The following is a 104,188-nucleotide window of genomic DNA, read 5'->3' as shown; positions in this document are numbered from 1 at the left end:
GGTTTCACCGGTCACACCCTGGCCGCCAAGCACCTGTACGCAGCGGTCAACCACGCGCCAGAGCGCTTCGGAAACAACCACCTTGGCCCGGCTCGATTCCCGCAGCGCCAGTTCGCCCTGGTCCAGAACCCAGGCGCAATGCCAGGTCGTCAGACGGGCGATGTGCAGATCCATGTCGTTGTCGGCCAAGGCAAATCCAACGCCCTCGTGCTGTCCGATCGGCTTGCCAAAGGCTTGGCGATGGCGAGCGTAGTCGACAGCGATGTCATGCGCGCGTCGTGCTGCCCCAAGCCATCGCATGCAGTGGGTCAGCCGCGCGGGCGACAGACGCACTTGTGCATACCGGAAGCCCTGACCGACTTCGCCCAACACGTCTTCCGGTTCAACCTTCAGACCCTCAAATCGCACCACGCCGTGCCCGCCCGGAAAACAGCGATCCAATGTCTGCATGGAGCGCTCGACGACGATGCCCGGTGCATCCATCGGGGCCAGAAACATCGTAGCGCCTACCTCCGGGACCCGCGCCATGATGATGGCCATGCCCGCACCGTCGGCGCCTGTGATGAACCACTTGAGCCCATCGATGCGCCAACCGCGGCCGTCGGGGGTAGCGGTGGTTTGCAGCATGGACGGGTCGGATCCCGCGCCAGGCGATGGTTCGGTCATGCAGAAGCACGAGCGGATGTGTCCCTTGGCGAGCGGACGCAACCACCGTTCTTTCTGTGCTGGGGTTGCGACGGCTTCCAGCAGATGCATGTTGCCTTCGTCGGGCGCAAACACGTTCATTGCAACGGGCCCGAGCGGGGAGTAACCGGCCTCTTCAAACGCAATGGCCCGCCCGATGTGTGACAGGCCCATGCCGCCGTATTCGCTGCTGGCGTGGGGCGAGATCAATCCTGCGTGGCGGGCGCGTTCCAGCAGCGCTTCCCGAAGTTCGGGTTCCGGCCCATGTGGGCCCTGGCGCGGATCGCTCTCCAGGGGGATGACTTCCTGCGCGATGAAGTCACGCACCCGGGTTTGCAGTTCGGTCAGCTCGGTCGGCAGACTGAAGTCGATCATGCTTGTTCCCCACGGCGCCATTGCAGCTCGGCCTCGTCCCACGCGCCCAGGGCTTGCAGGTCGGGCACCCAGGCCAATCCGGATTTGGCATCTGAAGAGGCCGCTTCCGGCGTCACCAGCACGTCGAGCAGCGCGGGGCGGTTTGCCATGGCCCGCGCGATTGCGCCTGGAAGGTCTTCTGCGTTTTCCACGCGTTCCGCATGCAGCCCGAACGCCCGCGCCATGCCTGCGTGGTCTGCAAACTGCAGTCGCGTGCCGACCACCTTGCCGTGGGTTTCAGCCTGGTCGCGCACCTCGATTGCCCACGAGCCATTGTTGGCGACCACGATCAGCACGGGCGCCTGATGGCGGGCCGCAGTGTCGACCTCCATTGCATTGAAGCCAAATGCGCCATCGCCGGTTGCCACCACCACGGTGTGGTCCGGGCAGGCCAGGCTTGCCGCAATGCCGAACGGCGTGCCGATGCCGATGCAGCCAAGTGAGCCCGGATCGAGATACGTCGAGGCGGGCAGGCCGACGCGGGCGAAACTGAGAAAGTCGCCGCCATCGGCCACGACCACGGCATCCTGCGGTAACGCCTCGCGCAGAGCGGCCAGCAGTCGGTTGGGGTGCATGAGCCCATCGCTGCCGGGCGGTGCCATCGCCATCGACGTCGCCAACTTGTCGGCACGTGCGGCGTGCTTGCTTCGGACTCCGGCGGCCCAAGCCTGGTCGCACGCCGGGGTTCGGTCGCCAACGTACGAGAGAATGGCCTCCAGTGCCGCGTCCACCGACGCGAACACTTCGGCCGCGCCCCGGCGGTTGTCGCGCAACTCTGAAGCGCAATCGGCAACGCGCACGAATTGGGCGTCGCCGAAGATTGCCGGTGACCCGTACGCCAGCTGAAAGTCGAGCTTGCGCCCAAGCGTGAGCACCAGATCAGCTTCCGACATGACTGAGCCGCGCATGGCCGCTACCACTGAAGGATGCGATTCGGGCACCAGCCCGCGGCTTTCGCTGGTATCGAGATAGACGGCGCCCAGGCGGTCCAGCAACTGAATCAACTGACGCGATGCGCCGCGCGCGCCTCGACCGGAAATCACCAGCGGACGCTTGGCCGACCACAGCAGATCAGCCGCCTCGGAGACTGCCCGCGGATCCGGCAGTATCTGAGGCTTGCGTCGTGGCTGGAACAGCTCCGGCAGTTGCGTTGCGCGGCTGGGCTCGGCACGCAGCGTGTCGACCGGGAAATCCAGATAAGCCGGTCCCGGTTCACCGCCGTGTCCCTGGGCGCGGGCCACGGCCTCGTCCAGTTCCTGCAAGACAAGGTCGGGTTCGCGCACCGTTCGCGCGTAGCGGGTGAGAGGACGCACAAAATCAACGTGTGCCATGTCCTGAAGCGCACCGCGATTTTCCTGTGCGCGCGGCGGCGTGCCCGACAGAATGAGCACGGAAGCGCGGGCGACATGCGCGTTCGCGATGCCCGTCATGGCGTTGGTGACGCCTGGGCCCGCGGTGACAAGCGCTACGCCTAGGCCGCCAGTGACTTCGGCATACGCGTGCGCCATATAGACGGCTGCGCGCTCGTCACGTACATCCACGATGTGGATGCCCTGTGCGTCCAGTTGCATCCAGATGGGCATGATGTGACCGCCGCATAGTGCGAAGACGCGATCAACGCCACGGGCTTTGAGGAAGCGCGCGATCAGCGCTGCCGAACTCTGGGGCGAAGCATGGGGAGAACTCACGAAAGTCACCTCTTTGGTGAAGAGCTGCGCTCAGCGCGCAGGAATGAAAGCAGTGGAGAACCACGGTACGGCGGCCACGAGCGCCAGACCAACTAGTAAGGCGAGCACATAACCCACCATCGGCTTCATGCCGTTGCGCGGGTCAACCCTGGCGATCGCACAGGCGGCGTAGTAGCCAACACCGAAAGGCGGAGTGAACAGGCCGATGCCCATCGACAGCACGACCACCATGGCGTAATGGACGTCATTGACGCCCATCTGCCGAGCGATCGGGAACAGCAGCGGGCCAAACAGGACGATGGCGGGGATACCCTCCAGCACGCTCCCGAGCACGATGAACGTGACCACGGAGACGAACAGGAACATGGCGGCGCCGCCGGGCAAGCCGGCCAACGTGGCCGCAAGCTGCGCTGAAAAGCCCGATTGCGTCAGAGACCAGGCCATGCCCGTAGCCGTGCCAATGATGAGCAGAATGGCGCCCGACAGGGCCGCCGTATCCACCAGCATGGGCAGCAGGCGGCGCCACTCAAATTGCCGATAGAAGAACAACCCCGCAATGAACGCGTAGGCTATGCCCAGCGTCGACACTTCGGTGGCCGTGGCAACGCCCTCTACCACTGCTGCGCGGATCACGAATGGCAGAGCAATGGCGGGCAGGGCCGCGACGAAGGCGCGCCCAATTTGCCCGAGCCGCGCGCGTTGGACATGGGACAGATCTTCGCGCCGGAATTTGAAGCCGATCAGCGCGCACAGGCAGACGCCCATCACAAGCCCCGGCACCATGCCGCCGGAGAACAACGCCGCAATGGAGACGCCCGTCACCGATCCGATGGTGATCAGCACCAGGCTGGGTGGAATGGTTTCCGTCTGCGCGCCGCTGGCGGCCAGCAGTGCGACGAGCTCGCCTTCGCGCGCACCGCGCTTCATCATCTCGGGAAACAGCACGGGTGCCACCGCGGCCATGTCGGCCACCTTGGAGCCAGAAATGCCTGAGACCAGGTACATCGCACCGAGCAGCACATACGACAGCCCGCCGCGGACGTGTCCGATGAGGCTGGCCAGGAAGGCCACCATTGCCTGGGCCATGCCCGTCATTTCGATCAGCAGGCCCAGGAAGACAAATAGCGGGACCGACAGAAGAACCACATGGGACATGCCTTCGTCCATGCGCCCCACAATCACGCCGAGCGGCAGGTCTGTCGTTAGAGACAGGAAGCCAAAGGTTGCCAAGCCAAACGATACCGCGATCGGCACCCCGGCCAGCACACAGACGGCCGTGATGCCGACAAAGAAGATGAGCAGATTGATGTTGCCGAGATCGGCCAGCATCGGCGCAATTGCGGCCATTCCAGCGCACGCCAGTGCTACCGCCACCAATGCAGCCAGGAGAGGACGCCACCCCGGCGCAGTGCGCAGCAACCTTAGGGTCGCCGCGATGGCCATCAGCGCGAGGCCAACTGGCAGTGCCGAAGCACGCCAAGCCGAGGAAATCTCAAGGGCGGGGGTCGAAATCGACGCTTCTTCCTGGGCATAGGCGATTGCCGGGAGTATGTGTAGGGCGAGGAACGCTAAGGCGGCGGCCAGAGCGAGGCAGCTAGCAAACGCCTGTGCCGATGGGCTTAGCCGATGCACGATGGCGGTCATGCGCATGTGTTCGCCGCGGCTGAACGCAACGACGGCACCAAGCACTGCGAGCCAGAGAAACAGCAGCGATGCCACCTCGTCGCTCCACACCAGCGGCGTTCTCAAGAAGTAGCGGGCAATCACGCCTGCGAGCAGGACAGCGATTTCGGCGACGATGAGCAGTGCTGCCGCCGCCCCGACCAATGCGCCCGTGCTCGAGTCGATCCACCTGAGCGCGCGTGAGACTGTTGTCTCGGCATGCGTGCCACACTCGCCAGGTTGCTTCGTTGCGCACTGTAGGGGCCCCAGTTTTTGGGATCTGACGTTCATGGCAACCTCACACAATCGGACCTGTGAACGGTTGCAGGAGCGACCAGGCCTCGTTGCCGAACTTTTCTTTGACCTGCGCGTAGAACCCGGCAGTGTGCAGTGCTTGACGGAAGGGTGCATCGTTCACCGCATTGAATATCATGCCTGCCGCCTGCAACTTCTTTTGCAGATCCGCATTTGCCTGCGCGATGTCGTCGCGCTGCTTGCGGCCTGCAGAATTGATGTGCTTGCTGATGATCTGCTGCAGATCAGCCGGAACCCTTGCCCAAATGCTCTTGTTGGCCACAAACCAGAAGCCGTCCCAGCTATGGTTGGTGAGCGAACAGTACTTCTGGACTTCGTAGAATTTGGCTGATTCGATCAGGGCCAAGGGGTTTTCCTCGCCGTCGGCCACCTTAGTCTGCAGTGCCTGGTAGGCCTCTGACAGTGGCAGGCTGACCGGTGCGGCGCCGAGCGCCTTGAACATCGACACCCACAGGGGCACTACCGGTACACGGATCTTGAAATTCTTCAAGTCCTCCGGTGTGCGGATCGGCTTAGTGCTTGTGGTGATCTGGCGGAAACCGTTGTCCCACACAGTCGTGAACGGCACCAGGTTCGTCTTTGCGATGGCCGCGCGAATGTGATCTCCCACGGTACCGTCCATGGCCGCCCATACCTTGTCATAGCCAGAGAACAGGAATCCCGCTCCCGTGAGCGCCGTGATCGGGATCAGCGTTGACATCACCGTGCCAGGGAAGGTTGCCATCTCCAGGGCCCCGGACCGCATCTGCGACAGCATGTCTGAGTCGCTACCCAACTGGTTGTTGGGGAACAGTTCAATCGCCACGCGCCCCCTCGTGTCGGCGTGGATCGCAGTGATTGCCTCTTTCAGGCGAACGTTGACCGAGTGACCGACCGGCAGGTCATTGCCGAGCTTGAAACGGAATTGAGGCGCGTTGCCCTGGGCTGCCGAAATGGAGGGGACAAGGCTGGCCAAGGCGCCCAGTGCCCCGACTTGCATGAGTTGTCTGCGGTTGATCACGGTTATCTCTCCTTGCGAGGGCGCCGAGGCGCGTTGGCGGAAACGCTACGGTGTTGTGCTATGGGATAAAGTATTCTGAATTCAGAGTTCTATTTCATCGGGATTTTCCCTAATGAATTCTGAATTCAGAGTGCTAAGATTTGGGCGTGAGATCATCATGCACTCTGAGGTCATCTATGAATCACTTGCTCACCATTGCCGGCGCAGTCGCCACACACGCGCGGCTCACTCCTTTTAAGCTCGGCACACGGGACTCACATCGTTCGCTCACGTTTGCTCAGTGGCACGACCGTTCCCGCAAGCTTGCTGCAGGCTTGCGCGCCTTAGGTTTGCGCAAGGGAGACCGGGTCGCGCTACTTGCCTACAACTGCGTGGAGTGGATGGAAATCTACGTGGCGCTGGCCGAGGCCGGACTGGTTGCGGTTCCACTGAATTTCCGTCTGGTGGCGCCCGAAATTGGCTACATCGCCCAGCACTGCGAGGCACGCGCGTTCATCGTGCAAGATGAGCTGACGGAGCGTGTCGAGCCTCTACGAAAAGAATTGGACTTGGCGGACGGGGGCTACATTGCCTTTGGCAAGGCTGTGCCACACGATTGGACCTGTTATGAGGACCTGATCGCCAGTGCGCCGGCGGATCTCCCACCGGTTGACGTTCTACCCGGCGACATGAGCGCACTGATGTACACATCGGGCACGACTGGCCGTCCCAAGGGTGCAGTCCGCAGTCACGAGGGCAGCACGCTGATCGCCATGGCTACTGCACTGGAGATGGGCTTCACCCGCGAAGACACGGCCTTGATGGTCATGCCCATGTGCCACGCAAACTCGCTGTACTTCAGCCACACCTTTGCACACCTGGGTGCGTCATGCGTAATCGACGATCGAAAGAGCTTCGATCCCGAGGCGCTCTTGGCGACGCTTGCTTCTGAGCGCGTCACTTTCACATCTTTGGTTCCGACCCACTACATCATGATGCTGGGATTGCCGGCGGCAGTGAAAGCGAAGTACGACGTGTCCGCGGTGGAGAAACTCATGATTTCTTCAGCGCCTGCGCGGCGGGAGACCAAACTCGCGATCATGGAATACTTCCGCAATGGCAGGCTTTACGAGTTGTACGGTTCGACCGAAGCCGGTTGGGTAACGCTGCTCCGTCCGGAGCAGCAGTTCGAGCGCCTAGGTTCGGTCGGCCGGGAATGGATTGGATCCGGTCCGATCCGGCTGCTTGATGCTAAGGGGCGGGAGGTACGGGACGGCGAAGTCGGTGAGCTCTTTTCTCACACGCCTTACGTGTTCGATGGCTACTGGAAGAATCCCGAAAAAACCGCCCTGGCGTTCAATGGCGAGTGGTGTTCCGTGGGCGATATGGCGCGCCGCGATGAGCACGGTTTCATTCATCTCGTTGATCGAAAGAGCAACATGATCATCAGCGGTGGGGAGAACGTATATCCTTCCGAAGTCGAAAGCGTGATCGGCGCCCACCCTAAGGTCAAGGACGTGGCTGTTCTGGGCGTTCCGCACGACAAGTGGGGCGAAGCCGTGCATGCGGTGGTTGTGCTGCATGACGGAGTGCATGCGACAGAGGCTGAACTGATTGAATGGTGCCGTAGCCGCATGGCCGGATACAAGCGTCCGCAATCAATCCATTTCCGAGGAGACGCCGACATGCCGCGAACTGCGACCGGCAAGATACTTCACCGTGTCTTGCGCGAACAGATGTGCGGGGAGTTCGCTTCATCGACATGAGTCACTATTTGAAATTGCGTGCTACGGCACGCGCAAGACTGGCATTGCTATGAAGGCTCTAGCTGTACAACCGAATCTTGTGGAGCAGGTGCGCGATGCACTTCTGGACGAAATCGCGTCGGGTCACTTGTCGCCGGGCGAGCGCATTATTCAGGAGCAAATCGCGCAAGCCTTGGGCGTATCGCGTCAGCCCGTACAGCAAGCACTCCTGCTGCTGCGCAACCAGGGCATGCTTCGAGATGCACCAGGGCGCGGACTGATCGTCGCGCCCCTCGATCCAGACCATGTAAAGCATATCTACGAGATGCGCGCCGCAATTGAGGGGTTGGCATGTCGGCTTGCTGCCGCACAGGGTGCGGATCTGGCGCACAAGCACGGCGCGGCACTGATCGAGGCTGGGCGCAAGGCCGTTGCCAGCGGATCGGTGCCCAAGATGATCGCTGCCGATATTCGCTTTCATGAATTCCTGTACCAACTCTCAGGCAATCCGCTGATCGCGCCAGCCATGGCAGCGCATCTGACCTACACGCAGCGTGTCATGGGCGAAGTCCTGGTCCGCGACCAGAAGCCGCGCGATATCTGGGACCAGCATGCTGCGATATTGGAGGCCATCACGACAGGCAACACCGAAGCAGCTGAATACCTGGCTCGCCAGCATGTCACCCAAGCGTCAAACTTCATGGTTGCGCGATTGCACCAACGCACTCGCGATAGCCAATCCGAAATGGATTCACCGCGCAAGCAAAGCTCTGAGGCCAAAGGGTAGGCCGAGGGGCTGCACAAGATTTTTCTTGCCGCCAGGTTTGAGTGGCGTGAACCGGGCCGCTCGATGTGCCCGGGTATGAACGAAGATCGGCTCTCAGTCGGCGCGCGTTGCGCTTCCATATCCAACCGCAATTTTTGGTGGTAGGCAGGGACCGGGCGCCTTTGTGTTTCGTCAAACGTTAGGGGCGGTTTGGTGTTGGTAAAAGGTTGCGTCGCGCAACACGGAGAACAAGACGTCGCAGCGTCGCCCCGCCAGCGCGATGAGCGCCCGGTTTTGGCGTTCGCCCTGCTGGATCTTATGCGCGTCGAAGGCGCGCAAGATCGGATCTCGCAAGGCAGCGAACGCAGAGTGAAACAATGGGCGTTTGAGCACCTTGTCGACACCCCTTGAGGAGTATTTGCCGCGGATGGACGAGCCAGAGCGCAGTGTGACAGGCGCGATGCCGGCATAGTTATCCAGGTGCGCGGCCGACGCGAAGGGTTTGCGCCCGACTTCGGTCAGGAGTCTGGCGGCGGTCCTGACGCCGACTCCGGGCATGCTCGTCAGGACCGGGTAAAGCGGGTGCGCATGCTGTACAGGCGCTTGCCGACGTCAACGCTGACGAAGACGTCAATGGAATTGTGCTGAAGCGGTTCTTGCATGAAGGTCAGGCGCAATGAAACACATCGGCCCGCAACGTTGGTGGCAAGTCTCGGCATCCACGCTACGGACGGCCTCAGGAAATCCTTGCCAATCCCCTATCAGCGATCACCAGCCAGCCAACCAAAGTTGCAGCCAATTCTGGTCTGGCGAGAAAGAAAATCGTGTTCGTCGCACCGCGCGAGTCCGTCTTTATTCGGTAGGCCTGCATGATGAGAGGCGCAGCGAGTTCGCGTCGCTGCGAAAAACCAAGGGGTACTCGTGCGTCGGGGCGCTGTGCTGTGCGTGCCTGGCATGCAGCACGATCTCCTGCACACGGGCGTGATGGGGGGACTTCTCGCAGACCGGGTCGGCTTGTGTCGCATCGCCGGTCAGCGCAAGTGCCTGGCAGCGACAGCCACCGAAATCCTTATGCTTTTCCGGGCAGGAGCGACAGGGCTCCTGCATCCAAGTATCACCACGGAAGTGGTTGAACGCCTCGCTTTGATTCCAGATTTCAGCAATCGGCGTGTCTGCGACATTAGGAAAGCGCAAGCCAGGAATGGTCTGCGCCGCATGGCATGGCAAGGCGGTGCCATTTGGCGTAACAGCCAGGAACACCGCCCCCCAGCCGCTCATGCAAGCCTTGGGGCGGGACTCGAAGTAGTCCGGCACCACGAACAGGATGCGCAGCCGGTTGCCGAGCTTCTCACGGTAAGCATTCACCACCGCCTCGGCACGCTGCACTTGCTCTCGCGTGGGCATGAGTTGCTCCCGGTTGATCAGCCCCCAACCGTAGTACTGCGTGTTAGCAAGTTCGAGATACTCGACGCCCATTGCCACCGCCATCTCGATGATGCGCTCAACATGATCGAGGTTATGGCGGTGCAGGACTACGTTCAGCACCATCGGATAGTCGTATTGCTTGATCAAGAGGGCAATGCGTGATTTCAGATCAAACGTGCGCGTGTTCGACAGAAAGTCGTTCATCTCACGCGTGGAGTCCTGGAAGGAAAGCTGAATGTGGTCGAGTCCAGCCGCCTTGAGACGGGCGAGCCGGGCTTCGGTCAATCCGATACCCGAGGTGATCAGGTTGGTGTAGAAGCCCAGTTGCCGACCCTCGGCGACGAGTTCCTCAAGGTCGTCACGCAGCAGTGGCTCCCCCCCCGAAAAGCCCAGCTGAGCCGCGCCCAACTGGCGCGCCTGGCGCAGCACGTCGATCCATTGCGCGGTGCTGAGCTCGTCTCGCCGGCGAGCGAAATCAACGGGGTTGTAGCAAAACACGCAGTGAAGCGGGCAACGATGCGTCAGCTCCGCTAGCAGCCAAAGCGGAGGAGGCACAGCCGGGTCGCCAGCAGGCAAGGTTTGCACTTCGGTCATTGGATCCACCCCTGTTCGGCGGCTGCGCGCAGGAAATCCTCCACGTCCTGCTGGAGTCCCGTCGAGCCGAACGCCTGCTCGAGTTCACTCACGAGCGCGGGCAAGTCGCGCGAGCCATCGCAGCGTTTGAGGATTTCTGCGGCACTCTGGTTGAGCTTGACCATGCCTTCCGGATAAAGCAGTACGTAGGCTTGCTGGGCTGGCTCCCATTGCAGCCGAAACATTTTGGCAACGCTGGGCTTCTCGGGGATCGTCATCGTGGCGGCTCAGTGAGTGGGATACGCGTGCTCAATCGCGTCAAGCATCGACCAGAGGACATCGAGTTTGAATTGCAGGATATCCAGGGCGCGCTCTTGCTGCACACGTGTCGTGAAATGTGCCAGTGTCACCTTCAGGCCATGTTCGACATCGCGCTGGGCAAGCGTGATCCGGCTGCGGAAGTAGTGCAGCCCACCGGCTTCGATCCACGGATAATGTTGCGGCCAGTTGGCTAGCCGGTCGCGGTGAATTTTTGGCGCAAACATTTCGGTCAGCGATGAGCACACTGCCTCTTGCCACGGCACGCTCCGTGCAAAATTCACGTAAGCGTCAACGGCAAAGCGTACGCCCGGCACTACATACTTGAGCGACCAGAGGTCTTGCTCAGTTATGCCTGCAGCCTCACCCAGCCGCACCCAGGCCTCGATGCCGCCAGGGCTATCGGCACTCCCATCATGATCGAGAATTCTTTGCACCCAAAGCCGGCGTGTTTCGCGGTCCGGGCAATTGGCGATGATGGCGCCATCCTTGCGAGGGATATTGATCTGGTAATAAAAACGGTTGGCGATCCAGCCCCGAACCTGGTCGGGCGTCAGTTCACCATTGTTCATGCGCACGTTGAACGGATGATGGATGTGGTAGCCAGCGCCCTTTGCGCGCAACTGCACCTCGAATTCCTCGGGCGGCCATGCAGCGTCTGGGCTTGCGTTGGTTTGGCTCAAAGTTCAATCTCCATCCCGTCGTATGCGACCTCGACGCCGTATCGAGTCAGCTCTGCGCGTTCAGCGGAATCATCGTCGAGAATCGGGTTGCTGTTATTGATGTGGATGACGATCTTCCGGCGCGCATCCAGCGTGTTCAGAAATGCAAGCATGCCGGCGTCGCCGGAGAGCGGCAGGTGGCCCATTTCGTGGGCCAGCTTGCTCGACAAGCCCGAGCGCACCATTTCATCCTCGGTCCAGAAGGTTCCGTCCACCAGCACGCAGTCCGCACCAGCCATGGCAGTTGCGATGTGCGGCTCGATGACACCAAGGCCAGGAGCGTAGAAAGTCTTGCGCCCGGTACGCGTGTCCTCCAGCAAAATGCCGATGTTGTCGCCCGGATCGGGCTTGAGCCGGCGCGGCGAGTAAGGAGGCGCCTTACTGCTGAGTGGAAACGGCGTGATGCGCAGATGATGGATACCCGCCACCTCAAAAGGTCGTTGCAGTCCTGCCTCGGTGTCGAGCGTGATCGGCTGCCAATCCGTACCGCAGTAATGCGCCAGCACCTGCGTCAGGGGCAAACGTTCGGTCAGGTCCTCCCAGACCGAAGCTGTGCAATGCACACGCAGCCGCCCGCCTTCGCGCAGCATCATCAGACCGGTGACATGGTCGACCTGCGCATCCATGAGCAGCACTGCGGCGATGCCTGTGTCGCGCGTCGCCCGCCCGGGCTGCAGCGCTGGCGTGGCACGAATCTGGGTCAGGATGTCAGGCGACGCATTGATCAGAAGCCAGTCCAAACCGTTGGTCGAGACGGCAATGGACGATTGCGTGCGCGCCAGCGCACGGACCGTGCCCGCGCGATAACCCGCGCAATTGCGGCAGTTGCAATTCCACTGTGGGAAACCGCCTCCGGCCGAGGCGCCAAGCACGATGATTCTCATGAGCGTAAGACGAAACCGGGCAACGCGCCGCGCGCAATGCCCGCTTGAGAAACCTGGCCAGCGGACGCTGCACCGAAGCTTGGCGCCCGCCGGCAAGACTACGGTGCTTTCACGCTGATCGCGATTGCACTGAAGTATGCAGAGATCGCCTGAATGTCCTGGTCGGACAATCCCTTGGCCATCATTGACATTACCTCGTGCACCCGCCCGCCAGAGCGGAAATCCTGCAGTGCCTTAACAAGGTACTGCTCGTTTTGGCCCGCAAGATTAGGTGCATCGGGTGCCTTCGATAATCCATCCGCACCGTGACAAGCGAAGCATTGTGTGGCCTTGGCGGGTGCACCGGCGCCCGCCGCAACCGCCGGAGCTGTCGCCGCCAGCATCAGTGCTGTGCTAAGACCGAGCAGCCACTTACTCCGCCGCATACGACACCCTGTAGATGGCTCCGGCGAAGTCGTCAGAGATCAGCAGAGAGCCGTCGGGCAGCGTCGCCACGTCTACCGGTCGCCCAAGGTACTCGTTATTCGACGTCAACCAACCCTCAGCGAAGACTTCGGTCTTGCCAGCAGTTCCGTCGGCCTTGACAGGCGTGTACATGATGCGCGCGCCCACCGGCGTTGTGCGGTTCCATGAGCCGTGCTCGGCATTGAACACACCGCCTTGGTATTTGGCCGGGAACATCTTGCCGTGATAGAACGTCATGCCCAGATCCGCTGCGTGTGCCGCCATTTCGACCTGCGGGAAAACAATACCTGACGGCGGCGTTTCGCTCTTGTATTCGACGGTACGGGTATGACCACCGCCGTACCAGGGGAAGCCGAAATTCTCACCGGCCTTCGTCGCGCGGTTGAGCTCGCCCGGCGGGATATCGTCACCCATGCCGTCGACCTGGTTGTCGGTAAACCACAAGGTCTTGTCCTTGGGGTTGAAGTCCATCCCCACCGAGTTGCGCACGCCACGCGCGAATACCTCGCGGTGCTTGCCATCGCGGTCCATCCGGATAATGCCCATCATCCCGACCTTGTCGTACAGGGCGATTTTTTCCTTGGGGGGTACATTGAACGGGTTGCCCAGTGTGATGTAGAGCTTGTCGTCCGGGCCGATCCGACAGGTCCGGGCGGTGTGATTGAAGCTCTCTTCCTCAACTGGGATCAGTTCCCCCTGCGGCACGACAGGTGCCGTGGCAACATCCGGGCTCTCATAGAAAAAATCTGCTGCCGGGAATGCCAGAACGCGATTCTGTTCGGCGACATAAAGCACCCCATCCGGCGAGAAGCAGACGCCATTTGGAATCTTGAAGCTGACAGACGGCGCAAACACTTTCACTTCATCGGCGACGCGGCTCTTGGTGCGGTCAGACACGGCCCACACGCGAGTCTTGCGCGTACCGACGAAAACCACGCCAGTATTGGGGCCAACTGCCATGTGACGCGCGTCTGGCACGATCGCATACAAGTCGATCTTGAAGCCGGGCGGCAGCTTGACTTGCTTGAGATTGGCCTTTAACGCCTCAGCGCGTGCTCCACCTTGCGGCACAGTCTCGATGTTCAACGATGCCCCCGTGCTCTTGAATCCCTCCAGTTTCTTCATGTTGTCCTGCGCCTGTGCGGCAACGCTGCAGGTTACCGCAGCGCAGAGCAATGCCAGTCTGGCGGCAAATTTGCTTTTCATATTCTTGTCTCCTCATGGATTTTTGGAAAAAGACATCCCCACGCAGTCCGCCGAGCGGCTGCGCTTGTACTTCTGCGGTAATCGGGAAGGTCTAGAAGAAAAGCGGCGCCCGTTCACAGCCTGCGTCCGATCTGACACCAAGGTCGTATCGCGCAGTTGCGAACATGACGCCCAACGCTCGTGTAGTCGACCCGCAATCAGCGGTTGGCGATGTACATCGTGATTTCAAAGCCAAAACGCAGATTGGTCGCTTCGGGTTTCTGCCATGCCATGGTTGTCTCCTGTTTAGGTCTGTGAATTGTGACGTTCAGACGGCTTTTGTGATGCATCACGATAGCCACGCCACCATTTGCAAACACCATGCCATCGCCCGGGTCCAATCGCATCACCGTCCATGGCGCAAACGCTTACGTCCCGCAGCTCCTTTGCTGATGCCTGTTGGTCGCGAGCAACGACATCTCGTACCGCGTAGCAGCGCCACTGCAATGGGATGTTCGGCGCTGATCCGCAACGGAACAGGCTGATTCGTTTCGCTCCAGTTGTTCCGCAACGAAACAGCGATATATGGGTGCCAGATTTCGTGCGCAAGGTTTGGCACGCCCGTTTTCCGCCCTGTAATATACGAAGCAAACGCCCTACAAGAAGGGTGCGACTCGCCCATCCAAGCGGGAGCAACCCGGCCATCAGTGCGCACGATCAGACGCACCATAGGAGACATAGATGCCTGGCGCCCCCAGCGACCCTGCTCCGACCAATAATGCGCGCGTGAGCCAGGTCTCAAGCGCCTGGAACCTGCTCGATGCCCCCCTCAGCGGCACATCGTGGCAACGGCAGCATGCGGCCGTCATCGAGCAGTCTCATCGACGCTCCACCACCTACGGTCTTCAAGTCACGGACAACCCCGACTTCAGCGCACTGAGCAAGGCGGCGCTGTCGCTCGCAATCGAGCAGAACCGTACGCTATATGCGTACGCTTTGCCGGTCATGGAAACCCTTTACGAGCAGATCAGTCATCACCACAACATCGTGCTGCTCACCGATGCCCAAGGCGTGATCCTCCACGCGCAGGGCGACAAGGACTTCCTGGAGAAGGCCGACCGCGTGGCATTGTCGCTGGGGGTGACGTGGTCCGAGCGCCTGCGCGGTACCAATGGCATCGGTACGGCACTTGTAGAAGGGACGCCCATCCAGGTCAGCGCCAATGAGCATTATCTTGGCGTCAACCATATCCTCAACTGCTCTGCGGTCCCTCTTTTTGACGCATCCGGAAAGGTCACGGGTGTGCTCAACGTCAGCGGAGATCCGGGAAATTTTCCGGCGCACACCATGGCGCTGGTCCGGATGTCAGCGCTACAGATTGAAAATCAGCTGTTCGCTGCGGCCAATCCCGACTGCATCACGCTGCACTTGCACAGCCGACCCGAATTGATCGGCACGCTCATGGAGGGGATGCTGTCTTTTGGGCTGGATGGGCGATATCGCGCGGTCAATCGAAGCGCCCTGTTCCAACTCGGGCTGACCCCGTCGGCATTGGCCGGGCACACGCTGGAATCGCTCCTTGGGCTCAGCGTGCCCGCGCTGTTTGATCACTATCGTTCGGCAACGCCCGATCCGCTGCGAGTGCATCCTGCCAATGGTGTCAGCCTGTATGCCAAGGTCTCGATCCGTCAACGTACCGATTGCGGATCGCTACTACGCCCGCTGTCTGCAGACAAGGTGGGACAGGAGGCCGAGTCGCGTGCCGGCGCTGCGAGCCCGGTCAGTGCTCGGGCCACCTCAGGGCTGGGCCAGTTGGACACCGGAGACCCGGAAATCGCAAGAGTGATCAGCAAGCTCAGAAAATTCAACGGCCGCGATATCCCGACCCTGATCATCGGCGAGACTGGTACCGGCAAAGAGCTCCTCGCCCAGGCTATCCATGAGGATTCCCCCCGCTGCGCAGGCCCGTTTGTTGCCGTCAACTGTGCGTCGATTCCGGAGACCTTGATCGAGTCGGAGCTCTTCGGGTACGAGGAGGGCGCGTTCACCGGAGCCCGCCGGCGCGGCAGCCTTGGCAAGATCCTGCAGGCAAATGGCGGAACGCTGTTCCTCGACGAGATTGGCGATATGCCGCTGACGCTGCAGGCGCGATTGCTGCGTGTGCTGCAAGAGCGCATCGTCACCCCCCTGGGCAGCGCCAAGGCGATTCCAGTCAATGTCGCATTGGTTTGCGCAACCCATCGCAATCTGCGCGATATGATCGCCCGGGGTACATTCCGCGACGATCTGTACTACCGATTGAACGGACTATTGGTCAAGCTGCCGCCCTTGCGCCAGCGGCGTGACTTCGAGGCGGTGCTCAATCGCCTCCTGGTTGGTGAGCACAACGGTCAGCGCTTCCGGGTTGCCCCCGAAGTCCTGCGCCTGTTGAAGACATACGACTGGCCGGGGAACATACGCCAACTGGTCAATCTCGTGCGTTCGGCAATGGTCATGGCCGAGGGCGATGAGATCCAGCTGGATGATCTGCCAGACGATTTCCTGGAAGATGTACTTCATCGGGAGCAACCGGCGCAGGAGCCACCGGCACACGACATGCTGCCGGTATCGGCAGACCAGGCGACGCTGGATCTACTGGAGTCCTCGCTCATCCGGCAGGTGCTCAAGTCAAACGGCGGTAACGTTTCAGCAACTGCGCGCACGCTGGGCGTCTCACGCAATCGTATATACCGAAAGCTCCAAGCACTTGGCGCCGTGCCTTTAAGCAGTCCGCGCTAGTAGCTAGTCGGCCCTGAACAATTCGCCCCCTCTGTCGGCCTCCTACCATCGCCATGGCTGGACCGCAATGGTTCAACTGGGCAACAAGACCCAGGGCGTAAAACCTAACCGAGCTATTCGGCCCAGAGCGCATCTCTGTCTCGTAGCAGGTGGCCGGCGAGAATGTAGTCGCCAAGCGCCGTCGCCTTGGCTTCGATCTGCCCCAACTGCGCGGCTGGTGCGGCGTCCAGATTGAACTGGCAATACAGGTTCCGTTGCCGGAACGTCACCTTGGGGTGCGCCACGCCGGCAACCAACGCGGCCAGCGACTGGACGGCGATACTTTCGTGGCCGCGGAACTCTACCTGTATGCCGGCCTTCTGGCCGATCCGCCCCAGCTCGATCGCATCTTGCCAACCGGATTCGTAATCCAGTTCGACGACTGCGATACCACTCGTCATGAGCAGCCGCAGCGCTTCCTCCCGGGTACCAGCACGTGCTGTTGCCACCTCATTCCCCTTGCAGCACGTCCTGCAGCATGGCCTTGTCCAGGCTCAGGTCCGCCGCCAGCCGCTTAAGCTTCGCATTCTCTTCCTCAAGCTGCCGCATCCGGCGCAGCTCCGAAGGCCCGACGCCGGTGATTTCGATACTCCGACCCAGGACAAGGTGGCCACGGCCGCCGACGGCACGCAATAATTACCCGTGGAGGGAGCGCCACCGCGCCCTGTCCGCACTATCTAATGGAGGGGACGCGTTCAATAAGGGGATTGCCGTCATCACCATTTTCGCTAAGTTCGCTAATCATGATTTTTTGCCTTTGAGGATGTGCTTGGCCAGACTCCACCGGTGCACCTCTGAGGGGCCGTCATAGATCCGGAAGCCACGCAGGTCTGCAAAAATGCGCGCCACTAGGTTTCACCGGTCACACCCTGGCCGCCAAGCACCTGTACGCAGCGGTCAACCACGCGCCAGAGCGCTTCGGAAACAACCACCTTGGCCCGGCTCGATTCTCGCAGCGCCAGTTCGCCCTGGTCCAGGACCCAGGCGCAATGCCAGGTCGTCAGACGGGCGATGTGCAGATCCATGTCGTTGTCGGCCAAGGCAAATCCAACGCCCTCGTGCTGTCCGATCGGCTTGCCAAAGGCTTGGCGATGGCGAGCGTAGTCGACAGCAATGTCATGCGCGCGTCGTGCCGCCCCAAGCCATCGCATGCAGTGGGTCAGCCGCGCGGGCGACAGACGCACTTGCGCATACCGGAAGCCCTGACCGACTTCGCCCAACACGTCTTCCGGTTCAACCTTCAGACCCTCAAATCGCACCACGCCGTGCCCGCCCGGAAAACAGCGATCCAATGTCTGCATGGAGCGCTCGACGACGATGCCCGCTCGCGGTCCTCGCCACCCCGTCGTTGGCCATAGCCGACGTTCAACGAGGACCCTTTGGACGTCAGGTATATGGCGTGTTGGCGATACGACGCCCACTTCATGAAAGACGGGGCGCGGTACTATCTTCGTCGGCCCTGTATGCCCCTGTCCCATGGAACTGAAGCAGATCCAGTACTTCATCGCGCTTTTCGAAGAAGGCACCGTCACGCGCGCCGCCAAGCGGCTCAACATCGCGCAACCGGCGCTCAGCATGCAGATCGCCAAGCTCGAAACCGAGATTCGGCAGAAGCTCTTCGAGCGCGGGCCGCACGGCATGGCGCCGACCGAAGCCGCACGGTTGATGTACCGCCTTTACACGCCGATCATGCGCGACATCGATCACGCACGGGAGCACCTGAGTCGTCGCGATGTCATCGTGACGGGCCACGTGTCGCTGGGGATGGTGTCGTCAGAGGCGCAGAGCGTATTGCCCGAATCGCTCGCCCGATTCGATGCGCTTTTCCCGCAAGTCGAAGTGTCCGTCGCCGATGGCTTCAGCGCGCAACTGATCGACGCTGTCGAATCTGGCCGGCTCGATGCCGCCATCATCAACAAGCCGCGCGGACGGCTGACGCTCCACGTAGAGCCTTTGCTCGTCGAAGAAATGGTGCTGGTGACGAGCGTGGTGCACGGCCCAGAGCTGCCCGACGCAATCGATCTCACGCAACAGTCGGGCATCGAATTCGTGTTGCCCACGCGCCGCAACGGCCTGCGCGGCGCGCTCGATGCCGCGCTGATGGCGGCCGACGTCGTCATCCAGCCGAAGTTCGAGATCGATCTGCTAAGCACCATCGTGCAGTTCGTTGAGCAGAGCAGTGTCGCGACAATCCTGCCGCGCGTCGTCGTGCAGGCGAAAGTGGACGAAGGGCGCTTGCGCGCACGCACGATCGCGTCGCCGCCGATTGTGCGCCACATCATTCAGGTGACGCATCCGAAGCGGCCGATCGGGCCGGCCGCGCAGGCATTGATCGCGATCATCACCGAGGAAATCCGGCGCGTGACGGCGGGCGCGCCGGCGCTATCGCCATAACGATGCGAGCGTGGATCAGCCGCGTCGCTGGGTCGTGCGCTCGCGCGACGTGTGCGACGCATCGCTGCGCGTGCCGAAGAGCCTATCGCAGATCGGAAACGTGAGATTGAAATTCTGCGTCGCCATTTGCTCGGGATCGTGATGCGTCACGTGCAGGCGACGCACGGTGTTGATGAACGGAACACGGTCGAGAAAAGGACTGTCCGTGACATGCGAGAGCGTGTGCAGCCCTTCGTACATCAGGTAGTACGCTGCCATGGTCAATAGCGCGATATAGCCTGCATTGCGTGAGAACACGAAGCCGATCAACAAGGCGAGCGGCGTGGCGGCGAGCACGAAAGCGACCGGCGCAAAGGGCGGAAACAGCAGCGCGCGCCAGTGCCTGTGTCCCTTGTACTCGAGCGTCACATGCGTGAAAAAGCGGTGATGCACGGCGCAGTGACGCTTGTAGACCATGCTGAAGTATTTGGTCGGCCGATGCAGCACGTACCGGTGCGCGGCCCATTCCGCCCAGTTGCCGAACAGGAAGAGCGGCACGACCGCGAGCCATTCCGCGAACGTCGGCGCGTGAAGCTGCGCGGCGCAATACAGGATCACCGCCGTCGTGAACACGAGCGTGAAGCCCAGATGCATCTCTCCGCGATACCACCACGGCGTCGCCTCGACATATTCGTCGCGGAACTTGTAGGATCGCGTGCGAACGTCCTCGTCATATTTCATGATGAGCGTCTCCTGTTTTTACTACCGGAAGATGCGGGCGCGTTCTTCGCGCGCCCGGTTGTGACTGCGCGCTTCAGGATGGATTGCGCGCCGCGCTGTTCTCGAGCTTGCCGAGCGTCTCGGGCACGACGAACGCGCCCACGAGGAAGATCACGCTGATTGCGCCGACGAAGATGGCGAGCGTCGACGGCAACTGGCTGGCGTCCTTGGCAACCAGCGAAACGAAGGTCGGCATCATCCCGCCGATGGCAAAGCCGATGTTCCATGAAAGGCCGGTGCCGGTCGCGCGGATCGCAGTCGGGAATCGCTCGTTCAGGAAAATCAGGATCGGCGCGTAGCCCGCGCTGCCGAGCGCGGAGAGCAAAACCGCGTACACGCCGATCATCGTGATGCTCTGCGCGGTGGGCAGCAGCAGGAACAGCCCGGGCAGGGCGATCAACCGGATGATGCCGATCCACACGAAAGCGCTCTTGCGCCCGATGAACGTGCTCAAATGCCCGGCTGCAACCGATGCGGCCACCACCGCGATGCTGCAGATCATCAGGATCGCGGCGGCCGCGCCGTTCGGCGCATGGCTCACGACCTTGAGGAACGTCGGCAGATAGCCCGACGTGAGGTAGTAGCCGCTGCCGCCGCCGACGGTGAGAAGCAGGTTCACGAACAGCACGCCGCGATAGTCGCGCGAAAAGAGCGTGCGAATGGGCGAGCGCACGACTTCGACCGGCGCGGTTTTGATCTGCGCGGCGGCTCTGGCGGCTTTTTCCGCGGCGAGCTTTTTCCAGAGCGGCGATTCTTCGAGGCCGTTGAACACGAACAGACCGAGCACCGAACTCAAGATTCCGGTGAAAAACATGCAGCGCCAGCCCCATACGTCGAAGAGCTCGCCGGGAAAGAGCGACGACATCGCAAGATACGTGAGCGACGCGAGCAACGCGCCAAGGCCGGCGCCGCCGCCCCCGATCAGCCCGGACACCGCGCCGCGATACTTCGGTGCGACGGATTCGGTGCCGATCGTATGCGTCGATGCCACCACGCCCCCGACGAACACGCCCTGCACGAGACGCAGCAGCAAGAAGAGAATCGGCGCGACGAAACCTGCCTGCGCGACGGTCGGCAGCACGCCGAACGCCGCCGTCGAAAGCCCTACGCCGACGACTGCGACGATCATCGCACCCTTGCGGCCATGACGGTCGGCATAAGAGCCGAACAGCGCAGAACCGAGCGGGCGCATCAGCAGCGTCACCGCGAAGGACGCGTACACCGCCGCTAGCGAGAGCATCGCGTGTTCGGACGGAAAAAACAGACGCCCGACAACTGGCGCCACATACAACAATACGAACAGGTCGAACAGGTCGAGGGCCCAGCCGAGGCACGAAGCCATCACGGCGCCCATAATCTGGCGCTGATTAACCGGAAGCACGGCGGCCCCGTCTTGCGTTGCTACGGACATTTGCATCTCCTTGTGTGTCACCGGGCATCTCTCGATCGCCCTGTGTCGCAGGCGCGCTTTTTTTATGCGCGCTCTTGTCGAGGTTGAAAAATCGTCAGTGCGCGGCGCCGAACGGCGGTGCCGCGCTCGCCCGTCGCTGGGCAACCATCGCATCGGCGATTTTCTCGGCGATCATGATGGTGGGTATGTTCGTATTCGCCGATGGCAGTCGCGGCATCAGCGATGCATCCACGACGCGCAGCCCGCGCGTGCCTCGCACGCGGCCTTCGGTGTCGGTGACGGCGTCGCGGTCCTGCGCGCCACCCATGCGGCAGGTGCCGCTCGCATGCCACACACCGAATACGTTCGCACGAATGAAATCGGCGAGCGCGCGGTCGTCGTGGATCAGCGAAGCCATCTTCAGGCCGCGCGTGAAGAAGCGTTCGATCAGCAGACGCCGCAGCGGCGCGGGCGTGTCGAGCAGCGCGCCGAGGATCGAAGTCAGAAGCGCATTGCCTTCGCCGACCTTGCTCAGCGCCTTCACGCGCGGCGAGAAAGCCGCCGGAAAGAAGTCGCGCGCATCGCGTCCCAGACCCGATGCATCGACAATGCCCGCCAGCATCCGCACGCCCACGGCGAGCCGTTGCAGATCGCGTTCGTCATCGAGCAGATTCAGATCGACGCGCGGTGCGGCGGCCGCATCGGGCGAGCCCAACTGCACGCGGCCACGCGAGTACGGCCGGTTGCACCACAGGAAGAAGAGGCCGAGCCGGTTGCCAAGCGCATGCCACGCGGCGCGCGTCGCGCTCGACAGATACAGGTCCGACTCGTCGCAGCGCGCAACGCCTGAACTCATGCGCGCGGCCATCATGCTTGCGCGGCGTCGTGCTAGCGGCACGCGAAAGCGCAGCTCGAGAAAATGACAGAACGTGAGCGACGGATGATCCTGCAGATTGCGTCCGACGCCCGGCAAATCGACCGTACATGCGATACCCATCGCCATGAGTTCGCGCGCATCGCCGATGCCGGCGCGCATCAGCATCGCCGGCGACTGCAATGCGCCCGCGCTCAGCACGACTTCGCCCGCATCGAAACGCACGCGCTCGCCGTTCGCCGCAATCGCGACGACACCGCGCGCCGTCGTGCCTTCCATCAGGATGCGTTCGACGCGCAGATTCGAATGGATACTGAGATTCGGGCGTCGGCGCGTGGCTGCGTCGAGGTAGGCGATGGCGGTCGACACCCGCTTGTCGTCGATGTTGGAGAACGCGCCCGGGAAGAAGCCGTCGCCGAACTCGCCGTTCTGATCCTGCAATTCAGGCAAGCCATTGGCGCGCAAACCCTTGGCGAACGCATGACAGAACGCCGGCCAGTCTTTCGGCATGATGCGGCGGATCGGGATCGGACCATCGCTGCTGTGCAGTTCGTCGCGGGGGAAGTCGACGTCGCGTTCGAGCTTGCGGAAGTAGGGCAGCACATCGCGCCATGACCAGCCATCGGCGCCGCTCGCGGCCCATTCGTCGTAATCGCGCGGCAGGCCACGATTGGCCGACTGCACGTTGATGCTCGACCCGCCACCCATCACGCGGCCCTGTTCGTAGACGCGCGGCGCGGCGTCCCTGGTGGCCTTTGCCTTTAGATCGGGCCAGATGTAAGTGTCGCCGCAGAAGACTGGCATCGGATAGCTGTCGAGAATGGCCGCAGGCACTGCGCCAGGCGGCGTGTCGGCGCCGGCCTCGATCAGCGCGACGCGCACAGTCGGTATCGCCGACAGCCGATGCGCGAGCACGCATCCCGCCGAGCCGCCGCCCACGATCACGTAGTCGAAGCGATCCATCACCTGTCTCCCCTTATGTTCGCCGCGCGGCGTATCAGGAACCGCGAAACACTGGCTTGCGCTTTCCGTGGAACGCTTCCACGCCCTCGCGGAAGTCGTCCGACGCGCGCAGCCGGCTATAACAATGCCCTTCGAGTTCGATCGCAATGGAGAGCGGCGAGTCTTCCGTATCGTTCAGCAGCTTCTTCGCGGTGCGCTGCGCGAGCGGCGAGAACGCGCGCAGTTCGTCGACGAGCGCATCGGTTGCCGATTCGAGTTCCGCATCCGCGACGCAATCGACCGCGATGCCCCACTCGTACGCCTGCTTGCCCGGAATGCGGCGCGAGCGCATCACGATGTCCTTCGTGCGGCCGATGCCGACCATCGACTGCAGACGCGCCGAGCCGCCCGAGCCGGGAATCTGGCCGAGCTTCTGCTCAGGCAGCGCATAGAAGGTCGTATCGGTGACGATGCGGAAATCGCACGCCAGCGACAACTCGAAGCCCACGCCGAAGCAGAAGCCGCGATTCGCCGCGATCACCGGCTTCGAGCACCGCGCGGGCGCCGCGATGTTCCAGGCGAGCTTCGATACGTGCTCCGGCGAGGCTTCCAGAAAGCCCTTGATGTCGCCGCCGCTCGAAAAATGCTCGCCATTCGCGCGCACGACGATCACGCGTACGCGGTCGTCCTCGTCGAGGGCTTCGAACGCGGCGCGCAACTGCTCGCGTGCGTGCATCGAAATGATGTTGAACGGCGGCCGATGCAGGACGATGTCGGCGCGCTCGCGCTGCGCGTCGATTTCGACCGAGAAGCCGTCCAGGTCTTGCAGCAGCGTCTGGCCGCGATGGTTGAGATCCGTCATTGTGGGTTACTCCTTGGTGGTTTCTGTAGGTTGCGCGACCTGCGCTTTCGAATCGGGCGTGTACTCGCCTGCTTGCAGCTTGCGGCGCAGGATCTTGCCGACCGGCGACTTCGGGATGTCGTCGACGAAGACGTAATCGCGCGGGCGCTTGAAGTTGACGAGGTCGGACTGGCGGCACCATGCATCGAGCGAGTCGGAATCGACGTACTCGCGGCGCTTGATGAATGCAACCACGCGCTGGCCCCAGCGCTCGTCCTTGACGCCCGCGACCGCGACTTCATCGACTGCGGGATGCAGCGACAACACCGATTCGATATCCACTGGCGAGATGTTTTCTCCGCCGCTGATGATCATGTCGTCGACGCGGCCCGTCACGTACAGATCGCCGTCGCGGTCGAGATAGCCCGTGTCCCCGGTGAAGTACCAGCCCTCGCGCAAGCACTTCGCATTCGCGTCCGGGCGATTCCAGTAACCTTCGAAGGCTTCGTCGCCGAGCAGGTCCACGATGATCTGCCCTTCTTCGCAGACTTCGGCGATCTCATCGGGCGAGAGCGCATCGAGCTTCACGACGCGAAGCCGCGTATTGATGCCCGCGCGGCCCGCGCTGCCGGGTTTCTTTGTCGCGTCCTGGTCGATGCTGAACGTGTAGACCTCGGACGAGCCGTAGTGATTGACGAAGAGCTCCGGCTCGAACGCGGCCAAGAGGCGCTTGAGCAGGCCGTCGTTCATCGGTGCGCCCGCGAAGCCGAGCTTTCTCACCGACGACGTGTCCGTGCTTGCGAACGCGTTGTCGGCGAGCAGATCGTGATAGAGCGTCGGCACGAGATAGAGGCAGGTGAGCGCGTGCTTCGAGATGCAATCAAGCGCGAGCTTCGCGTTCCAGCGCCTCACGCAGACGAAAAGGCCATCGACGAGTGCCATCGCGAGCAGCGAGCGCACGCCCATCGTGTGATAGAGCGGCATCACGCCGAGCGTCCGTTCGCCGCGCCTGTACAGGTTCTGTGCGACATGCGCTAGCGCGGCCGCGCGTTCATGCCGATGCCGGCGCGGCACGCCCTTACCTCTGCCCGTCGTGCCGGACGTGTACAGGATCAGCGAGATGTCGTCGGCGGTGGCGTGCGTCGTGGCGGTCACGTCGCTGCTGCGCGTTCGCTCGACGATGAGCGCATTGAAGGTGGTGGTGCCACCGGGTGCATCGTCGAGTCCGACGCGCGGCACTTTTTGCGCAGCGGCGCTCTGCGCGACGGAATCGGCGCTGACGGGTTCGTAGACGATCGCCTTTGCCCCCGCGTCGGTCACGCAGTAGTCGACCTCTTCCGGCTTCGCGCGCCAGTTGAGCGGCACGATCACGATGCCCGCAAACTGTCCGGCCCAATGTAGCGTCGCCATTTCCCAGCGGTTTTGCAGCACGACGAGCAACCGGTCTCCGCGTTGCAGGCCGAGCTCGCGCAGGCCAACGGCGACATTCAAGATCATGCGATGCCACTGCGCGTACGTCAGTTGCACATCGCCATCGACGAGCGCGAGCGCGTTCGGACTGCGCTCGACGCTTTGCAGGAACGTGCGTCCGAGATCAAGCATGTTCGAGCTCCTTCGTGCTTGTCTCGGCCCGGCGGCGCGCCGCCACATCGAGCACCGCGGCCACGATGGGCGTGTAGCCCGTACAGCGGCAGATATGACCCGAGAGCATCTCGCGCACTTGCTCTTCGGACGGATCCGGCACGCGCTGCAGATAATTCGCGCACGACATCAGAATGCCCGCCGTGCAGAAGCCGCATTGCAGCGCGTGATGCCGCTGGAACGCCTGCTGCAGGTCGCCAAGCGTCTGATCGGGCGCAAGGCCTTCGACGGTATCGATATGCCGCCCATCGGCTTGCACCGCGAGCATCAGGCACGAGCGTGCCGCAACGCCATCGACCTGCACGGTACATGCGCCGCACACGCCATGTTCGCAGCCGACGTGCGTGCCCGTCGCGCCGAGCTCGTGCCGGATGAAGTCCGACAGCAGTTCGCGCGGCTCGCAATCGCCACTTCGTTCGCGGCCGTTCAGCGTCAGCGCGATGCGCTGCGCTTTGCCGTGCCGCATGATGGTGTCCGACATCTTGCTCACTTTGCCTCCTCGATCACGCGCCATCCGAGTTGCCGGACCAGATTCCGGCGATATTTCGCGCTGATGTGCGCGTCGTCCTGCGCGTTCAGTTTCCAGCTCAAATCGTTCAGTGCGCCGCGCAGGTCGTCGCCCTGCAGACGCGGCCATTGTTCCGTCACCGGCCGGTCCGCGACGCCACCGACTGCAATACGGATCGAATCGTCGGTGACCACGGCCGCGCACGCGACGATGGCGAAATCGCCGTGTCGCGCAGAAAATTCCGCGAACGCATAGCGCTCGCCCGGTTTGCACAGCGGGAAGCGCACTGCTTCGACGAGTTCATCGGGCTCGCGCGCGGTCATCAGCATTCCCTGAAAGAAGTCCTGCGCCGCGAGCGTGCGGAGCCTTTTTCGCGAGCGCAGCATCACGTCGCCGCCGAGCGCCGCAAGCACGAGCGGCAACTCCGCGCTCGGGTCCGCATGTGCGATCGATCCGCACACGGTTCCGCGATTGCGAATCTGAAAGTGCGAGATATGCGGGAAGGCCATCGCGAGCAGCGGCGCTTCGTCGGTGAGCGTGCTGCGCCATTCGACGCTGCCTTGCGTCGCCGCGGCGTTCACGACGAGATGCCGCGCCTGCTTGTCCACGCGCACGGCATCGAGTTCGGCCGTGCGCGAGATATCGACGAGCACCTTCGGCTGCGCGAGCCGCATATTGAGCACGGCCATCAGCGACTGGCCGCCCGCCAGCACGCGGGCGTCTTCGCCGTATTGCGCGAGCGCGTCGAGCGCGTCTTGCGCGGTCATCGCGCGCAGGTAATCGAAGGGTGCGGGCTTCATGCGTGTCTCCTGAAACGTGCGAGGAGTCTTGCGATCCACGATCCGTGCGCTTGCACGGGCTTGCCCGCCGCCTGCCGTCCGAGCGATTCGAACAACTGCTTGAGCACGACCTTGGCTGCGCCTTCGAGCATGCGGCCGCCGACCGCCGCGACCTTGCCTGACACCTGCGCCTCGTAGTCGTATGTGAGCCGCGTACCGGTGCCTTGCGGCGTCAGTTCGACGAGACCGCTGCCGCGCGCGCTGCCGAGCGGCGAGATTCCCGCGCCAGAGAGTCGAAGGCGGCGCGGCGCATCGATCTCCGACAAGCCGATACGCGCCTCGAAACGCGCCTTGATCATGCCGACGCCGACGGTCACGTCCGCGCGATACTGGTTCGGCGCCGTCTCTTCGAGTGCGTGACAGCCGGGAATGACGTTCGCGAGTGCCTTCGGATCGAGCAGCACGGCGAACACGGCTTCGGGTGTCGCGGGCAGGTCGACCGTGCCCTGCGCCGTCAGTGCGCGACCGCCGCCTGGCGTCGCGGGCTTCGTGGTGGGCGCTTCGCGATATTCCGGACGCGACGGTTCGGGATCGTCCATGCCGATCATCGTCATCACTCTGGGCGGCGTGAGCGGCAGGCGAATGTCTTCGACGCCGAGCGCATCCGCCACCGCATTCGCGATGCACGGCGGCGTGCTCATGTTGTTGCCTTCGCCGAGGCCCTTCGAGCCAAGCGGCGTGAAAGGCGAAGGCGTCTCCAGATGCACGATCAGTGGATCGGGCACTTCGCAGGTCGTCGGCATCAGATAGTCGGCGAGCGTGCCGGACTGGAAGCTGCCGTCCGCGCCGTAGCGGAACTCTTCCATCAGCGCCGCGCCGACGCCTTGCGCGAACGCGCCCCGAATCTGGCCATCGGCGAGTGCGGGATTGAGGATCGTGCCGGCGTCGTGCGCGGTCACATATCGATCAATGCGAACGCGCCCCGTCGCCCGATCCACTTCGACCCCGCACATGTCGAACGCGAAGCCATACGCCGCCGACGTATTGATGCGGTCCTGTTCGTCGGGCGCATCCATGTGCGGCGGCGACCAGAACACGGTCTCGCGCAGGCCCGGCTCTTCGCCCTCTGGCAGGAGCGCAGGCGCCCAGTGCGGCGCATTACTCGCGGCGCGCGCGAACGGCAGCGCGCGGTCTTCGGCGTGGTGCGGAAAGACGCGCGCGCCTTCGAAGCGCACGTCGCCGGGCGCGCAGTTGAACTGCTTCGCGAGCACGCGCGCGAGCTTGTCGCGCACGCGGGTCGCAGCGAGATGCACCGTGCCCGCCACCGCGCCCGCGAAGCGGCTCGAATAATTGCCCGCTGCGACGGACCAGGCGTCTTTGTGCGTATCGAATTCGACGTTGACGACGATGTCCTTCGGATCGAGCCCGAGCACATCTGCGACGACTTGCGCGCACACCGTCATGTGGCCTTGGCCCGCGGGTGTCGATGCGATCGTGACGACCACGCCACCGAGCAGATCGACGCTGACGGTCGCGCTCGCGATCGCGCCGTTCTTCGGCCCGGCTTTTTTGCGTGCGTCGGCGGGCATCACGGTCGTGATGTAGCCCATGTTCGATACCGACGGCTCGACGATCGCCGCGAAGCCGATGCCATACAGCCGCCCTTCGTTGCGCGCGGCGTCGCGGCGCGCAACGAGTTCCCGGTATCCGCCTTCGTCGAGTGAACGGCGCAGCGCTTCCTGATAATTGCCCGAATCGAGCAGCGCGCCTGCCGCCGCGCGATACGGAAATGCATCGGCGGGAACGAAGTTGCGGCGATACACGTCGAGCACATCGAGCTTCAGTTCGATCGCGATGCGCTGGATCAGCCGCTCCAGCGCGAAATACACTTGCGGCCCGCCAAAGCCGCGCACGAGCCCCGTCGGCGTCTTGTTCGTCAGCACGACGCGATTGCGCACGAGCAGATTCGGGATCGCGTAAGCGCCCGTCAGGCAGCCGTGCATCCGGTAGAACGTCGCGGGCTCGGGCGCGCGCACGTAGCCGCCCACGTCTTCCATCTGGTCGTAGGACAGCGCGACGATGCGGCCATCGGCTTCGACGGCCGCTTCTATCGTTGAAAAACGCGCCGTCGCCGATGTGGCCGCGCTCAGGTGTTCGAGTCGATCCTCGACCCACTTCACCGGCGCACCTGCCTTGCGCGACGCCAGGCACATCAGCACCACATACGGAAACACCGCCTGCTTCACGCCGAAGCTGCCGCCGGAATCGCGCGGCGCCTTGTGACGCAGGCGATTGGCAGGCACGTTCAACGCCATTGCCATGACGGCGTGCAGGGAGAACGGCCCCATGAAATTCGACGTGACATCGTAGCCTTCATCGCCCGACAGATACTCGGCGACGACCACACCGCACTCAATAGGCGCGCAGGTGTTGCGCGGATAATGCGTGACCAGCTTCACGCGACGCGGCGCACGCTCGAAGGCCGCTTCGGGCTCGCCGTAGCGGAAATGCCGGTCGCTGATGACGTTGCTGCCTACGCGCTCGTGCAGCACCGGCGCATCGTCCTTCGCCGCTTGTTCAATCGACGTCACGGGATCACGCATCGCGTAGTCCACCTTGATGAGATCGAGCGCGTCTTCCGCGAGTGCACGCGATTCGGCCATCACGACCGCGACCGGCTCGCCGACGTAGCGCACACGGTCCATCGCGAGCGCCCACTGTTCCATCGGCGATTTCACGCCGACGACAAACGGTCGCGACCACGGACGCAAATCGTCGCGCGTCAGCACGGCGCGCACGCCGGCGAGTTTCGATGCGGCTTGCGTATCGATCGACAGGATGTCAGCGTGCGCGTGCGGCGAACGCAGAATCGCGGCGTGCAGCGTGCCCGGTTTGACAGCGAGGTCGTCGCCATAGCGGCCACGACCCGTCAGGATCGCCGGGTCTTCGAGGCGCTGCATCGGGCGTCCGATGTGACGCTGCGGTGTGCTCGCTTCGCTCGCCTGGTTGTCAGCGACGCGCGCGTCCATGTCGGCGAATGCCGTTTCGCGCTGATTCATGACGTTACTCCTCACGTGCGGCGCGGCCGCCGAATTCATCGGCAAGACCGTTCCAGCGGCGCGCAATCTCCCCATGCTCGATGCCGAACAGATCGAGAATGCGCCCGACCGTGTGGTCGACCACGTCCTCGATTGTTTGCGGATGCGCGTAGAAAGCGGGCACCGGCGGCATTACGATCGCGCCCATTTCCGTGGCGAGTGTCATGTTGCGCAGATGCGCGAGATTGAGCGGCGTTTCGCGCGCGACCAGCACGAGGCGGCGGCGCTCCTTGAGCATCACATCGGCGGCACGCGTCAGCAGGTTGTCCGCGAAGCCGTTCGCGACGCCCGCGAGCGTTTTCATCGAACACGGCGCGATCACCATGCCTTCTGTCAGAAACGATCCGCTCGCCACGGCCGCGCCGATATCACGCACGTTGTGCACGACATCGGCAACGGCTTCGAGATCACCACGCGCGAAGCCGAGTTCCTGTGCGGCCGTCACCGCGCCAGACGACGACACGATGAGATGCGTCTCGTGCGTGCCGAGCCGGCGCAATGCGGCGAGCAAACGCACGCCGATCACCGCGCCGCTTGCGCCCGAAATGCCGACGACGATGCGCTTCTGTCGTTCAGCCATGATCGCGCGACAGATAGGCATCGAACGCGCTGTTGTCAGCGGCGACGAGTGCGTGAAGGTCGACCGTGTCTTGCCCCGGTATGTGCACGCGCGTGAACACATGCGCGGGATACACGACGGGGCGCGTCGCATCGAGGCCCATCTTCGCGCTGACGCCTTGCAGATGCGACGGCGCATCGTCGGGCTGACCGACCGTCGTCGACGGATCGAGCGGCGAACCTTGCGCGCCTGCGATCACGATGAGATCGCGGTCTGCCTGGAAGCGCGTCGCGATCGCCCATTCGATTTCGGCGGGATCGTGCACGTTCACATCGGTATCGACGACGACGACCTGCTTGATGTCGTAATGCGCGCCGAACGCGCACAGAACGACGTTCTTCGCTTCGCCTTCGCGCTTCTTGTCGAATTGCACCCACAGGTGATAGCGGCACACGCCGCCCACCGACAGATGCACGTCCTTCACGGCGGGATGACTGCGCTGAAGATGCGCGAGCAACGTGGCTTCACGCGGAATCGCGCCGAGCAGCAGATGCTCCATTTCAGCGGGCACGATCGTATGAAAGATCGGATTGCGCCGATGCGTGACGGCCGTCACTTCGATGACTTCGCGTGCTTCCTTCGCGCTGTAGTACTTGGGAAATTCGCCGAACGGGCCTTCTGGCTCGCGTACGTTGGGCAGAATGCGCCCTTCGATGACGATCTCCGCGAACGCCGGCGCGTGCACGCCGTTCGTCACGCATCGCGCGACAGGCAGCGGCGCACCGTGCAGCGCGCCCGCGATTTCGAGTTCGTCGTGATCGATTGGTGTGATCGCTTGCGACGCGAGCATCGTCAGGGGATCGACGCCAATCACGATGGCGACGTCGAGCGCATCGCCCGCGGCTTCCGCGTCGCGCTGGAACGCGTAGAGATGACGCGGCAGCAGCAGGATCGCCATGCGATCGTGACCGTGCACCTGAATGCGGTTGATCGAGACGTTCTGCACGCCGGTGCGCGGATTGCGCGCGATCACGAGACCGGCGGTGATGTACGGGCCGTTGTCGTGTTCACTGTGCGTGGGAATGGGCAGCAGCGCGTGGAGGTCGATGCCGCTCGTATGCACCACTTGCTGACAGGGCGCGTCTTCACGTTGAATCAGTTTCGATGCGATCGGCGCTGCGGCCGCAGCGGAAAAACGCGCGAGCAACGCTGGTTCATCGACGCCCATCGCTTCCGCGATCCACGCGCGCTTTGACATGAAGCCGCTCACGACGGGCATCGCATGTCCGTGCGGCTGCGTGAAAAAAGCGGCTTGCTCGCCGTCGAGGCGCTTTGCAATGGCGGCGAGTTCATGCTCGAGCGCGACGGGCTTGTCGATCGTCGCGATACGGCCGGTTTTCGCGAGATGCGCGAGCCAGTCGCGCAACGACAGCGAGCCGTTGTCGGCGTGATCCCGTGCCCAGGTGAATGCGGGAATGCCGTGCGTTGCGGCATCGCGTGTGTTCATCAGCGTCTCCATCGATGCGCGCTACCGTAGCGAGCGCATTGGATGGAGCGTAGCGAGGTCACCCCATAAGATCTAATACTGTTTTTTGATGCGCTGAATCATTCCCGCTTATATCGGTGTTCCCCCGGATGACAGCGTTCCTGTCGTTCCGTATCAATGTATCGCTCAACATGCCTAAGCAGCAGGAGCATGAAGAATCTGCGCCCTGCCTGCATGCGGGAAGCGGGGTGATAATTGCGACACGGACTATTAGTATCTCTGATGCCTCGGAAAAATGGACCTGAAGCAAATCCAGTACTTCATCGCGCTGTTCGAGGACGGCTCGGTCACCCGTGCCGCGAAGCGTTTGAACATCGTGCAACCGGCCTTGAGTATGCAGATCGCCAAGCTTGAGGGCGAACTGCATCAACAACTGTTTGAGCGCGGCGCACACGGCATGGCGCCGACCGCCGCGGGACGGCTGATGTACCGCTTGTTTTTACCGATCGTGCGTGACCTTGCCCACGCGCGGCAGCAACTCGTGCAGCGCGACGAAGTGGTTACGGGGCATGTCCGCATCGGGCTGATCGCATCGGTGACGGAAAGCGTGCTCGCGGATTCGCTGTCGCGCTTTCACGCGCGTTACCCCGATGTCGAAGTCACCGTCGCGGATGGCTACAGCGCGACCTTCATCGACTGGGTGGCGGGCGGGCAGCTCGATGCCGCCCTCATCAACAAGCCGCGCGCGCGCCTTTCGCTTGACTCGCGCCCGCTGCTCGACGAGGAGATGGTGCTTGCCACCAGCGCCGCGCATGGCCCCGACTTGCCGCATGCAATCGAACTCGCGCAATTGCCCGAACTGGAGCTCGTGCTGCCCACCAAACGTCACGGCCTGCGCGGCGTGCTCGACAGCGCCGCGCAACACGAGGACGTTCTGCTCGCGCCGCGCTTCGAGATCGATGTGCTTTCGACGATTCTCAAGCTCGTCGAGCACACGCGCTTCGCGACGATCCTGCCGCGCATCGTCGTCGAGCGCGCGGCGCGGCACGGCACGTTGCGCGCTTGCCCGATTCTGGCGCCTCGCATCGTGCGGCACATTGTCTGCGTGAGCCATCCGCGCCGCCCGTTGAGCGCGGCGGCGGAAGCACTGATCGAGATCATCGGCGACGAGTTGCACCGCGCGTCGAATATGGCGGGCGACGAGCCCTCACACACCACCAAGGAACGTTCAGCATGAACGCACGACACTGGATTGCCGGCGAATGGACCGGCACGCCCAACATCGACAGCATCGATCCCGCGACGGGCGAGGCCATCGGCCGGTTCGCCGACGGCGGATCGGGCGAAGCAGATGCCGCCATCGCCGCCGCGCGCCACGTGTTCGATCGCACAACATGGGCGCAGGACGCGCGTTTGCGCCAGGACGTCTTGCTCGGCTGGGCGTCGGCGCTCGAAGCCGAACACGACACGCTCGCAACGCTGCTCACGCGCGAGAATGGCAAGGCGATCGCGCAATCACGCGGCGAGATTGCGGGCGCCATATCAGAAGTGCGCTATTACGCAGGACTCGCGCGGCATATCGCGGGACACGTCCTTGAACCCGAACCGGGCAGGATATCGACGATGCTGCGCGAAGCGGCCGGCGTCGCCGCGATCATCGTGCCGTGGAATGCGCCGGCCGTGTTGCTCGTGCGCTCGCTCGCCCCCGCGCTTGCGGCGGGCTGCACCGCGATCGTGAAACCGGCAGCGCAAACCGCGTTGCTCACTGCCGCGATGTTGCGCTGCTTCGAACACACGGCGTTGCCCAGCGGCGCGGTGAATCTGGTCAACGAGCACGGACACGCCGCCGGCCAGCGGCTCGTGGATTCTCACGACGTTGATGTGGTCAGCTTCACGGGATCGACAGCGACCGGCAAAAAGATCATGGCCGCGGCCGCCGACAGCATGAAGAAGCTGTCGCTCGAACTCGGCGGCAAATCGTGCTGCGTGGTCTTCGACGATGCTGATATCGCCGCGGTTGCTCCACGCCTCGCGCGCGCCGCGACGATCATCTCGGGGCAGCAATGCACGGCTGCACGCCGGGTGCTGGTTCATGCATCGCGCGCTGCGCAAATGCGCGAGCACCTCGCGTCGGCGCTTGCGTCGCTGAGGGTCGGGCCGGGCATCGATCACGCAACGGATATCGGCGCGCTCATCGACGGCACGACGCGCGATGCGGTGGCACGGACGATCGAACGCGCGTGCGGGATGGCCGAGCGCGTGCTGCTGCGAGGCACTTGCTCGGGGCACGCGTTTCTGTCGCCGACGCTCGTCGAACATGGCGATCCGAAGGCGTTCTTTTGTCAGGACGAGATCTTTGGCCCGTTCGTCACGCTGGAAGTCTTTGAGAACGAAATGGAAGCGATCGAGAAAGCCAACGACACGGTCTTTGGTCTCTCGGCAAGCGTTTGGACGCACGACGGAGCGCGCGCGTTCCGCGTCGCGCGTGCGCTGCGCAATGGCACTGTGTGGATCAATGACCACAACAAGCTTTTCGCCGAAGCCGAAACGGGCGGGTATCGCCAAAGCGGACTGGGTCGGCTGCACGGCTACGATGCGCTTGCGGATTTCACCGAGTTGAAGCACATCTGCATGCCGTCGGGCGTTGCGGAAGGTATCGCGCCATTGCGGTGAATGGCAGGGAGGCGAGGCAATGGACAGCGTGGATCTCGATGTCCTGAAAAGCAGCGCGCGATGGCTGGCAGACGGGCATCGCGTGCTGCTGGTGACCGTGGTGAAGACCTGGGGATCGTTGCCGCGTCCCGTAGGCGCGATGCTCGCCGTGCGCGCCGATGGGCATGTGGTCGGGGCGGTGTCGGGCGGATGCATCGAAGACGATCTGATCGATCGCGTGCGGTAGCGAGGCATCGAACAGGAAAGGCCGCCCGCGTTGAAGTACGGCGTCAGCGTGCAAGAGGCGTATCGCTTTGGCCTGCCTTGTGGGGGCTCCATTCAGCTCGTGCTGGAGCCGTTGACGCTTGCGAGCGGTATCGCCGAGCTGTGTGCAGCGGTGTGAGTGCAGCGGTGGAGGCAGGCAGGCTCGTCGCACGCTCGCTCGACATGGCGACGGGGACTGCGCGGTTCGCCGTGCTTACCTGCTGCGACGGTTTCCTTGTTATTCCCTGTTCCAAGTCGGCAGGCGTGCCGGGCATCTCATTGGCATCTGCACGAAGCCGGGGCGCTGCCACAAATTCTGGGGCGGTTAACGTTCGAATTCCCTGCAAATTTCCCTGTTAGCAGGGCAGTGGGGTGAGACGAACCTGCCCCAGACTCACCGCTCCGCCATACCTGCCTAGCCAAGCTAGACTGCCAGAAACAATAAGTTTCGAGGGGGTCTATGTTGTACGGCTACGCACGGGTCTCAACGCAGGAACAAGAGACCCACCCTCAAACCGACGCACTGGAGAAATCCGGCGTCGGTTTTATTTTTTCCGAGAAGCGAAGCGGTGGGAGCACCGTAGGAAGGCCAGAGCTTGAGAAACTTCTGCGCATGCTCAAGCCCGGTGATCAGGTCATCGTCTACAAGCTTGACCGCATCGCGCGTTCGCTGAAAAACCTGTTGCGCATCATCGAACGAATAGAGGAGAAGGGCGCTCAATTCCGCTCTCTCACCGAGTCACTCGACACCACAACGCCAGCCGGACGTAGATGAACTCGGCCAGCCACGGAGCGCTGCGCGGATCATTACCTGCCCCGTTGAGAAGAGGCAGGTAATGCGGGTGAGTCGCACCACCTTGTCGCCCTTGGGCTTGCAGAGCGTGACTGTCATGACGCTGTGCGGGGGCAACTCTTGAATGAGCTGCGAGCCGCTCGACTGGGCTCCCACTAAGACGTAATGCCATCGGTATTGCGCTGCCAACTCAATTGCCGCGAGCCGCGGTTCCCGAATTCAAGTAAGCGCTCTCGCAACGGCCGAGTCAATGAATCTGCATCCCACGCATGGCGTGGATACGTTCGCGATGCAATTCGATGTTCTCGTATTGTCGCTGAACGACCGCGCGAATCTCCGCCGGCAGGTCTTTTTGTAGCGTCGTTTGATATGCGCGCCTGGCCATGTCCTCTTCGCGCTCGCACATCTTCAATACGACATCGTCATCGTTCGGCGTGATCAGGTGCCGGATCTCCATCCAGCCCCGATGCAGGGTGCCATTCATGCTGCCGCGGTCATGTGGCTGGCCTCCGAGCGAACTGACGAGCTTCTGCAACTCCTGAACCGACGAGCGGCAGGACTGTGCAGCGCCTGTCAGGATGTCCCGCAGTTGGGGGTCGTTTACCTCGCGGGCACCCGAGCTGCAGCTCAACTCGTCATCCTTGCTGACCTCGATCAGGTGATTCAGGACGGGAACGATACTGTCTTGAGTATGGGTCATGGAGGTCTCCTGGCAGAATGAAGGCAACGTGTGGATCCAAGAGCATCTGCACTCGCCAACTTGGGAGAGGCTGGCGTGGATCCAGAAGCGCTGTCTCCGGTTGATCTCACTTTTTTATTATGGAACGCTTGGCGCCTGCCCGATAGATGATGGTGCCCAGGCAGCGCCGCGGGCTAGCCGTGCCGGTTGAGCTGCTTGGCAGCCTGTCATCGATGTATCGTCGGAGCCCTATGCGAATGGCGACCTGACGCTCGCCAGCCGCGCTGTAATGCAACTCCGTCGACGGCCGCAGAACAACGCGGCCGTTCGCAATTCTTCATCTCGGATGGCAGCATCCGGTCTCGGAGCGCCGCTAACCGCTGTGGTGCCAACGTCGGCTACTGGCCGGCAAGCGCCCGCTCGCCAGTCGTGCCGTCAGACTCATTAGAACGTCTGCCATCCTTGCTCAGCACCGCCTTTCGCCAACGCGAGTGCCGGGGCATCCGTTACAGCATTGGTTGATTGCCGGGCCGCCTTCCGAACCAGCGATTTAACCGGCGTACTGCGAACGGAGACTTGCGGCCGGTTTTGCACAACGACCGTCCGATCTGAAGGGCGAGCATCCGCCAGCTTGAACACGGACACGGCAGTGGTCAGATTTCGTGCCTGCTCCTCAAGCGACTGTGCTGCCGCAGCGGCCTCCTCAACAAGCGCGGCATTCTGCTGCGTCACCTCGTCCATCTGCACCACGGCTTGATTGACCTGTTCGATGCCCTGGCGCTGTTCTTCGGAAGCCGCAGCGATCTCGCCGACGATATCGGAAACCCGCTTGATGGATTCCTTCACCTGACCGATGGTCGCGCTAACGCCCGCAGCTTGCGTCGCGCCATCCTGAATCGTTGCCACCGACGAGCCAATCAGCTCCTTGATCTCCTTCGCTGCGGCAGCGGACCGTTGCGCCAGGGTGCGAACCTCGCTGGCCACCACCGCAAATCCACGCCCTTGTTCGCCTGCACGCGCCGCTTCAACGGCAGCATTGAGCGCAAGAATGTTTGTCTGGAACGCGATACCTTCAATGACGCCCGTGATATCGGAGATTTGGGTTGAGCTGCCGCTGATCTTTTCGATGGTGCTGACCATGCTCTGCATGGCTTCGTTACCCGCGTCCGCCATCTCGGTCGCACGCGCAGCCAGCGCGTTTGCCTGCTGTGCGTTGTCCGCGTTCTGCCGCACGGTCTCGGTCAACTGCGTCATGCTGGAGGCGGTCTCCTCAAGCGATGCCGCCTGTTCTTCGGTGCGAGAAGACAGGTCGATATTGCCCTGCGCGATCTGGCTCGATGCGGTGGCGATCGTGTCGGTACCCGTGCGCACTTCGCCGACAATTTTTCTCAGCGCCTCGTTCATGCGCTCAAGCGCCAGCAGCAGCTGACTGGTTTCGTCACTGCCCTGTGCCTGGATGTGGCTCGTGAGATCGCCAGCGGCCACAGTCTGCGCAACGTGCACTGCCTCTTGTAACGGCCGCGTGATCGAACGCGTGATGAGATATGCGCAAACCATGCCCACGACAACGGCTGCAAGTCCCAGCATCAGCATCAGCCCGCGCGCCGATTCGATATCCACCTTTGCTTCGGCGCCGCGTTCGTCCACCAGCCGCTGCTGCAATTGGACGATGCCCGAGATTTCTTCCTGAAGACGGTCGAGTGCGGCAAGGGTTTCGCTGGTCATCAGCGCGCTCGCCTGATCGCGCTGGTCCTGCTCCACTAGGCTGATTACCTTGCTGAACGATGCCACATAGGCAGCGCGTGTGTCCTTGATCCGTGCCAGTCGAGCCTTGCCTTCGGCACTCTTAACAAGCTTATCGAGTGTCCCGATCGCCTTGTCGATGACCGCCTTGTTGTCGTCGATCTCACGGCGGATCGCTGTAATCTTGTTGCGATCACTCGTGATGAGCAACTGCATCGTGAGTCGCGCGTTGGCACGCGTTCCGGCATTGACGACATGCGCGCTGTCTGCCCTGACCCACACCTCATGGATGATCTCGTCGCTGATCGTGCCGATACTGGCCAGCCGTATCAGCCCGACGGCGATCAGCGCCCCCATCAGCGTCAACACGAAGCCGAAGCCCACGCCTATGCGCACGCCGATTCTCAGGTTAGCAATATTCATGTTTATTTTTTGATTGAGATCACTGGATAAAAAAAGCGGGTTGTTTCTGCAAATACGAACGACTCCGCTTGACTGCACAAGAGATTCCCGTTAGCCGAAATCACTAGGATCCGAGAGGGCAACCCGGGGCTCCAGTATTGATCTCCTTCGCAAGGTGAGGGAGCGAGGAACAGTATCGGCATGACCAAAACTGCTCTTGATAGTGCAGTAGGTGTAATGAGTTTGGCTAAGTAATGTTGGTAACCATTCCCTTTGGCCATGCAACTTTGGTGTTGCCTTGTCACGCGAGCGTCACAGTGGGGGTGGGGGATGTGTGGATCGTCGCATCGTGAGCGAGTAGGGTGTTCGGCTGGGCTGTGATCTGCACCGACTGCAAATCCACGATGACTTGCTTCACCACTTGCCGCCGTTCTGAGCATACTGTTTTCATGGCACCGTCTTCAAAAGATGGGCATGCCAAGGCGATTGAACTGGCCACCGGAAATTACGATTGCTCGGGAATATGAAATTGAGCCAGAAACGTCCGTTGCATTTCTGGCTCGTGTCGCATAAACCCATCCGCACTGACGCAATCTCGGTTCATCCGATTTACTACTCTGTACCACAATTCGGATAGCAGTCATTCGGCCGAGAGATGTCCATACCCTCTGTGTAGACATCGAACCGCCCGGCCTTGCTGCCGTCGGTATATGGGTCTCGCGTCCCCATCGTGCCAGCGCCGTCGGTATAAGGATCCCGCGCCCCCATCGTGCTAGCGCCGTCGGTGTACACATCTCGCGCCCCGGTGCTGGCATTGGCTACCCCGGCGCCAAGCGCCGCACCCACTGCAGCGAGCAATAAAATAGTTTTTACCATTTCTCACCTCCTATTCAGGTGGTTGCAAGAACCCGACGTGAATACTTTTCGCGCCAGTTTGTGTGCCACAACTTCGTGCCACCTCAATGTATGCCCTGACGGCAAGCGCTTGAATAAGGCAATTTTCCGAAAAGAGGCTAGGCGATTGCCCTATTCGGCGGCAAGGCGGGCTCCGCCCTCTTGGGCTGCGCCCCGATTCTGGCAGCGGCCCCGAAACCCGGAACGATGGCGCTCGCGCTCATACGGAATCTCGGTCGAACCCGGACGACATAATCCTTACCGCACAGGGGGGTTCTGACATAAATTCATACGTAGTCTTGCGGCATCACGGTTTCGCAGCACGTCGCCAAGCCCTGATTCGGTGCAAGCACGTGATTTGCCACAGGGACGTCGGGTACTCACTTTCGCAAGCGTATTGTCATTGCGGCTAACGAGAAAAAGCCTGACGTTCCGGTGGTTGTTCCAGGATTTGAAGCGAGCAATGGCAATCATTCCGCGCAGTTCGCGGCTCCGCCTCGTCGTTCACACTGGATTGGTTGCTTTGGCATATTTCGCGGGTGCAAAGCTGGGCCTCGCCTATGCAGTTGTGGGCGGTGCCGTGTCTCTGGTGTGGCCCTCCAGCGGCATCGCCCTCGTGGCGCTGCTCATGATGGGTTACGGAGTTGCCCCCGGGATTGCTATTGGCTCTATGCTGGCCAACATGTCGGCGGGCCTACCGCCGCAAGTGGCCGCGGTCATTGGCATGGGCGCAACGGCGGCAGCCTTGACGGCGACATGGTTGCTGAAGCGAATCGCCCGGATCCAGGTCACCCTCGATCGCATCAGAGACGTGCTGGCCTTCATTTTTCTGGCTGCGACGATCAGTACGGCAGTCAGCGCGTTGATTGGTGCGACCGCCCTCTTGGCAGGGGGGCAGGTGTCGGTCGACGAATACGGTGCCGCCTCTCTGAAATGGTGGCTCGGTGACATGATGGGGGTGCTTGTGGTGGCTCCGCCACTGCTCAACCTGCTCACGTGTCCGAGTCCTGTCCGCTCCGCCAGGCAGGGGATGGAAGCGGGCGGACTGGTCGTTGCGATCCTCTGGGGGAGTTACCTCATTTTCGGCGCCCCCCAGCTCGCCGGGCATGGCTACTATCCTGCAGCCCTGGCGATTCTTCCCTTCATTATCTGGGCGGCTTTGCGCTTTGATCACCTAGGCACCAGCCTCTCGACCTTGATGGTCTCGGTCATGGCCGTCTGGGGCACCACGCAAGGCACCGGCCCCTTTGCTGCCGAATCGCCGGTGGACAGCCTCGTAAGATGGTGCGTCTTCGCGAACGTCGTGGCAGTGACCGGACTGCTGCTGGTGGCAGCTCACGCGCAGGAAAAGCGCATCCATAGCCTCCTGCAGGCATCCCAAATCGAACTCGAGCAGCGCGTGCAAGAGCGCACCCAGGATTTGCAGCGGGCAAACACCGAACTGAAGCAAGAGATGGCAAGACGTCGCCAGCTGCAATCGGAACTGATCCGGATCGGCGACCGCCAGCAGAGACTCATTGGCCGGGAACTGCATGACGGCCTCGGGCAGCACCTCACCAGCTTGGGCCTCTACTGCGCCGCATTAAGCCAAAAGCTACAGAAGCAGGGCAACCCAGCCGCAGCGGACGCGGCTACCATGGTTGAACTGGTGACGCAGGCATCCATGATGGCTCGCAAGATTGCCCACGGTCTGGACCCAGTCGCCATGGAGTCCGGCGGCCTTTCGGCCGCCCTGCAAGAGTTGGCGCAGACGACCGGCGCGCTCAACGGCATTGATTGCACGCTCTGCATCACGTCAGATGTGGACTTACTGGATCCGCCAATGCAGATCAACCTTTATCGGGCGACACAGGAAGCCGTCAATAACGCGCTGAAATATAGCCATGGCCAGCGCATCAAGATCTACGTGGAGCTGGAAGGCGGAATGCAAAGGCTGTCTATCAGTGACGACGGGATAGGGATCGACCCGGAACAAATGGAGCGCGCCTCGGGACTGGGACTCCACAACCTGCGTCACCGGGCAAGACTCCTCGGCGGCTCGTGCACGGTCACTCGCAATGCCCTGGGCGGCACTACGGTTGCCATCAGCTATCCGATTCCGGAGAGTCCGGGCCATGCAAGAGAAGTCATGTAGCCAGGACAGCGCAACCCAGGTCCTGATCGTGGATGACCACCCGATCATCCGGGAGGGGCTAACCCATTTGCTGAATTTGCATGAGGACCTGCACGTCTGCTGTACGGCCGCCGGTGTTGACGACGCCCTGGCCGCGATGGCTTGCCAGCCTGACATGACCATTGTGGACCTCAGCCTGCATTCGAACTCCGGCCTGGACCTCGTCAAAACGCTGCGACAACACTACCCGGACCTGGTGATCCTCGTCCTCAGCATGCATGACGAAACCTTGTTTGCTGAACGCGCACTGCGCGCCGGAGCCAATGGGTATCTGATGAAGCTCGAGGCCACGGAACACATCATGGGTGCCATCCGCGAGGTGTTGGCAGGCAATATCTACCTGAGCGCTGCAATGCATGACCGGCTGGCGCGGGCCCTGACGGTTCCCAGGAAACTCCCGTCAGGCTCGATTGCGACCCTGACGGAACGGGAATTCGAGGTCTTGCACCTGATCGGCCTCGGCTTCAGCAGCCGCGAAATTGCCGGGAAACTGAGCCGGAGTATCAAGACCATCGAGGCACATCAGGCCAACATTAAGGAAAAGCTGAATATTACTAACAGCAAGGAACTGATGCGCTTCGCCATACAGTGGATCGAGAGCCAATAGGGCGAAATCCTCCTGACGTGGCCGATATTCCGGTCCAGTTCTTGTGAGAGTGCAGATATTAGCGGTGTCCTCAATGCAAACAAGAACAGCAACGGGGCGCGGCCTTGGACTCCCTCAGCACGGCAGGGAATATTGCAAGCCAGCGGCCCGATAGCGACTTTCTTCTGAACCTGCTGCACCGCGTAGATCGTCAGCGGTTGCCGGCATACCAATACCCCTCCTCCAGCACAGTGACCTGATGCGTCTCGCCCTGCCAGACCTGGATCAGGTGCGAGCCCGTCGCCAGCTTCGGGGCAGCGGACGAAGTGCCTCGCAGCAAGTGGTGCCGATCCACCGCCGATAGTCCGCCATGAATGTCTGCCTGCATCTGCCAGCCGAGAGCCTGCCGTAAGAACTCTGCACGACACTTGGCCGGCGCCGGGTGGCCGAATACCTGCCGCCAGCGTTCACCTAACACCGCCCGGTCCATCGCCATGAGTTCGGACTGATCTCGGTCTCGACGACAGCCTTGGTGTCCCGCGTTGCGCATTTCCTTCAACACGGATGCCCAGGACGTTCAATACCGCACGTGCGTTTGCTCCGACCATTGGGCCATCCCACATGACAACAGACGGAGACAAGCATGGGAATCTCACCCCAATCGGATTTTTTGAGGGCGCTGTATCAATCGTGGTCGGACCGCATGGCAGCCAACCCGGGTCTGACCATTGCCGACCTGCGCAGCCTGTTCGACGAGTGGCATCAGCCGACGCTCGAGCCGGAAGGCGTGACCTACAAGTCGGACCGGCTCGCTGGCATCGAGGCCATCTGGGCCCTGCCGCAAGGCGCCGATACGAAGCAGGTCATCCTCTATACCCACGGCGGCGGCTTTGCCGTAGGGTCCGCCGATAGCCACCGCAAGCTCGCCGGGCACCTGGCCAAGCATCTGGGCGTGACGGCCGTTGTGATTGATTACCGGCGCGCGCCCGAGCATCCCTTAGCTTATCCGGGCTCGCGTTCTATGATCACTCGCCCTCGTCCGGGCCCACCCACTCGGCGTCAAGCTGCTTCATGTTGTCCAGGATCTTGAGCAAGTAATGCAGGGCGTGCGTCACGTCGTCTGTCGAGAAATTTTCCAATAGCCGCTCGTAGTAGACGCGAATCTTGGGCTGCGCCAAGGCCAGCCAGACATGTCGGCCGGACTCGGTCATCGTGACAACGCGTGATCTGCGGTCCTGCGGGTCCGGTGCGACGCCAACATGGCCGTCGCGCTCCATCCGGCTGATGAGCCCCGACAGGTTCTGCCGGCTCACCATCAGGTACCTGGCCAGGTCGCCGATGCTCATCCCGCCTTCCGCTGTCTCCCGGGACAAGGCCCCCAGCACTGCCCACTGTTGCGTGGTGAGCCCCTCCTGCTCAACTGCGCGGCTTCCTGTTTTGTGCAACATGTTTGCGCATTGATACAGGCGGAAGAACAGCCTGTTGGCAAGGTCCAGCTTGACTTTGTCGAATTTACTAGGGTTAACCATAACAAAAAAGGAGAAGTTTTGGCTTGCGCGAAGCAGATGGTCTTCTTAATATGGAAACATATTTACGTATATTAGTCGATGTTGAGAGGTTCGATGGCTTAGGTTGTGGCCATCGCAAGCGCCAGGAGGAATGATGCAACGGTTTGAGGGTAAGGCGGTAGTCGTCACCGGTGGTGGTGGCGGAATTGGTGGGGCAACCTGCCGTCGGTTTGGTCGGGAAGGTGCGCGCGTTGCGGTATTTGACCTGAATCTCGAGGCGGCCGAGAAGGTTGCTGCCGCGATTCGGGCAGACGGCGGCACCGCGCAAGCGTTCCGCTGCGACATCACGGATCGCGCCAGCGTTGAGACGGCCATTGCGGCGGCCGAGTCGGCACTGGGCCCGATCGATGTGCTGGTCAACAACGCCGGCTGGGATGTCTTCCGGCCCTTCACGAAGACGGAGCCTGCCCAGTGGGACAAGCTCATCGCCATCAATCTGACCGGCGCGCTGCACATGCACCACGCGGTGCTGCCGGGCATGGCGGCGCGCAAGGCGGGCCGCATCGTCAACATCGCGTCGGATGCGGCGCGGGTGGGGTCCTCGGGCGAGGCGGTCTATGCCGCCTGCAAGGGCGGGCTGGTCTCGTTCTCCAAGACGATTGCGCGCGAGCATGCGCGGCACGGCATCACTGTCAACGTGGTGTGTCCGGGCCCGACCGATACCGCCCTGTTTGCCGACTACAAGGAAGGCGCGGGGAACCCGGAAAAGCTCATGGAAGCCTTCACGCGCGCGATTCCGCTGGGCCGCATCGGGCAGCCGGATGACTTGCCCGGCGCGGTGCTGTTTTTTGCGAGCGATGACGCTGCCTACGTGACCGGTCAGGTGTTGAGCGTGTCCGGCGGGCTGACGATGAACGGCTGAGGCCGCCAACCACCTGAGGATGAGGAGCAGGCAATGAACTTCGAAGACATTCTGTACGAGATCCGCAACGGCGTGGCGTGGATCACCATCAACCGGCCCGACAAGATGAATTCGTTCCGCGGCCAGACCTGCGACGAACTGATCAAGGCCCTGAACAAGGCCGGCTATGACCGGAGCGTGGGGGCCATCGTGCTGGCCGGCGCCGGCGACCGCGCCTTCTGCACCGGCGGCGATCAGTCCGCGCATGACGGCAACTACGACGGTCGCGGCACCATCGGATTGCCGATGGAAGAACTGCACGACACCATCCGCAATGTGCCCAAGCCCGTGATCGCGCGCGTGCAGGGCTACGCCATTGGCGGCGGCAACGTGCTGTGCACGATCTGTGATCTGACCATCTGCTCTGAGAAAGCAATCTTCGGTCAGGTCGGCCCCAAGATGGGTTCCGTCGACCCCGGCTATGGCACCGCTTACCTGGCCCGGGTGGTGGGCGAGAAGAAAGCGCGTGAGATCTGGTACATGTGCCGCCGCTACTCCGGCCAGGAAGCCGTAGCGATGGGTCTGGCCAACGCGTGCGTGCCGCATGAGCAGCTCGATGCGGAAGTGCAGAAGTGGGGCGAAGAACTCTGCGAGCGCAGCCCGACGGCGCTCGCCATCGCCAAGCGCAGCTTCAACATGGACACGGCCCACCAGAGTGGCATCGCCGGCATGGGCATGTATGCGCTGAAGCTGTACTACGACACCGAAGAGTCGCGCGAGGGCGTGAACGCGTTCAAGGAAAAGCGCAAGCCCGAGTTTCGCAAGTACGCCAAGTAGCCGCATGCATGCAGGAGTGCCGCGACATGAATCCCTATCTGAACGAAGACCTCATCACGCTGAGCGATCACGCAAGGCGTTTCGCCACGGATCGCATTGCCCCTGGCTTTCAGGAGCGTGACCGGACCCGGGTGCTGGACCGCGCGCTGATGCGGGAAATGGGCGAGATGGGCTTCATCGCGCCGGAGCTGCCTGAGCAATACGGCGGGCAGGGCATGGGCTGCCTGGCAGCGGGCGTCATCCACGAAGAGGTGGCGCGCGCTGACTTGAGCATCTCCTATATCAACCTGCTCGCCTCGCTCAACGGACAGATCCTTGCGGACCACGGTAAGCCCGAAGTGGTGGCGCCATGGCTGACGCGCCTGACCCGCGGCGAGGCGCTGCTGGCGATTGCGCTGACTGAGCCGCGTGGCGGTTCGGATGCCGCCAATCTGCGGCTGCGCGTCGAGCGCGATGGCGACACGTACGTCATCAATGGTGAGAAGACATCGATCTCAGCGGCCGATCAGGCCGATGCGGCAGTGGTCTTCGGCCGCACCGGCTCGACCGAATCTGCAGCTTACGGTGTGACGGCGTTGCTGGTGCCCATGGACCTGCCAGGCGTTACCACGAATCGATTCGACTGCCACGGGCAACGGGCCATCGGGCGGGGCTCGATCTTCTTCGAAAACGTGCGTGTGCCGGCAGACCATCGGCTCGGGGAGGAGAACAAGGGCTTCGTGCAGGTGATGCAGGGCTTTGATTTTTCGCGTGCGCTGATCGGGCTGCAGGTGCTGGCCGTTGCGCGGGTGGCGTTGGAAGAGACCTGGGCCTACGTCGCCGAGCGGGAGGCATTTGGCAAGCCACTGTCTGCGTTTCAGGGGGTGTCGCATCCGCTGGCCGATTTCGATACCCAGGTCGAGGCCGCGCGGCTGCTCTGCCTGCAGGCCCTCTGGCTCAAGGACAACGGCGCGCCGCACAGCGCGGAAGCGGCCATGTGCAAGTGGTGGGCGCCCAAGCTCGCCTACGACGTCGTGCACCAGTGCCTGCTGATGCACGGGCATGGCGGCTATGACCGCGGCCTGATGGAGCAGCGCCTGCGCGATGTGCTCGGCTTCCAGATTGGCGATGGCACTGCCCAGATCATGAAAACCATCATTGCCCGCGCACGCGCCGGGCGTGGCGCGGTGCCCGCCTGAACTGGCCTGTTTCCCAAACACCAACGACAAAGGAGACTCGCCATGCAATTCGACGCCATCCTGCTGCCACCACGCCGGGCTGAGAGTCGCGCTAACGGGGTTTGGTACGAGCGCACCATCAACGACGATCTGGATGCCTGTGTCGCCACCTGCCCGGACAAGCGCGCGTTGACCGCGGTGCGGGTGGAAACCGGGGAGGTGCGACGCTTCACTTACCGGGAGCTGGCGGCGCTGGCGGACCGCGTCGCAGTCGGTCTGGCCAGGCTGGGCGTGGGCCGTCAGGACGTGGTGGCCGTGCAACTGCCGAACTGGTGGCAGTTCACGTTGCTCTACCTGGCATGCTCGCGCATCGGCGCGGTGCTCAACCCGTTGATGCACATCTTCCGCGAGCGGGAACTGTCGTTCATGCTCGGGCACAGCGAGGCGAAAGTGCTGGTGGTGCCGAAGACGTTCCGGGGCTTCGACCACGAATCCATGGCCCGCGCGCTGCAAGCCGATCTGCCTGCTCTGCAGCGCATTGTCGTCGTGGACAGCGACGGCCCGGATGGCTTCGACACGTTGCTTACGGCGCCCCGGTGGGAAGCGGCACCTGACGCTGCGGCCATCCTGACGCACCATCGGCCGGGCCCGGACGACATCACCCAACTCATCTACACCTCGGGCACCACGGGCGAACCCAAGGGCGTCATGCATTCGGCCAATACGTTGATGGCCAACATCGTTCCGTACGCCGCGCGTCTGCAGTTGAATCAGGACGACACCATCCTGATGGCTTCGCCCATGGCGCACCAGACCGGATTCATGTACGGCCTGATGATGCCGGTCATGCTCAAAGCGGGCGTGGTCCTGCAGGACATCTGGGAGCCGAACAAGGCGGCGGAAGTTATTCGCGCCGAGCGTGTCACCTTCACGATGGCCTCGACGCCGTTCCTCACGGATCTCACCAAGGCGGTGAAAGACAGCAACGATGCGGTGCCCAGCCTGCGGACGTTCCTCTGTGCGGGCGCGCCCATTCCCGGCCCGCTGGTCGAGCAGGCGCGGCAGATTCTCGGCACGAAGATCGTCTCGGCCTGGGGCATGACCGAGACGGGGGCCGTCACCCTGATCCGCCTGGACGACGAAGACGAGCGCGCCTTTACCACCGACGGCTGCCCGCTGCCGGGGGTTGAGCTCAGGGTGGTCGAGTTTGACGGCAAGCCCGTACCGCTGGGGCAGGTTGGCCGGCTGCTGGTGCGCTCGTGCTCCAACTTTGGCGGTTACCTGAAGCGGCCCCACCTGAACGCGACAGACGCTGAAGGTTGGTTCGACACCGGTGACCTGGCGTGTATGGATGCGCAGGGCTATATCCGCATCAGCGGCCGCAGCAAGGACGTGATCATCCGGGGGGGCGAAAACGTTCCGGTGGTCGAGATCGAGGCGTTGCTCTACAGGCACCCCGCCGTGTCACAGGTGGCCATCGTTGCGTACGCCGACGCGCGCCTGGGCGAGCGCGCCTGCGCCGTGGTGGTGCCCAAGCCAGGGCATGCGCTCGACTTTTCCGGGATGGTCGCCTTCCTCAAGGCGCAGAAGGTTGCGCTGCAGTACATCCCTGAGCGCCTCATCGTACGAGACGCGATGCCCGCGACGCCCGCAGGCAAGATCCAGAAGTTCAAGCTGCGCGACATGTTGCGCGACGGCACGCTCTAAGGTCGACACCACCAGAAAGTACATGGAAACGGAAGCGCAAATCGTTCTTGTCGAACGCGTGGGCCGTGTCGGCATAATCACGCTGAACCGGCCCAAGCAACTCAATGCACTCAATGACGCCGTGATGGATGCGCTGGGCAAGGCGTTGCTGGCGTTCGATGCCGACGATGGCATTGGCGCGATCGTCCTGGGTGGCGGTGCGAAGGCGTTCGCCGCCGGCGCCGACATCGCGGCGATGGCGGACTGGACCTACATGGACGTCTACCGCAGCGACTTCATCACACGCAACTGGGAAACGATCCGCCGGGTGCGAAAGCCGGTGATCGCCGCCGTGGCAGGCGTCGCGATGGGCGGCGGCTGCGAGCTTGCGCTGGCGTGCGACATCGTCATCGCCGCAGAAAGCGCGCGCTTTGCGCTGCCGGAGATACGGCTGGCAATGCTGCCCGGCGCTGGCGGCACGCAGCGGCTGCCGCGCGCGGTCGGCAAGGCCAAGGCGATGGACATGTGCCTGTCCGCGCGCCAGCTCGATGCTGTTGAGGCCGACCGCTACGGGCTGGTGTCTCGCGTGGTGCCGGATGCGCGGCTGATGGAGGAGGCACTGGCGCTGGCCAGCAGCATCGCGGGCTACTCGCTGCCCGCGCTGATGGCGATCAAGGAGTCGGTCAACCGCGCGTACGAATCGTCATTGAGCGACGGTATCGCGTTCGAGCGGCGCCAACTGCATGCCCGTTTTGCCAGCGACGACGCGCATGAGGGCATGAAGGCCTTCCTTGAAAAGCGCAAACCGGTGTTCGGGCACCGTTGAGTGCCCTGTTTCAGGGCCGTGGTCGTTGCGATTTTTCCCAGTACGGATGGAGACCAAATGAAGCTCAAGATGAGGGCTTTCGCCACCCTGATCGGCGTGGCCGGACTTGTTAGCCCCGCTGCGTATGCTGAGGAAAAGCTGCGTATCGGTTTCCTGACGGACATGTCAGGCGCGTACGCCGATCTCGATGGAAAAAACGGTGCTACGGCAATTCAAATGGCCATTGACGACGTTGGCGGCAAAGTCAACGGCCTGCCGATTGAACTGATCAGCGCGGACCACCAGAACAAGGCAGACATCGCCGCCTCCAAGGCGCGCGAATGGATGGACGTCCAGCACATCAGCATGCTGATCGGTGGCACAAATTCCGCCGCCTCCCTGGCCATGTCCAAGATCGCACGGGAAAAGAAACGGGTCTTTATCGCCAACGGTGCGGGCTCTTCAGCGCTGACGAATGAACAGTGTTCGCCGTACACCATCCACTATGCCTGGGACACGGTGGCACTGGCGCGTGGCACCGCGGCAGCATTGGTGAAGCAGGGGTACAAGAACTGGGTTTTCCTGACCGCTGACTATGCCTTTGGCGAAGCGCTGCGGCGTGATGCGACCGATGTGGTCACCAAGTCCGGCGGACAGGTGGTCGGCACGATTAAACACCCATTGAATGCACCCGATTTTTCTTCCTTCCTGCTCCAGGCCCAAAGCTCCAGGGCACAGATCCTCGGCATCGCCAACGGCGGAACCGACATGATCAATTCGTTAAAGGCTGCCAAGGAGTTCGGGATCGATAAAAAGATGAAGGTGGCCAGCTTGATGCTGTTTATTACCGACGTGCACAGCATGGGGCTCAATAGTGCGGAGGGCTTGCTGTTCACCACCAGCTGGGATTGGAACATCAACGACGAGACCCGCGCGTTCGGCCGCCGGTTCTTTGCGAAGACCAAACGCATGCCTACCGAGATCCAGGCCGCCGACTACTCAGCGACGATGAACTATCTGAAAGCGGTTCAGGCCACCCGGTCGAGCGACGCAGACGAGATCATGGGCTACTTTGGCAAGAACAAGCTCAAGGACTTTTACGCTGAGGGTTATGTTCGCCCCGATGGCCGCTATGTCCACCAGATGTACCTGATGCAGGTGAAATCGCCGGCCGAGTCGAGAGCCCCTTGGGACTACGTGAAGGTGGTCTCTGCCATGCCGGGTGAAGAGGTATTCACCACCAAAGCCGAGACCCGTTGTGCTTTGTGGAAGTAATGCGTGGCGTTGACAAGGCGGTTTGGCCCCACGTGTGGACGGCGGCTGGACGGCGCAGTGAGGGACAGCGATGCTTGACACCCAGCGCACTGGAACTGATTTGACGCCGTTCAGCGTGGAGGTCGAGCGAGGCCGTCTTCGAGCGTTCGCGCAAGCCACCGGCCAGGACGATCCCGTGTATTCCGACGAAAATGCGGCGCGCGCGGCCGGGCACCCGTCCCTGCCCGTGCCGCCGACCTTCCTGTTTTGTCTGGAAATGGACGCCCCTGACCCGCTGGAGATCTACGAGCGGCTCGGCATCAACTACACACACGTTTTGCATGCGGAACAGCATTTCTCATACCACCGCGTGGTGCACGCTGGCGAGACGCTGCACTTCAAACCTTGCATCGTCGACGTTTATGAGAAGAGGGCGGGTGCCCTGCGTTTTATCGTTAGGGAGACCCGGGTCGAGGACAGCAACGGTTTGCCGGTTGCGGACCTTCGCGCGGTGATGGTGGTTCGAACTCCCCCGGCAGGGGCGGAGGCCATGTCATGAAGACTCCGCGCTTTGATGCCGTCCACGTCGGAGATCTCTTGCCGGGGTTGGTCGCAGGTCCGATCACGCGCCACACGTTGGGCGTGTATGCCGGAGCCTCGGGGGACTACAACCCCTTGCATATCGACGCCGACGTTGCCCGCCAGGCTGGCATGACTGACGTGATCGCGCACGGGATGCTATCCGCCGCCTATTTGGCGCGCGTGATCAACCGTTGGGTCGATCAAGCGGCCTTGCGCCATCTGGGTGTCCGCTTCGTCGCCATCACCCACCTTGGGGATACGGTGTGCTGCCAGGCCAAGGTCACGGGCAAGTTTGTTCAGGACGAAGAAAATCGCGTCGAGCTGGAATTGACGGCACGCAATCAGGCTGGGCAAATCAAGCTCACCGGCTCGGCCGTGGTGGCACTGCCCTGAGCACCTCGCATCCGGGCGCCATCAGCATGAAGCGTCGCCATGCTGGCCGGGCGTGCGCCAGACACGATGGAAACCCGGCAAGGCCGCGCAACGCTGCTGGAATCCTCTTGATGGCGCTTCTCAAGACAGCGATGCGCGGGTATCGGGTTGCCGTTCGCTACGGCTGAGTCGTGGCCGGCGCGGCCAGTCTCTGTGCTCGACTAGAGCGGGTCGTGGTTAAGCGTCTTGGCGTACTCAATAAAGAAGTCCAAACTGCGCGGATTCTGCATGGTGTCCGGGTTGGCGACCTTTGCGGGCGCTGCGCCCAGCAGCAGCTTGCGCACGGGGACTTCCATCTTCTTCCCGCTGAGGGTGCGTGGAATCTCTGCGACCTGGACCACCGCATCCGGCACGTGCCGGCCCGAGGCCGTGGTGCGAATTTTCTGCCGGATGCACTCGCTCAGGGCGTCGTCAAGGACGCCCCCGGGCTGCAATACGACGAAGAGGGGCATGAAGGAAGGCCGTCCAAGGTACTCCAGATCGATCACCAAGCTGTCGCGCACCTCAGGCAGTGCTTCGATGACGCGGTAGATTTCTGCCGTCCCAATGCGGATGCCGAAGCGATTGATCGTGCTGTCGGAGCGGCCGTAAATGATCGAGCTGCCATGGGGCGTGAAACGTATCCAATCACCTTGGCGCCACACGCCTGGATACATGTCGAAATAACTATCGCGGTAACGGCTTCCGTCAGGATCATTCCAGAAGTACAGCGGCATGGACGGCATTGGCTTGGTGATTACCAGTTCGCCCACTTCATCGACGACGGCTTGTCCGGCCTCATTGAATGCATAGGCCGCGACGCCCAGCTCGGGGCATTGGATTTCACCCGCGCGCACGGGCAGCGTCGGGGCACAGGCTACGAAACAGGAAGCGATGTCGGTGCCTCCGCTGACCGATGCGAGCCAGATGTCGGGTTTCACGTCCCGATAGACCCACTCGAATGCATCGATCGGCAGCGGCGACCCCGTCGACAGGATCGTTCGTAATGTCTTGAGCGACGCATAGTCGCGTGGCCGCACGCCGTTCTTTTTGTGCTCCAGGAGTACTGCCGCACCGGTGCCGAATACCGCCACCTGCTGCGCATCCAAGAAATGCCACAGCGCATTGCCATCAGGCCAGGAAGGGTGCCCGTCATACAGCACAATCGATGCACCCGTCACCAATGCGCCTACCAGCAGGTTCCAGACTGCCCAGCCGGTGCTGCCCAAGAAGAGCAAGCGGTCACCCGGCCGGAGATCGTTCTGCAGCGCCATTTCCTTGAGATGGGTCAGCAAAATGCCGCCGTGACCGTGCACCATGGCCTTGGGCAACCCTGTGGTTCCGGACGAGTACAGAATCCAGAGCGGGTGGCTGAAAGGAAGGCGTTCATAGCGAGGCGCGGCATCTTTCGCGACAGCGGCGTCCCAGTCGGTGTGATCGCGCCAGCCGACTTCCCGCTCGCGGGCAAGCGGGCCTGGCACCTGCACGACATGCCTGACACTGGGCAGTTCGGTCAACAAGGCGTTGACCATATCGAGTCTGTCGTAGTGCTTGCCGTTGTAGCCGTAACTGTCTACAGCGAAGAGGACCTTGGGCTCAATCTGGCGCAGGCGGTCCAGGACCACCGATGCGCCCATGTCAGGCGCGCAACTCGACCAGATGGCGCCGATGCTCGCGCATGCCAGGAACGCGATCAGCGTCTCGGGGCGGTTGGGCATGTAGCTGGCGACGCGATCACCAGGCTGGACCCCCCAGCTGCGCAGCGTGGCAGCCAGAGCGGAGGTCGACCGCTCCAGATCTGCCCATGAAATGTGCTTGAGCGGCCCGTCCTCTCTGCGGGCAATGACCGCCGGATGCTCCGATGTGGCGTTGCGGAATACATGCTCGGCAAAGTTCAGCCGCGCATTCGGAAACCATTGCGCCCCTGGCATGGCTTGACGGCCCAGTGCAGGTTCTCGCGCACCGTCTGCCTGTATGTCGAAGAAGTCCCAGATCGATTGCCAGAAACCTTCCAGGTCATCTACCGACCAGCGCCAAAGCTCGGCGTAGTCTCGAGTCACAATGCGCTTTTCTTGCGCCAGCCAGCGCTGGTAATGGGCCAGTCGGCTGCGCTGAAGTTGCTCGGTGCCAGGCGTCCACAGGACGCGCGCTGGCTGGGAGGTCGTGTCGTTTTGCATGGCAGGCTGAACGGTAGGTGTGAATTCAATCGTCGACGTCTTGGACATGGTGGCTGGATCAAGGCGATGGGGCAGCCCGGGTTAGCTTGACAGGATGTGTGCCTCTGCCTGAGCGTCATTCAAGTTGCATCGTTCATTCAAACCTCTGATGCGCAAGCGGGACGAATTTTTTGAAAACCACCGGCATTCGTCAGACCAGCCCCGTCACGTAATAGACGGCGATCGCGAATACCACCGCGAGCGTTTTGATCAGGGTCACAGCGAAGATGTCGCGGTATGACTGACGGTGCGTGAGGCCAGTCACCGCCAGCAACGTGATCACGGCGCCGTTGTGGGGCAGCGTGTCCATCCCGCCGCTGGCCATAGCGACCACACGATGAAGCACTTCCATCGGTATCTGCGCAGCCTGCACGTTCTTGACCAGGAGGTCGGACGTGGCAGCAAGCGCGATACTCATGCCGCCCGACGCGGAACCCGTAATGCCCGCCAGCGTGCTGACCGACACCGCAGCATTCACGAGCGGATCAGGAATGGCCTTGAGTGCATCGCCGATCATCACGAAACCGGGAAGCGCCGCAATGACCGCGCCAAAGCCATATTCCGATGCCGTATTCATCGCCGCGAGCAATGCGCCCGCCGCCGCTGCTCTTGTTCCCGCCGCGAACGCACAAACTACGCGTCGGAAAGCGGTCAGGATCACCAGGGCAATCCCAAGCATCAGAGCGGCCTCGACTGCCCAGATGCCAGTCACGGTCTTGATGGGCGTGGTGACAGGCGCATGCACCCCGGGGAGAACTTCCGGCGGCACGGTGTATGACGTGCCATACCAGTCCGGAATCCACTTGGTGAGCAGAAAGTTCGCAACGCCCACCAGAACGAGCGGCATGATCGCCAGCCAAGGATTGGGCAGCGCCTGGGCGGCAACATGTTCTGGCTCGTTCAGAAGTGCGTTGCCATAGCCTTCGCCTTTGGCCATGACACTGCGCCGGCGCCATTCAAGGTAGGCGAGACCAACGACAACCATGAAGATGGCACTGACCGTTCCAAGTGCGGGAGCCGCCCAGCCGGTGGTCTTGAAGAATGTGGTCGGAATGATGTTCTGGATCTGTGGCGTGCCAGGTAGCGAATCCATCGTGAATGAAAACGATCCGAGCGCGATCGTTCCGGGCATCAGCCATTTCGGAATGTTGCTCTGGCGATAGAGTTCAGCTGCAAACGGATAGACCGCGAAGACGACAACGAAGACCGAAACCCCGCCGTATGTCAGGAGGGCGCACACCGCAACGATCACCACATTCGCACGCGAGCGACCGATATACCGAATCGCAGCGGCCACGATGGCGCCGGCAAAGCCAGACAGCTCGATCACTTTGCCGAACACGGCGCCGAGCAGGAAGACCGGAAAATACAGTTTCACGAAGCCCACCATCTTTTCCATGAAGATGCTGGAGAACACAGGGGCAACGGCTGCGGGTTCGGTCAGCGACACCGCCGCCAGCGCAGCGATGGGCGCACACAGGATGACGCTGTAGCCCCGATAGGCCGCGAACATCAGAAAACCCAATGCAGCAAGCACAACAAACAACGTCATACGCAGGCTCCAATTCTCAACGCGGTGATCAACGCTGGTGCTGGGGTGCGCTGCCTGTCAGGCATTCCGCACGTACCGCATCACCATGTGCGCCGCGCTGTGACTAATCACTGGCAAGCTCGATTCCGCTTCGGTGCATTCGAAATGCAAAAGCGCCAAAAAAATGGGTGGAGGCGAAATGGAGACCGCTGGAAAGGCGCCGCCACCGTTTGAAGTATTGCTTGCCACCTGTCCAGCAAATGCATGCGCTGGACAGGTCGTCAACTTCGCTAGAACTTGTGGCGCAGGCCGACAGCAACGCCCAACATTGAGCTCCCGGCGTTTGGCAGGACATAGCTGGTGCCCAAGGGAAGGCTGGTGAGATAGCCGGTCGCCAAGGATTCAAGCGTCAGGCCGGCGTTCTTTGCGTATGCCGTGGTCAGATAGACATCCGTGCGCTTGGAGAAGGCATACGTCGAAATGAACGCGATCTGCCAGGGATTGGGCGCATTCGTATTCCCATACAGGTTCTTCACCTTGTCGTATGCATACTCAAGCGTGAGGCCCACAGCAGGCGTTGCTTGATAGTTGGCGCCGATCCAGTAGTAATCGTCACGCACCATCACGGTGTCGGTTGCATCTTTGCTCTGTCCCCAGCGATAGCCGCCCATGAGCTTCGCCTGGCCAACGGTATAGCTTGCCGCGACCGACGCTTTCTTGACAGCGCCGTTCGAAGCGCCAATCGTCGGGTTCCACTGGTCGTACCCGACAGCCGCGGCAAACGGCCCCACCGTGTACGCTGCGGCGGCGCCGTATGCGCTATCGCGCCGGAACTGTCCGGGAACCTCGCCGTTGCCACCAAACGCTGGCACACCGGCAGCCACTTGCGGCTGGGTCAGGCCAACCCCGAAAGACCAGTGAGCCCATGCCGACAACGGACCAAACTGCCCGGTGTATTTGATGGTGTTGTCTTCCCGGTAGCTGGCACCATGCTGCAGCACCACCGGCTCGTAAAGCGTCGAATAGGTAGCGGGAACGAAGTTGGCCAGGGCATCGAACATCGAGGTGTATTGCCGGCCAAAAGTCACCTGTCCCAGGCTGGCGCTCTGCAACCCGACAAACGCCTGGCGGCCAAACAGCCGGCCGCCTTGCTGGCTCTGGCCTGTCGTCGCCGCAAAGCCGCTCTCGAGTACGAAGATTGTCTTCAATCCGGCGCCAAGGTCGTCCGTGCCACGAATACCCCAGCGCGAGCCCGACAAACTGCCCGAACCCATGCGGAAGATGCGGTTGCTGGGCCCTGGATTGAAGCCGTTGCCTGCCGAAGGTATTGCGCCAACGTGATTCGTGTACTCAACGCTGACGTCAGCCACGCCATATAGCGTCACGCTGCCTTGTGCATACGCGCTCCCCGCGCATGCGAGCGCCGACGCAGCCGCAATGCTTTTGATCTTCATAAGCGTCTCCTCTTTCTTCTTTTGTTCATGTTGACGAGGATTCCCCCTCGTCTGGTTTGGTAAAAAATCCGTAGGTGGACGATTGGCTCCTGCCATGCGGCATGTCGGGATAACTTGTGATGCAACGCAGCGCTCCAAGAACGCATGCGCGCCCACCAGCGTTGAGGGAAAGTCATCGTGCTCCAGGCCTGAAGCGGCGGTGCAGCGGGCCGCCTCGGCTGTCAGAGTCGAGGATCGACTAGGACTCGTGGATCGTGATGGCAATCTCCCCGATCTAATTTCCTGCTTCCAGTGGATCGAGCTTGGCGGGCACGTCGCTTAACGCATAACGTGTTTCGATCGGGCAGTGCCGTGCTGGGTGCCGTCGCGGTGCTCTCCAACTAGGGGGCATCGACCCTTATGGATGCCGTGCGTGCAATCCATAAAGGTAAATATATAGACATAGATTACAGATGCTGGTTGACGTCGGCAAGGCGACGCACATCAGGTAAACCCCTTGATTTCGTACTTTTTCGCCAAATAAAAACTTTCCTGCATCACATTTCACTGTTTGTCGCTTTCCCCTATAGAGGAAACATGTTGCGTAAAAACATTGAATCAAGATGCGGGGTCTGATCACGGATCAGTGGCCTGTCCTGAGACTGCTATGGCAAGTGGAGGCGGCAGAGGAGGCTGGTCAGGAAGTCGCAGAAACGGATGCCTATCTGCAGGCTGAATGAGCCTGGGAAAGTGCTATGAAGCGCTTCAGTCGTCAGTTGCAGTTGCTCAGATCCGGGAGGCGATGATCTGCTATGCGGTGATGCTGCCGCTGATGCTGGCGAGCGTGGTGGCGTATGTGATCGCGCGCTCGATCGACCAGACTTCGATGTACGAAATCACCGCCAAGCGCCACCGCGAGGCTACGGCCCGGCTGCGTTTGCGCGCCACGCAGATGCGCGATCTCATCAAGCCTGCCGACACGGTGCTGCTGCTCACCGCGGGGTTTGCTGAGATCTCGATGATGTTCCTGGAATACCCGGTGAAGTACCTGTACGTGGTGGATGCGCACCACCGGTACCCACGCAGGTATTAACTGGCTCGTTGTCAACGCGCACCACGACATCCGGCCAACCAATTACTTGGTCCGCGGGCGCGAAGCCAGCTTGGACTGCAAGCAGGGAGAACTAGCAACCAATGCGCAACTGGTTGAACGGCTCGTTCGCCTGGTGCATCAGATGGCTCCAAGCCCACAACGCCGGCCGAGGCGCGCGAGATCATAGGGCTACGGCCGCTTTGGCAAGGAAGCAATGCACCCCGCCTCTTGGTAGAGATCCAGAGCGAAAGAGCCATGGAATGAAACTCTCTTGATGCAGGGTGGCATGGATTGCATTGCGGGATTCGCAATGCGTCGATCTGTTTGAGGCCGACCCTCACGTACTCGTTGCTATGAAGCATCAACGGGTTTTCATGAGGATGATGGCCAAGGGCGCAAGCCGCACAGACAGATACTGTTTACGCCGACAAAAAACAGATCATGGACATTTGTTTTGGGAAAGCGGTCGCGCCAACGCGTACATCAGGTTGCTGCCATCCGCCGCATCGCCATCGTTCGTCGTACGATTCCCAGCAAGAGCATCGTCGCACCGGCAACTAGTGCTGGAATACCAATCACCGCGAACAAAGTCGGCATGTCAAGGTTCATCGACAGCATTGCCAAGCCGAAGAACAGGACTGATGCCATCAGCACGCTCTTTCGCCCGAAGCGATCTGCGAGCGGACCGAAAATGAAGGCACCAGCCATCAGCCCCGCCAGGCCGGCGCCGAACAATGGTGCGAGCTGCGCCGCTGCGAGGTGCCATTCCGCGCGGATCGCGGGAGCAATGAAGCCGATGGCCGCAGTATCGAAGCCGTCGATAGCCACGACCAGAAAGCAGAGTATGACGATCGTCGCCTGGAAGGGCGAGAGCGGATGCTCGTCGATGAATTTTGTGATGTTGAGCGGTGGGCTGGCAGGCATGGTGGTCTCCTCCGGAGTGCCAGGATTGAGGCGAGTGTCAACACGCGGCAGGCAGCTACGTCGGCTACCGGCTTACACGGTCTGATGAAATCGGGGGATGCCGCGACCGGGTACGGGTCGCGGCATAGGCGGTCAGAGCCAGGGGGTTGGGCTCAGGCACTGCTCGGCGCGCCAGCCGTGCAACCATTGCAGCGCGTCGTAGAACTGAGTCTGGGAGCGGCCAGCCCATAGCGTATTGCGCACCATGCGGTCGACCCCTTTGGCGTGATAGATACGGCCCATGTCGCGCGCGGCGTACAGCACGCGCGCAGTGCGCGGAATGCGGGCCTGCTCGTACAACTTGAAGGCGGCTTCGAAGTCGCCGTCAGCGGCGTCGACAGCGGCGCCCAGCGTGACGGCATCTTCCAGCGCCTGACAGGCGCCTTGGGCCACGTATTGCGTCATCGGGTGGGCGGCATCACCCAGCAGCGTGGCACGGCCCTGGCTCCAATGCTCGACCGGGTCGCGGTCGGCGGTGGCCCAGCGCTTCCACGACGTTGGTCGGTCTAACATTTGATGTGGCAGCGGATGGATGCCGTCGAAGTACGACAGCACCTCTTCTTTGCTGCCGTCGCGCACGCCCCAGGTTTCCGTCTCGCGGCTGTGAAAGGTCACCACAAGGTTGTACTGCTGCCCGCCGCGTAGTGGGTAGTGCACCAGATGGCAGTGCGGGCCGGCCCACACCACCGGCGCGTTGACCTGCAGGTCCAAAGGCATGTTGGCGACGTCGACAACGGCGCGGTAGACCACATGCCCAGTCACGCGCGGCTCGTCGCCCACCAGAGCTTGGCGGATGGCCGATTTGACACCGTCGCACCCGATCACGGCGTCCGCGCGGTGATGTTCGCCGTGCTGGTCGATGACCGTCACACCATTGCCGTCCTGCACAAGCCGCTCCACGCGTGTTGCGGTGCGGAACTGGATCAGAGGGTGCTCCCGCACCGCCTCAAAGATGGACAGATGGATGTCGGCACGATGAATGACCGCATACGGGTTGCCGAAGCGCTGGCGATAGGGTTCGCCTACATCGACGCGGGCGATGGTATGCGCGTCGACAGCGTCGCGCAGTTCCAGGTAGTCGGTAAAGACCGCGCGGCTGCGTGCCGCTTGGCCGACGCCCAATGCATCGAGTGCGGCGAATGCGTTGGCGGCAAGCTGGATGCCGGCACCGATCTCACAAGGCGGGAGTGGTCTGGTGGTGGGCACATCGGGCGCGTCTGCCGCCGACACCGTGCCGCTGGCTGTCCTGCAACTGATGCAGCGGTTGCCAAAGGCGCAGGTCCGGCTGATCGAGACCACCATGGACCGGCTGATGGCGCAACTCGCCCGGAGCGAGCTCGACATCGTGGTCGGCCGGTCTGCACCGGAGTTGCAGGACGCCCAGGTGCGGACCGAATCGCTGTACATGGAGCCGATCCATTTTGTTGCGCGTCCTCGCCACCCATTGGCAGTCGGCGGCGACGTGACCTGGGAAGCGCTGCAACGCTACCGTTGGGTAATCTGGCCGCGTGGCACACCGATCCGGAACGCGCTGGAGGCGGCACTCGCCAGCGCCGAGCGGGCTCTGCCGGGCGACTGCATCGAGAGCAACTCGACCATCCTCAATCTCACCTTGCTCAACAACAGCGACATGATCGGGCTTGCATCACACCGCACGGCGCGCCGGCTGGAAGAACTGGGTGCCCTGCGCATCGTGCCGCTACGCTTGGCCGGCTTCGGCTCGGTATCGATGTACTGGCGCGAGGATGGAGTGAAGCGCGCTGCGGTGTTCGCTATGCTGGAATGCCTGCGGCGTGCTGCGGACCGGGTCGTGCCCGAGGGGATGGACTCTACTGCTGGATTCAAGCTGTAACCGGCATCTATCGGATGTTCTCGGTCCCGGAGCCAACTTAGAGCTCTCTATTCGATTGGCCCCCGCGCCGATGTGCAAACGCGTTATGTCTTTGCGGACAACCATCAGCCGTCGTGGGTCTTGGAGGTCTGGGTCATGGTCTGATCCGAAGCGTTACGCCTTTGGTGCTCCGGCCAGATGACCAAGACAGCCATCGCACGCATGTTTGGCGGGCACATGAGTAGTATCAAACGTGCAATTAAGCGCCACCAAGAGCGCCAGCAACCGAGCTTGCTGGATGCGGCTTAGTCGTGTCCGAAGGCGATGCCAACGGCAGCGGGGCGAATAGCCTTAACAGACTAAGTCGTGCGCGCTGAACGAACTGGGAGCGTCGATTCACGATGTTGCACTCCTGGAGTGAGTTTCCTGAGGCGTTGCCAAGCGTTTCTCAAAGCCTCGGGTAATACGCCAGAGGCTAACGAACCCATGAAGGCGGCTCCTGGCCAAGCGACCATCCCGGGTTGGGCACGTTTTTCCCTTCACGGTAGGTCCAGCTCGCGCCGCACGTGCGGCATGCGAACGTGCTCACCGTGACGGCTGCAGTCTTGGAAGCTTTGATGCGCTGTGTGTCAGTGATCCTTAGGAAGGCATGGCCTGACGCACCAAGTCTGTGGATTTCAATCGCAAGGCAAGCGCGGCAGAGTGTCATGCCAACTCCTCTCAAATAACGTGGACCTGATATGGCGCGGGCGCTGGGTAACGCACCGTGGCATTGGACTATGAAGCGTTCCTCCGCATCATCGTCGGACTAGACACCAAAGACGGGAGCGCCGTACTTCAACAGCAATTGCTCGATCTGGCTCATGTCATCGGTGCGCGGTGTTCGATCTTCTGTTACGCGCGACGGCCCGCCGTAGACCGCAGCCACATGCCTGCGCACGGTCAGCACATCATTGGCCGGTGGCGTGACGATGACCGCATCACCGGGTACGTGCCGATAGCTGCCATCTTTCCAGCCCTCGGGCGTCAGATGCAGTTCTTCCCATTCTTCGCTGACAGACATGGTGATTTCCTTCCCTTTGACTTTGGGGTTGCGCCTGCCATTGCTACAAGCGAAAAAGCCGCCCAAGGCGGCTTACGTGATTCAGTTCTTGTGACGGTGCGTCAGACGTGCGATGGCTGCTCTTCCGGCAAGCCGCGCCGCATTCCTCGCGAGCGCTTCGGTGCCGTGTACGTTGTGGCGCATCGAGACGTTGGCGAGGAGGCGTTCCGTGCCATCCCTGTACTCGTTGATGAGATAGGTGGCAAACCAGACGCCAGGTTCTTGTTCAATTGGGTACACGGATACCGTGTACGGGGAGTCGACTTTGTTCAATACAGTGCTAGGTTCGGGCGAGCGCTGATGCAGGCGTGGAGCACGTGGGCAATCCACTTCCGGTTGATGAGCTACGCCACGATGGGTAAGGCCAACGCTTTGGAGCATGCGTACAAATGCATGGCGAGAGCGATTGGCAACGAGGTGACCGTACTTGCGTAGGCCGGCACGCCAGTACATGCGCGCTGCATACGGAGCGGATAGACCGCCGGTCAGGTAGGTGATGGGCCGTATGGCCCAAGGTGATTCGGGTGTACGCCCGACGGGTGGCCAGCGCTTTGTATGTCTTCTTGCCAGGCACCCAGCCCGATCGGTTCGAACGACGGGCAAAGATGGCGCATAGTAACAGTTTCTTGCAACCCCTGCGCTACATGCCGCTTCAACGACTCCAAGGGCTTTGGCTCCATTGCGCCTGATGCAGGCAGCAACGATCTGTTTGCGCATTTCTCTGAGGTTCGGAGCAATGGGTTCAAATCGCTCCAAGAGGAACAGAAAATCGGCTTTGTCTCCGGCGTAGGCCCAAAGGCCCGGTGGCGACCAAGATTGAACTGATCTGATCGATCAAGCTGCAAGGAAGAACCCCGCGTCGTGGTTTTTTTTTCGTCGCTCACACCTCTCGTGCTCCCGCCCGCCCCCCCAGCCATGCATATATGGGAGTAGAGTGGGGCACCATCCTCTCGTTCCGCACACGGTCGCTTGCCCGTTGATGCTCCGACTCGCGATGTAAGTCATGGAGATCCGTGATGCTCGACCTTGTCGCGTTTACCAAACCGGTGCTGGACGAAATAACCGGGCAAGATGTGCAGACTTGGCGCTCGGGACCGAGTGTGCTCGGAGCAAACTGGCAAGTGCCTGAGTTCGACAGTCGTATCTGGCGTGAGAGAACGCTGACGATCGCATTTACGCACGAACTCATGAATCAATTGATGCACGCAGATCGGCAAGATCTCTGCCTGTTGCAGTGCATGCTTGACCGCTTTCTGCGGGCGCAGTTGGGCATGCATACCCAAGCAGACCGTGGGGATCGGATGCTCGAGATCACCGTCGATCATCTAGGGGCGGACTCATAACCGCCGCGGCTAGTCAGCGGATTGCCGTTAGCAGTCAATGTCGATGTCTAGCCGGGCATCGATCACGCACACCATCGGTTGGAGCCAGTCATGAATGCAAGCCCGTCAGCCACGTATAAGGGTTTCGACCTGTATCCATTGGTGTACAGGACTGAGACGGCCCAGTCATGGCCACGCAAGCGTCCCGATCGCACGTTCAACGCATCGGTAGTGATCTGCCGCACAGGACATCAACCTGGCGCCGAGCACTCGCGCGTTTTTCGAATGGCTCCGACTGCGTGGGAGAACGTCGGTACCGCCAGACGGGGCGTGCTGAAGTTCGGAGAGGACGTCATCAATGGTTTGGTAGCCGGCGAATCGGTAGCGTCGCTGTAACGCGCGCGACGTGTTTCTGTAGCGCCGGCCTTTTTGATATTGCGTTGGCGAGGCATGTTGCTCGCAGGACCAGCCAGGAAGCATGATGACTCATGCGTCAGACAAGACGAGCTTTCTTTGCACTCTCCCCGGAGCTGCAAAGAGCATGGCGTATTCCATCACGGTCGGCTTTATCCGCGATGGGCAGCCGAACTGCGTGCAGTTCACCAGTTTCGTGGGTGAAGGGAGACGGTCCTTCAGGGTGTTGGCAAGTGCGCCCGATCTGGCATCCGCAGCCATGGGCAGCGTCGAGACGTTGTGTCGCTTGGCCATTGGGCAGGTGATTCGCGACAGCCTTCACGCGAAAACTGCACAGGGCGACCATACCCTCGATATGCGCGTGCAGCCTTGGCAAGGAGATCTCAAACCGGCGGGATCACGTGGCGTATAAAGGCCGCTTTGTCCGCACTTTCTTGTTCGAGGATAGTGCGACGAAGCAAGCGTAAAGAGCGTACAGTGGGGCCACCCCTTTCAAAGGAGACTGCCGTGGACGCCTATCCGACTTGCCGCTACAAGGGGTTCGATGTTTACCCCCTGATCTACCTCTTTGACCCGCCTCGTGAATGGCATGAACGGCGTCCTGATCGGTCTTACAGCGCTTCTGTGTTGATCTGCGACGAGGGGACACCTCCTGGCACTGAACATTCTCGTATTTTCGCGTTGCAGACCGACCATTGGGAAAGCATTGGCATGGCCAGGCGGGGCGCTACAAGGATGGCTGAGGCCATCATTGACGGATTTTCCCCGGGACAGACAATGGCCTCCCAGTAGTTGTTTTGCCGATCTGCTGCACCGCGTAGATCGCCAGCGGTTGACCTGCAACCATAGTGCCGGCACGAGCAAATGAGGCACCACCCCACCGACAAGCAACATGCTGCGCCAGCCGATGTGCAAAATGAGGAATTGTCGCTGGGCCCGTGTGCTTTTTGGGGGGGGGTAAAAGGGTTGCTTGCCCATGGCCGCTTGGTCGTGGTCAGGCGTATGGAGGCGGGGCACGCAGACCGTCGGCGGTATAGGAGCAAGTTGCTCAATATGGCGCTTTCGCCAAGAGGCTGAGCATCTCCGCCGCGGCGCGCTGTAGCTCCGGCACGAATCGCCGCACTGCCTCAGCCTGGTTGATTGCCTGCTCCAGATAAACGACATTCAGGCTGGCGAGCACTCGGCCATCCAGTGTTATCGCTACAGCAACCGCGCCGATTTTTCGCTGGTCTGACCAATCGCCATGATTGGAGCCAAAGCCATCTCTACGCGTTTGGCGAACGAGGTTGCGGATATAGGTTTCGTCTAAAGCCAGCTTGCGTTGCTGTTCCCCGCCCGCTCCCGAGCGCAATAGCTCCAGAATGTCCTCGCGCTCAGCCTCGGGGCACATAGCAAAGTAGGCACGCCCAGAGGCAGTTAGCAGCATTGGTAGACGCCGGCCCACCATCGATCGATGAAACGACAGCGGGCTGAACCGATGCGTCGTCTCGCGAATGATCATGGCATCGCCGTCCGGCGTTGTCAGGTCGGAAGGCCACACCACGCGCTGCATCAACTGGCCCATGATCGGTGGCGCGACGGTCGCAATGCGCTCGTCATCGGTGAACCCCTCGCTGAGAGCGCGCACGTTGAGTGTGAGCCGGAAGGTGTCGTCGGAAACACTGCGACGCACGAAATTTTCCTCCACCAGTGTCTCCAGCAAACGCCGGACGGTGGTCCGATGCAGGCCCGTCGCCTCGCTCAATTGCTGGCTTGTTGCACGGCCGTTCTCCATGGCATTGAGTGCCCGCAACACCTGCAGGCCGCGCGCCAGGCCGCGCACGTTTGCGTATGTTCCCACGGAAAAATCCCCTAATAATCAACGATGTGCATTCTATGCACATTTCGGAGAAATTGTTGAGCGGGTGTGCGTCCGTGCCTAGACTCCTCTCAAAACCAGACATACAACGGAGACGCCCCCCATGATTTGTCGAGCCCACTATCAGCCTCTTCCCGGGCTGATCCGCGCCCAGACAACCAGCAGTGCAACCCTCGCTTTGCCGAGCACATCGTCAGACCACAACAGCGCCTGACCGACGAGCGGCCGCCTCGGGCCGTTCTTTAATCAATTGATTGCAGCACAGCGCCGACACGCGTCTGGCGTAGGGGCGCGTTCGCCTTGCGAATAGGAGACTCAATGAATAAGTTCGCCACGAAGACGGCACCGGATAGCCGTTCCACCGTCTTATCAACCGAGGTTGTCATCGTCGGTGCCGGCCCGGTGGGACTGATGATCGCCAACATCCTTGGTCTACAGGGTGTGCGCGTCACGCTGGTCGAAAAGCTCGACCACCTGATCGACTACCCGCGTGCCATTGGGCTGGATGACGAAGCCTTCCGGGTGTTCCAGGCCGTTGGGCTGGCCAGCGATCTGCTGCCGCACACGACGCCCGACCACTGGATGCGCTTCGTCACACGCGACGGCCATTGCTTCGCGTCCATTGAGCCGCGCACCGACGAGTTTGGCTGGTCGCGCCGTAATGCCTTTATCCAGCCGCTGGCCGATCGCGTGCTGTTCGAGGGGTTGAAGCGCTTCGAGCATGTGCAGGTCTTGTTCGGTCATGGGGTCGAAGGCCTACGGCAGGATGCCGATGGCGTGACCATCGAGACGCGTACAGCCGACGGGGAACTGCACACCATCCGTGCTGCATACGTGGTCGGCGCTGATGGCGGGAACAGTCTCGTGCGCCGTACGCTGGAGGTACCGTTTGAGGGGCGCACGAAACCGAACCAATGGATTGTCGTGGACGTACGCAACGATCCGCTCGGGTGCCCCCACGTCTACCTGCATTGCGATCACGAACGGCCTTATGTGTCGGCGGCGCTTCCGCATGGTATCCGCCGCTTCGAGTTCATGGTCATGCCTGGCGAAACCGAGGAGGAGCTGTCCAAGCCTGAGAACATGGCAGCCCTGATCCGCAAGGTCGTCGCCCATCCGGACAAGGTCGACTACATTCGCAAACGCGTCTACACCCACAACGCACGGCTGGCGTCGACGTTCCGGGTCAACCGCGTCCTGCTTGCGGGTGATGCGGCACACATCATGCCGGTCTGGCAGGGCCAGGGTTACAACAGCGGCATCCGAGATGCCAACAATCTCGGTTGGAAGCTCGCAATGGTCGTGAAGGCCCAGGCAGACCAGTGCCTGCTCGATACCTACACCTCCGAGCGCCGGGCCCACGCCCGCTCGATGATCCATCTTTCCGAAGTGGCGGGTGACATCTTTGCTCCCACCACACGGTTTGGCGTTCGGTTCCGAGACGCCTTTGTGCGCACGTTCAACATCCTGCCGTCGGTCAAGCGCTACTTTGTTGAAATGCGTTTCAAACCGATGCCCCGCTACGAAGAGGGTGTCGTTCTGCTGCCACCGCCCGCCCGGACCGGCGGCTGGCTCGCCCGCGTGTTGGATCGTGCCGGCAACTCTGCTCCGGGGCGGCTGCTCGGGTTGATGAGCGAGAAGCGCGATTCATTCCTCGGGCGCCTGGCTTATGGGCGTGACCCGCACGCTGGGTCACCTGTCGGCCGCCTGTTCATTCAGCCGCGGGTACGCACCGACGACGGGCGGCTCGCGCTGCTAGACGATGTGATCGGCAATGGCTTTGCCATCATCGGCTGGGGTACAGACCCGACCTTCGGGCTCACGCAGCAAGCGCGTGCCCTGTGCGCAAAAGCCGGCATGCGCTTTGTCATCGCGAAACCGGATGTGCAACTGGAGCACACCGACGACGTGCCGCAAGGCGTGATTGCCATCGGTGATGTGACCGGCCGGCTGAAGGACTGGTTCAGCCACCAGCCGGCATCGGTCGTCTTGCTGCGTCCGGACCGCTTTGTCGCTGGTGTGTGCGGTCCGCAGGAAGTCTCCAATGCCATCGTCGCACTGGCCGAAAAGCTTGGCATGACCGATGTGCTGGCCCAAACCTGCGCGACACCGCCATCGCGATCACCGCGCCCGCAGCCCGAACCCATCACCGCCACACAAGCAGTGGGAGCATGACGATGACGATGACCCTGGAATGTCTCTCGCATACGCCGTTGCACGGCTACTTCGACCCCGCTCCTGACATCGTCGCCGAGGTCGAGCGCGTGCAGGCTGCCGCGCGGGAGCGTGTGCGGGCGTTCGCCCCCGAATTGATCGTCATCTTCGCGCCGGATCACTTCAACGGCTTCTTTTATGACGTGATGCCGCCCTTTTGCATCGGGGCAGCGGCCACCGCGATTGGCGACTTCAAAAGCCTGGCCGGCACACTGCCGGTGCCAAGCGACCTGGCAAGAGCGCTGGCCGAGCACGTGCTCGCGGCAGACGTCGACGTCGCTTTTTCGTACCGCATGCAGGTCGACCACGGTTGCGCAGATGCTCTCGAGGCGCTGACCGGCGGCATCGATCGCTACCCCGTCATTCCCGTCTTCATCAACTCCGTCGCGCCCCCGATGGCGACGCTGCGCCGTGCCCGCCTGCTTGGCGATGCCGTCGGACGCTTTCTTTCCCGCACGGGCAAGCGTGTGCTGATCGTTGGGTCGGGCGGCATTTCGCACGAGCCGCCGGTGCCTGAACTGATGGGTGCAAGCGCCGAGGTCGCCGAACGGCTGATCGCCGGACGCAATCAGTCTGCGGAATCCCGCGCGGCGCGCCAGGCTCGCACGGTGGCGGCCGCGCAGGCGTTTGCGGCTGGTGACAGTCGTATGCATCCGCTCAACCCCGAGTGGGACCGCGCCTTCCTCGCGTGTCTCGCCTCGGGCGAGTTGGCCGCCGTGGACGGCATGACCAACGACGCCATTACGCGCGAGGGCGGCAAGTCGGCGCACGAGATCCGCACATGGGTTGCGGCGTTTGCGGCCCTTGCGGCTTCCGGCCCGTACAGCGCTTCGCTCGATTACTACCGCGCCATCCCTGAATGGATTGCGGGCTTCGCCACCATGCATGCGGACCCGGCCAGCACACTGGCTGCCGCAGCCTGACCTGATCAAGGAGAACCCGATGTCCGATCACAAGATCGTGAGCACACTCGCCGCGCGCCTGCGCGCAGCGCAAGCCTCGCGCACCACCATCGCGCCAGTGCGCGGCGACATTGCCATCGATGACATGGCAACCGCTTATGCCGTGCAACAGGCAAACATTGACGCACGCGTGGCGAACGGCGAGCGCATTGTTGGCCGCAAGATCGGCCTGACATCGCCGGTCGTGCAGAAGCAACTCGGCGTGGATCAGCCGGACTTCGGCGCACTGTTCGCGAGCATGGCTTATGGCGACCAACAGCCCATGCCGCTGGCGCGCCTGATTCAGCCGAAAGTGGAAGCTGAGATTGCGCTCGTGCTGCAGCATGACCTGACACGCGAGCAACACACGTTCGTCGACATCCTCGGCGCAACAGCGTACGCGCTGGCCGCTATCGAAGTGGTTGACAGTCGCATTCAAGACTGGGACATCCGCTTTGTCGACACAGTGGCAGACAACGCATCGAGCGCGCTGTTCGTACTCGGCAGCCGCCCTGTGCCGCTGTCCGATATCGACCTGAGCGCATGCGGCATGACGCTCTCGCGCGACGGCGAAGTGCTCTCGCGCGGCAACGGAAGTGCCTGCCTGGGTAACCCGCTGAACGCGGCAGTCTGGCTGGCAAACCGCCTGGTGCAGCTTGGCACACCGCTGCGCGCGGGCGATGTCGTATTGACCGGGGCGCTGGGCCCCATGGTCGCCGTCACCCAACCCGGTACGTTCACCGCCCACATTGAAGGGCTTGGCAGCGTACGCGCGACGTTCATCGACTGAGAAGAGCAATCCTATGGATTCCAAAAGACTAAAAGCCGCAATCATCGGTTCCGGCAACATCGGCACCGATCTCATGATCAAGATCCTGCGCAACAGCCGGCATCTGGAGATCGCCGCGATGGTCGGCATCGACCCGGCCTCTGACGGGCTGGCCCGGGCTGCTCGTCTGGGCGTTGCGACCACCCACGAGGGCGCCGAAGGTTTGACGCGCCTGCCCGTATTCAAGGACATCGACTTCGTCTTCGATGCCACCTCGGCTGGTGCGCACGTCCAGAACGACGCGCTGCTGCGCAAGCTGAAGCCGCGCCTGCGCATGATTGACCTGACGCCCGCCGCCATTGGCCCGTATTGCGTGCCGGTGGTCAATCTCAGTGCGCATCTGGATGCGCCGAACGTCAACATGGTGACCTGTGGCGGACAGGCGACGATCCCCATGGTCGCGGCCATCTCGCGCGTCGCCCCGGTGCACTACGCAGAGATCGTCGCATCGATCAGCAGCAAGTCGGCCGGTCCGGGCACGCGCGCAAACATCGATGAGTTCACTGAAACCACCTCCAGGGCAATCGAAGCCGTCGGCGGCGCCGCAAAGGGAAAGGCCATCATCATTCTGAATCCGGCCGAGCCCCCCGTGATGATGCGCGACACGGTCTACACGCTCTCGGCGCCTGCCGATCAAGACGCCATTGCAGCATCCATCGACGAGATGGTGCGCGCGGTCAACGCGTACGTGCCCGGCTACCGCCTCAAGCAGACGGTGCAGTTCGACGAGATACCGACGACTGCGCCGTTGAATGTACCCGGACTGGGCCGGCTTAGCGGCCTGAAGACGTCGGTCTTCATCGAGGTGGAAGGCGCTGCGCATTACCTGCCGGCCTACGCCGGCAATCTCGACATCATGACTTCGGCCGCGCTGGCCACCGCTGAGCAAATGGCGCAATCACTCTTGAACATCGAAGGAGCGCTTGCATGAGTACCCCGAACAAAAAGCTCTATATCTCCGACGTGACGCTGCGCGATGGCAGTCACGCAATCCGCCATCAGTACTCCATCCAGAACGTGCAGGACATTGCGCGCGCTCTGGATCTGGCAAAGGTGGACAGCATCGAAGTCGCGCATGGCGACGGCCTGCAGGGGTCGAGTTTCAATTACGGCTTCGGCGCGCACAGCGATCTCGAATGGATCGCCGCCGTATCCGAAGTGATCCGGCACGCGAAGATTGCGACACTGCTGCTGCCAGGCATCGGTACCACGCACGACCTGAAGGCAGCGTACGACGCCGGTGCTCGCGTGGTCCGCGTTGCCACGCACTGCACCGAGGCCGACATCTCGAGGCAGCACATCGAGTACGCGCGCAACCTTGGCATGGACACCGTCGGCTTTCTGATGATGAGCCACATGACCACGCCCGAGAATCTGGCCGCTGAAGCGAAGAAGATGGAGACCTATGGCGCGACCTGCATCTACGTGGTCGATTCCGGAGGCGCGTTGAGCATGAACGACGTGCGGGCACGCTTTCGTGCACTCAAGGACGTGTTGAGCGCCGACACGCAAACCGGCATCCACGCGCACCACAACCTCTCGCTCGGGGTGGCCAACTCGATTGTCGCCGTTGAAGAAGGCTGTGACCGTATCGATGCGTCGCTTGCGGGCATGGGTGCCGGCGCTGGCAATGCGCCGCTCGAGGTCTTTATCGCCGCAGCGGAGCGCCTTGGCTGGAATCACGGAACCGACCTTTACACCCTAATGGATGCCGCCGACGACATTGTGCGGCCACTGCAAGACCGTCCGGTGCGCGTCGATCGAGAAACGCTCGCGCTGGGCTACGCCGGCGTCTACTCCAGCTTTCTGCGGCATTCGGAAGTCGCGGCGAAGAAGTACGGCTTGAAGACCGTCGACATCCTGGTGGAACTCGGCAAGCGGCGCATGGTGGGCGGCCAGGAGGACATGATCGTTGACGTTGCACTCGATCTGATGAAACGCGCACACGAAGCGCAGTAATAACGCCGCCGGTCAGAGCGGCATCGTAAATAAACAGGAGACAAACCATGAACGTGCACCGATCAAGCAGCGCCAGCGGAACTGCCGCGGCAAGCGGCAGCATCACCATCGGCCTGTGCCTGGCTATCGCCTTGCTAGAGGGGCTGGATCTACAGTCCGCAGGGGTTGCCGCCCCGCGCATCGCCAAGGAATTCTCGCTTTCTGTGGCGCAAATGGGCTGGGCCTTCAGCGCTGGCGCCATTGGACTGCTGCCCGGGGCCGCACTGGGAGGCAGGATTGCCGATCGCTTGGGGCGCAAGCGGGTGCTGATGCTTTCGGTGGCCTTGTTTGGCGTGTTCTCGCTCGCAACGACGCTGATATGGGATTTTCAGAGCTTGCTTGTCACGCGTTTTCTCACTGGTCTGGGGCTTGGCGCCGCGATGCCGAACCTGATCGCCCTGTGCTCGGAAGCTGCCACGCCTCGGCAGCGCAATACGGCGGTCGGCGCGATGTATTGCGGCATGCCGTTCGGAGCCGCCCTGGCTGCCGCCATTGGCATTGGCAGCCCAGCCGATGACGGTTGGCGGCACATTTTCTATGTGGGCGGGTTGGGGCCGTTGCTGATGCTGCCATTGCTTGCGCTGTACCTGCGCGAATCGGCGCAGTTCGTTGAAACGCAATTGCTGGCTGCTACCAGCGCCGGCCACGCTCCTGGCATCGGTGAGGCCCTATATCGCAACGGCCGTGCACGCACGACGCTTGCGCTTTGGATCAGCTATCTGGGCACTTTGATCGTGCTCTATTTCCTCATGAACTGGTTGCCGTCGATGGTGCTATCAAATGGCCTAACGCGCGCCCAAGCCGGCATCGCAATGATGGTGTTCAACATCGGCGCAGGTGTGGGTGCAATTGGCATCGCGAACGTCATGGATCGCTTCGGCCGCCGCCTCACAGTGGTCGCCATGTATGCAGGCATTGCCGTGGCGCTTGGCGCTCTGGCAAGCGCCAGCGATAGCCTTTCGATGCTGTGGGGTGCGTTCTTCTGCGGCTTGTTCCTGGTGGGTGGCCAATCCGTGCTGTATTCGCTGGCCGGTCAAGTCTATCCAACCGAAGTCCGCGGGACCGGCGTCGGCGCAGCGGTTGCCGTCGGCCGACTGGGCTCCATCCTTGGCCCGCTCATTGCCGGGCAACTCTTCGCGCTCGGGCAGAGCCCGTCAATGCTGGTCGGGGCGAGCATCCCGCTGATCATCATCGCCGCCATTGCTGCCTTGACCGTGGTGAGTTCGTTTTCTGCGCAGTTGGAATCACCGGCGGCGCTGCCTAGAGGGCGAGGCGTCTGACCGGTGCCGGCACTGACGGCCGCGCCACACATTTCTGATTTCCCATTCACATTCGGCTCCAGAAGGAACGTCATCATGGATACAACCGAACAAGGCCTCACCGAAGCCTCAACAAGCAAATTCGTCACCATCAAGGATGGCGATACCGAGTTCCGAATCCATTACAACGATGCTGGCACCGGCGCGGAAACCGTGGTCATGCTGCACGGCTCCGGCCCTGGCGCGAGCGGATGGGCCAACTTCAACCGCAACGTAGCCCCGCTCGTCGGCGCTGGCTATCGCGTGCTGTTGGTCGATTGTCCGGGCTGGAGCAAAAGCGATCCTGTAGTCAACACCGGCTCGCGCTCTGAACTGAACGGCCGTGTCCTCAAGGCCGTGGTTGACGCGCTCGACATCGAGCGGGTACACCTCATCGGCAACTCGATGGGCGGGCACAGCGCTGTGGCGTTTGCATTGGCAAATCCGACGCGCGTGGGCAAGCTTGTGCTGATGGGTGGGGGTACAGGTGGGCCAAGCCAGTTCGTTCCGATGCCTACCGAAGGCATCAAGCTGCTCAACGGTTTGTATCGCGATCCCACCATCGAGAACCTGAAGCGAATGATGAACGTGTTCGTCTACGACGCCAGCTCGCTGACCGACGAACTGATGCAAGCGCGACTGGACAACATGCTGGCACGCCGCGACCATCTCGAGAATTTCGTCAAGAGCCTCGAAGCCAATCCGAAGCAGTTCACTGACTACGGTGCACGCCTGGGTGAGATCGCAGCACCCGCGCTCGTGATCTGGGGCCGTGATGACCGTTTCGTGCCAATGGATGTCGGCCTGCGGCTCATCGCCGGCCTGCCAAACGCACAGATGCACATCTTCAACCGCTGCGGTCATTGGGCGCAGTGGGAGCACGCCGATGCGTTCAACCGGATGGTGATCGACTTCTTGAAGAACTAACGTTGTTGGTGACACAGACGCACTTCATCGACGCCCACTGGGCGTCGACTGTTTGCGCGCAGCAAGCTGCGTATGTACAGCCCGTCGCTGCTCAGCCCAATTACTGCGTGGCGTCGTTGCGCGGGATCACCGGGAGGCTCCAGGAGTAGTGCAGCGCGAGGGTGCGGATAGCAAAGCAGATCAAGGCGCCAAACCATGGCGTGAGCGTGAGTGTCCAGCCCATGCGCTGTCCAAGCACCTGGATGGCCGCCCCGACCAGCGCTGCCACGGCGTAGATTTCCTTCTCGAGGATGATCGGCACGCGGTTGAGCACCACGTCCCGCGCCACGCCGCCGCCGACGGCCGTCACCATGCCGAGAAGGATGGCCACCTCGATGTTGTGGCCAAACACCAACGCCTTGTGCGCCCCGACGACGGCAAAGAAGCCCAGCCCGAGCGAATCGAAAAAGATGATCGGCTGTTTGAGGTGGTCAATCATTGGGCGCGCCCAGATCGCAATCGCTGACGCGAGCGCTGAGGTGGCGAGGTAGCGCCAGTCCGAAATGCCCGCCGGCGGCAGTGCACCGATACACAGGTCTCGAATCACGCCGCCGCCGCACGCCGTCAGATAGCTGATCGCAAGAACGCCAAACAGGTCGAGTCGCTTCTGTTCGGCCGCGAGGGCACCACTGACCGCGAAGGCGAGGGTGCCCAGCAAGTCGACCAGGACAAAGAGGTTGTGCTCCATCATGTTGCCGCAGAAGTGCAAAGCCACGCAGAGGCCGCCGTGAGCATCGCATGCAGGCCGGTTTCCAGCGTTGGATGAATGACCGGTGCGAACTTGGGCGAATGGTTACTCGGTATCTTGTTGACCTGCCTGGCCGCTTTGGCTTGTGCATAGACTTGAGGGTCGGTTCCGCCGATGAACCAGAAGACGTAAGGCACGCTCCAGGCGCGCCCGAAGATGCTGAAGTCTTCACTGGCCGACGCAGGCTTCGTTTCGTAAGCCATGTCGCCGAACTGGGCCTTGAAAGCATCTGCCAGCCGCTGCGTGGCGGCCGCGTCGTTTTCGGTGAGTGGATACGCGCTGAGGGTCGTGAACTCCGGCGGCCGCTCGGCGTTCGATGCATCGCACTCCGCACAGCAAATCCGTTTGATGGAAGCCAGCATGTACTCGCGCACATCTTCGTCGAAGGTGCGCATGTTGAGCTTGATGGTGGCTTCGTCCGGGATGATGTTCTCCTTGGTGCCCGCCTGCAGTGCTCCAATGGTCAGCACGGCATTGTCCATCGGCGAAATTTCACGTGAGACGATAGTTTGCAGGCGCAACGTGGTGGAGGCGGCCATGATGACCGGATCAATCGACGTCTGCGGCTGAGAGCCATGCGAGCCGCGACCGAACAGCCGGATTTTCAGGCTATCGCCCGCTGACAGAATGACTCCGGGCCGGTAACTGACCGTGCCGCTGGACCCCACCATGACATGCTGGCCCAGGATGATGTCCGGCTTGGGAAAGTGTTCGGTGCGCCAGTCGGCCACCATGCTGGCGGCGCCGCGCCCGACCTCTTCGCCCGGTTGGAACACCACCATGACCGTACCCCGCCACGCGTCGCGGTGCTCTGCGAGAACGCGTGCAACACCCATCAGCCAGGTCACATGCATGTCATGTCCGCATGAATGGGCGACGTCGACTTCAACGCCGTCCTCATCCTTGGCCTTGACGGTGCTCGCGTAAGGCAAGCCGGTATTTTCTGCCATGGGCAGCGCGTCCATGTCCGCGCGTAGCATCACCGTAGGGCCAGCTCCATTGCGCAGCACGCCGACGACGCCCGTGATACCGACATCGCGGGTGACTTCATAGCCCAGCGCCTCGATATGGTCGGCGGCGATCTTGGCGGTCCGGACTTCCTGCATGGAAAGCTCGGGGTGCTGATGGAGGTCTTTGTAAATGGCTTCGAGTTCAGCCAGCAGCGTATCGCTGCAGCCCTGCAGCGCGTTGACGAGTGCGTTCATAAAAACTCCCAGGATGCCTTGTGCTTCGCATGCACATTCAGTTGCCGCCCTGAAAACTTCACGGGGACGCCTATTCAGCGCCGGCCACACAGGGGCTATTGCGCAGCGCACCGGATCACGATGCCCCTGACCGCACCAGCAACATGAGGCTCAGTGCACCTACGAGACAATTAAAGAGCACGGAGTAAAAAGGTGCCACTTTGCCGTTCAGTGACACGCGCCGACTGCGCCCAGTTTTTCACCGGCGTCTCTATCTTGATGACCGCCTCTGCGCCCATGTCAGCAGGTAGCATGACGCAAGCTTGGCCTGCCAGCACTCGCGAGCGGTGGAGTACCGCCACGCCTCGGAGACATTTTTCGATCGTACACCCAGCGCAGGCGCACAGCAGAACTGCGTGGTTGACGTCCGCAATGCCCGCTGAACATTGGGCTTGCGCGACGCGGGCGTCCGGCACTTGGCGGCCTTTCGCCTGCCCTTGCAGTTGTTACGTGACCGCCACCATCTGCGTTGCACCCGTGTCGGACAATAACAGCACGACTTGCTTCAATCGTAAGCCGCTGGGCCCCTTCAGCTACGTGGCCTGGGGCCCTTTCTCAACCTTTGTCAGTAGCGGCCGGCGCATGCTTGCCGAGGATATGGTCCACGGTGCGTAGTGCCAGTGCCAGCCCGTTCTCGGTGGAATTGCATGTACCCGAAGTCGGGATAACGCCGGTGCTGCAGAGGAAGAGATTTTCGTGACCGTGTGCGCGCCCCCATTTGTCACACACCGACGAGGCGGGATCGTTGCCCATGCGCAGCGTGCCGCAAATGTGCTGGTTGTTGTCGAACTTGCCATCCTTGCTGAATCGTAGATTCGAGCCGCCCATCAGATTGGCGATGCGCTGAAAATCCTGCTTCGCGCGTTCGTGTCCCCTGCGCGTATAGTCATCAACCGAGTAGTGGGCTTGCGGCTTCGGGATGCCCATCGCATCTTTCTGGTCGCTCAGCGAGATGCGGTTTTCGGGGTTAGGCAACACCTCCAGCACGGTCTTGACGCTCATTTCGCGCGCTGCGCTGTGGCGAAGACGTTTGTCGAATTCCACGCCATAGACCCCGTCCTTGATCAAGGATTTGCTGGCGCCATCAACACGGGAAATATTGGTGAAGTCGAGGCGGTAGGGGGCATGTTCGCCACGGAAGGCGCCATCTCGCATGCTGCCAATCGAACTTGGGCTTTGAGGGCCACGACCCAGCCAGAGATCCTCGTCCGCATCAAACGTGAGCGACGTGCTCGGGTGATCCATCAGGTGGCGCCCGACCATGTCGTATTGGTTGGCCAGGCCTTTTGGAAACCGATCGCTGCTGGACAGGAGAAGCAGTCTCGGGCTTTCAATGCCATTGGCTGCAACAATAAACTTGTCACCTGTCACGCGATGCGACTGCTTGTTCGGATCCAGGTACAACGCTGCCGTGATACGCCCTTGCGCGTCATGCTCGAGCTTGTACACATTCGCGTCCGTCAGGATTTTCACGCCGGCGACTTCCGCTGATCGCGCGGCTACGCCACCGTTGTACTGTGCGTCGATTGGGCAGATCGGTTGGCAGCTATTGTTGCCGCAGCAGGCCGGGCGGCCGTCGTAACTACGGCTGTTGCGCGCGGTCGTATTGCCCACCACGTCATACGTACCCGCCAGGCGTTCGCGGATGCGTCGCATCGCATAGGGCTCTGCAACCGGTTCCATAGGGAAGGGTTTGTTGCGGGGCGATCCTGTGTTCGGCGCACCCGAGACGCCCATGATCTCTTCGGCCTCCTGGTAATACGGTTCGAGTTCCTCGTAGGTGACTGGCCAATCGACGCCCACCCCGTACAGAGACTGAATCCTGAAGTCGTTCGGGACATTACGCCAGGCATGTGCAGCCCAGTGCCAAGTCGTTCCACCAAATTGGCGAATGTACTCGGCCGGATACGGATACGGGCCCGCTTGGACCAGATGGCCATTGTCATGCGGTTGGTAAATCGGATGGGGTGCCCAAGGTGCCGGTGGGTAGGGCGACATCCAGTCGCTCCGACGAGGCGAATTGCGGAAGCGCGAAACAATTTCGCCGCGAGTCACGCGCGGCCCGGCTTCCAGAATTAGGACAGATGCGCCGGACTGTGCCAGCTTGCGCGCGGTCAGGGAACCGATAATGCCGGAGCCGATCACTACAAAATCTGCTGAGAGTTCTTTGGTCATGTTTGCTGTCTTAGATCGGCGCTTTTGTCCAACTTCCGTACCCGCCGTAGCTATACGACGGTGGCTTGAGCACGTCGGAAACGATCTCGGCGTTCAACGCTTTTTCATAGGCGAGGGCCTTGGCTTTATCGCCCGTGCCGACGATCCCCATGAACCATGCGGTAGCGATCTTTGGTGGCAGCCGCGCGTACTGAGAGTGCTCACCGTCCAGCGTCTGCTGAAGTGCACGGACGTCGATCTTGCGTTCTTCAATCAGGGCCAGAAGGCTGACGCACGCTTTTGCGAAGGAGGCGTCTTCCACAACAAATGCGTCATACAGACGCTTCGCCATTGCCGTATCTAGCGCCTGCCGTCCGGCGATGATCGCCGATAGGGCGACAAATGCGCCGTGCTCGGCGCCCGACACTGGCTCCGCTGCGGCCCATGGGATCAGGCTCGCGGCATAAGTCGCCAGCATGCCTGCAAGGATCATGCGTCTGCCTGGCTTGGAAACGCGCTCCTCCGCATTCACTTCGTTGCTGTGTTCCATTGCAAATTACACGTGGATCAGTTTTTCGGAGTCACGGCGCGGGTGTGGGCTATTGCCGCACGCTTCTTCGGAGGCGCTTCACGCACCGTGACGGGTATTGGCACTTACATCAGAAGTTGTGCGAGATACCCACCATGCCAACGAACTGGGTGGCGCCAGAAGATGGGTTGGCGTTCTGGGAATCACCAACAGTAGCGGTTGCGTTGACGACATCGCCCGCGCCTCTTACTCCCAACGTCTTGCCACTGGCATGCTGATAGGCCTCCAGCACATACAGTGTCGTGCGCTTCGAGAAATGGTAGGCCTGCTTCAAGGAGACCTGGTGGTAGCGTGCCGAGTCCGATATCCCATTCGACGAACTAGCACGCGTATAGCTGTAGCCGCCGGCAACGTCGAACTGTGGCGTCAGTTCGTACTTGCCGATGATGCCGTAGGTGTTGAATACCGCTGTGTTGGTGAACAAGGCGTTACCCCCCGCCTTGAACTGGACGTTGGAGTAGTTCAGGCCGACCGTTGCTTTTCCAATCTGGTACGTGCCGATTGCGGCGATATGCTGGACAGCACTTGCCGACAGGAAACCGTTGGTGACCGATGACGCGCCGTAACTGCCGCTCGCCGTCGGGTCTTGGTTGGTCGTCTTGCCGGTGTTGTACATGCGCAAGTAGCCCACACCCAGGGCAAGCGGACCGCGGATATAACGGGCAGCCGCACTGATCGAGCTGCCAGCTTGCGTCTTGCCGGCGATCTCGCCAAAGCCGTATTGTGCTGCGGCGGTGAAACCCCCGAAATCCGGTGTCGTGTACATCACCGAATTGCTGAAGCGGATTGTCGTGTCGAGCCCGTCTAGATCGCCCGGGTGCGCGCCAGTAGCGCCAGTCAGCATCGAAACGGGACCATAAGCACCGAGCATCTGGTAGTAGGCCGTATATTGACGACCCATTGTCAATGTGCCGTAGCGCTGATCTTGCAGGCCCACGAAGGCTTGGCGATTGAACATGACACCGGCGTTAGATTGCTTGCCGGAATTGATATCGAAACCTTCCTGCAAGTCGAAGATTGCCTTGGTGTGCGCACCCAGAGTCTCTGCTCCGCGCAGACCAAAGCGGGAAGCCGCCAGGTTGCCACTACGCGTGTAGTAGTTGGCGTGTCCGCCCTGGTTGCTCGAGATAGCAAGCGCGTCGTCGGCGACGCCATAAAGCGTCACGCTGGTTTGCGCCATGGAGGGCATTGTTGTGAGGGCGAGCAGGGCGATGCCACTGAATTTGGCAGGGAAGGAGCGCATGAACGTCTGTCTTTGTTTTGGGAGCAATAGTTGCGACCGGTTGATGAAGTCAGGGACTGACTCGCCCGGAGCGGGGCTTCGGGCACAGCGAGGCAACGGCGCGAAACCGCCGATCGAAAAATAGCTATTGCTTGCGCCTTGCTCGTGCAATCAACAGAACTAACCCAGAGAGAATCAGCAACGCTGCTGCGGCAATGCCAACGCGCGCGAGCGTGATTAACGAAGAGGGTTCGCCGCCGCGCCTGAGCAACTTGACTTGCTCGGGCGACGTGACGGCAGCAGCGTTTCCATACTGGCGGGTCAGGTAGTTGGCAAGCGTCGCGATTTGCTGGTCCGATAAGTCCCGTGCAAAGCCAGGCATGCGCAATTCATTCGATGACTGGCGACGCTCGATGCCCTGCAGGATCACCATGACGAGGTTGTTCGCGTTGCTGTGACCGAGGGCGGTGTTGTGAAACAGGGATGGGAGTTTGGCGTCAGGGCTGCCTTGTCCGTGTGCCTGGTGGCAACTTGCGCAGTTCGCATCGTAGAGTTGCGGGCCCGTCATGCGGTTGAGATCGGTGGGCAGGGATACGCCTCGGATGCTGTCGAGGTCATCGCCGGCCTTGCCGTAGTCGTGCGCAGGGCGGACTTGGGACTTATCGGGAACCGGTGCGACCTCCTTCAGATAGACAGCCATCGCTTTCAGGTCGGTGTCAGACAAGTGGCGCAAGCTGTTGTCGATGGCCTCGGCCATCGGCCCCGCTGCTTGCGCCTTGCCTTCCGCTCTCCCCGTGCGCAGATAGGCGCTGATTTCGGCCACGCTCCATGTGCCAATGCCACTCGCGGTGTCGGAGGTGATATTGGGCGCGTACCATGCACCAACCGTCCCACCGCCCAGAATGCGCTTGACGTCCTCCGCCATGAGAGGGGTGCGCGGTGTGTGGCAGGAACTGCAGTGTGCCAAACCGTTGACCAGATAGGCGCCGCGGTTCCATTCGGCGCTCCTCATGGGATTCGGCTGGAAGACTTTGTCTTTTGCGAACATCCAGTTCCAGGCGGCCATGGATGCGCGAACGTTGAATGGGAAAGGCAGCTTCGTTTGCGGCGGCGCGGTATCGACCACTGGAACGTTGGTCATGAAGTACGCGTAAAGCGCGGCCGCATCCTCGTCAGTTACCAACGCATACGACGTATACGGCATTGCGGGATACAGATGCTGTCCGTCCGCACGCATACCTTTGCGTAGCGCATCAGTAAATTGCGTCAGCGTGTAATTGCCGATGCCGTGCGTCTTCGATGGCGTGATGTTGGTCGACACAATGGTGCCAACAGGGGTTGGCAGATTCAGGCCGCCAGCGAAGGGTTTTCCACCAGGCGCGGAATGGCAAGCTATGCAGTCGCCAGCCTTCGCCAGGTACTCTCCGCGTTTGATTTGTTCGAGATCTCCCTGCGCTGCTAGTGCCACGGCACTTACGGCGATACCAGCAAAGATGATCGTAATGCAGCCTAAGGGTTGCCGGAAGCAGGCGAATCTTTTCATCAGTGATTGCGGGGGCGCGAAACTGTCAGTGTGGGGTTCCAGCGGCTCGATGCACTAAAGGCACGGCGGCTCGTGTGGAACTGGTCTATGCCCGCGCGGTTGCTTCTCACGGGCATAGCCCCGTCGTGCATTCGCGCTGCGCCTCGGATTATCCATTTTCCAGCCGGTTGGACAATCGCCCCGTCGAAGTCATTGCAACCGGGCAGGTACACCTTATGAGGTAGTGATATGGGTGTTGGATCGAAGATGCAAATGGCCGCAAAAACTGTAATCGATGCAGATTGTTGTTTTAAATCATGGATTTATGGTTGAATGGCGAGGGCATGTTTCACGATCTGACTGACCATCTGGCGTGTCGACTGATATGGTGCCGCGAGCGATTGTCTATATTGATGAACAATATGTTCCGGCGCGAGAACGGTTTTTGACGTCGAAATCCGGCAGGTCCACGCATGAGGGGCGCCGCTTCGTATCGCGTTTCGCGAACGTGAGACCGGTCTCCTTTGGGGTTGGCGGTAGCTTTGCGCGTGCACGGGAAATATTGGTGAAGTCGAGGCGGTAGGGGGCATGTTCGCCACGGAAGGCGCCATCTCGCATGGTGCCAATCGAACTCGGGCTTTCAATGCGATTCTTTATTGCGGCCAAAGCGCTGTCATCTACTTGGAAGAACCTCTCCATGAGCCATCTGTCTTCACTCATCACCGATCCCGCAAGCTCGCTGACATATCGCGTTTGCGAGCCCGCGCCAGCCCGGCCATCGGCGCTGCTCGTCCTGCTACACGGCGTTGGGGGCAATGAAACCAACCTCGCAGAGATCGCGGCAAATGTCTCTGCCGATACGCTGGTCGTGCTTGCACGAGGCCGGCTGACATTCGGGCCGGAACAGTACGCGTGGTTCCGCGTAGCCTTCACGGCCGCGGGGCCGCAGATCGTCGCCAGTGAAGCCGACGAGAGTCGGCGGGCACTGATTGGCTTGATCCGCCATTTGCAGACCGTCCATCGCATCGACGCCGCGCGTACAGTGATTGCAGGGTTCAGCCAGGGCGGCATCCTGAGTGCCAGTGTGGGTCTGTCGGCGCCCGAGTCGGTGAAAGGCTTTGCGGTGCTGGCGGGCCGCATCCTGCCCGAACTCGAGCCGGTACTGGCCTCGCGCGAGCGGTTGGCGGGCCTGCAGGCACTGATTGCGCATGGCCGCGCAGACGACAAGCTACCCGTCAGTTGGGCCGAGCGTGCTCATGCATGGCTGGAAGACTTGGGGGTGAAGCATGAACTGCGACTCTATCCCGGTGGGCATGGCATCAGCTCGGCGATGGCCCTGGACTTCCATGCCTGGCTGAATGAACACCTGCCGCCTGTGGCACCGAACGCGCTGACACTGAATCTGGGCCCCGACGAGGTCAGCATTGTCAGCGGGCACGCAGGTGACACGTGCTTGCGCATCGGGCCAGGCATCGACGCTCTCGTGCGGGAGCACCTCGCGCAGCCTGGGGCGCTTGCCTTCAAGATGGAAGCCGCTATCAGCGCGATTGAAGACGAACTGGCCCTGGTGCCAAAGGCCCTGCATCACGCCACTGTCGTCAGCAGCAGCCCCAGCCTGCGCGGCGTAGCGCGAGCCGCTGGACTCGACGAGACGGCAACCGTTCTCAGTCGCGAGGCTGTCGAGCGAGTATTTGTTCGCCAGTCCGCTGTGGCGCAGGGGCGTCCTGCGGCATATGAAGGCCTGCCCGATGACTTGGCATTCGTTGCCGGATTGTTGCTGGTACGCGAACTCATGCACCACCTCGACATCGAGGCGATTTCGCTGACGACCTGAGCACAACTGAGTCGGGCCAATGGAGCGAAGGGGCAGGCGCAAGCGGCGATAACCAACTTGACTGCCCTCGGCCCTCGGTCCTCACCCAAAGGGCCAATCATGTAGTGACCCAGGTGCGACTCTGTCATGCTCTCGCTCTCCGTTGAGCTTCGACGACCTGGATTTCCGGGTGTATTCGGGACAGCAGTGGCAAGACCTGCGCAAGTCGCACACCGAGGACGTTAGCGTGCACTGGCCAGCGGGGCTCGTTCGCGAGGCCCCCATCACGCATCAGCCGGCACGAAGACCTGAGCTTTGTCCTCGGCCGACTACAGGCTAGAGTCGGAGCACGAGACCCCATACATAGATGGGGGCTGGCCCCCGGGGTCGGTCTTCTCAACGTGCAGCAATGATGGAGACGTCAATGAGCGGTCGCATGCCAGTTCTTTTTGTCGGGCACGGTTCCCCGATGAACGCCATCACCGACAACGAATTCAGTCGGGCGTGGCGCGCGCTTGGGGCCACCCTGCGCAGGCCAAAAGCCATCCTGTGCATTTCGGCGCATTGGGAGACTCGCGGCGTCTACGTGACGGGCACTACAACGCCGGAAACCATCCACGATTTTTATGGCTTTCCGAAGGCGCTATTTGACGCCAGGTATCCGGCGCCCGGCAGTCCCGAGCTGGCTCGGCGGGCGGCCGATCTGCTCGCACCCCAGCGGGTGCGCCTTGACGCGGGCCGTGGGTTGGACCACGGCGCCTGGAGCATCCTGATGGCGCTATATCCGGATGCCGATATACCGGTCGTGCAGCTTAGTATTGACAGTGTCGAGCCGGGCGCCTGGCATTACCAACTTGCCCAGCGTCTAAAGCCCCTGCGCGACGAGGGCGTCTTGATTCTCGGCAGCGGCAACATTGTCCACAATCTGGGGCTCTACGATTTTCATGATCCGACGCCGTTTCAATGGGCGCAGCGGTTCACTGAAACGATCAAGGGTTTCCTGGCAACCCAAGACCACGGCAGGATATGCGATTGGGCTTCGCTCGGTCCAGACGCAGTTCTGTCAATCCCGTCGCCCGAGCATTTTCTGCCGTTGCTATATGTCATTGCTCTGCAAAGTGAAGGGGATCAGGTGCAGTTCCTGACCGACAAAGTCATCGGCTCAATGGGAATGACATCGGTGCTGATTGCGCCCAACAACTAGAGCAGGCGCGACGGGAGGGGCTGCGCAGCCTCTCCTGGATACGCTCGTCAGAACGCGTCGCGCGAGAAGGGCACCTCTTCGCGTACGGCCTTGGCCTCCTCCAGCGTGCAGCACAGCGTGAACGCCTCGCCCGCCAGGCGCTTGTGGCCCGACGTCAGGAAATCGCTGTAGTTGTGCCGAAGGCGGCCACGGCCCCGCCTCAACTGGCGCGTTACGGCGCCCCGTGGCAGGTGATGGCGGCGTCGGAGCCCGCCCCGGTTCCTTGAATATGGGCGGCCGTGATTGTCACGCAACGCGGCTGCGATGAAACACCCGCCCCGCTCACCACGATCGAGTAGTCACCCGGTTGCATGCCAGTCTTCAGTGTGAAGTCCACCGTTTCCGATGTGACACCCTTCGCCACGCCCGTATTGCTCCAGTTGGTTGTGCGGGCATAGAACACATTTCCCGTCGTGTCCTGGAGTCGAACGATCGGGTAGTTCTCATCTGACTCCACATCATCACCGTAGGCCGACCCCGCCGACGGCCCATTCATGCGCACCCCTTGTAGCGTGAAGACACCGGCGCCGCTGTACTTCACATTGGAGAATACCGGCCGCTGCGATGGCGATGCGGTGCCATCCGGTGTGTAGACCCACAATTGATTCGAGCTATCGGAGAACAGGATCTGCCCGGTAGGTAGAACGAGCATCCGCGTGATAAAGGACGGGATGCCGGACAGATTGGTATCGGGAAGAGCCGGCGAGGCAGGGGAGATTGTGTTCGCCACTGGATCGAAGTCGAACAGCTGCGTTGGGCCGTTGAATAGCCCACGTGTGGGGCTGGCATCGGCAGCAAACAGAACATGGCCGTTTGGCATGACTGCCGCTGGCGCATCCGCCGCGCCAAACAAGGCTGGTTGCCCTCCCAGTACCCCAATCACGTCGGGGCCTGGTGTCCAAGTGTTTGTGATCTGCGAATACAGCGCTGTGTGCCCTGTCGCACCGATCGCGAACACCTGGCTGTTCGCACCGTTCGCGCGCACGTTGAGTAGTGGCCCCAGTTCGTAGCCCAATGCAGCGCTGCTTAGCACGGGGATGATCCCATTAGCGGTGCTATCGCTCGGGCTCACGCTTTTCCAGGCATTCGCTACCGGGTTGTACACCTCCGCGTATTGCCCAGAGTGATCGACGCTCTGAAAAATGTCGTACGTCATGACCTGGCCGTTGGGCAACTTGACCCAGCTTTCCTCGTCACTCCGGTCCGGATAGACCTTTGACGCCGCGAACGACCACGTATTCGTCGCAATATCGTAGATATACGTCATGTTTGTGAAGATGGAGCCGGCAAGAATTTTTCCCTTCGGCAACAGCATGGTCGGGTCATCGCCGAAGTACGGTTCCGGGTGGTTTGCGATCGGCGACCATGTGTTCGAAACCGGATCGTAGATTTCACCGGTATTCGTGATGTTTGACTGCAAGGGCGTGCCACTGTACTCGCCGCCCAGTACCCACACCTTCCCGTTCGGCAGAACGTGGGAGGCGAAATAGAGGCGTTGCCTGCCCATCGGGGCCAGCGATGACCACGTTCCGTCGATGTAGCTACCGGTCGCGCTGGGTGTCAGGCGCATCCAGGTATTGAATGGAATCCCTTGGGTCATGACCGTACCGTCTGTGAGGAGCAGCATCGTGCCGGTATAACCTGGTGCGGCATGGGTGAGCTTGGTCCATGTCGCAGCATCGGATGGCAACGACCAACCGACCATCAACGCAAGGCTACAGTTCGCGATGACTGACCGAGCTAACGGCGAATTGATTTTGTTTTTCAGCATTTTTAAATCCTTGATTTTATGAATGTGATTTCTGTCATGCCTGTTTTCATCCGTGGATTTAATTGTCCACGGTTGAGTTTCATGACGAATATGTGAAGGGAAAGAGAAATGTTATCAACCGCCACTGGCAATAACTTGCAATCACTGGCAAGGCAGATAACATCAGGCCAGACAAAAAAATGAAGTCGCGATGTTCGCGAGGATTTGGCGGACGATGACAAGCGACGGTGCGACATGTCTCGCTCCTTGTCGTAAGGATTACGGTCTCACCCCGGTGATTAGATTGAAAGCTGCGTGTACTTACATCATTGAACAACGCAGACTAAGCCCTTTTTTTTCTGATGCGCTTGGGCTCTAAAAACGCCGGCGGACTGGCGTGACAGGGCTGCAACTGAGGCAACGCTAAAACGATAGGACACCGCTCTCTACGAGGCAACCTCGGATCGCAGGTGCTCGTGCAATGCGCGCAAAGATCGTTGGATCATCTCGGTTTGAACGGCATGCGTTGGCCGAGCACGGCCGCTGTTCTGGCGCTGCCGACCTCATGCGGTGCGCACGTTTGCGTCATCCCGGCTCAATTGCCTATCATTTGAACTCGTTGGCTCAAAAAGCGAGAACCGTTATGGCAACACCACGCGCGGCACCTGGGGATCTGATCGATGTGCGGCCGTTTGGTCCCGCCTTGAAAAGTGCCAAGTCTGTCACCCTCATGCGATCCGATCATATCGAAGTCATGCGGCTGGTCATTCCTGCCGGCAAACGGATCCCCGAACACCGTGTCCCAGGTGAGATGACCGTGCAGTGCCTGGAAGGAAGTTTGAAATTTGGCACCGACGTTGGTGTGCAAACGATGCACGCCGGCGATCTGCTCTTCACCCTGCCGGGCCAGGCGCACTGGCTTGAAGCGCTTGAGGACGCGTCGGTACTCGTCACGCTCTATTTGCCGCAGGGGCATTGAGCGGACCGCAGCGGCGTAAGACGCGCGCATCCAGCATTTCTTGTCTGGCGCGCGAATGAGCGAAGACAAACGCATCGCATCCCTCGTCGCGCGCGACGGGATGCCTCCTGCGCCGCTCCTGAAGTGCCGCGGCCCCGGTTGGCCGCTCAATAGAAAAAGCCCCTTGGCTGCAAGACCAAGGGGCTTCTTGTTTGAGCGGGCGTCACGCCGCCCGATTTGCCGCCTGCGCCAGCATGTTCTCGATCTGCTGATCCTTCTCTTCCCAGAGCTGTGCAAGCCAGCGGTGGAAATCGCTGCGGAAGGCGGAGTCGGCACTGTAATCGCTGGTGCAGAAATCCGGCGGGATCGGCAGCTCACGGATATGCACCATCACTCGGCCGGCTTGGCCGCTGGCAAGCTGCCAGAAGCTTGGCGTGCCATCCGGATAGGCAATGCTGATATCCAGCAGCGACTGGAACCGCCCGCCCATGGCATTGAGCGTCAGCGCCAGGGCACCGGCTTTCGGCTTAAGCAGATGGCGGTAGGGGGACGATTGCGCCCGGTGCTTGGCGGGCGTGTACCGCGTGCCTTCTGCAAAGTTCATGACGCTGGTCGGCGCGTGGGCGAACTTGGCGCAGGCGCGACGGGTGGTTTCGCGGTCTTGATTGCGCAGTTCAGGGTGCTTGCGCAGCGCCGCCTTGGAATGCCGCCGCATGAACGGAAAATCCAGCGCCCACCAGGCCAGGCCGATCACCGGCACGTAGATCAACTGCTGCTTGAGGAAGAACTTCAGCAGCGGGATGCGCCGGTTCAATACCCGCTGCAGGACAAAGATGTCCACCCACGATCGATGGTTGCAATTGACCAGGTACCAGCCTGCGTAACGCAGGTTGTCTGCGCCTTCCACGCTCCACGGCTCGCGCTGCAGCACGCCGATCCAGGCATTGTTGCAACCGATCCAGCGCGTGGCGACCCAGTTGAGCATGGGATCGATCCGGCGGCGCACCGCCACCGCTGGCACCAGCAGCTTGACGGCGGAGAGCGTGAACAGCGGCACGCTCCAGAACAACGTGTTCAACGCCAGCAGGATTGAGCTAAGCGTGCCCAGTACAAAGGCAGGCAGGACGCGTATCAAGGCATCTCCAGTGAGAGCCCGCCGGATGGCGGCGGCAGGCAGGAATCGTGATGTTGAGGATACCTGAGCGTAACGCGGGTCGCCTGCCGAGACCATGCGCTGCGTCAGGACTCATGTTTGCAGGCGCCGGGCCATGCCGGCTGACATCCACGGGTGCGCCCCAGCGCCGGTGATGAGGGCGTCCACCTCTGCCAGCGGTGCCAGCAGATGTTGCCCCGTTGCAGCGCCCGCCACCATGATGGCCGCGCCAAGTCCGTTCACCTCGTCGATGCTGCGCGCCACCAGCGTGACGCCATGGGGTCCATGGGTCGGCAGGCCGGTCTTCGGATCGAGGATGTGGTGGTAGCGCTGGCCGTTGCGGACGAAGCAGCGCTCGTAGTCTCCAGACGAAGCTACGACGCCGTCGCTAAGGGCCACCACCCCAAGCAAACGCTCCGGCGCCAACGGGTTGCGCAGCCCGACCCGCCAGTCGCGGCCCTGCAGTTGCCCGCTGACCAGCACATCGCCGCCGCCGTTGATCATCGCATCGCGTATGCCGTGTTGCCGCAGCATGCGCATGCCGGCCTGCAGGATCGGCAGTTTGGCAACGCCGCCCAGGTCGAGCTTCATGCCGGGGCGGCGCAGGTAGGCGCGGCCTTGGGCCTCGTCGAGCACGACGTCGCGGTAGTTCACCAGGCGCTGCTCGTGGGCAAGCTCGGCACGGCTCGGGATCTGTGCCTGTGCCGGATCGAAATTCCACCCCGAGAACGCGCCGACGGTGATATCGAACGCGCCCCGGCTTTGGGCAGAGACCCGCGCGGCCAGCTGGAGGGTCGCCATCACCTCCGGTGCCACCGGTACTGGGTTCTGCCCGGCCGCGCGTGCCAGTGCGCTGATCTGACTGTCGGGGCGGTAGCGGCTCATCAGCCGTTCAAGCCGGGCCATTTCGGCAAAGGCGGCATCGATGGCCGGCGCGGCCGCGCCAGGCATCGTGCCTTGCGCGACGATATCGACCTGTGTGCCCAGCAGCCGGCGCGATGCATGCTGAACAGCCGGATCTGCCAGGGCCGGCCGCACGAACAGGCCGACCGCCAGCAGAGGTACCCCGGCTAGGCAACGCCGCCGGGCAAGGTTGGAAGGGGCCTGAGCGTGCATGGCATCACTGAGACTGCGCCACCATGTAATCCACCGCGGCCTTCACTGCGTCGTCCGGCAGGGTCGAGCCGCCGCGTGCGGGCATTGATCCCTTCTCGCCGTTGAAGCCCTCCAGCGCGTGCTTGTACAGCGTGTCCTTGCCCTTGGCAATGCGCGGGCCCCAGTCGGCCTTGTCGCCGGGTTTGGGCGCGCCCGCCACACCGGCGGCATGGCACATCGAACAGACGTTGCCGAAGGTTTTCTTGCCCAAGACATTTTCCGGCGCTGCGGCAGCGACAGTCGTGGGTGGCGTGCTGCTCTGCGCGGGTGCCGCGGAGGTTTGGGCCGCAGGTGCGGGTGCGGCAGGTTCTTTCTGACCGCAGGCTGCCAGGGCAGCGGTACAGATCAGCATCAGGCAGAGCGTGGTTTTCTTGCGCATGGAATCTCCTTGAGTCGGCGCGGGTTTCTGGAAGAACGCATGCCCTGCATTCTGTACGCTCCTTCCCAAGAAAGATGCATAAAAAATACGTATTTGCGAAGTGTGTGACGAATGTCAATTGCTCCCGCAGGCGGTGACCCGAAGATGCGACATGCCGAGAAGGTCAGCGTGCAGATATGAGCCGACGTCTTTCAGTTCGGCTTTGTGAAAACCGAGAGAGCAATCGAATCAGGGAACGATGATGACCAAGCACCAACAATCGCCATCCACACCACAGGACGAGGCGCTGAGCGTACCGGGGCGGCGCCGCTTCATGAACAGCGCTGCGCTGGCCGGGCTGGCAACGGTCGTGGCCTGTACCGACAAGGGCACACCCGCGGCATCCACTGCCGCCGCCCCCGCCAGCGCACCCGCCGGTGCCGCAACGGCTGAGCACGCCATTGCGGGGCTGCATCCGAAACCGGGTGAGCTGGATACCTACTACGGCCTCTGGAGCGGTGGACACACGGGCGACATGCGCGTCATGGGCATGCCGTCGGGCCGCGAGATTCATCGCATCCCGATGTTCGTGCCCGATGCGCTGGTCGGGTGGGGCATCACCAACGAATCGAAGAAGGTGATGGGCACCAAGCCTGACGGCAGCCTGCGCTACACGGTGGGCGACACCCACCACGTGCATGCTTCGTACAAGGACGGCAACTACGACGGCCGTTATGCGTGGATTAACGACAAGATCAACTCGCGCCTGGGGCGTGTGCGGCTCGATTACTTCATCTGCGACAAGATCACCGAACTGCCCAACGTGCAGGGCTTCCACGGCATCTTCCCGGACAAGCGCGACCCGGTTGATCCGAACATCAACTACACGACGCGCGTGTTCTGCGGCGGCGAGTTCGCCATTCCGCTGCCCAACACCGCCGGCATCGATGACCCGACCAAGTACCGCTCGCTGTTCACCTGTGTGGATGCCGAGAGCATGGAAGTGCGCTGGCAGGTGCTGATCGACGGCAACTGCGACCTGGTGGCCTCGTCATACGATGGCAAGCTGGCCGCCACCAACCAGTACAACACCGAGATGGGTGTGCACTATGAAGACATGATGTCGGCCGAGCGCGACGCGTGTCTGTTCTTCAACGTTGCGCGCATTGAAGCGGCCGTGAAGGCTGGCAAGTTCAAGACCATTGGTGATTCGAAGGTGCCGGTGGTGGACGGCACGCACGCCGCCAATCAGGATCCGAAGACGGCGCTGACGGCGTATGTGTCGGTGCCGAAGAACCCGCACGGCGTGAACGCCAGCCCCGACCAGAAATACTTCATCTGCGCGGGCAAGCTGTCGCCCACCGTCACGGTGATCGAACTCTCGCGCGTGCTGGACTGGTTCGACGGCAAGCTGGCAAAGATTGATGACGCAATCGTGGCGGAAGTCGAGGTGGGCCTCGGGCCGTTGCACACCGCATTCGACGGACGCGGCAACGCGTACACAACGCTGTTCCTCGACAGCCAGATCGTGAAGTGGAATATCGATGCCGCCATCAAGTTCCACGGTGGCGACAAGAACGCCAAGTATGTGGTTGACCGCCTGGACGTGCACTACCAGCCAGGTCACCTGAACGCCTCGCAGTCCGAAACCGTGGCGGCTGACGGCAAATTCCTGGCAGTGGGTTGCAAGTTCTCCAAGGACCGCTTCCTGCCCGTAGGGCCGCTGCACCCCGAGAACGAGCAGTTCATCGACATCTCGGGCGAGAAGATGGTGCTGCTGCAGGATCACCCGATCCGCAGTGAGCCGCACGACTTCATTATCTTCAAGCGCGAGCTGCTGCACCCGAAGCAGATCTACACGATGGATGAATTCCCGCTGGCTACCAAAGACCCGAAGCAATCCGGCGTGGTCCGCAACGGCAAGAAGGTGACGGTGCGGCTGACTTCGCAGGCCCCGGCATTCAGCCTGCGTGAGTTCAAGCTCAAGAAGGGCGACGAGGTCACGCTGATCCTTACCAATCTCGACAAGGTGGAAGACCTGACGCACGGTTTCGCCATTCCCAAATACAACGTCAACTTCATCGTCAATCCGCAGGAGACCGCGTCGGTCACCTTCATTGCCGACAAGCCTGGCGTGTTCTGGTGCTACTGCACGCATTTCTGCCATGCACTGCACCTGGAAATGCGCAGCCGCATGATCGTTGAGGCCTGAGTCCGTCTGACAGGAAGCGCGCGTGTGCCGCCAGTCGGCACACGCGCCGATGAACCCCAAGATGCCATCCAGAAAACAAGGGCTCGCGGCGTGGGTGGCCGCGTTCCTTCTGCTGCTGTTGATGGGCGTGCAACCGGCGCTGGCCGGCCGCGGCGCCTATGAGGCCGAGTTGCCGGCCAACCTGGCTGAGGCCAAAGACCTGTGCGCGCTGGTGCCGTGTACCGAGGTGTTTCCCGGTGCGGCGCGCTTTTCTGAACGCAAGGGGCAACCGCCCTATGTGGAGGCGTACGGCCCGGAGCAGGGTGGCAAGGCGCCGCTGCTGGGCTACGTGATGCTCTCCACCGATATCACCGATATTCCGGCCTATTCCGGCAAGCCCGTGGTGACGCTGATCGGCATGGACCGGCAGGGCCACTACGTCGGCATCAAGGTGCTCAAGCATTCCGAGCCGATCCTGCTGCTCGGCATTCCGGAATCCGCACTGCTGAACTTCAACAAGCAGTACATCGGCAAATCGGTCAAAGACAAGATCGAGGTGGGACAGTCGCGTCCGGATGAGGGCGTGCTTGGTGTCGATGCTATCTCCGGCGCCACCGTTACCGTAATCGCCCAGAACCAGGTGCTGGCCACCGCCACGTCTGCCGTGGCGCGTCAGGTCGGCATTCTGGAGGCGACGCGGCGTGAGCCCGCACGTTATGTGCAGACGGGGCAGCGCGCCAGCTGGGCCGATCTCGTCAAGCAGGGCAGCGTGCAGCGTTTGCTGATCCGGCCCGAGCAGCTCGGCCTGGAGCGCGCGGCGGAACCCTTCATCGAACTGTGGTTTGGCGACCTGAACCATCCGGACGTGGGCGCAAGCCTGCTGGGCCAATCCGGCTGGAACGATCTGCAGGCGCAGCTCAAGCCGGGCGAACACGCGATCTTCGTGATCCGCACGGCGGGCGCGGCGTCGTTCAAGGGCTCGGGCTTTGTGCGCGGCGGCATTTACGACCGCGTGCAGGTCAAGCAGGGCGCGGACTCCTTTACCTTCCGCGATTCGGATTACCTGAACCTCTATGGGCTGGCTGCCACAGGTGCGCCGTCCTATACCGAATCTGCCGTCTTCGTCGTGCGCTCGCCGGCGTTCTCGGCGGCATATCCGTGGAAGCTGTCGTTCATGGGCAACCGTGTCGACCGCGCAACCGGCACGCGCAGTTTCGTGACGTTCGATGCGCCGTACTGGATGCCCGAAGCGCTGCTGCAGGGCGGGCACCCGCGCATCGACGAGCCGGAAGCGCCGTGGCGCCGGGTCTGGCGCACGCGCGCGCCGCAGATTGCGCTGTTCATTGCGCTGCTGGTGGCTGTGGGCGTGGTGTATGCATTGCGTGAACGCCTGACGCGCCGCGCGACCCACAAGAACAAGTGGCCGGTCAACGCGTTCAAGTACAGCGCGTGGGCGTTGAGCATCGGGTTTGTCGGCTTCGGGGCGATGGCGCAGCCGTCGATCACGCAGGTGCTGACGTGGTTCCACTCGCTGCTGTTCCAGTGGACGTGGTCGCTGTTCCTGACCGACCCGTTCATCTTCTGCTTCTGGATCTTCATCATCCTGACGGTGTTCCTCTTTGGGCGCGGGCTGTTCTGCGGTTGGCTGTGCCCGTTCGGTTCACTGTCGGAAGCGATCTACAAGATTGGCGGGCGCCTCGGCTTCAAGCGCTGGCAGCGCCAGTTGCCGCGCAACTGGCACAACCGGCTGAAGTGGCTGAAGTACGCCATCTTCTTCGGCCTGCTGACGGTGTCGGTGTTCTCGATGGGGTTGGCGGAGAAGCTGGCCGAGGTGGAGCCGTTCAAGACCACGTTCCTGGTCGGCATCCACAACCGGGCGTGGCCGTATGGGCTGTTCGTCTGCACGTTGCTGGGGGTGTCGCTGTTTGTCGAGCGGCCGTACTGCAAGTACATCTGCCCGCTGGGTGCCGCGCTTGCCATGCCGAGCACGTTCCGCTGGTTCGGGCTGCGCCGCAAGCAGGACTGCAACAGTTGCAAGGCCTGTGCCGTGGGTTGCGGCGCGCAGGCGATCGATGCCGATGGCCGCATCGACCACCGGGAGTGTCTGCACTGCCTTGACTGCATGGTGCTGTACACCGACGTCAAGGGTTGCCCGCCGTTGGCCAAGGAGCGCAAGCGCCGCGAGCGCGATGGCCTGGAAATGACGCCCATCGGCAAGGATGGTTACTTCATTCCCATCCACGCGGCGCCACCGGTGCCCATGCCGGCGCGCGTGGCACAGGGGCCGGACCCACGCATGCCGACCGACCGGGTGTTCTTGCCCAGACAGGTGCAAGAGCGCGATCTGCGCTGGTTCATGCTGGAGCTGCGCGACCACCTTTGGCCCTGGAGCCGCAAAGGCTGGGCTTCGGCGCGTGCCTTGCAGATCGCGGGCTTCTCGGTGGCGCTTGCAGCCAGCGTAGCCTGGGTGTTGGCGGCGATGGGCCAGCTCTCGTCCGGCGCCATCATTGCGTGGTGGTTCGGCTGGAGCGTTTATGAAGTGCTGATTCGCCTGGCGGGCCGCCGCTACGTCAAGGACGGCCCGTGGTGGCAGGCCAAGTACCGGCGGGCCACCGTCATGGATATGCTCAGCTACGTCGGCTTCAAGAACCTGCTGATCGGGGCCGCGCTGTTTCTGGCGCTCAAGGCGATGGGGTGGCTGCAGGTATGAGGTGGTTGCCGATGCTGCCCTTTCTGGCGCTGGCCGGATGGCTGACTGCCGCGCCGGCCGCCACGGTGCGCGTGGGCGCGGGCCAGCCGCTGCAGGCGGCCATCAATGCCGCGCATCCTGGCGATGTGCTGGAGATCGAGCGGGCAACGTACAACGGCAACTTCGTCATCAACAAGGCGCTGACGCTGCGTGGGCTGAACCGCCCGACGCTCAGCGGCGGCCAGCGCGGCGACACCCTGCGCGTGAGCGCACCGGACGTGGTGCTCGACGGGCTGATCGTGCGTGATTCCGGTGACAACCTGAAAGACCAGAACGCCGGCATCAACATCCTGCCGGGCGCGCACCGGGCCGTGGTGCGCCATTGCGATCTGACCTACAACCTGTTTGGCCTGTGGATCGAGAAGGCCAACGATGTGCGGGTGGAAGACAACACCATTACCGGCAAACGCGACTACAACTCCGCGCAGCGCGGCAACGGCGTGGAGCTGTACAACACGCAGGGCGCCCGCATCATCGGCAACAACATCAGCTTCGTGCGCGATGCGCTGTACGTGGATGTGTCGCACCACGCCATCTTCCGGGGCAACCGGCTGCACAACAGCCGGTATGGCACGCACTACATGAACTCCTACTACAACCTGTGGGAGAGCAACGACAGCTACAACAACCGCGGTGGCCTCGCACTCATGGAAGTGCGCGATCAGGTCGTGCGCAACAACCGCACCTGGGGCAATGCCGATCACGGCATCATGCTGCGCACCCTCCAGGACTCGCGGGTGGAGAACAACGTGGTGGCTGAGAACGATCGCGGTTTCTTTATCTACGACGTTGAATACACGCAACTGCGCGGCAACCTGGTGATCGACAACCAGGTGGGCGTGCACCTTTCAGCCGGGTCCACGCGCAACGTCGTGCAAGGCAACGACTTTATCGGCAACCGCGAGCAGGTGCGCTACGTCGGTGCGCGCGATGAGGGCTGGGGCGGCCGCTCTGCCGCAGAACGCACGCAGGGCAACTTCTGGAGCAACTACCTGGGCTGGGACCGCGATGGCGATGGCATTGGGGACTTGCCGTACGAAGCCAACACGATGGTGGACCGGCTGATCTGGCGCCACCCCGGTGTGCAACTGCTGCTGGCCAGCCCCGCAGTGCAGGTGCTGCGGTTTGTGAGCCGCCAGTTCCCCATTCTGCGCGTGCCCAGCGTCGTTGACGCCTACCCGCGCATGCAGCCCGTCAACACGCACTGGAGCACGTGGCGTGACAAGCAACCCTGAAAACAACGCCGCCATCGTGCTGCGCGGCGTCAGCAAACATTACGGCGCGGTTCGCGCGGTCGACAACGTCGACCTGCAGATTGGCCACGGCGAGCTGTTCGGCCTGATTGGCCACAACGGCGCCGGCAAAAGCACGCTCTTCAAGATGATGCTGGGGCTGATTCCGATGAGCGCGGGCGAGATCCACGTGGCTGGTGCTTCGCTGCGCACGGCTGCGTTTCGTGATGCGCGCCGTCATATCGGCTATCTGCCAGAGAACCTCGCCCTGTACGACAACCTGAGCGGCCTGGAAACGCTGCGATTCTTCGCACGGTTGAAGGGCGCATCAACGGGCAACTGCACAGACGACTGCCAGGCGCTGCTCGCGCGTGTGGGCTTGCAGGGCGCGGGCGCCAAGCCGGTGCGCGCCTATTCCAAGGGCATGCGGCAGCGGCTCGGTTTTGCGCAGACCTTGCTGGGCGCACCGCGTGTGCTGTTTCTTGATGAGCCCACCAATGGGCTGGACCCGGCGGCCATCCATGATTTTTACGTCGTGCTGCAACACCTGCGCGAACAAGGCGTCACGGTTCTGATCACGTCCCACATCCTGGCCGAACTGCAGCAGCGCGTTGACCGGCTCGCGATCATGGCGGACGGCCGCATCGTCGGGCTGGGCAGCGTGGCCAGTCTGCGCGAGCAGGCAAACCTGCCGGTCACGCTGGTGTTGCGTGTCGAAGCGGGTTCGCGCCCGGTGTTCTGGCAGCAATTGGCGTCGTTGCGCGTGCAGGGCGTTGAGATTGAAGACGGCCCCGCCGAGCACGATCTCGTACTCCGATGCAGGCATGCCGCCAAGATGCCTGTGCTGGCGACGCTGCAGTCGCTGGGCGGGCGGATGCTGGATTTGCAGATTCATGAGGCCACGCTGGAAGACTTGTTCTTCGGCCTGAAGGAGGCCGCATGAGTTTTGAGATCAGACAGGTCGGCATCGTCGCGGCCAAGGAATTGCGCGAGCGCATCCGCAACCGGTGGGTGCTGACCGTGGCAGCCGTGTTTGCGGTGTTCTCGCTGGTGATCTGCTATTTCGGCGGGGCGGAGCAGGGCGCGCTGGGCCCGCGCTCCATCGAGTTCGTCATCACCAGCCTGGTCAGCCTGGTCATCTATCTCATTCCGCTGATCGCGTTGCTGCTGGGCTTTGATGCCATCGTTGGCGAACGTGAGCGCGGCACGCTCGATCTGCTGCTGGCGCTGCCGATCACGCGGCTGGAGTTGCTGCTTGGCAAGTTTGCCGGGCTGGCCGTGGCGCTTACGCTGTCCACGCTGACGGGCTTTGCAACGATGGTTGCGTTGCTCTGGCGGCAGTTCGGCTGGGCGGGGCTGGTGCAGTCGGTTGGCTTTGTGCTCAGCGCGATCCTGCTGGGGCTGGTGTTTCTCAGCCTGGCGCTGTGCGTGTCGGTGCTCAGCCGCGAGCGCACACGCGCATCGGGCTCGGCCATCGCGCTGTGGTTTGGCTTTGTGCTGGTGTTCGATCTGGTGCTGCTTGGCGTACTGGTGGCCAGCGGTGGCGCGTTCGGTGGTCGTCTGCTGGCCTATCTGCTGCTGCTCAACCCGACCGATATCTTTCGCATCCTCAACGTGTTTTCGCTAGACCAGTTGCGCGGCTTTCAAGGTCTGGTCAGCATCGTGCCGCCGGCCCTGGGCAACCCCTGGGCGATGGGCGGGGCCATGCTGGCCTGGATTACCGCGCCGCTGGCACTGGCTGCCTGGAGATTCCGCCCATGAACGCTGATCGCCGCCGCTTGCTGCTGGCCGCCCTTGCAGGGTGCGCCGGTACGATGGCCCTGGTTGCATGCAGCAACCCGGACACCGCCGTGCTCACCCCCGCTGAGATCGACACGGCCACCACCTGCGATCTGGATGGCATGCTGCTGTCTGACTACCCCGGCCCCAAGGCGCAGCTCTACTACCAGGGCGATACGCGCCCGCATTGGTGCTGCGATACGGTGGAGATGTTCAACACACTGCTCAAGCCCGAACAGGCCAGACCGATTCGCGCGGCGTTCGTGCAAGACATGGCCAGGGCCGATTGGGAGCAGCCGCGCGGCCACTGGTTTGATGCGCGAACGGGCTGGTACGTGCTGGGCAGCAAGCGTCATGGCTCGATGGGCCCGACGCTCGCCAGCTTCCAGCAGGAGCCGGATGCGCGCGTGTTCATGACCCGCTATGGCGGCAAGATGCTGCGCTATGCCGAGGTGACGCCCGAGATGGTCGACCTCAGCGGCGGCGCCATGCATGACGGGCGGATGTAGCCATGCCGGCGCGCCGCCTGTGGTTGCTCGCCATGGTTGTGCCGGTGCTGCTCTGGTGGGGCGGCAGCCAGGCCACCCGCCACGCCGCGCGCAACAATGAGCCCGAGTTGCCCAATGACATCTGCTTTGTTGCCACGGCCACGCCTTACGATCCGCAGTCCGGCATCGCGCCGGAGGCACCCCGTGCCATTCCGCCCCGCGCGCGATGCCCAGTGTGCGGGGCACTGCCATCACGTGCGCCGGATTGGGCCGCGCAACTGATCTTTGCCAACGGCGATGCGTACTTCTTCGATTCGCCGCTGAGCCTCTTTGTCTACCTGCACAACTTGCCGCGCTATGCGCCTGGGCGGCATGCGGGCGATATTGTCGCCACCTATGTGCGCAACACCGGTGATGGCCGCTGGCTGGCGGCACAGCAGGCTGTATATGTGCGCGGGTCGTCAGTGCCCGGCCCGATGCGGCGCGGCAATCTTCCGGCGTTTCCGGACGGCGCTGGCGCGCAGCATTTCATCGCGCGCCATGGCGGAACGGTCGTGCGGCCGGCCGAGATCACGGCGCAACTGCTGCAAACGCTGGAACCGGGCCGCGCGCATGCGGCGGCCGATCACTCCTGAGCACTGGCGCAAGGGGTGCGTTTGCGTTGTTGTGTTGCTTGGCGGCTTTGCCATGGATCGCTGCCTGCGTGGCGAGTGGCAGTCGAACACCCGAACCTCACCGTGATCTACCCGGTTGAGTTTGTCTGGCGCACTTTGTGTCAGCGTTGCATGAGGGCTTGGCCCCGCAATAGTGATGCACAAAACCCCTTGGTGTCGGCCAAGGGGTTTTGTTCGGGCATGGCTCAGAACGAATGCTTCAACCCTACACCGGCCAGCACCGTCTTCGCGCCCGGCGCCGTACCGCCGGCAACGATGGAGGTCTTCAGACCTTCCAGCGGATCAGCCGTACCAACCGCGCCCGCATTCACGTACACAAGCTGCGCATACAGCGTGGTGCGCTTGGAGAACGCGTAGTCGTTGCTCAGCACGATCGATTTGGTGGAGCTGTCGTGTGCGCTGCTTTCATACTTGCTGTAGTAGCCGGCCAGCGTGGCCGTATTGGCGGGGCTCCACTTGTAGTCGAGCCCGGCGCCGATCGATTTGACCTCCGATACGCGTTGGCCCGTCGGCGCGTTGTTGGTAACGCCGATGTAGTTCACCTTGCCCGTGAAGGCGCCGAATGGCACCGCCACACCTGCGCTCCACAAGCGGCTGAGGGTCTCGCCGGTGCCGCTGTCCGCCGTTGATTGATAGCCGAGGCCGACGACCACGGGGCCCGTGTATGTGGCACCCAGAGAGAGTTCGTTACCGCGCTTGAAGCTGCCCGCCGTCTCTCCAAATGAATACGCGACGCCCAACCACACGGGGCCGAAGTTGTTGGCGTACTGCAGCGCGTTGCCCACGAACACGCCCACGTCGTTGCCAGGGTTGGTGCCGGCGCCCAGCGCGTTGCCCGGCGCAGGGAGCTGGTTGTAGGCCCAACCGTACAGGTTCGAGAACTGCTCCTTGAAGCCGCGCGCTTCCGTGCCGATCGTGCCGATCAGCGCCGCGCTGTACTGGCGGCCCAGCGTGATGGCGCCCCAGTTGCCACTGAGGCCAACATTCGCCTGCCGGCGGAACAGCTCCGAGCTGAAGCCGGGGCCGGTGGTGAGCGTTCCGGTGTCGCTGCTGAAGTGTCCCTCGAGGTTGAAGTTCGCCTTCAGGCCGTTGCCCAGGTCTTCCACGCCCTTGAAGCCCCAGATGCTGGGGCTGATGCCGCCCGAGTGCATCTCGGTAATGCTGCCGCCTGCTGCGCTCCGGTTCTGATACTGCAGCCCGGCATCGACAGTGCCGTAGATCGTGACGGACGATTGCGCGATGGCGCCACTTGCGGCGCAACCGAGGGTGACTGCAAAGGCTGCGAGGGCGCAGGGTCGAAGGCGTTGGTTCTGCATGTTGTCTCCGTATTGTCTTTGTGTGATGCGTCCCGTGGATTCGGCTCGGACGCATTTGAGGTTGGCGCCGGATGCGGGGGTGCACTCAACGCCGGGCGGGACTTTGCAATATGCGTACCACGGCGTTCACGTTGTATTGCACGGAGTTGCAGCCCGTTGATTAACGTTTGCGGACACCAGCGCCTGCGCGGGCGATGTGGCGTGGCGGGACAATCGATGCAACACATGTGCGCCGCCTGTTCAGCAATGGAGCAGCGGCGATCAGGTGGCGGGCGCGCTTTGCATCCAGCGATCTTCCAGCTCGCGCCATGCGCGCCCGACGTTCAGCGCATGGCGAGGGTGGAAGTTGCGCCAGTCGCCATAGGCGTCGCCCGGCACATAGTCGAGCGCGCGGGCGGCGTCGCCACCCGACGCAATGGCATGCGTGATCGTGCTGTCGAGCATGTCGAGATAGGACAGCGTGGGGCGCAGCATTTGCGCCGGAGTGCCGATGGCCGTGCCGACCACGATGTTGGCGGGCAATTGCGCAAGCGTATGCAGCGCTTGCCGCCATCCAGCCAGTGAGCCGTCTTGCAGGTCTGGAACGCGCTGCCGATATGCCAGCCCGCCCACGCACAGCACACGCCGCTGCGGGGCGTACAGCACCGTGTCCGACGCGCTGTGTGCCGCCGTGCAAATGTTGACCTGCCACGCGGTCTTGCCCGTGTGCAGCCAATCGCCGTCGCGCAATGCGGGCTCGGGATACACGATTGGCGTCTCGTGCATGACGCGCTCACCGAGCATGGCGGTCAGCCGGGCCAGACAGATTTCGCAACGCTTGCGCATCAGGTCGGCAGTGGCGGCTGACGCCAGGAAGGCCGGACGCGGCTGCAGTTGTGCGAACGCCGCATTGGCCAGCACATGCTCGGGATGTGCGTGTGTGTTGACCACCCAGCGGATAGGCTCGGCGGTGATGTGGCGGATGGTCGTGATCAGGCGGTTGCCCCATCGCGCATGCGGCCCGGGGTCGACCACCAGAACGCCATTGCCCGTGACATGCACCAGCGTCGGCACGACTTCTCCTGCGTTGGCGCGTGAGGCTTCGGCATTGGCAGCGCGTGCGGCGTACAGGCCGTCCTGCAGGCGCAACAGCGTGACGCGCGCGGGTGCCGCAGACACCGTCAGAGCCGGGTTGATCAGGGTTGCGAGCATCATGCGCATCCAGCGGCGCCGGGCAGGGTCTGGCGCCATGTCAGGGCGCCAGCGCGGCGGTCTCGTAGCCAGGATAGAAGCGGGTCACGTTGCGCACGTACTCTGCGGGCATGCCGCCCCACTGTGCATATGGCGCGTCGACCGGCATCGCGATCACCTCGGCGAGGTCGCGTCCTTCCCCTGCCGCGCGGCGCAGGCGTGCATCGAGCCACAACAAGTACTGGCGTGTCTGCGCGATGGCATCGGCCTTGCCGAGCGCGGGGCCGTGGCTGGGGATCAGCAACCGTGCGCCACTGTCGGCCACGATCTTCTGAAGCTGATCGAGACTGAGCAGCCAATGCGCAATATTGGCGTGCGGCGTGGTGGGAATCCGGTCCCGAAAGGCGATGCCGCCCGCGAAGACCACACCGCTGGTCCGGTCCACCAGCACGAGGTCGTCGTCTGTATGCCCTTCGAGCCGGATGAGGTCGATGTGATGGCGCCCCATGGTGCGAGCGCCCGGCGTCAACGGTTGGCTGGGTGGCGTCGATACCGTGTTCTGCATCCAGGCGCCGCAGATACGGTAGAGATTGTCGGCATAGGCGGTGCCCTCGCGTTGCGCACCGGCGATGGTGCCCGGCAGCGCTTGTGCCCCGACATCGGCATAAGCCTGGTTGCCAAAGAAATAGTCGGGGTGCAGGTTGAGGTTGAACACCCAGCGCACGGGTGCAGGCGTGACCTTGCGAATGGCCTGGCGCTGCTGCTCGCCGTACAGTGCCGACGGCCCGGTGTTGATCACGAGCACACCGTCGCCGGTGTCAATAAAGCCGGTGTTGATGATGTTGCAGCCGTTGCGCGAGGAGAAATCTGCGTTGTCGCCTTCCAGCACCCAGACGTCGGGCGCAACGGCGCGCGGCACGAGATGGTAGTCGGCGCCTTGCGCATGTGCGTTGGCCATCAGCGCCGCCAGACACGTCAGGATGCCCAACTGTCGATTCAGCCAGCTCATCGTGTCACCTGTGCGCGGATGCGGTTGCCGTTGTTGTCGACGCCGGCCACGCTGATGCCGCGTTCGACGGGGCCATCCAGGTCGAACGAGAAGATCGGGTTCTCGGCCACCGGCTCATACAGCGCCAGTCTGAGCATGGGCTGCCGCCGGGCATCGAGCAGGTTGATCTGCTCGATATGGAAGGACGGAATGCCTGCCACCAGGCCGGTGTCCATCGGGTGCATCACGCGCAGGCGGATACGGCTGCCCGCGCCATTGAAGCCGGGGAACACGCGTGACTCGACCTGGTTCAGCGTGGTGCTCCACGTGGCGTTCTTGCGGGTGTCGCCCGGCAGCGTGCAACCGCCGCCGGTGGCATCCACCATGAACGTGCCGACATGCCAGATGCCGTCCTGCGTGCGCGCTGCCACGCGCACCGCAGACGCCTCCTGCAGCTTGAAGCGAAACGACAGCGCGGGCCGCATGCGTATCGGCTCGAACTCCAGCACCTTGCGGATGGGGTTGCGATCCACCACGACGATGATGCGCTCGACCGTGCCGATGGCTGAAGCGTCAAACGCAATCGGCACCTGCATCGGGTCTTCCGCAAACGCTGGGCCGGTGATCCTGATGCGGTTGTCGAACATGGTTTGTGCCGCGCCAAAGACTTCCTGATGAATCGTCGGCCAGAGCGGCGAGTGCGCAGGGTCGATGTTGGTATCAGCGCGGGCTGGCCAGGACAGGCACGCAACGGCCAGCGCGGCAGTGGCGGCATGGAGTGGGGCCATTCTCATCGTGTGCCTTGAGGGGTCGGATAAAAGGCCGGCGTTGCGAAAGTCATGCCATGCGCGCTGTGTGGTTGTGTGCGCGCGCATCGGGCGTTCAGGCAATGGGGCGTTGAGCTTTGCAACACCCGTTGTTCCATTCTGGAGCAGTCTCGCAAGCCGATTGGGGTGAACAGCCGATTCCCAGGGGTTGCAGCATCCGCCGCAGGGCATGGCCCGGGTTTTGCAGATGACGAGCAGACACAGCGCAGACCACAACGCTGAGGTCATCACTCAAACATCAGGAGACAACCCATGCGTTACGCTCACCCCGGCACACCCGGCGCCATCGTTTCGTTCAAATCGCGCTACGGCAACTTTATCGGCGGCGAATTCGTATCGCCGGTCAAGGGCCAGTACTTCACCAACACCACGCCGGTGACGGGCGAGGTGATTGGCGAATTCCCGCGCTCGACCGCTGAAGATATCGACCGCGCGCTCGACGCCGCGCACGCTGCCGCGGACGCCTGGGGCCGCACCTCGGTGCAGGACCGCTCGCTGATCCTGCTGAAGATTGCCGACCGCATCGAGCAAAACCTTGAACTGCTGGCCGTGACCGAAACGTGGGACAACGGCAAGCCCGTGCGTGAAACGCTGAACGCCGACATTCCGCTGGCCGTGGACCACTTCCGCTACTTCGCCGGCTGCATCCGCGCGCAAGAAGGCTCGGCGGCGGAGATCAACGAGCACACCGTGGCGTATCACATCCACGAGCCGCTGGGCGTGGTCGGCCAGATCATTCCGTGGAACTTCCCGCTGCTGATGGCCGCATGGAAGCTGGCGCCTGCGCTGGCCGCCGGCAACTGCGTCGTGCTCAAGCCGGCCGAGCAAACGCCGCTGGGTATCTGCGTGCTGATGGAACTGATTGGCGACCTGCTGCCGGCAGGTGTGCTCAACGTGGTGCACGGCTACGGCAAGGAAGCCGGCGAGGCGCTGGCCACCAGCAAGCGCATCGCCAAGATCGCGTTCACGGGGTCGACCCCAGTGGGCTCGCACATCATGAAGTGCGCGGCCGAGAACATCATCCCGTCGACGGTGGAGCTGGGTGGGAAATCGCCCAACATCTACTTTGAAGACATCATGCAGGCCGAGCCGAGCTTCATCGAAAAGGCTGCCGAAGGTCTGGTGCTGGGCTTCTTCAACCAGGGTGAGGTGTGTACCTGCCCGTCGCGCGCGCTGGTGCAGGAATCGATCTACAGCCGCTTCATGGATGCGGTGATGACCAAGGTGGCCGCCATCAAGCGCGGTGATCCGCTGGACACCGACACGATGGTCGGCGCACAGGCCTCGGAGCAGCAGTTCTACAAGATCCGCAGCTATCTGGAGATCGCGCAGGAAGAAGGCGCCGAATGCCTGGTCGGCGGCGATGTGGAGGTCCTGCCCGGCAATCTGTCAAAGGGCTACTACATCAAGCCGACGCTGCTCAAGGGCGACAACAGCATGCGTGTGTTCCAGGAAGAGATCTTCGGCCCGGTGATTGCCGTGACGACCTTCAAGGACGAAGCGCAGGCTCTGCAGATTGCCAACGACACCGACTTCGGCCTGGGCGCTGGCCTGTGGACGCGCGACATCAACCGCGCGTACCGCGTGGGCCGCGCCATCAAGGCCGGGCGTGTGTG

At 62.1% G+C, this 104,188-nt stretch carries 92 protein-coding genes and 7 pseudogenes (1 of these 99 running past the window's edge); 45 read left to right on the top strand and 54 right to left on the bottom strand.

Going from position 1 to position 104,188, the window contains the following annotated elements:
- The 4 genes from PSUB009319_RS06405 to PSUB009319_RS06390 all read right to left on the bottom strand — a co-directional run.
- On the bottom strand, nucleotides 1-1,056 hold a 1,056-nt coding region (locus PSUB009319_RS06405; protein ID WP_148090230.1), incomplete at its 3' end, for an acyl-CoA dehydrogenase family protein.
- Nucleotides 1,056-2,786: a thiamine pyrophosphate-binding protein gene (locus tag PSUB009319_RS06400; protein ID WP_124381381.1), complete on the bottom strand. Its 1,731-nt coding sequence runs from the start codon at nucleotides 2,784-2,786 to the stop codon at nucleotides 1,056-1,058. The genes PSUB009319_RS06405 and PSUB009319_RS06400, both read right to left, overlap by 1 nt.
- A 30-nt stretch (nucleotides 2,787-2,816) precedes the next feature.
- On the bottom strand, nucleotides 2,817-4,739 hold the full coding sequence (locus tag PSUB009319_RS06395; protein WP_124381380.1) for a TRAP transporter large permease subunit: 1,923 nt from the start codon (nucleotides 4,737-4,739) through the stop codon (nucleotides 2,817-2,819).
- Nucleotides 4,740-4,746: 7 nt separating this feature from the next.
- On the bottom strand, nucleotides 4,747-5,763 hold the full coding sequence (locus tag PSUB009319_RS06390; protein WP_260392890.1) for a TRAP transporter substrate-binding protein: 1,017 nt from the start codon (nucleotides 5,761-5,763) through the stop codon (nucleotides 4,747-4,749).
- 176 nt (nucleotides 5,764-5,939) lie between these two features.
- Between PSUB009319_RS06390 and PSUB009319_RS06385 the strand changes: the two genes are divergently transcribed.
- Genes PSUB009319_RS06385 through PSUB009319_RS06375 form a run of 3 tightly spaced genes read left to right on the top strand, consistent with a single transcriptional unit; the run spans nucleotide 5,940 to nucleotide 8,418 of the window.
- Nucleotides 5,940-7,508: a class I adenylate-forming enzyme family protein gene (locus tag PSUB009319_RS06385; RefSeq protein WP_124381379.1), complete on the top strand. Its 1,569-nt coding sequence runs from the start codon at nucleotides 5,940-5,942 to the stop codon at nucleotides 7,506-7,508.
- Between the two features lie 49 nt (nucleotides 7,509-7,557).
- The gene (locus PSUB009319_RS06380) at nucleotides 7,558-8,274 is read left to right on the top strand and encodes a GntR family transcriptional regulator (protein WP_124381378.1); all 717 of its coding nucleotides are present in this window, start codon (nucleotides 7,558-7,560) and stop codon (nucleotides 8,272-8,274) included.
- Between the two features lie 9 nt (nucleotides 8,275-8,283).
- On the top strand, nucleotides 8,284-8,418 hold the full coding sequence (locus tag PSUB009319_RS06375) for an aconitase family protein (RefSeq protein WP_221620959.1): 135 nt from the start codon (nucleotides 8,284-8,286) through the stop codon (nucleotides 8,416-8,418).
- Nucleotides 8,419-8,445: 27 nt separating this feature from the next.
- On the opposite strand, the pseudogene PSUB009319_RS06370 reads toward PSUB009319_RS06375, so the two are convergent.
- The 8 genes and pseudogenes from PSUB009319_RS06370 to pqqA all read right to left on the bottom strand — a co-directional run.
- Nucleotides 8,446-8,841: pseudogene (locus PSUB009319_RS06370) on the bottom strand (transposase); the annotation flags it as partial.
- 264 nt (nucleotides 8,842-9,105) lie between these two features.
- The gene (gene pqqE / locus PSUB009319_RS06365) at nucleotides 9,106-10,272 is read right to left on the bottom strand and encodes a pyrroloquinoline quinone biosynthesis protein PqqE (RefSeq protein WP_124381377.1); all 1,167 of its coding nucleotides are present in this window, start codon (nucleotides 10,270-10,272) and stop codon (nucleotides 9,106-9,108) included.
- The gene (gene pqqD, locus PSUB009319_RS06360; protein ID WP_124381376.1) at nucleotides 10,269-10,529 is read right to left on the bottom strand and encodes a pyrroloquinoline quinone biosynthesis peptide chaperone PqqD; all 261 of its coding nucleotides are present in this window, start codon (nucleotides 10,527-10,529) and stop codon (nucleotides 10,269-10,271) included. The genes pqqE and pqqD overlap by 4 nt, the downstream gene beginning before the upstream one ends.
- A gap of 9 nt (nucleotides 10,530-10,538) precedes the next feature.
- Nucleotides 10,539-11,252 (bottom strand): pyrroloquinoline-quinone synthase PqqC, encoded by a 714-nt coding sequence (gene pqqC / locus PSUB009319_RS06355; protein WP_124381375.1) that lies wholly within the window; start codon nucleotides 11,250-11,252, stop codon nucleotides 10,539-10,541.
- Nucleotides 11,249-12,175 carry a pyrroloquinoline quinone biosynthesis protein PqqB gene (gene pqqB / locus PSUB009319_RS06350; RefSeq protein WP_124381406.1) on the bottom strand — a complete coding sequence of 309 codons (927 nt, stop codon included), beginning with the start codon at nucleotides 12,173-12,175 and terminating at the stop codon, nucleotides 11,249-11,251. Before pqqB ends, pqqC begins: the two co-directional genes overlap by 4 nt.
- 98 nt (nucleotides 12,176-12,273) lie before the next feature.
- Nucleotides 12,274-12,600 (bottom strand): cytochrome c, encoded by a 327-nt coding sequence (locus PSUB009319_RS06345; RefSeq protein WP_124381374.1) that lies wholly within the window; start codon nucleotides 12,598-12,600, stop codon nucleotides 12,274-12,276.
- Nucleotides 12,587-13,846, bottom strand: a complete 1,260-nt coding sequence (locus PSUB009319_RS06340) for a sorbosone dehydrogenase family protein (protein WP_124381373.1) — start codon at nucleotides 13,844-13,846, stop codon at nucleotides 12,587-12,589. Before PSUB009319_RS06340 ends, PSUB009319_RS06345 begins: the two co-directional genes overlap by 14 nt.
- A gap of 197 nt (nucleotides 13,847-14,043) precedes the next feature.
- Entirely contained in the window at nucleotides 14,044-14,118 is a 75-nt protein-coding gene (pqqA, locus tag PSUB009319_RS23410) for a pyrroloquinoline quinone precursor peptide PqqA (protein ID WP_124381405.1), read from the bottom strand.
- A gap of 448 nt (nucleotides 14,119-14,566) precedes the next feature.
- On the opposite strand from pqqA, the gene PSUB009319_RS06330 reads away from it, so the two are divergent.
- Complete coding sequence (locus PSUB009319_RS06330) at nucleotides 14,567-16,603, top strand: sigma-54-dependent Fis family transcriptional regulator (protein ID WP_124381372.1); 2,037 nt, start codon at nucleotides 14,567-14,569, stop codon at nucleotides 16,601-16,603.
- Between the two features lie 113 nt (nucleotides 16,604-16,716).
- On the opposite strand, the gene PSUB009319_RS06325 is transcribed toward PSUB009319_RS06330, so the two are convergent.
- From PSUB009319_RS06325 to PSUB009319_RS06315, 3 genes and pseudogenes are all read right to left on the bottom strand, one after another.
- The gene (locus tag PSUB009319_RS06325) at nucleotides 16,717-17,091 is read right to left on the bottom strand and encodes a PHA-granule associated protein 4 (protein WP_124381371.1); all 375 of its coding nucleotides are present in this window, start codon (nucleotides 17,089-17,091) and stop codon (nucleotides 16,717-16,719) included.
- 10 nt (nucleotides 17,092-17,101) lie between these two features.
- Nucleotides 17,102-17,218: pseudogene (locus PSUB009319_RS06320) on the bottom strand (IS3 family transposase); the annotation flags it as partial.
- A gap of 165 nt (nucleotides 17,219-17,383) precedes the next feature.
- Nucleotides 17,384-17,970, bottom strand: a pseudogene (locus PSUB009319_RS06315) (acyl-CoA dehydrogenase family protein); the annotation flags it as partial.
- A gap of 148 nt (nucleotides 17,971-18,118) precedes the next feature.
- Between PSUB009319_RS06315 and PSUB009319_RS06310 the strand changes: the two are divergent.
- Entirely contained in the window at nucleotides 18,119-19,036 is a 918-nt protein-coding gene (locus tag PSUB009319_RS06310; RefSeq protein ID WP_124381370.1) for a LysR family transcriptional regulator, read from the top strand.
- 15 nt (nucleotides 19,037-19,051) lie between these two features.
- Here PSUB009319_RS06310 and PSUB009319_RS06305 read toward each other — a convergent pair whose 3' ends face one another.
- The 10 genes from PSUB009319_RS06305 to PSUB009319_RS06260 form a co-directional block, all read right to left on the bottom strand.
- Nucleotides 19,052-19,756 (bottom strand): sterol desaturase family protein, encoded by a 705-nt coding sequence (locus tag PSUB009319_RS06305; protein WP_124381369.1) that lies wholly within the window; start codon nucleotides 19,754-19,756, stop codon nucleotides 19,052-19,054.
- A 73-nt stretch (nucleotides 19,757-19,829) separates the two neighbouring features.
- On the bottom strand, nucleotides 19,830-21,206 hold the full coding sequence (locus PSUB009319_RS06300) for an MFS transporter (protein WP_124381368.1): 1,377 nt from the start codon (nucleotides 21,204-21,206) through the stop codon (nucleotides 19,830-19,832).
- A gap of 94 nt (nucleotides 21,207-21,300) precedes the next feature.
- The gene (locus PSUB009319_RS06295; RefSeq protein WP_124381367.1) at nucleotides 21,301-23,022 is read right to left on the bottom strand and encodes a GMC family oxidoreductase; all 1,722 of its coding nucleotides are present in this window, start codon (nucleotides 23,020-23,022) and stop codon (nucleotides 21,301-21,303) included.
- A gap of 34 nt (nucleotides 23,023-23,056) precedes the next feature.
- Nucleotides 23,057-23,863 carry an enoyl-CoA hydratase/isomerase family protein gene (locus PSUB009319_RS06290; RefSeq protein WP_124381366.1) on the bottom strand — a complete coding sequence of 269 codons (807 nt, stop codon included), beginning with the start codon at nucleotides 23,861-23,863 and terminating at the stop codon, nucleotides 23,057-23,059.
- 6 nt (nucleotides 23,864-23,869) lie between these two features.
- The gene (locus PSUB009319_RS06285) at nucleotides 23,870-25,444 is read right to left on the bottom strand and encodes an AMP-binding protein (RefSeq protein ID WP_124381404.1); all 1,575 of its coding nucleotides are present in this window, start codon (nucleotides 25,442-25,444) and stop codon (nucleotides 23,870-23,872) included.
- Nucleotides 25,437-25,973 (bottom strand): (2Fe-2S)-binding protein, encoded by a 537-nt coding sequence (locus PSUB009319_RS06280; protein WP_124381365.1) that lies wholly within the window; start codon nucleotides 25,971-25,973, stop codon nucleotides 25,437-25,439. Before PSUB009319_RS06280 ends, PSUB009319_RS06285 begins: the two co-directional genes overlap by 8 nt.
- Complete coding sequence (locus tag PSUB009319_RS06275; RefSeq protein ID WP_124381364.1) at nucleotides 25,970-26,791, bottom strand: xanthine dehydrogenase family protein subunit M; 822 nt, start codon at nucleotides 26,789-26,791, stop codon at nucleotides 25,970-25,972. Before PSUB009319_RS06275 ends, PSUB009319_RS06280 begins: the two co-directional genes overlap by 4 nt.
- Nucleotides 26,788-29,829 (bottom strand): molybdopterin cofactor-binding domain-containing protein, encoded by a 3,042-nt coding sequence (locus PSUB009319_RS06270; RefSeq protein ID WP_124381403.1) that lies wholly within the window; start codon nucleotides 29,827-29,829, stop codon nucleotides 26,788-26,790. The genes PSUB009319_RS06275 and PSUB009319_RS06270 overlap by 4 nt, the downstream gene beginning before the upstream one ends.
- Nucleotides 29,830-29,833: 4 nt before the next feature.
- Nucleotides 29,834-30,448 carry a UbiX family flavin prenyltransferase gene (locus PSUB009319_RS06265; protein WP_124381363.1) on the bottom strand — a complete coding sequence of 205 codons (615 nt, stop codon included), beginning with the start codon at nucleotides 30,446-30,448 and terminating at the stop codon, nucleotides 29,834-29,836.
- Nucleotides 30,441-31,934, bottom strand: a complete 1,494-nt coding sequence (locus PSUB009319_RS06260; RefSeq protein ID WP_124381362.1) for a UbiD family decarboxylase — start codon at nucleotides 31,932-31,934, stop codon at nucleotides 30,441-30,443. Before PSUB009319_RS06260 ends, PSUB009319_RS06265 begins: the two co-directional genes overlap by 8 nt.
- A gap of 274 nt (nucleotides 31,935-32,208) precedes the next feature.
- Between PSUB009319_RS06260 and PSUB009319_RS06255 the strand changes: the two genes are divergently transcribed.
- From PSUB009319_RS06255 to PSUB009319_RS06240, 4 genes and pseudogenes are all read left to right on the top strand, one after another.
- Nucleotides 32,209-33,150, top strand: coding sequence for a LysR family transcriptional regulator (locus PSUB009319_RS06255; RefSeq protein ID WP_124381361.1), 942 nt, complete (start codon nucleotides 32,209-32,211; stop codon nucleotides 33,148-33,150).
- Nucleotides 33,147-34,586 (top strand): aldehyde dehydrogenase family protein, encoded by a 1,440-nt coding sequence (locus tag PSUB009319_RS06250; protein ID WP_049286002.1) that lies wholly within the window; start codon nucleotides 33,147-33,149, stop codon nucleotides 34,584-34,586. Before PSUB009319_RS06255 ends, PSUB009319_RS06250 begins: the two co-directional genes overlap by 4 nt.
- Nucleotides 34,587-34,605: 19 nt before the next feature.
- Nucleotides 34,606-35,060, top strand: a pseudogene (locus PSUB009319_RS06245) (XdhC family protein); the annotation flags it as partial.
- Nucleotides 35,061-35,289: 229 nt separating this feature from the next.
- A pseudogene (locus PSUB009319_RS06240) lies at nucleotides 35,290-35,598 on the top strand (recombinase family protein); the annotation flags it as partial.
- A gap of 271 nt (nucleotides 35,599-35,869) precedes the next feature.
- On the opposite strand, the gene PSUB009319_RS06235 reads toward PSUB009319_RS06240, so the two are convergent.
- Together PSUB009319_RS06235 and PSUB009319_RS23405 are read right to left on the bottom strand one after the other, a co-directional pair.
- Nucleotides 35,870-36,322, bottom strand: coding sequence for a PA2169 family four-helix-bundle protein (locus PSUB009319_RS06235; protein WP_124381360.1), 453 nt, complete (start codon nucleotides 36,320-36,322; stop codon nucleotides 35,870-35,872).
- Between the two features lie 423 nt (nucleotides 36,323-36,745).
- Nucleotides 36,746-38,467 carry a methyl-accepting chemotaxis protein gene (locus PSUB009319_RS23405; RefSeq protein ID WP_124381359.1) on the bottom strand — a complete coding sequence of 574 codons (1,722 nt, stop codon included), beginning with the start codon at nucleotides 38,465-38,467 and terminating at the stop codon, nucleotides 36,746-36,748.
- 1,336 nt (nucleotides 38,468-39,803) lie between these two features.
- On the opposite strand from PSUB009319_RS23405, the gene PSUB009319_RS06220 reads away from it, so the two are divergent.
- A complete protein-coding gene (locus PSUB009319_RS06220) occupies nucleotides 39,804-41,474 on the top strand; it encodes an MASE1 domain-containing protein (protein ID WP_124381357.1) in 1,671 nt (556 codons plus the stop codon).
- A complete protein-coding gene (locus PSUB009319_RS06215; RefSeq protein ID WP_124381356.1) occupies nucleotides 41,455-42,120 on the top strand; it encodes a response regulator transcription factor in 666 nt (221 codons plus the stop codon). The genes PSUB009319_RS06220 and PSUB009319_RS06215 overlap by 20 nt, the downstream gene beginning before the upstream one ends.
- 190 nt (nucleotides 42,121-42,310) lie before the next feature.
- Here the strand turns inward: PSUB009319_RS06215 and PSUB009319_RS06210 are convergent, their stop codons facing one another.
- Nucleotides 42,311-42,589, bottom strand: a complete 279-nt coding sequence (locus PSUB009319_RS06210; RefSeq protein WP_260392895.1) for a DUF2924 domain-containing protein — start codon at nucleotides 42,587-42,589, stop codon at nucleotides 42,311-42,313.
- A 153-nt stretch (nucleotides 42,590-42,742) separates the two neighbouring features.
- Between PSUB009319_RS06210 and PSUB009319_RS06205 the strand changes: the two genes are divergently transcribed.
- Complete coding sequence (locus PSUB009319_RS06205) at nucleotides 42,743-43,189, top strand: alpha/beta hydrolase fold domain-containing protein (protein WP_124381354.1); 447 nt, start codon at nucleotides 42,743-42,745, stop codon at nucleotides 43,187-43,189.
- On the opposite strand, the gene PSUB009319_RS06200 is transcribed toward PSUB009319_RS06205, so the two are convergent.
- The gene (locus PSUB009319_RS06200) at nucleotides 43,125-43,628 is read right to left on the bottom strand and encodes a MarR family winged helix-turn-helix transcriptional regulator (protein ID WP_124381353.1); all 504 of its coding nucleotides are present in this window, start codon (nucleotides 43,626-43,628) and stop codon (nucleotides 43,125-43,127) included. The genes PSUB009319_RS06205 and PSUB009319_RS06200 overlap by 65 nt on opposite strands.
- Before the next feature lie 133 nt (nucleotides 43,629-43,761).
- On the opposite strand from PSUB009319_RS06200, the gene badH reads away from it, so the two are divergent.
- From badH to PSUB009319_RS06160, 8 genes are all read left to right on the top strand, one after another.
- On the top strand, nucleotides 43,762-44,529 hold the full coding sequence (badH, locus tag PSUB009319_RS06195; protein ID WP_124381402.1) for a 2-hydroxycyclohexanecarboxyl-CoA dehydrogenase: 768 nt from the start codon (nucleotides 43,762-43,764) through the stop codon (nucleotides 44,527-44,529).
- A 33-nt stretch (nucleotides 44,530-44,562) separates the two neighbouring features.
- Nucleotides 44,563-45,345, top strand: a complete 783-nt coding sequence (gene badI / locus PSUB009319_RS06190; RefSeq protein WP_124381352.1) for a 2-ketocyclohexanecarboxyl-CoA hydrolase — start codon at nucleotides 44,563-44,565, stop codon at nucleotides 45,343-45,345.
- A gap of 26 nt (nucleotides 45,346-45,371) precedes the next feature.
- Nucleotides 45,372-46,523 (top strand): cyclohexanecarboxyl-CoA dehydrogenase, encoded by a 1,152-nt coding sequence (aliB, locus tag PSUB009319_RS06185; protein WP_124381351.1) that lies wholly within the window; start codon nucleotides 45,372-45,374, stop codon nucleotides 46,521-46,523.
- Between the two features lie 42 nt (nucleotides 46,524-46,565).
- Nucleotides 46,566-48,209, top strand: a complete 1,644-nt coding sequence (gene aliA, locus PSUB009319_RS06180) for a cyclohexanecarboxylate-CoA ligase (protein WP_124381350.1) — start codon at nucleotides 46,566-46,568, stop codon at nucleotides 48,207-48,209.
- A 22-nt stretch (nucleotides 48,210-48,231) separates the two neighbouring features.
- Nucleotides 48,232-49,014, top strand: coding sequence for an enoyl-CoA hydratase (locus tag PSUB009319_RS06175; protein WP_124381349.1), 783 nt, complete (start codon nucleotides 48,232-48,234; stop codon nucleotides 49,012-49,014).
- A gap of 57 nt (nucleotides 49,015-49,071) precedes the next feature.
- A complete protein-coding gene (locus PSUB009319_RS06170; protein ID WP_124381348.1) occupies nucleotides 49,072-50,268 on the top strand; it encodes an ABC transporter substrate-binding protein in 1,197 nt (398 codons plus the stop codon).
- A gap of 70 nt (nucleotides 50,269-50,338) precedes the next feature.
- Nucleotides 50,339-50,806, top strand: coding sequence for a MaoC family dehydratase N-terminal domain-containing protein (locus tag PSUB009319_RS06165; protein ID WP_124381347.1), 468 nt, complete (start codon nucleotides 50,339-50,341; stop codon nucleotides 50,804-50,806).
- Nucleotides 50,803-51,222 (top strand): MaoC/PaaZ C-terminal domain-containing protein, encoded by a 420-nt coding sequence (locus tag PSUB009319_RS06160; RefSeq protein ID WP_124381346.1) that lies wholly within the window; start codon nucleotides 50,803-50,805, stop codon nucleotides 51,220-51,222. The genes PSUB009319_RS06165 and PSUB009319_RS06160 overlap by 4 nt, the downstream gene beginning before the upstream one ends.
- 200 nt (nucleotides 51,223-51,422) lie before the next feature.
- Here PSUB009319_RS06160 and PSUB009319_RS06155 read toward each other — a convergent pair whose 3' ends face one another.
- The 3 genes from PSUB009319_RS06155 to PSUB009319_RS06145 form a co-directional block, all read right to left on the bottom strand.
- Entirely contained in the window at nucleotides 51,423-53,417 is a 1,995-nt protein-coding gene (locus tag PSUB009319_RS06155) for an acetoacetate--CoA ligase (RefSeq protein WP_124381401.1), read from the bottom strand.
- Between the two features lie 190 nt (nucleotides 53,418-53,607).
- A complete protein-coding gene (locus PSUB009319_RS06150) occupies nucleotides 53,608-55,008 on the bottom strand; it encodes a GntP family permease (protein WP_124381345.1) in 1,401 nt (466 codons plus the stop codon).
- A 269-nt stretch (nucleotides 55,009-55,277) separates the two neighbouring features.
- A complete protein-coding gene (locus PSUB009319_RS06145) occupies nucleotides 55,278-56,441 on the bottom strand; it encodes a porin (protein ID WP_124381400.1) in 1,164 nt (387 codons plus the stop codon).
- Between the two features lie 715 nt (nucleotides 56,442-57,156).
- Between PSUB009319_RS06145 and PSUB009319_RS06140 the strand changes: the two genes are divergently transcribed.
- Nucleotides 57,157-57,513, top strand: coding sequence for a hypothetical protein (locus PSUB009319_RS06140; RefSeq protein WP_124381344.1), 357 nt, complete (start codon nucleotides 57,157-57,159; stop codon nucleotides 57,511-57,513).
- 483 nt (nucleotides 57,514-57,996) lie between these two features.
- Here PSUB009319_RS06140 and PSUB009319_RS06130 read toward each other — a convergent pair whose 3' ends face one another.
- Nucleotides 57,997-58,437: an MFS transporter gene (locus PSUB009319_RS06130; RefSeq protein WP_124381343.1), complete on the bottom strand. Its 441-nt coding sequence runs from the start codon at nucleotides 58,435-58,437 to the stop codon at nucleotides 57,997-57,999.
- A 132-nt stretch (nucleotides 58,438-58,569) separates the two neighbouring features.
- Nucleotides 58,570-59,652, bottom strand: a pseudogene (locus tag PSUB009319_RS06125) (3-hydroxybenzoate 6-monooxygenase); the annotation flags it as partial.
- Between the two features lie 4 nt (nucleotides 59,653-59,656).
- On the opposite strand from PSUB009319_RS06125, the pseudogene PSUB009319_RS06120 reads away from it, so the two are divergent.
- Nucleotides 59,657-60,328, top strand: a pseudogene (locus PSUB009319_RS06120) (LysR substrate-binding domain-containing protein); the annotation flags it as partial.
- 454 nt (nucleotides 60,329-60,782) lie between these two features.
- Here the strand turns inward: PSUB009319_RS06120 and PSUB009319_RS23180 are convergent.
- From PSUB009319_RS23180 to PSUB009319_RS23175, 3 genes are all read right to left on the bottom strand, one after another.
- Nucleotides 60,783-61,016 carry a hypothetical protein gene (locus tag PSUB009319_RS23180; RefSeq protein WP_124381340.1) on the bottom strand — a complete coding sequence of 78 codons (234 nt, stop codon included), beginning with the start codon at nucleotides 61,014-61,016 and terminating at the stop codon, nucleotides 60,783-60,785.
- A 99-nt stretch (nucleotides 61,017-61,115) separates the two neighbouring features.
- Nucleotides 61,116-61,370, bottom strand: a complete 255-nt coding sequence (locus PSUB009319_RS06105; protein WP_124381339.1) for a translation initiation factor 1 — start codon at nucleotides 61,368-61,370, stop codon at nucleotides 61,116-61,118.
- A gap of 81 nt (nucleotides 61,371-61,451) precedes the next feature.
- Nucleotides 61,452-61,682, bottom strand: coding sequence for a hypothetical protein (locus tag PSUB009319_RS23175; RefSeq protein WP_012434987.1), 231 nt, complete (start codon nucleotides 61,680-61,682; stop codon nucleotides 61,452-61,454).
- Nucleotides 61,683-62,021: 339 nt separating this feature from the next.
- Between PSUB009319_RS23175 and PSUB009319_RS06095 the strand changes: the two genes are divergently transcribed.
- The 5 genes from PSUB009319_RS06095 to PSUB009319_RS23165 all read left to right on the top strand — a co-directional run bounded on the left by PSUB009319_RS06095 (nucleotide 62,022) and on the right by PSUB009319_RS23165 (nucleotide 63,937).
- A complete protein-coding gene (locus PSUB009319_RS06095; RefSeq protein WP_260392894.1) occupies nucleotides 62,022-62,234 on the top strand; it encodes a cold-shock protein in 213 nt (70 codons plus the stop codon).
- Nucleotides 62,235-62,425: 191 nt separating this feature from the next.
- Complete coding sequence (locus tag PSUB009319_RS06090) at nucleotides 62,426-62,752, top strand: hypothetical protein (protein ID WP_124381337.1); 327 nt, start codon at nucleotides 62,426-62,428, stop codon at nucleotides 62,750-62,752.
- A 90-nt stretch (nucleotides 62,753-62,842) separates the two neighbouring features.
- The gene (locus PSUB009319_RS23170; protein WP_124381336.1) at nucleotides 62,843-63,127 is read left to right on the top strand and encodes a hypothetical protein; all 285 of its coding nucleotides are present in this window, start codon (nucleotides 62,843-62,845) and stop codon (nucleotides 63,125-63,127) included.
- A gap of 85 nt (nucleotides 63,128-63,212) precedes the next feature.
- Nucleotides 63,213-63,557, top strand: a complete 345-nt coding sequence (locus PSUB009319_RS06080) for a hypothetical protein (protein ID WP_124381399.1) — start codon at nucleotides 63,213-63,215, stop codon at nucleotides 63,555-63,557.
- Between the two features lie 95 nt (nucleotides 63,558-63,652).
- Nucleotides 63,653-63,937, top strand: coding sequence for a hypothetical protein (locus PSUB009319_RS23165; protein ID WP_124381335.1), 285 nt, complete (start codon nucleotides 63,653-63,655; stop codon nucleotides 63,935-63,937).
- A gap of 256 nt (nucleotides 63,938-64,193) precedes the next feature.
- On the opposite strand, the gene PSUB009319_RS06070 is transcribed toward PSUB009319_RS23165, so the two are convergent.
- On the bottom strand, nucleotides 64,194-64,985 hold the full coding sequence (locus PSUB009319_RS06070; RefSeq protein WP_124381334.1) for a DNA-binding transcriptional regulator: 792 nt from the start codon (nucleotides 64,983-64,985) through the stop codon (nucleotides 64,194-64,196).
- A 336-nt stretch (nucleotides 64,986-65,321) separates the two neighbouring features.
- Here PSUB009319_RS06070 and PSUB009319_RS06065 point away from each other — a divergent pair, with 336 nt between their 5' ends.
- The 7 genes from PSUB009319_RS06065 to PSUB009319_RS06035 all read left to right on the top strand — a co-directional run bounded on the left by PSUB009319_RS06065 (nucleotide 65,322) and on the right by PSUB009319_RS06035 (nucleotide 73,210).
- Nucleotides 65,322-67,178 (top strand): bifunctional 3-(3-hydroxy-phenyl)propionate/3-hydroxycinnamic acid hydroxylase, encoded by a 1,857-nt coding sequence (locus PSUB009319_RS06065; protein ID WP_124381333.1) that lies wholly within the window; start codon nucleotides 65,322-65,324, stop codon nucleotides 67,176-67,178.
- A 2-nt stretch (nucleotides 67,179-67,180) separates the two neighbouring features.
- Nucleotides 67,181-68,140 carry a 3-carboxyethylcatechol 2,3-dioxygenase gene (locus tag PSUB009319_RS06060; protein ID WP_124381398.1) on the top strand — a complete coding sequence of 320 codons (960 nt, stop codon included), beginning with the start codon at nucleotides 67,181-67,183 and terminating at the stop codon, nucleotides 68,138-68,140.
- A gap of 19 nt (nucleotides 68,141-68,159) precedes the next feature.
- Complete coding sequence (mhpD, locus tag PSUB009319_RS06055; protein WP_124381332.1) at nucleotides 68,160-68,948, top strand: 2-keto-4-pentenoate hydratase; 789 nt, start codon at nucleotides 68,160-68,162, stop codon at nucleotides 68,946-68,948.
- 13 nt (nucleotides 68,949-68,961) lie between these two features.
- A complete protein-coding gene (locus tag PSUB009319_RS06050) occupies nucleotides 68,962-69,918 on the top strand; it encodes an acetaldehyde dehydrogenase (acetylating) (RefSeq protein WP_124381397.1) in 957 nt (318 codons plus the stop codon).
- Entirely contained in the window at nucleotides 69,915-70,946 is a 1,032-nt protein-coding gene (dmpG, locus tag PSUB009319_RS06045) for a 4-hydroxy-2-oxovalerate aldolase (RefSeq protein WP_124381331.1), read from the top strand. The genes PSUB009319_RS06050 and dmpG overlap by 4 nt, the downstream gene beginning before the upstream one ends.
- Before the next feature lie 47 nt (nucleotides 70,947-70,993).
- The gene (gene mhpT / locus PSUB009319_RS06040; RefSeq protein ID WP_124381330.1) at nucleotides 70,994-72,265 is read left to right on the top strand and encodes a 3-(3-hydroxy-phenyl)propionate transporter MhpT; all 1,272 of its coding nucleotides are present in this window, start codon (nucleotides 70,994-70,996) and stop codon (nucleotides 72,263-72,265) included.
- A gap of 75 nt (nucleotides 72,266-72,340) precedes the next feature.
- Nucleotides 72,341-73,210, top strand: a complete 870-nt coding sequence (locus tag PSUB009319_RS06035; RefSeq protein WP_124381329.1) for an alpha/beta fold hydrolase — start codon at nucleotides 72,341-72,343, stop codon at nucleotides 73,208-73,210.
- A 100-nt stretch (nucleotides 73,211-73,310) separates the two neighbouring features.
- Here PSUB009319_RS06035 and PSUB009319_RS06030 read toward each other — a convergent pair whose 3' ends face one another.
- From PSUB009319_RS06030 to PSUB009319_RS06000, 7 genes are all read right to left on the bottom strand, one after another.
- Nucleotides 73,311-73,964, bottom strand: a complete 654-nt coding sequence (locus PSUB009319_RS06030) for a trimeric intracellular cation channel family protein (protein ID WP_124381328.1) — start codon at nucleotides 73,962-73,964, stop codon at nucleotides 73,311-73,313.
- Nucleotides 73,937-75,202 (bottom strand): M20 family metallopeptidase, encoded by a 1,266-nt coding sequence (locus PSUB009319_RS06025; RefSeq protein ID WP_124381396.1) that lies wholly within the window; start codon nucleotides 75,200-75,202, stop codon nucleotides 73,937-73,939. The genes PSUB009319_RS06030 and PSUB009319_RS06025 overlap by 28 nt, the downstream gene beginning before the upstream one ends.
- A gap of 170 nt (nucleotides 75,203-75,372) precedes the next feature.
- Nucleotides 75,373-75,495 carry a hypothetical protein gene (locus tag PSUB009319_RS23160; protein WP_260392887.1) on the bottom strand — a complete coding sequence of 41 codons (123 nt, stop codon included), beginning with the start codon at nucleotides 75,493-75,495 and terminating at the stop codon, nucleotides 75,373-75,375.
- Nucleotides 75,496-75,796: 301 nt separating this feature from the next.
- Nucleotides 75,797-77,416 (bottom strand): GMC family oxidoreductase, encoded by a 1,620-nt coding sequence (locus PSUB009319_RS06015; protein WP_124381327.1) that lies wholly within the window; start codon nucleotides 77,414-77,416, stop codon nucleotides 75,797-75,799.
- Nucleotides 77,417-77,426: 10 nt separating this feature from the next.
- The gene (locus tag PSUB009319_RS06010) at nucleotides 77,427-77,945 is read right to left on the bottom strand and encodes a sorbitol dehydrogenase family protein (RefSeq protein WP_221620956.1); all 519 of its coding nucleotides are present in this window, start codon (nucleotides 77,943-77,945) and stop codon (nucleotides 77,427-77,429) included.
- Nucleotides 77,946-78,054: 109 nt separating this feature from the next.
- A complete protein-coding gene (locus tag PSUB009319_RS06005; RefSeq protein WP_124381326.1) occupies nucleotides 78,055-79,227 on the bottom strand; it encodes a porin in 1,173 nt (390 codons plus the stop codon).
- Nucleotides 79,228-79,351: 124 nt separating this feature from the next.
- Nucleotides 79,352-80,749, bottom strand: coding sequence for a cytochrome c (locus PSUB009319_RS06000; RefSeq protein ID WP_124381325.1), 1,398 nt, complete (start codon nucleotides 80,747-80,749; stop codon nucleotides 79,352-79,354).
- A gap of 676 nt (nucleotides 80,750-81,425) precedes the next feature.
- Between PSUB009319_RS06000 and PSUB009319_RS23400 the strand changes: the two genes are divergently transcribed.
- Both PSUB009319_RS23400 and ygiD read left to right on the top strand, forming a co-directional pair.
- Complete coding sequence (locus PSUB009319_RS23400) at nucleotides 81,426-82,562, top strand: PHB depolymerase family esterase (protein ID WP_124381324.1); 1,137 nt, start codon at nucleotides 81,426-81,428, stop codon at nucleotides 82,560-82,562.
- Between the two features lie 403 nt (nucleotides 82,563-82,965).
- A complete protein-coding gene (gene ygiD, locus PSUB009319_RS05990; protein ID WP_124381323.1) occupies nucleotides 82,966-83,745 on the top strand; it encodes a 4,5-DOPA dioxygenase extradiol in 780 nt (259 codons plus the stop codon).
- Between the two features lie 47 nt (nucleotides 83,746-83,792).
- On the opposite strand, the gene PSUB009319_RS22785 is transcribed toward ygiD, so the two are convergent.
- Together PSUB009319_RS22785 and PSUB009319_RS05985 are read right to left on the bottom strand one after the other, a co-directional pair.
- The gene (locus PSUB009319_RS22785) at nucleotides 83,793-83,948 is read right to left on the bottom strand and encodes a hypothetical protein (RefSeq protein ID WP_185453425.1); all 156 of its coding nucleotides are present in this window, start codon (nucleotides 83,946-83,948) and stop codon (nucleotides 83,793-83,795) included.
- A gap of 8 nt (nucleotides 83,949-83,956) precedes the next feature.
- Entirely contained in the window at nucleotides 83,957-85,555 is a 1,599-nt protein-coding gene (locus tag PSUB009319_RS05985; protein WP_124381322.1) for a kelch repeat-containing protein, read from the bottom strand.
- A gap of 622 nt (nucleotides 85,556-86,177) precedes the next feature.
- Here PSUB009319_RS05985 and PSUB009319_RS05980 point away from each other — a divergent pair.
- Nucleotides 86,178-86,513, top strand: a complete 336-nt coding sequence (locus PSUB009319_RS05980) for a cupin domain-containing protein (RefSeq protein ID WP_124381393.1) — start codon at nucleotides 86,178-86,180, stop codon at nucleotides 86,511-86,513.
- A gap of 202 nt (nucleotides 86,514-86,715) precedes the next feature.
- On the opposite strand, the gene PSUB009319_RS05975 is transcribed toward PSUB009319_RS05980, so the two are convergent.
- The 3 genes from PSUB009319_RS05975 to PSUB009319_RS05965 all read right to left on the bottom strand — a co-directional run bounded on the left by PSUB009319_RS05975 (nucleotide 86,716) and on the right by PSUB009319_RS05965 (nucleotide 89,179).
- Nucleotides 86,716-87,627 (bottom strand): acyltransferase, encoded by a 912-nt coding sequence (locus PSUB009319_RS05975; protein WP_124381321.1) that lies wholly within the window; start codon nucleotides 87,625-87,627, stop codon nucleotides 86,716-86,718.
- 111 nt (nucleotides 87,628-87,738) lie between these two features.
- Entirely contained in the window at nucleotides 87,739-88,761 is a 1,023-nt protein-coding gene (locus PSUB009319_RS05970) for an FAD:protein FMN transferase (RefSeq protein WP_124381320.1), read from the bottom strand.
- Between the two features lie 4 nt (nucleotides 88,762-88,765).
- Nucleotides 88,766-89,179 carry a cytochrome c5 family protein gene (locus PSUB009319_RS05965; RefSeq protein ID WP_124381319.1) on the bottom strand — a complete coding sequence of 138 codons (414 nt, stop codon included), beginning with the start codon at nucleotides 89,177-89,179 and terminating at the stop codon, nucleotides 88,766-88,768.
- Nucleotides 89,180-89,417: 238 nt separating this feature from the next.
- On the opposite strand from PSUB009319_RS05965, the gene nosZ reads away from it, so the two are divergent.
- The 7 genes from nosZ to PSUB009319_RS05930 all read left to right on the top strand — a co-directional run bounded on the left by nosZ (nucleotide 89,418) and on the right by PSUB009319_RS05930 (nucleotide 98,232).
- Entirely contained in the window at nucleotides 89,418-91,370 is a 1,953-nt protein-coding gene (nosZ, locus tag PSUB009319_RS05960) for a TAT-dependent nitrous-oxide reductase (protein WP_124381318.1), read from the top strand.
- Nucleotides 91,371-91,431: 61 nt separating this feature from the next.
- Nucleotides 91,432-94,059: a NosR/NirI family protein gene (locus PSUB009319_RS05955; RefSeq protein WP_124381317.1), complete on the top strand. Its 2,628-nt coding sequence runs from the start codon at nucleotides 91,432-91,434 to the stop codon at nucleotides 94,057-94,059.
- On the top strand, nucleotides 94,056-95,333 hold the full coding sequence (locus tag PSUB009319_RS05950) for a nitrous oxide reductase family maturation protein NosD (protein WP_124381316.1): 1,278 nt from the start codon (nucleotides 94,056-94,058) through the stop codon (nucleotides 95,331-95,333). The genes PSUB009319_RS05955 and PSUB009319_RS05950 overlap by 4 nt, the downstream gene beginning before the upstream one ends.
- Nucleotides 95,317-96,273, top strand: a complete 957-nt coding sequence (locus PSUB009319_RS05945) for an ABC transporter ATP-binding protein (protein ID WP_124381315.1) — start codon at nucleotides 95,317-95,319, stop codon at nucleotides 96,271-96,273. The genes PSUB009319_RS05950 and PSUB009319_RS05945 overlap by 17 nt, the downstream gene beginning before the upstream one ends.
- The gene (locus PSUB009319_RS05940) at nucleotides 96,270-97,091 is read left to right on the top strand and encodes an ABC transporter permease (RefSeq protein WP_124381314.1); all 822 of its coding nucleotides are present in this window, start codon (nucleotides 96,270-96,272) and stop codon (nucleotides 97,089-97,091) included. The genes PSUB009319_RS05945 and PSUB009319_RS05940 overlap by 4 nt, the downstream gene beginning before the upstream one ends.
- Entirely contained in the window at nucleotides 97,088-97,618 is a 531-nt protein-coding gene (locus PSUB009319_RS05935) for a nitrous oxide reductase accessory protein NosL (protein WP_124381313.1), read from the top strand. The genes PSUB009319_RS05940 and PSUB009319_RS05935 overlap by 4 nt, the downstream gene beginning before the upstream one ends.
- A gap of 2 nt (nucleotides 97,619-97,620) precedes the next feature.
- Entirely contained in the window at nucleotides 97,621-98,232 is a 612-nt protein-coding gene (locus PSUB009319_RS05930; RefSeq protein WP_374704182.1) for a nitrous oxide reductase accessory protein NosL, read from the top strand.
- Nucleotides 98,233-98,456: 224 nt separating this feature from the next.
- Here PSUB009319_RS05930 and PSUB009319_RS05925 read toward each other — a convergent pair whose 3' ends face one another.
- The 4 genes from PSUB009319_RS05925 to PSUB009319_RS05910 form a co-directional block, all read right to left on the bottom strand.
- Complete coding sequence (locus PSUB009319_RS05925) at nucleotides 98,457-99,587, bottom strand: porin (protein ID WP_124381312.1); 1,131 nt, start codon at nucleotides 99,585-99,587, stop codon at nucleotides 98,457-98,459.
- A gap of 261 nt (nucleotides 99,588-99,848) precedes the next feature.
- A complete protein-coding gene (locus PSUB009319_RS05920) occupies nucleotides 99,849-100,778 on the bottom strand; it encodes an MBL fold metallo-hydrolase (RefSeq protein ID WP_124381391.1) in 930 nt (309 codons plus the stop codon).
- 40 nt (nucleotides 100,779-100,818) lie between these two features.
- Nucleotides 100,819-101,766, bottom strand: a complete 948-nt coding sequence (locus tag PSUB009319_RS05915; protein ID WP_124381311.1) for a quinoprotein relay system zinc metallohydrolase 1 — start codon at nucleotides 101,764-101,766, stop codon at nucleotides 100,819-100,821.
- On the bottom strand, nucleotides 101,763-102,539 hold the full coding sequence (locus tag PSUB009319_RS05910; protein ID WP_124381310.1) for a quinoprotein dehydrogenase-associated SoxYZ-like carrier: 777 nt from the start codon (nucleotides 102,537-102,539) through the stop codon (nucleotides 101,763-101,765). Before PSUB009319_RS05910 ends, PSUB009319_RS05915 begins: the two co-directional genes overlap by 4 nt.
- Before the next feature lie 285 nt (nucleotides 102,540-102,824).
- On the opposite strand from PSUB009319_RS05910, the gene PSUB009319_RS05905 reads away from it, so the two are divergent.
- On the top strand, nucleotides 102,825-104,188 hold the 5' portion of the coding sequence (locus PSUB009319_RS05905; protein ID WP_124381309.1) for an aldehyde dehydrogenase family protein. Its footprint extends 157 nt past the window's final position; 1,364 of the gene's 1,521 nt are visible here — the first part of the coding sequence; it begins with the start codon at nucleotides 102,825-102,827; its stop codon lies off the right edge, out of view.

This window comes from Ralstonia sp. SET104 (assembly GCF_003851545.1).
GTDB lineage: Bacteria > Pseudomonadota > Gammaproteobacteria > Burkholderiales > Burkholderiaceae > Ralstonia.
The sequence above is the reverse complement of the archived record's forward strand: the minus strand, read 5'-3'. Positions and strand labels throughout refer to the sequence as shown.

Excerpts from the sequence above, each read along its gene's own strand:
- PSUB009319_RS06200 (WP_124381353.1), bottom strand. The coding sequence starts at position 43,628 with ATGGTTAACCCTAGTAAATTCGACAAAGTCAAGCTGGACCTTGCCAAC.
- PSUB009319_RS05965 (WP_124381319.1), bottom strand. The coding sequence starts at position 89,179 with ATGCGCAAGAAAACCACGCTCTGCCTGATGCTGATCTGTACCGCTGCC.
- PSUB009319_RS05930 (WP_374704182.1), top strand. The coding sequence starts at position 97,621 with ATGCCGGCGCGCCGCCTGTGGTTGCTCGCCATGGTTGTGCCGGTGCTG.
- PSUB009319_RS06130 (WP_124381343.1), bottom strand. The coding sequence starts at position 58,437 with ATGCCTGCCAGCCCACCGCTCAACATCACAAAATTCATCGACGAGCAT.
- PSUB009319_RS06035 (WP_124381329.1), top strand. The coding sequence starts at position 72,341 with ATGGATACAACCGAACAAGGCCTCACCGAAGCCTCAACAAGCAAATTC.
- PSUB009319_RS05910 (WP_124381310.1), bottom strand. The coding sequence starts at position 102,539 with ATGAGAATGGCCCCACTCCATGCCGCCACTGCCGCGCTGGCCGTTGCG.
- PSUB009319_RS06340 (WP_124381373.1), bottom strand. The coding sequence starts at position 13,846 with ATGAAAAGCAAATTTGCCGCCAGACTGGCATTGCTCTGCGCTGCGGTA.
- PSUB009319_RS06210 (WP_260392895.1), bottom strand. The coding sequence starts at position 42,589 with ATGGACCGGGCGGTGTTAGGTGAACGCTGGCGGCAGGTATTCGGCCAC.
- PSUB009319_RS06310 (WP_124381370.1), top strand. The coding sequence starts at position 18,119 with ATGGAACTGAAGCAGATCCAGTACTTCATCGCGCTTTTCGAAGAAGGC.
- PSUB009319_RS06220 (WP_124381357.1), top strand. The coding sequence starts at position 39,804 with ATGGCAATCATTCCGCGCAGTTCGCGGCTCCGCCTCGTCGTTCACACT.
- nosZ (WP_124381318.1), top strand. The coding sequence starts at position 89,418 with ATGATGACCAAGCACCAACAATCGCCATCCACACCACAGGACGAGGCG.
- PSUB009319_RS06380 (WP_124381378.1), top strand. The coding sequence starts at position 7,558 with ATGAAGGCTCTAGCTGTACAACCGAATCTTGTGGAGCAGGTGCGCGAT.
- PSUB009319_RS06155 (WP_124381401.1), bottom strand. The coding sequence starts at position 53,417 with ATGCAAAACGACACGACCTCCCAGCCAGCGCGCGTCCTGTGGACGCCT.
- PSUB009319_RS06010 (WP_221620956.1), bottom strand. The coding sequence starts at position 77,945 with ATGGAACACAGCAACGAAGTGAATGCGGAGGAGCGCGTTTCCAAGCCA.
- PSUB009319_RS23160 (WP_260392887.1), bottom strand. The coding sequence starts at position 75,495 with ATGCTACCTGCTGACATGGGCGCAGAGGCGGTCATCAAGATAGAGACG.
- badI (WP_124381352.1), top strand. The coding sequence starts at position 44,563 with ATGAACTTCGAAGACATTCTGTACGAGATCCGCAACGGCGTGGCGTGG.
- PSUB009319_RS06305 (WP_124381369.1), bottom strand. The coding sequence starts at position 19,756 with ATGAAATATGACGAGGACGTTCGCACGCGATCCTACAAGTTCCGCGAC.
- PSUB009319_RS23170 (WP_124381336.1), top strand. The coding sequence starts at position 62,843 with ATGAATGCAAGCCCGTCAGCCACGTATAAGGGTTTCGACCTGTATCCA.
- PSUB009319_RS06150 (WP_124381345.1), bottom strand. The coding sequence starts at position 55,008 with ATGACGTTGTTTGTTGTGCTTGCTGCATTGGGTTTTCTGATGTTCGCG.
- PSUB009319_RS06170 (WP_124381348.1), top strand. The coding sequence starts at position 49,072 with ATGAAGCTCAAGATGAGGGCTTTCGCCACCCTGATCGGCGTGGCCGGA.
- PSUB009319_RS06060 (WP_124381398.1), top strand. The coding sequence starts at position 67,181 with ATGACGATGACCCTGGAATGTCTCTCGCATACGCCGTTGCACGGCTAC.
- PSUB009319_RS06260 (WP_124381362.1), bottom strand. The coding sequence starts at position 31,934 with ATGAACACACGCGATGCCGCAACGCACGGCATTCCCGCATTCACCTGG.
- aliA (WP_124381350.1), top strand. The coding sequence starts at position 46,566 with ATGCAATTCGACGCCATCCTGCTGCCACCACGCCGGGCTGAGAGTCGC.
- PSUB009319_RS06080 (WP_124381399.1), top strand. The coding sequence starts at position 63,213 with ATGACTCATGCGTCAGACAAGACGAGCTTTCTTTGCACTCTCCCCGGA.
- PSUB009319_RS06175 (WP_124381349.1), top strand. The coding sequence starts at position 48,232 with ATGGAAACGGAAGCGCAAATCGTTCTTGTCGAACGCGTGGGCCGTGTC.
- PSUB009319_RS06215 (WP_124381356.1), top strand. The coding sequence starts at position 41,455 with ATGCAAGAGAAGTCATGTAGCCAGGACAGCGCAACCCAGGTCCTGATC.
- PSUB009319_RS06265 (WP_124381363.1), bottom strand. The coding sequence starts at position 30,448 with ATGGCTGAACGACAGAAGCGCATCGTCGTCGGCATTTCGGGCGCAAGC.
- PSUB009319_RS05915 (WP_124381311.1), bottom strand. The coding sequence starts at position 101,766 with ATGAGCTGGCTGAATCGACAGTTGGGCATCCTGACGTGTCTGGCGGCG.
- PSUB009319_RS06255 (WP_124381361.1), top strand. The coding sequence starts at position 32,209 with ATGGACCTGAAGCAAATCCAGTACTTCATCGCGCTGTTCGAGGACGGC.
- PSUB009319_RS05985 (WP_124381322.1), bottom strand. The coding sequence starts at position 85,555 with ATGCTGAAAAACAAAATCAATTCGCCGTTAGCTCGGTCAGTCATCGCG.
- aliB (WP_124381351.1), top strand. The coding sequence starts at position 45,372 with ATGAATCCCTATCTGAACGAAGACCTCATCACGCTGAGCGATCACGCA.
- PSUB009319_RS06235 (WP_124381360.1), bottom strand. The coding sequence starts at position 36,322 with ATGACCCATACTCAAGACAGTATCGTTCCCGTCCTGAATCACCTGATC.
- PSUB009319_RS05980 (WP_124381393.1), top strand. The coding sequence starts at position 86,178 with ATGGCAACACCACGCGCGGCACCTGGGGATCTGATCGATGTGCGGCCG.
- PSUB009319_RS06270 (WP_124381403.1), bottom strand. The coding sequence starts at position 29,829 with ATGAATCAGCGCGAAACGGCATTCGCCGACATGGACGCGCGCGTCGCT.
- mhpD (WP_124381332.1), top strand. The coding sequence starts at position 68,160 with ATGTCCGATCACAAGATCGTGAGCACACTCGCCGCGCGCCTGCGCGCA.
- PSUB009319_RS05920 (WP_124381391.1), bottom strand. The coding sequence starts at position 100,778 with ATGCTCGCAACCCTGATCAACCCGGCTCTGACGGTGTCTGCGGCACCC.
- PSUB009319_RS06205 (WP_124381354.1), top strand. The coding sequence starts at position 42,743 with ATGGGAATCTCACCCCAATCGGATTTTTTGAGGGCGCTGTATCAATCG.
- PSUB009319_RS06145 (WP_124381400.1), bottom strand. The coding sequence starts at position 56,441 with ATGAAGATCAAAAGCATTGCGGCTGCGTCGGCGCTCGCATGCGCGGGG.
- pqqE (WP_124381377.1), bottom strand. The coding sequence starts at position 10,272 with ATGACCGAAGTGCAAACCTTGCCTGCTGGCGACCCGGCTGTGCCTCCT.
- PSUB009319_RS05970 (WP_124381320.1), bottom strand. The coding sequence starts at position 88,761 with ATGCACGCTCAGGCCCCTTCCAACCTTGCCCGGCGGCGTTGCCTAGCC.
- PSUB009319_RS06160 (WP_124381346.1), top strand. The coding sequence starts at position 50,803 with ATGAAGACTCCGCGCTTTGATGCCGTCCACGTCGGAGATCTCTTGCCG.
- PSUB009319_RS06005 (WP_124381326.1), bottom strand. The coding sequence starts at position 79,227 with ATGCGCTCCTTCCCTGCCAAATTCAGTGGCATCGCCCTGCTCGCCCTC.
- PSUB009319_RS06385 (WP_124381379.1), top strand. The coding sequence starts at position 5,940 with ATGAATCACTTGCTCACCATTGCCGGCGCAGTCGCCACACACGCGCGG.
- PSUB009319_RS23405 (WP_124381359.1), bottom strand. The coding sequence starts at position 38,467 with ATGAATATTGCTAACCTGAGAATCGGCGTGCGCATAGGCGTGGGCTTC.
- pqqD (WP_124381376.1), bottom strand. The coding sequence starts at position 10,529 with ATGACGATCCCCGAGAAGCCCAGCGTTGCCAAAATGTTTCGGCTGCAA.
- mhpT (WP_124381330.1), top strand. The coding sequence starts at position 70,994 with ATGAACGTGCACCGATCAAGCAGCGCCAGCGGAACTGCCGCGGCAAGC.
- PSUB009319_RS06050 (WP_124381397.1), top strand. The coding sequence starts at position 68,962 with ATGGATTCCAAAAGACTAAAAGCCGCAATCATCGGTTCCGGCAACATC.
- PSUB009319_RS06345 (WP_124381374.1), bottom strand. The coding sequence starts at position 12,600 with ATGCGGCGGAGTAAGTGGCTGCTCGGTCTTAGCACAGCACTGATGCTG.
- PSUB009319_RS06300 (WP_124381368.1), bottom strand. The coding sequence starts at position 21,206 with ATGTCCGTAGCAACGCAAGACGGGGCCGCCGTGCTTCCGGTTAATCAG.
- PSUB009319_RS05925 (WP_124381312.1), bottom strand. The coding sequence starts at position 99,587 with ATGCAGAACCAACGCCTTCGACCCTGCGCCCTCGCAGCCTTTGCAGTC.
- PSUB009319_RS23400 (WP_124381324.1), top strand. The coding sequence starts at position 81,426 with ATGAGCCATCTGTCTTCACTCATCACCGATCCCGCAAGCTCGCTGACA.
- PSUB009319_RS06275 (WP_124381364.1), bottom strand. The coding sequence starts at position 26,791 with ATGAAGCCCGCACCCTTCGATTACCTGCGCGCGATGACCGCGCAAGAC.
- PSUB009319_RS06330 (WP_124381372.1), top strand. The coding sequence starts at position 14,567 with ATGCCTGGCGCCCCCAGCGACCCTGCTCCGACCAATAATGCGCGCGTG.
- ygiD (WP_124381323.1), top strand. The coding sequence starts at position 82,966 with ATGAGCGGTCGCATGCCAGTTCTTTTTGTCGGGCACGGTTCCCCGATG.
- PSUB009319_RS06065 (WP_124381333.1), top strand. The coding sequence starts at position 65,322 with ATGAATAAGTTCGCCACGAAGACGGCACCGGATAGCCGTTCCACCGTC.
- PSUB009319_RS05955 (WP_124381317.1), top strand. The coding sequence starts at position 91,432 with ATGCCATCCAGAAAACAAGGGCTCGCGGCGTGGGTGGCCGCGTTCCTT.
- dmpG (WP_124381331.1), top strand. The coding sequence starts at position 69,915 with ATGAGTACCCCGAACAAAAAGCTCTATATCTCCGACGTGACGCTGCGC.
- PSUB009319_RS06015 (WP_124381327.1), bottom strand. The coding sequence starts at position 77,416 with ATGACCAAAGAACTCTCAGCAGATTTTGTAGTGATCGGCTCCGGCATT.
- pqqB (WP_124381406.1), bottom strand. The coding sequence starts at position 12,175 with ATGAGAATCATCGTGCTTGGCGCCTCGGCCGGAGGCGGTTTCCCACAG.
- PSUB009319_RS06290 (WP_124381366.1), bottom strand. The coding sequence starts at position 23,863 with ATGACGGATCTCAACCATCGCGGCCAGACGCTGCTGCAAGACCTGGAC.
- PSUB009319_RS06025 (WP_124381396.1), bottom strand. The coding sequence starts at position 75,202 with ATGAACGCACTCGTCAACGCGCTGCAGGGCTGCAGCGATACGCTGCTG.
- badH (WP_124381402.1), top strand. The coding sequence starts at position 43,762 with ATGCAACGGTTTGAGGGTAAGGCGGTAGTCGTCACCGGTGGTGGTGGC.
- PSUB009319_RS06250 (WP_049286002.1), top strand. The coding sequence starts at position 33,147 with ATGAACGCACGACACTGGATTGCCGGCGAATGGACCGGCACGCCCAAC.
- PSUB009319_RS05935 (WP_124381313.1), top strand. The coding sequence starts at position 97,088 with ATGAACGCTGATCGCCGCCGCTTGCTGCTGGCCGCCCTTGCAGGGTGC.
- PSUB009319_RS06165 (WP_124381347.1), top strand. The coding sequence starts at position 50,339 with ATGCTTGACACCCAGCGCACTGGAACTGATTTGACGCCGTTCAGCGTG.
- PSUB009319_RS06285 (WP_124381404.1), bottom strand. The coding sequence starts at position 25,444 with ATGCTTGATCTCGGACGCACGTTCCTGCAAAGCGTCGAGCGCAGTCCG.
- PSUB009319_RS06295 (WP_124381367.1), bottom strand. The coding sequence starts at position 23,022 with ATGGATCGCTTCGACTACGTGATCGTGGGCGGCGGCTCGGCGGGATGC.
- PSUB009319_RS05950 (WP_124381316.1), top strand. The coding sequence starts at position 94,056 with ATGAGGTGGTTGCCGATGCTGCCCTTTCTGGCGCTGGCCGGATGGCTG.
- PSUB009319_RS06000 (WP_124381325.1), bottom strand. The coding sequence starts at position 80,749 with ATGAAAAGATTCGCCTGCTTCCGGCAACCCTTAGGCTGCATTACGATC.
- PSUB009319_RS05940 (WP_124381314.1), top strand. The coding sequence starts at position 96,270 with ATGAGTTTTGAGATCAGACAGGTCGGCATCGTCGCGGCCAAGGAATTG.
- PSUB009319_RS06395 (WP_124381380.1), bottom strand. The coding sequence starts at position 4,739 with ATGAACGTCAGATCCCAAAAACTGGGGCCCCTACAGTGCGCAACGAAG.
- PSUB009319_RS06105 (WP_124381339.1), bottom strand. The coding sequence starts at position 61,370 with ATGTCTGTCAGCGAAGAATGGGAAGAACTGCATCTGACGCCCGAGGGC.
- PSUB009319_RS06140 (WP_124381344.1), top strand. The coding sequence starts at position 57,157 with ATGAGCCTGGGAAAGTGCTATGAAGCGCTTCAGTCGTCAGTTGCAGTT.
- PSUB009319_RS23180 (WP_124381340.1), bottom strand. The coding sequence starts at position 61,016 with ATGACACTCTGCCGCGCTTGCCTTGCGATTGAAATCCACAGACTTGGT.
- PSUB009319_RS06090 (WP_124381337.1), top strand. The coding sequence starts at position 62,426 with ATGCTCGACCTTGTCGCGTTTACCAAACCGGTGCTGGACGAAATAACC.